This window comes from Acinetobacter wuhouensis, from assembly GCF_001696605.3.
Lineage (GTDB): Bacteria > Pseudomonadota > Gammaproteobacteria > Pseudomonadales > Moraxellaceae > Acinetobacter > Acinetobacter wuhouensis.
The window spans coordinates 980,414-1,095,756 of sequence record NZ_CP031716.1; the positions used below are offsets into that span (position 1 = coordinate 980,414).

92 protein-coding genes, 12 tRNA genes, 1 other RNA gene and 4 pseudogenes (2 of these 109 running past the window's edge) are annotated in these 115,343 nt (G+C 38.8%); 66 read left to right on the forward strand and 43 right to left on the reverse strand.

Going from position 1 to position 115,343, the window contains the following annotated elements; all coding sequences use genetic code 11:
- Positions 1-819: the 3' portion of a 23S rRNA pseudouridine(1911/1915/1917) synthase RluD gene (gene rluD / locus BEN71_RS05310; protein ID WP_068973411.1), read on the forward strand. It extends 234 nt beyond the left edge of the window; only the last 819 of its 1,053 coding nucleotides appear in the window; the start codon falls outside the window, past its left edge; its stop codon occupies positions 817-819.
- 233 nt (positions 820-1,052) lie between these two features.
- Here rluD and BEN71_RS05315 read toward each other — a convergent pair.
- A protein-coding gene (locus BEN71_RS05315; protein WP_223155595.1) for an IS3-like element ISAba14 family transposase occupies positions 1,053-2,185 on the reverse strand; the annotation gives its coding sequence in 2 pieces (ribosomal slippage) (positions 1,053-1,933 and positions 1,933-2,185; 1,134 coding nt in all).
- 263 nt (positions 2,186-2,448) lie between these two features.
- Here BEN71_RS05315 and pgeF point away from each other — a divergent pair.
- The 5 genes from pgeF to BEN71_RS05340 all read left to right on the forward strand — a co-directional run bounded on the left by pgeF (position 2,449) and on the right by BEN71_RS05340 (position 7,249).
- Entirely contained in the window at positions 2,449-3,201 is a 753-nt protein-coding gene (pgeF, locus tag BEN71_RS05320; RefSeq protein WP_068975884.1) for a peptidoglycan editing factor PgeF, read from the forward strand.
- Between the two features lie 117 nt (positions 3,202-3,318).
- Positions 3,319-3,867 carry a flavodoxin family protein gene (locus BEN71_RS05325; protein ID WP_068975883.1) on the forward strand — a complete coding sequence of 183 codons (549 nt, stop codon included), beginning with the start codon at positions 3,319-3,321 and terminating at the stop codon, positions 3,865-3,867.
- 566 nt (positions 3,868-4,433) lie between these two features.
- Complete coding sequence (locus tag BEN71_RS05330; RefSeq protein WP_068975882.1) at positions 4,434-5,618, forward strand: hypothetical protein; 1,185 nt, start codon at positions 4,434-4,436, stop codon at positions 5,616-5,618.
- 70 nt (positions 5,619-5,688) lie between these two features.
- Positions 5,689-6,848 (forward strand): IS3 family transposase gene (locus tag BEN71_RS05335; RefSeq protein ID WP_117276768.1). Its coding sequence is split into 2 segments (ribosomal slippage): positions 5,689-5,923 and positions 5,923-6,848, totalling 1,161 coding nucleotides; the frame shifts between segments, so codons are not numbered across the junction.
- Positions 6,849-6,892: 44 nt separating this feature from the next.
- A complete protein-coding gene (locus BEN71_RS05340) occupies positions 6,893-7,249 on the forward strand; it encodes a hypothetical protein (protein ID WP_068975530.1) in 357 nt (118 codons plus the stop codon).
- 44 nt (positions 7,250-7,293) lie between these two features.
- On the opposite strand, the gene smpB is transcribed toward BEN71_RS05340, so the two are convergent.
- Positions 7,294-7,770: an SsrA-binding protein SmpB gene (gene smpB / locus BEN71_RS05345; RefSeq protein WP_068975529.1), complete on the reverse strand. Its 477-nt coding sequence runs from the start codon at positions 7,768-7,770 to the stop codon at positions 7,294-7,296.
- Between the two features lie 160 nt (positions 7,771-7,930).
- Here smpB and coaD point away from each other — a divergent pair, with 160 nt between their 5' ends.
- The 4 genes from coaD (at position 7,931) to BEN71_RS05365 (ending at position 9,232) form a co-directional block, all read left to right on the forward strand.
- The gene (gene coaD, locus BEN71_RS05350) at positions 7,931-8,422 is read left to right on the forward strand and encodes a pantetheine-phosphate adenylyltransferase (protein ID WP_068975528.1); all 492 of its coding nucleotides are present in this window, start codon (positions 7,931-7,933) and stop codon (positions 8,420-8,422) included.
- Between the two features lies 1 nt (position 8,423).
- Positions 8,424-8,687, forward strand: a complete 264-nt coding sequence (locus BEN71_RS05355; RefSeq protein ID WP_068975527.1) for a YfhL family 4Fe-4S dicluster ferredoxin — start codon at positions 8,424-8,426, stop codon at positions 8,685-8,687.
- 26 nt (positions 8,688-8,713) lie between these two features.
- Positions 8,714-9,091: RNase P RNA component class A (rnpB, locus tag BEN71_RS05360), an RNA gene on the forward strand.
- 64 nt (positions 9,092-9,155) lie between these two features.
- Positions 9,156-9,232 (forward strand) — tRNA-Met (locus tag BEN71_RS05365).
- Positions 9,233-9,310: 78 nt separating this feature from the next.
- On the opposite strand, the gene BEN71_RS05370 is transcribed toward BEN71_RS05365, so the two are convergent.
- Positions 9,311-10,270, reverse strand: coding sequence for an RDD family protein (locus BEN71_RS05370; protein ID WP_068975526.1), 960 nt, complete (start codon positions 10,268-10,270; stop codon positions 9,311-9,313).
- Positions 10,271-10,503: 233 nt separating this feature from the next.
- Positions 10,504-10,589 (reverse strand) — tRNA-Leu (locus tag BEN71_RS05375).
- 214 nt (positions 10,590-10,803) lie between these two features.
- Between BEN71_RS05375 and BEN71_RS05380 the strand changes: the two genes are divergently transcribed.
- Complete coding sequence (locus tag BEN71_RS05380) at positions 10,804-12,567, forward strand: alkaline phosphatase D family protein (RefSeq protein ID WP_068975525.1); 1,764 nt, start codon at positions 10,804-10,806, stop codon at positions 12,565-12,567.
- 122 nt (positions 12,568-12,689) lie between these two features.
- Here the strand turns inward: BEN71_RS05380 and BEN71_RS05385 are convergent, their stop codons facing one another.
- The gene (locus tag BEN71_RS05385) at positions 12,690-13,556 is read right to left on the reverse strand and encodes a metal-dependent hydrolase (RefSeq protein WP_068975524.1); all 867 of its coding nucleotides are present in this window, start codon (positions 13,554-13,556) and stop codon (positions 12,690-12,692) included.
- A gap of 105 nt (positions 13,557-13,661) precedes the next feature.
- Between BEN71_RS05385 and BEN71_RS05390 the strand changes: the two are divergent.
- The 3 genes and pseudogenes from BEN71_RS05390 to BEN71_RS05400 all read left to right on the forward strand — a co-directional run.
- Positions 13,662-14,129, forward strand: a pseudogene (locus tag BEN71_RS05390) (TetR/AcrR family transcriptional regulator); the annotation flags it as partial.
- A gap of 81 nt (positions 14,130-14,210) precedes the next feature.
- A protein-coding gene (locus BEN71_RS05395; protein WP_223155595.1) for an IS3-like element ISAba14 family transposase occupies positions 14,211-15,343 on the forward strand; the annotation gives its coding sequence in 2 pieces (ribosomal slippage) (positions 14,211-14,463 and positions 14,463-15,343; 1,134 coding nt in all).
- A gap of 63 nt (positions 15,344-15,406) precedes the next feature.
- Positions 15,407-15,568: pseudogene (locus BEN71_RS05400) on the forward strand (TetR/AcrR family transcriptional regulator); the annotation flags it as partial.
- Between the two features lie 123 nt (positions 15,569-15,691).
- Here the strand turns inward: BEN71_RS05400 and BEN71_RS05405 are convergent.
- The 3 genes from BEN71_RS05405 to BEN71_RS05415 all read right to left on the reverse strand — a co-directional run bounded on the left by BEN71_RS05405 (position 15,692) and on the right by BEN71_RS05415 (position 16,759).
- The gene (locus tag BEN71_RS05405; protein WP_068975459.1) at positions 15,692-16,423 is read right to left on the reverse strand and encodes a hypothetical protein; all 732 of its coding nucleotides are present in this window, start codon (positions 16,421-16,423) and stop codon (positions 15,692-15,694) included.
- A 164-nt stretch (positions 16,424-16,587) separates the two neighbouring features.
- Positions 16,588-16,673, reverse strand: a tRNA-Leu gene (locus tag BEN71_RS05410).
- A gap of 12 nt (positions 16,674-16,685) precedes the next feature.
- Positions 16,686-16,759: transfer RNA gene (locus tag BEN71_RS05415), tRNA-Cys, on the reverse strand.
- A gap of 152 nt (positions 16,760-16,911) precedes the next feature.
- On the opposite strand from BEN71_RS05415, the gene folD reads away from it, so the two are divergent.
- The gene (gene folD / locus BEN71_RS05420; RefSeq protein WP_068975458.1) at positions 16,912-17,760 is read left to right on the forward strand and encodes a bifunctional methylenetetrahydrofolate dehydrogenase/methenyltetrahydrofolate cyclohydrolase FolD; all 849 of its coding nucleotides are present in this window, start codon (positions 16,912-16,914) and stop codon (positions 17,758-17,760) included.
- Between the two features lie 116 nt (positions 17,761-17,876).
- A complete protein-coding gene (locus tag BEN71_RS05425; RefSeq protein ID WP_068975457.1) occupies positions 17,877-18,545 on the forward strand; it encodes a class I SAM-dependent methyltransferase in 669 nt (222 codons plus the stop codon).
- A 42-nt stretch (positions 18,546-18,587) separates the two neighbouring features.
- Here the strand turns inward: BEN71_RS05425 and BEN71_RS05430 are convergent, their stop codons facing one another.
- Positions 18,588-19,013, reverse strand: a complete 426-nt coding sequence (locus BEN71_RS05430; protein ID WP_068975456.1) for a hypothetical protein — start codon at positions 19,011-19,013, stop codon at positions 18,588-18,590.
- 234 nt (positions 19,014-19,247) lie between these two features.
- A complete protein-coding gene (locus BEN71_RS05435) occupies positions 19,248-20,567 on the reverse strand; it encodes an MFS transporter (protein WP_068975455.1) in 1,320 nt (439 codons plus the stop codon).
- Positions 20,568-21,021: 454 nt separating this feature from the next.
- On the opposite strand from BEN71_RS05435, the gene BEN71_RS05440 reads away from it, so the two are divergent.
- Entirely contained in the window at positions 21,022-21,777 is a 756-nt protein-coding gene (locus BEN71_RS05440; RefSeq protein ID WP_068975454.1) for a DeoR/GlpR family DNA-binding transcription regulator, read from the forward strand.
- 176 nt (positions 21,778-21,953) lie between these two features.
- Positions 21,954-23,483 carry a glycerol-3-phosphate dehydrogenase gene (glpD, locus tag BEN71_RS05445; protein WP_068975453.1) on the forward strand — a complete coding sequence of 510 codons (1,530 nt, stop codon included), beginning with the start codon at positions 21,954-21,956 and terminating at the stop codon, positions 23,481-23,483.
- 57 nt (positions 23,484-23,540) lie between these two features.
- On the opposite strand, the gene BEN71_RS05450 is transcribed toward glpD, so the two are convergent.
- On the reverse strand, positions 23,541-24,275 hold the full coding sequence (locus BEN71_RS05450) for a hypothetical protein (protein ID WP_068975452.1): 735 nt from the start codon (positions 24,273-24,275) through the stop codon (positions 23,541-23,543).
- Positions 24,276-24,361: 86 nt separating this feature from the next.
- Positions 24,362-26,194: a phosphoenolpyruvate carboxykinase (GTP) gene (locus BEN71_RS05455; protein ID WP_068975451.1), complete on the reverse strand. Its 1,833-nt coding sequence runs from the start codon at positions 26,192-26,194 to the stop codon at positions 24,362-24,364.
- Positions 26,195-26,603: 409 nt separating this feature from the next.
- On the opposite strand from BEN71_RS05455, the gene BEN71_RS05460 reads away from it, so the two are divergent.
- The 4 genes from BEN71_RS05460 (at position 26,604) to groL (ending at position 30,771) form a co-directional block, all read left to right on the forward strand.
- On the forward strand, positions 26,604-27,542 hold the full coding sequence (locus tag BEN71_RS05460) for a diacylglycerol/lipid kinase family protein (RefSeq protein WP_068975450.1): 939 nt from the start codon (positions 26,604-26,606) through the stop codon (positions 27,540-27,542).
- Entirely contained in the window at positions 27,523-28,293 is a 771-nt protein-coding gene (locus BEN71_RS05465) for a metallophosphoesterase family protein (protein WP_068975449.1), read from the forward strand. The genes BEN71_RS05460 and BEN71_RS05465 overlap by 20 nt, the downstream gene beginning before the upstream one ends.
- Positions 28,294-28,746: 453 nt before the next feature.
- The gene (locus tag BEN71_RS05470; RefSeq protein ID WP_068975448.1) at positions 28,747-29,037 is read left to right on the forward strand and encodes a co-chaperone GroES; all 291 of its coding nucleotides are present in this window, start codon (positions 28,747-28,749) and stop codon (positions 29,035-29,037) included.
- Positions 29,038-29,136: 99 nt separating this feature from the next.
- Positions 29,137-30,771 carry a chaperonin GroEL gene (gene groL, locus BEN71_RS05475; protein WP_068975447.1) on the forward strand — a complete coding sequence of 545 codons (1,635 nt, stop codon included), beginning with the start codon at positions 29,137-29,139 and terminating at the stop codon, positions 30,769-30,771.
- 99 nt (positions 30,772-30,870) lie between these two features.
- Here groL and BEN71_RS05480 read toward each other — a convergent pair whose 3' ends face one another.
- Positions 30,871-31,641 (reverse strand): AraC family transcriptional regulator, encoded by a 771-nt coding sequence (locus BEN71_RS05480; protein ID WP_068975446.1) that lies wholly within the window; start codon positions 31,639-31,641, stop codon positions 30,871-30,873.
- Between the two features lie 178 nt (positions 31,642-31,819).
- Between BEN71_RS05480 and BEN71_RS05485 the strand changes: the two genes are divergently transcribed.
- The 10 genes from BEN71_RS05485 to BEN71_RS05530 all read left to right on the forward strand — a co-directional run bounded on the left by BEN71_RS05485 (position 31,820) and on the right by BEN71_RS05530 (position 43,651).
- The gene (locus tag BEN71_RS05485) at positions 31,820-32,974 is read left to right on the forward strand and encodes an MFS transporter (RefSeq protein ID WP_406565274.1); all 1,155 of its coding nucleotides are present in this window, start codon (positions 31,820-31,822) and stop codon (positions 32,972-32,974) included.
- A 266-nt stretch (positions 32,975-33,240) separates the two neighbouring features.
- Positions 33,241-34,413 (forward strand): helix-turn-helix transcriptional regulator, encoded by a 1,173-nt coding sequence (locus tag BEN71_RS05490; RefSeq protein WP_068975444.1) that lies wholly within the window; start codon positions 33,241-33,243, stop codon positions 34,411-34,413.
- A 129-nt stretch (positions 34,414-34,542) separates the two neighbouring features.
- The gene (locus tag BEN71_RS05495; RefSeq protein ID WP_068975443.1) at positions 34,543-35,271 is read left to right on the forward strand and encodes a UTRA domain-containing protein; all 729 of its coding nucleotides are present in this window, start codon (positions 34,543-34,545) and stop codon (positions 35,269-35,271) included.
- 497 nt (positions 35,272-35,768) lie between these two features.
- Positions 35,769-36,812, forward strand: a complete 1,044-nt coding sequence (locus BEN71_RS05500) for a putative 2-aminoethylphosphonate ABC transporter substrate-binding protein (protein ID WP_068975442.1) — start codon at positions 35,769-35,771, stop codon at positions 36,810-36,812.
- A gap of 95 nt (positions 36,813-36,907) precedes the next feature.
- The gene (locus BEN71_RS05505; RefSeq protein WP_068975441.1) at positions 36,908-38,131 is read left to right on the forward strand and encodes an ABC transporter ATP-binding protein; all 1,224 of its coding nucleotides are present in this window, start codon (positions 36,908-36,910) and stop codon (positions 38,129-38,131) included.
- Positions 38,125-39,840, forward strand: coding sequence for a putative 2-aminoethylphosphonate ABC transporter permease subunit (locus BEN71_RS05510; RefSeq protein WP_068975440.1), 1,716 nt, complete (start codon positions 38,125-38,127; stop codon positions 39,838-39,840). Before BEN71_RS05505 ends, BEN71_RS05510 begins: the two co-directional genes overlap by 7 nt.
- 125 nt (positions 39,841-39,965) lie before the next feature.
- The gene (locus tag BEN71_RS05515) at positions 39,966-41,120 is read left to right on the forward strand and encodes a TIGR03364 family FAD-dependent oxidoreductase (protein ID WP_068975439.1); all 1,155 of its coding nucleotides are present in this window, start codon (positions 39,966-39,968) and stop codon (positions 41,118-41,120) included.
- 56 nt (positions 41,121-41,176) lie between these two features.
- The gene (gene phnW / locus BEN71_RS05520) at positions 41,177-42,325 is read left to right on the forward strand and encodes a 2-aminoethylphosphonate--pyruvate transaminase (protein WP_068975438.1); all 1,149 of its coding nucleotides are present in this window, start codon (positions 41,177-41,179) and stop codon (positions 42,323-42,325) included.
- A 59-nt stretch (positions 42,326-42,384) separates the two neighbouring features.
- Positions 42,385-43,200 carry a phosphonoacetaldehyde hydrolase gene (phnX, locus tag BEN71_RS05525; protein WP_068975437.1) on the forward strand — a complete coding sequence of 272 codons (816 nt, stop codon included), beginning with the start codon at positions 42,385-42,387 and terminating at the stop codon, positions 43,198-43,200.
- A 247-nt stretch (positions 43,201-43,447) separates the two neighbouring features.
- Positions 43,448-43,651, forward strand: a complete 204-nt coding sequence (locus tag BEN71_RS05530; RefSeq protein WP_068975436.1) for a hypothetical protein — start codon at positions 43,448-43,450, stop codon at positions 43,649-43,651.
- A gap of 100 nt (positions 43,652-43,751) precedes the next feature.
- Here BEN71_RS05530 and BEN71_RS05535 read toward each other — a convergent pair whose 3' ends face one another.
- Positions 43,752-44,126, reverse strand: a complete 375-nt coding sequence (locus BEN71_RS05535; RefSeq protein WP_068975435.1) for a diacylglycerol kinase — start codon at positions 44,124-44,126, stop codon at positions 43,752-43,754.
- Between the two features lie 152 nt (positions 44,127-44,278).
- Positions 44,279-45,430, reverse strand: a complete 1,152-nt coding sequence (locus tag BEN71_RS05540; protein ID WP_068975434.1) for a glycerophosphodiester phosphodiesterase family protein — start codon at positions 45,428-45,430, stop codon at positions 44,279-44,281.
- A gap of 273 nt (positions 45,431-45,703) precedes the next feature.
- On the opposite strand from BEN71_RS05540, the gene BEN71_RS05545 reads away from it, so the two are divergent.
- The gene (locus BEN71_RS05545) at positions 45,704-48,811 is read left to right on the forward strand and encodes a multidrug efflux RND transporter permease subunit (protein ID WP_068975433.1); all 3,108 of its coding nucleotides are present in this window, start codon (positions 45,704-45,706) and stop codon (positions 48,809-48,811) included.
- Positions 48,812-48,970: 159 nt separating this feature from the next.
- The gene (gene mgtE / locus BEN71_RS05550; RefSeq protein ID WP_068975432.1) at positions 48,971-50,305 is read left to right on the forward strand and encodes a magnesium transporter; all 1,335 of its coding nucleotides are present in this window, start codon (positions 48,971-48,973) and stop codon (positions 50,303-50,305) included.
- Between the two features lie 26 nt (positions 50,306-50,331).
- Here the strand turns inward: mgtE and BEN71_RS05555 are convergent, their stop codons facing one another.
- Positions 50,332-50,778 carry a DUF2726 domain-containing protein gene (locus BEN71_RS05555; protein ID WP_068975431.1) on the reverse strand — a complete coding sequence of 149 codons (447 nt, stop codon included), beginning with the start codon at positions 50,776-50,778 and terminating at the stop codon, positions 50,332-50,334.
- A 62-nt stretch (positions 50,779-50,840) separates the two neighbouring features.
- Positions 50,841-50,916, reverse strand: a tRNA-Asn gene (locus BEN71_RS05560).
- A gap of 117 nt (positions 50,917-51,033) precedes the next feature.
- Between BEN71_RS05560 and BEN71_RS05565 the strand changes: the two genes are divergently transcribed.
- Positions 51,034-51,618, forward strand: coding sequence for a hypothetical protein (locus BEN71_RS05565; RefSeq protein ID WP_068975256.1), 585 nt, complete (start codon positions 51,034-51,036; stop codon positions 51,616-51,618).
- 58 nt (positions 51,619-51,676) lie between these two features.
- On the opposite strand, the gene BEN71_RS05570 is transcribed toward BEN71_RS05565, so the two are convergent.
- The 6 genes from BEN71_RS05570 to BEN71_RS05595 form a co-directional block, all read right to left on the reverse strand.
- Positions 51,677-51,752 (reverse strand) — tRNA-Asn (locus tag BEN71_RS05570).
- 5 nt (positions 51,753-51,757) lie between these two features.
- Positions 51,758-51,833: transfer RNA gene (locus tag BEN71_RS05575), tRNA-Asn, on the reverse strand.
- Positions 51,834-51,907: 74 nt separating this feature from the next.
- Complete coding sequence (locus tag BEN71_RS05580) at positions 51,908-52,567, reverse strand: hypothetical protein (RefSeq protein WP_068975255.1); 660 nt, start codon at positions 52,565-52,567, stop codon at positions 51,908-51,910.
- 117 nt (positions 52,568-52,684) lie between these two features.
- Positions 52,685-53,323, reverse strand: coding sequence for a hypothetical protein (locus BEN71_RS05585; RefSeq protein WP_068975254.1), 639 nt, complete (start codon positions 53,321-53,323; stop codon positions 52,685-52,687).
- 123 nt (positions 53,324-53,446) lie between these two features.
- Positions 53,447-54,073 (reverse strand): superoxide dismutase, encoded by a 627-nt coding sequence (locus BEN71_RS05590; RefSeq protein ID WP_068975253.1) that lies wholly within the window; start codon positions 54,071-54,073, stop codon positions 53,447-53,449.
- 229 nt (positions 54,074-54,302) lie between these two features.
- A complete protein-coding gene (locus tag BEN71_RS05595) occupies positions 54,303-55,061 on the reverse strand; it encodes a Nif3-like dinuclear metal center hexameric protein (RefSeq protein ID WP_068975252.1) in 759 nt (252 codons plus the stop codon).
- A 170-nt stretch (positions 55,062-55,231) separates the two neighbouring features.
- On the opposite strand from BEN71_RS05595, the gene BEN71_RS05600 reads away from it, so the two are divergent.
- Positions 55,232-56,407 carry a S1C family serine protease gene (locus BEN71_RS05600; protein ID WP_068975251.1) on the forward strand — a complete coding sequence of 392 codons (1,176 nt, stop codon included), beginning with the start codon at positions 55,232-55,234 and terminating at the stop codon, positions 56,405-56,407.
- 869 nt (positions 56,408-57,276) lie between these two features.
- Here BEN71_RS05600 and BEN71_RS05605 read toward each other — a convergent pair.
- The 3 genes from BEN71_RS05605 to BEN71_RS05615 all read right to left on the reverse strand — a co-directional run bounded on the left by BEN71_RS05605 (position 57,277) and on the right by BEN71_RS05615 (position 61,587).
- Positions 57,277-58,263, reverse strand: coding sequence for a Tim44 domain-containing protein (locus tag BEN71_RS05605; protein ID WP_068975250.1), 987 nt, complete (start codon positions 58,261-58,263; stop codon positions 57,277-57,279).
- 459 nt (positions 58,264-58,722) lie between these two features.
- Positions 58,723-60,111: a DNA repair protein RadA gene (gene radA, locus BEN71_RS05610; protein WP_068975249.1), complete on the reverse strand. Its 1,389-nt coding sequence runs from the start codon at positions 60,109-60,111 to the stop codon at positions 58,723-58,725.
- Positions 60,112-60,231: 120 nt separating this feature from the next.
- On the reverse strand, positions 60,232-61,587 hold the full coding sequence (locus BEN71_RS05615; RefSeq protein WP_068975248.1) for an alanine/glycine:cation symporter family protein: 1,356 nt from the start codon (positions 61,585-61,587) through the stop codon (positions 60,232-60,234).
- A gap of 412 nt (positions 61,588-61,999) precedes the next feature.
- Between BEN71_RS05615 and BEN71_RS05620 the strand changes: the two genes are divergently transcribed.
- The 5 genes from BEN71_RS05620 (at position 62,000) to BEN71_RS05640 (ending at position 66,502) form a co-directional block, all read left to right on the forward strand.
- Complete coding sequence (locus BEN71_RS05620) at positions 62,000-63,403, forward strand: amino acid permease (protein ID WP_068975247.1); 1,404 nt, start codon at positions 62,000-62,002, stop codon at positions 63,401-63,403.
- A gap of 145 nt (positions 63,404-63,548) precedes the next feature.
- On the forward strand, positions 63,549-63,791 hold the full coding sequence (locus tag BEN71_RS05625; RefSeq protein ID WP_068975246.1) for a hypothetical protein: 243 nt from the start codon (positions 63,549-63,551) through the stop codon (positions 63,789-63,791).
- Positions 63,792-63,824: 33 nt separating this feature from the next.
- Positions 63,825-65,069, forward strand: coding sequence for a diaminopimelate decarboxylase (gene lysA / locus BEN71_RS05630; protein WP_068975245.1), 1,245 nt, complete (start codon positions 63,825-63,827; stop codon positions 65,067-65,069).
- A 13-nt stretch (positions 65,070-65,082) separates the two neighbouring features.
- A complete protein-coding gene (gene dapF, locus BEN71_RS05635; protein ID WP_068975244.1) occupies positions 65,083-65,928 on the forward strand; it encodes a diaminopimelate epimerase in 846 nt (281 codons plus the stop codon).
- Between the two features lie 148 nt (positions 65,929-66,076).
- Positions 66,077-66,502, forward strand: coding sequence for a DUF7832 domain-containing protein (locus BEN71_RS05640; protein WP_068975243.1), 426 nt, complete (start codon positions 66,077-66,079; stop codon positions 66,500-66,502).
- A 215-nt stretch (positions 66,503-66,717) separates the two neighbouring features.
- Here the strand turns inward: BEN71_RS05640 and BEN71_RS05645 are convergent, their stop codons facing one another.
- The 3 genes from BEN71_RS05645 to BEN71_RS05655 form a co-directional block, all read right to left on the reverse strand.
- Positions 66,718-67,098 (reverse strand): VOC family protein, encoded by a 381-nt coding sequence (locus BEN71_RS05645; RefSeq protein ID WP_068975242.1) that lies wholly within the window; start codon positions 67,096-67,098, stop codon positions 66,718-66,720.
- A gap of 171 nt (positions 67,099-67,269) precedes the next feature.
- Positions 67,270-69,699, reverse strand: coding sequence for an endopeptidase La (gene lon / locus BEN71_RS05650; protein WP_068975241.1), 2,430 nt, complete (start codon positions 69,697-69,699; stop codon positions 67,270-67,272).
- 135 nt (positions 69,700-69,834) lie between these two features.
- On the reverse strand, positions 69,835-70,431 hold the full coding sequence (locus BEN71_RS05655; RefSeq protein ID WP_068975240.1) for a 5-formyltetrahydrofolate cyclo-ligase: 597 nt from the start codon (positions 70,429-70,431) through the stop codon (positions 69,835-69,837).
- A gap of 297 nt (positions 70,432-70,728) precedes the next feature.
- Between BEN71_RS05655 and BEN71_RS05660 the strand changes: the two genes are divergently transcribed.
- The 4 genes from BEN71_RS05660 (at position 70,729) to BEN71_RS05675 (ending at position 82,174) form a co-directional block, all read left to right on the forward strand.
- A complete protein-coding gene (locus BEN71_RS05660; RefSeq protein WP_039251835.1) occupies positions 70,729-71,661 on the forward strand; it encodes an IS5-like element ISAha3 family transposase in 933 nt (310 codons plus the stop codon).
- The gene (locus BEN71_RS05665; RefSeq protein ID WP_161553507.1) at positions 71,651-79,804 is read left to right on the forward strand and encodes an Ig-like domain-containing protein; all 8,154 of its coding nucleotides are present in this window, start codon (positions 71,651-71,653) and stop codon (positions 79,802-79,804) included. The genes BEN71_RS05660 and BEN71_RS05665 overlap by 11 nt, the downstream gene beginning before the upstream one ends.
- Positions 79,805-80,144: 340 nt before the next feature.
- Positions 80,145-81,434 carry a putative solute-binding protein gene (locus BEN71_RS05670; RefSeq protein WP_406565264.1) on the forward strand — a complete coding sequence of 430 codons (1,290 nt, stop codon included), beginning with the start codon at positions 80,145-80,147 and terminating at the stop codon, positions 81,432-81,434.
- 155 nt (positions 81,435-81,589) lie between these two features.
- Positions 81,590-82,174: a YiiX family permuted papain-like enzyme gene (locus BEN71_RS05675; RefSeq protein WP_068974897.1), complete on the forward strand. Its 585-nt coding sequence runs from the start codon at positions 81,590-81,592 to the stop codon at positions 82,172-82,174.
- Between the two features lie 117 nt (positions 82,175-82,291).
- Here the strand turns inward: BEN71_RS05675 and BEN71_RS05680 are convergent.
- From BEN71_RS05680 to BEN71_RS05695, 4 genes are all read right to left on the reverse strand, one after another.
- A tRNA-Glu gene (locus tag BEN71_RS05680) sits at positions 82,292-82,367 on the reverse strand.
- A 45-nt stretch (positions 82,368-82,412) separates the two neighbouring features.
- Positions 82,413-82,488 (reverse strand) — tRNA-Glu (locus tag BEN71_RS05685).
- Between the two features lie 341 nt (positions 82,489-82,829).
- The gene (locus BEN71_RS05690) at positions 82,830-84,251 is read right to left on the reverse strand and encodes an amino acid permease (RefSeq protein WP_068974896.1); all 1,422 of its coding nucleotides are present in this window, start codon (positions 84,249-84,251) and stop codon (positions 82,830-82,832) included.
- Between the two features lie 263 nt (positions 84,252-84,514).
- Positions 84,515-84,590, reverse strand: a tRNA-Glu gene (locus BEN71_RS05695).
- A gap of 217 nt (positions 84,591-84,807) precedes the next feature.
- Here BEN71_RS05695 and BEN71_RS05700 point away from each other — a divergent pair.
- Positions 84,808-85,539, forward strand: coding sequence for a hypothetical protein (locus tag BEN71_RS05700; RefSeq protein ID WP_068974895.1), 732 nt, complete (start codon positions 84,808-84,810; stop codon positions 85,537-85,539).
- A gap of 22 nt (positions 85,540-85,561) precedes the next feature.
- On the opposite strand, the gene BEN71_RS05705 is transcribed toward BEN71_RS05700, so the two are convergent.
- The 4 genes from BEN71_RS05705 to pyrC all read right to left on the reverse strand — a co-directional run bounded on the left by BEN71_RS05705 (position 85,562) and on the right by pyrC (position 88,927).
- Positions 85,562-87,001 carry an amino acid permease gene (locus BEN71_RS05705; protein WP_068974894.1) on the reverse strand — a complete coding sequence of 480 codons (1,440 nt, stop codon included), beginning with the start codon at positions 86,999-87,001 and terminating at the stop codon, positions 85,562-85,564.
- Positions 87,002-87,152: 151 nt separating this feature from the next.
- Positions 87,153-87,228, reverse strand: a tRNA-Glu gene (locus BEN71_RS05710).
- Between the two features lie 20 nt (positions 87,229-87,248).
- A complete protein-coding gene (gene rnt / locus BEN71_RS05715; protein WP_068974893.1) occupies positions 87,249-87,908 on the reverse strand; it encodes a ribonuclease T in 660 nt (219 codons plus the stop codon).
- Positions 87,893-88,927: a dihydroorotase gene (pyrC, locus tag BEN71_RS05720; RefSeq protein WP_068974900.1), complete on the reverse strand. Its 1,035-nt coding sequence runs from the start codon at positions 88,925-88,927 to the stop codon at positions 87,893-87,895. Before pyrC ends, rnt begins: the two co-directional genes overlap by 16 nt.
- A 471-nt stretch (positions 88,928-89,398) precedes the next feature.
- Here pyrC and BEN71_RS05725 point away from each other — a divergent pair, with 471 nt between their 5' ends.
- Together BEN71_RS05725 and BEN71_RS05730 are read left to right on the forward strand one after the other, a co-directional pair.
- Positions 89,399-90,430 carry a L,D-transpeptidase family protein gene (locus tag BEN71_RS05725; protein WP_068974892.1) on the forward strand — a complete coding sequence of 344 codons (1,032 nt, stop codon included), beginning with the start codon at positions 89,399-89,401 and terminating at the stop codon, positions 90,428-90,430.
- 181 nt (positions 90,431-90,611) lie between these two features.
- On the forward strand, positions 90,612-91,196 hold the full coding sequence (locus BEN71_RS05730) for a DUF4112 domain-containing protein (protein ID WP_068974891.1): 585 nt from the start codon (positions 90,612-90,614) through the stop codon (positions 91,194-91,196).
- A 112-nt stretch (positions 91,197-91,308) separates the two neighbouring features.
- Here BEN71_RS05730 and htpX read toward each other — a convergent pair whose 3' ends face one another.
- Together htpX and BEN71_RS05740 are read right to left on the reverse strand one after the other, a co-directional pair.
- Positions 91,309-92,214, reverse strand: coding sequence for a protease HtpX (htpX, locus tag BEN71_RS05735; protein ID WP_068974890.1), 906 nt, complete (start codon positions 92,212-92,214; stop codon positions 91,309-91,311).
- A 336-nt stretch (positions 92,215-92,550) separates the two neighbouring features.
- Positions 92,551-93,462 (reverse strand): lytic transglycosylase domain-containing protein, encoded by a 912-nt coding sequence (locus BEN71_RS05740; RefSeq protein WP_068974889.1) that lies wholly within the window; start codon positions 93,460-93,462, stop codon positions 92,551-92,553.
- Positions 93,463-93,956: 494 nt separating this feature from the next.
- Between BEN71_RS05740 and ttcA the strand changes: the two genes are divergently transcribed.
- Positions 93,957-94,865, forward strand: a complete 909-nt coding sequence (gene ttcA, locus BEN71_RS05745; RefSeq protein WP_068974888.1) for a tRNA 2-thiocytidine(32) synthetase TtcA — start codon at positions 93,957-93,959, stop codon at positions 94,863-94,865.
- Between the two features lie 224 nt (positions 94,866-95,089).
- Positions 95,090-95,473, forward strand: coding sequence for an SCP2 sterol-binding domain-containing protein (locus tag BEN71_RS05750; protein ID WP_068974887.1), 384 nt, complete (start codon positions 95,090-95,092; stop codon positions 95,471-95,473).
- A 181-nt stretch (positions 95,474-95,654) separates the two neighbouring features.
- Here BEN71_RS05750 and BEN71_RS05755 read toward each other — a convergent pair whose 3' ends face one another.
- Complete coding sequence (locus BEN71_RS05755) at positions 95,655-96,764, reverse strand: MltF family protein (RefSeq protein WP_068974886.1); 1,110 nt, start codon at positions 96,762-96,764, stop codon at positions 95,655-95,657.
- A gap of 539 nt (positions 96,765-97,303) precedes the next feature.
- Here BEN71_RS05755 and greB point away from each other — a divergent pair.
- The 10 genes and pseudogenes from greB to BEN71_RS19520 all read left to right on the forward strand — a co-directional run bounded on the left by greB (position 97,304) and on the right by BEN71_RS19520 (position 103,987).
- On the forward strand, positions 97,304-97,798 hold the full coding sequence (gene greB, locus BEN71_RS05760) for a transcription elongation factor GreB (protein ID WP_068974899.1): 495 nt from the start codon (positions 97,304-97,306) through the stop codon (positions 97,796-97,798).
- 90 nt (positions 97,799-97,888) lie between these two features.
- Positions 97,889-97,978 (forward strand) — tRNA-Ser (locus tag BEN71_RS05765).
- Between the two features lie 798 nt (positions 97,979-98,776).
- Positions 98,777-99,037, forward strand: coding sequence for a hypothetical protein (locus BEN71_RS05775; protein ID WP_068974898.1), 261 nt, complete (start codon positions 98,777-98,779; stop codon positions 99,035-99,037).
- Positions 99,038-99,055: 18 nt separating this feature from the next.
- Positions 99,056-99,637 carry a hypothetical protein gene (locus tag BEN71_RS05780; RefSeq protein ID WP_068974885.1) on the forward strand — a complete coding sequence of 194 codons (582 nt, stop codon included), beginning with the start codon at positions 99,056-99,058 and terminating at the stop codon, positions 99,635-99,637.
- 11 nt (positions 99,638-99,648) lie between these two features.
- Positions 99,649-100,029, forward strand: a complete 381-nt coding sequence (locus BEN71_RS05785; RefSeq protein ID WP_002058070.1) for a hypothetical protein — start codon at positions 99,649-99,651, stop codon at positions 100,027-100,029.
- A gap of 111 nt (positions 100,030-100,140) precedes the next feature.
- Complete coding sequence (locus tag BEN71_RS05790) at positions 100,141-100,440, forward strand: hypothetical protein (protein ID WP_002126054.1); 300 nt, start codon at positions 100,141-100,143, stop codon at positions 100,438-100,440.
- A gap of 111 nt (positions 100,441-100,551) precedes the next feature.
- The gene (locus BEN71_RS05795; protein ID WP_068974884.1) at positions 100,552-101,589 is read left to right on the forward strand and encodes a DUF932 domain-containing protein; all 1,038 of its coding nucleotides are present in this window, start codon (positions 100,552-100,554) and stop codon (positions 101,587-101,589) included.
- An 85-nt stretch (positions 101,590-101,674) separates the two neighbouring features.
- On the forward strand, positions 101,675-102,748 hold the full coding sequence (locus tag BEN71_RS05800) for a YqaJ viral recombinase family nuclease (protein WP_117276772.1): 1,074 nt from the start codon (positions 101,675-101,677) through the stop codon (positions 102,746-102,748).
- A gap of 139 nt (positions 102,749-102,887) precedes the next feature.
- A pseudogene (locus tag BEN71_RS05805) lies at positions 102,888-103,783 on the forward strand (recombination directionality factor).
- A 93-nt stretch (positions 103,784-103,876) separates the two neighbouring features.
- Entirely contained in the window at positions 103,877-103,987 is a 111-nt protein-coding gene (locus BEN71_RS19520; protein WP_406565265.1) for an AlpA family phage regulatory protein, read from the forward strand.
- Between the two features lie 150 nt (positions 103,988-104,137).
- On the opposite strand, the gene BEN71_RS05815 is transcribed toward BEN71_RS19520, so the two are convergent.
- The 3 genes from BEN71_RS05815 to BEN71_RS05825 all read right to left on the reverse strand — a co-directional run bounded on the left by BEN71_RS05815 (position 104,138) and on the right by BEN71_RS05825 (position 106,202).
- Positions 104,138-104,707, reverse strand: coding sequence for a putative adenosine monophosphate-protein transferase Fic (locus tag BEN71_RS05815; protein WP_227542657.1), 570 nt, complete (start codon positions 104,705-104,707; stop codon positions 104,138-104,140).
- A gap of 47 nt (positions 104,708-104,754) precedes the next feature.
- A protein-coding gene (locus tag BEN71_RS05820; protein WP_223155595.1) for an IS3-like element ISAba14 family transposase occupies positions 104,755-105,887 on the reverse strand; the annotation gives its coding sequence in 2 pieces (ribosomal slippage) (positions 104,755-105,635 and positions 105,635-105,887; 1,134 coding nt in all).
- A gap of 144 nt (positions 105,888-106,031) precedes the next feature.
- The gene (locus BEN71_RS05825) at positions 106,032-106,202 is read right to left on the reverse strand and encodes a YhfG family protein (protein ID WP_000935322.1); all 171 of its coding nucleotides are present in this window, start codon (positions 106,200-106,202) and stop codon (positions 106,032-106,034) included.
- A gap of 300 nt (positions 106,203-106,502) precedes the next feature.
- Between BEN71_RS05825 and BEN71_RS05830 the strand changes: the two genes are divergently transcribed.
- The 6 genes and pseudogenes from BEN71_RS05830 to BEN71_RS05855 all read left to right on the forward strand — a co-directional run.
- Complete coding sequence (locus tag BEN71_RS05830; protein ID WP_068975514.1) at positions 106,503-108,788, forward strand: type I restriction-modification system subunit M; 2,286 nt, start codon at positions 106,503-106,505, stop codon at positions 108,786-108,788.
- Positions 108,788-110,143 (forward strand): restriction endonuclease subunit S, encoded by a 1,356-nt coding sequence (locus BEN71_RS05835; RefSeq protein ID WP_068975515.1) that lies wholly within the window; start codon positions 108,788-108,790, stop codon positions 110,141-110,143. Before BEN71_RS05830 ends, BEN71_RS05835 begins: the two co-directional genes overlap by 1 nt.
- A complete protein-coding gene (locus tag BEN71_RS05840; protein ID WP_068975516.1) occupies positions 110,140-113,391 on the forward strand; it encodes a type I restriction endonuclease subunit R in 3,252 nt (1,083 codons plus the stop codon). Before BEN71_RS05835 ends, BEN71_RS05840 begins: the two co-directional genes overlap by 4 nt.
- A 103-nt stretch (positions 113,392-113,494) precedes the next feature.
- Entirely contained in the window at positions 113,495-114,589 is a 1,095-nt protein-coding gene (locus tag BEN71_RS05845; RefSeq protein ID WP_406565266.1) for a YqaJ viral recombinase family nuclease, read from the forward strand.
- A 139-nt stretch (positions 114,590-114,728) separates the two neighbouring features.
- Positions 114,729-114,966: pseudogene (locus tag BEN71_RS05850) on the forward strand (recombination directionality factor); the annotation flags it as partial.
- 189 nt (positions 114,967-115,155) lie between these two features.
- Positions 115,156-115,343, forward strand: the 5' end (the start) of a protein-coding gene (locus tag BEN71_RS05855) for an AAA family ATPase (RefSeq protein WP_068975522.1). It continues 2,098 nt past the right edge of the window; the window shows 188 of its 2,286 coding nt (coding positions 1-188); it begins with the start codon at positions 115,156-115,158; its stop codon lies off the right edge, out of view.

Genomic DNA, 115,343 nt, shown 5'->3' on the forward strand with positions numbered 1-115,343 from the left:
GTAAATGGTAACATTGTTAAACCTAAGTATAAATGCGAAGGAAATGAGCTACTTACTTTAGAAGTTGAGCTAGAAGCGCAAACTTCTGCACAGCCTGAAAATATTCCGTTAAATATTGTTTATGAAGACGATGACATTATCGTGATTAATAAACCTGTTGGAATGGTCGTTCATCCAGGTGCAGGAAATCCAAATGGTACGCTTGTAAATGCATTACTTTACCATTTTCCTAAATCTGCGGAATTAACACGTGCAGGCTTAGTTCATCGTATCGATAAAGATACCAGTGGTCTATTGGTGGTTGCGAAAAATCTTGAAGCACAATTTTCTTTGAGTAAGCAACTTGCCAAAAAATCGGTCTATCGTGTTTATGACTTGATTTGTTATGGCAATATCATTGCAGGCGGAACAATTGATGAACCGATTAAACGCCATCCAGTCGATCGTGTCAAAATGGCAATTCTTCCAGGTGGGCGTGATGCAGTGACGCATTATAATGTGAAAGAACGCTTCCAGCATTTCACTCGTGTTCAAGCTCAACTGGAAACAGGGCGTACGCATCAGATTCGTATCCATTTCACTTATATCGGTTATCCATTGGTGGGTGATCCTGTGTATATGAGTCGTGTTAAAGTTCCTGCAGGTGCATCTGAAAAGTTAACAACAACTTTAAGAGCATTTAAACGTCAGGCTTTACATGCATCTAAACTGGGCTTGATTCATCCTCGTACCAAAGAAGAAATGATGTTTGAAGCACCGTGGGCGGAAGATTTTACTGCATTGGTTGAAGTACTACGTTCTGAAAATAAAGCGTATTAATCTCTGATGTTACGTAGTAATGTCAAATATCAATTGTCCGTTGATATGAAGTGGATACGCGATAACGTCATCCACAGGTGTTTGAGGCAAGACTACTTTTAATTGAAAATGTTTTTGCGACATATTCAATATTTTGACGGTAGCTGACGAGTTTTGTGGATGACAATGGTTTAGAGGTGGTCCCACTTGTTTGAACAACTAAAAGCGTATTTATAAGTGATATTCCGCTCTAGTTAAGCCACCTTGTTTTGTTGGGGTAGCTGATCATAGTAAAACTCATTTGGTGTCATTTTGTCTAGACTCGAATGAGGTCGTTTCAAATTATAAAACTCAAAATATGCACTTAATTGCTTTTTCGCATCTGTGACACTGCTATAAGCTTTGAGATACACCTCTTCATATTTAACGCTCCGCCATAATCGTTCAACCATCACATTATCTACCCATCGACCTTTACCATCCATACTGATTTGAATGCCATTTGATTTCAATACATCAATAAATGCATCACTGGTAAACTGGCTGCCTTGGTCTGTATTAAATATTTCAGGTCGACCATATTTTTCAATCGCTTCATTTAAAGCCGAAATACAAAAATCCACCTCCATACTAATCGATACCCTATGCGCAAGTACCTTGCGGCTATGCCAATCAATCACAGCACATAAATAAACAAAGCCTTTTGCCATAGGGATATACGTTATATCCGTAGACCACACTTGATTACTGCGCTGAATAGCCAACCCTTTGAGCAGATATGGATATTTACGGTGAGCTTGATTAGCCTGGCTTAAATTTGGTTTGCAATATAACGCCTGAATACCCATTTTCTTCATTAAAGTACGTGTATGACGTCGTCCTATATGATGTCCTTGACGATTCAACAAATCACGCATCATACGACTGCCTGCAAAAGGATATTGCATATGTAATTCATCAATACATCGCATCAGCTTCAGATCTGATGCACTCACAGGTTTTGGGCGATAGTAATAACAACCACGGGAGACTTTCAGCAGCTTAGCTTGCTTAGATACTGAAATCTGAAGTGAGTCGTCGATTAACTTTTGTGGTTGAAGCGGCCCAGTTTCTTCAACACACCTTCTAAAAAATCAATTTCTAATGCCTGCTCACCGATTTTTGCATGTAGTTTTTTTAGATCGATGGGTGGTTCTGTTGGAGCTTTTGATTGATCGAAAGCTTGCGAGGAAGCTGAGATCAATTGATTTTTCCAGTCAATAATTTGGTTTTGATGAACATCAAACTCAGCACTCAATTCAGCAAGTGTTTTTTCTGCTTTAATCGCAGCAAGTGCTACCTTAGCTTTAAAATCATTTGAATGATTTCTTCTTGGTCTACGTGCCATAAAATACTCCATATATTGATGTTTATAACATCATTTGAGGAGCAGAATATCACTTATAGGAGTTGTTCAAATTTACGGATCCATCTCTGTTTTGCCTACTTTTCCCGAAAGAAAAGTAGGTCGAGCCGAAGGCAAGTTCCTAAATCAAAACTTCTGATGTAAGACTCCAGCGAATAAGCTTTAAAATAATGCTGTTTTTGAAGTGAGTAACATTAGCTAATTACTTAGATAAGTAAGGTTGGAATAAAAGATTGGAGATTGACATGCAATTTGTTCAAGGATTACCTGATGGTGTGTACGTGGGACAAACCCATATTCAACATGATCAAGCTTTGCCCTCGGTACAGCCTGAACTTGAAGGTTTTAATTTAGCTTTGCATGTCAATGATGATCCGAAACGTGTGCAACAGCATCGTATGATTTTATTGGATGAATTTGCCGAATTTGGTGTTAACAAAATCACATGGATGACGCAAACCCATAGCACCATTTGTCATACCATTAATGATGAAATAACCTTTGAAGCATTAGAAGGTGATGGTTTGGTGACTCAAACTCAAGGTCATGCCTTGATGATGATGACTGCGGATTGTTTGCCAATCGTGCTTGGAAATGCAGATGGTTCTGAAATTGCCAATTTACATGCCGGTTGGCGTGGTCTTGCTGGCGGTATTGTTGAAAATACCATTACAGAAATGAAGAGCGCACCGACTTGGGCATGGTTAGGTGCTGCCATCAGCCAACCATGTTTTGAAATTGGTGCAGAAGTGAAACAAGCTTTTTGTGAAAAATATCCTGAACTTGAAACTGCATTTAAAGCAGGGGAAAAGTCAGGTAAATATTTTGCAGACTTATATGCGATTGCATGTTTTATTCTCAAATTACATGGTGTGGAAAATGTGACGGGTGGTGATCAGTGTTCATATTTACAAGAACAGGATTTTTATTCTTATCGACGTCATGCCAAAACAGGACGTATGGCAACATTTGTATTTATGAAAAATGCAAATGCGTGATTTAAAATGCTTATATTCATTTTAAATCGTCTTGTATCGAATTTTATCAACTTTGCAAGAATTGTTTAAAACTGAATTAATGCTAAACTTGACTAAATCTGTTTGTTTTTAATTGATATGTCTTTGTCCAAATCTATCGCGATTGTTTATCACAGCCCTTATGGGCATACGGCAAAAGTTGCTAACTGTATTGCTCAAGGTGCAATGAAAGTAGGCGCGCACGTATCTGAAATGGATATTGAACATATTGATTGGGATGTTTTAGATAAAGCCGATGCAATTGTTTTTGGCTGTCCAACCTACATGGGCAATTTAACCTCTGGATTGAAATTGTTTATGGAGCAGTCATCGAAGCGTTGGCTGGCGCGAGCATGGCAGGGCAAACTTGCAGCAGGTTTTACCAATGGTGGTGGGTTGAGTGGTGATAAACTGGCTGTTTTACAACAAATCAATTTATTCGCGATGCAACATGGCATGCTTTGGACAGGTTTACCGTTGATGCCGACAGGGCGTAGTACTCATGATTTAAATCGTATGTCGAGCTTTCTTGGTTTAATGACTCAGTCAGATAATGCACCTGTGGAAGTAACACCACCCGCTGGTGATCTTGAAACCGCAGTATGGTTTGGTGAGTACATTGGATTGATGCTGAATCGGATTCTGTGAATTCGACTTTGACTACTTATGTCTAGATTTTTATATTGCCTTTCATCAGATTGGCATTTAATACCAAGAAAACTTAGTGTCTAAATGAGTTGTTGAATGTAAAAATATGTTGGTGTATTTAAAAAATATATAAAAATCAGTTAATTATTTTTAATTCTTTGAATTAAGATGTATCAAATTTAAACTTTTTAGGTACATGAATTTACATTCCAAATGTTTTATAGAAAATAATCTTAGGAATAAAGTTGAAAGTGAATGTTATTTATCTTTTTGTAGTGATAAAAAATTAGAAGAAAAAAATTGACTATTAATATGTGGTATGAATAAGTTTAAAAAAAATAATTAGTTATTTAGCTTTATTAAAAAATAAAAATTCATTTGTTTAATTTGAAAAATATTTTCACATTAATTTTTATGAATTTTATTGACAGAATATTCACTTAATTAATCCAGTATATAAAATTGTGTAGTTTTTAGCCAATGAGATTTAATCTTAATTAAATAATATCTAATAACTTATGTTTCGAGGAAGAAACAAAATAATAAATAAATGAAATGGTGAGGTTATGAATAAGAAAATCTCAATAAAAATTTTGCAAAGTCTATTTTTATTGACAGGTTCAATGGCAATTGCAGAAGCTGAACAGATCAAACTACAGGAAATGACAGATTCTGAGATGTCGAATGTGAATGGACAGGCTTTAATGAGCTTATCTTATATTGCACCAAAGGATACAGCTAATCCAATGAAAAATATCACTGACAATAATGTTGGTTTTTATAAACTGGGTTTAGAGGCTGAATTGGAGTTGAATGCGAACATCAAAAATTTGCAACTCGGTTGTGGTGGCTCAAATGGTGAGGGTGCGTGTGATATTGACATTAAAAATTTAGCATTGAGTGGTTTACCAGATTCTTATGATGCAGATGGAGTACCTGTATATAAAGATGGACGACCTTCTACCAGTGGAAAAATTACGAATCCATTTATGGAATTTGCAATTAGTAACCCAAATTCTGCTTCTACACGTGAAATGAAAGGTATTCGTTTCAGTGCAGAAAAGATTAGTGCATTACTTACAGCTGGTTTACAAAACGATTCGGCCCCATCAACGACAGATGGGATACAGCGTTTAAGTGGATTTATGCAAATAGCAGGAACAACGGGTACAGCTCGTACGAAGGAGACTAAGTTTGGTTTAGTAAGTAATGAGCTTGGCGCTAGTGCTAATGATCAGCAATTGCAAGGTTATGCAGATTTACATGTTTGCGCTATATTTTGTATTATACCTATTGCTGATACCAATATACGATTTGTCAGTCGAACAGGTTCTGACAGTACAGGGATTACTGTACCATCTGTTGCAGCAAATTTTAAGCTTGATCCATTTGTTGTAAATGGTAAAAGAAAAACCCAAGCTGAAATCTATAATATCAAAACAAAATTAGAAACTATTCCGATTGCTGCAAACGGTAGTTCAGAATTTCCATCCTCTATGTTTGCGAAAGATCAGCTAAGAGTTGATTTGTTTTGTGATGCACCAGGAAAGAGTTACGGTTGTGGCCTAGTAACAGCACTAAAACCAAATGCTAAATTTAAAATGGCAGATGGTTCTGCAATCAATAATCTAAATTTGAATATTGATTTTACTCAGTCATTAAGTATGTTTCATAATATTCCCTTAACAGGAACAGGTGGGTATTTATCTTTACAGTCCATTCCACTTCTATGGCCAGGTGCTAAAGTTTGATCCTAGACAAAATAATGGACAGCACGTCCCTCTAAAGATAACGTAACTTTAATCTTTGGAGATTCAAGAAATGGCTAAACGTTTTAGTCCCGAATTTAAACAGCAAGCGATTGATTATGCACTTTCAAACTCACACGAGTCTGTAGCTGCAATCGCCCAGAAATTAGGTGTGGGTTATTCAACATTAGATAAATGGATTCGTGAAACCAATCCGGCAGGTTCAAGCAAACGTCAACTTTCACCAGAACAACAGCGGATCGTGGAATTAGAGAAAGAAGTCAAACAGCTCAAGGAAGCCAATGACATCTTAAAAAAAGCGCATGTGTACTTTCTAACAGATCATGCCAAGAAAAGTACACGGTAATTCAAGATCTAGATATGAATGAAGTCACCGTATCTTCTGCCTGTAAATACCTAGGTGTCAGCACTTCAGGCTATTATGCCTGGCGAAAACGTCAAGCCAATACGGCACAGAAATATAATGACTTAAAAGCCGTATATTGGCAGCATCATGCACGATTGGGTGCACCTTCATTAGTACATGACATGCATGATTTAGGTTACAACATGAGCGAACGTACTATTGGAAGGATGCTAAAAAAGCTTGGTTTACGTAGCAGGATTGCGCGTAAATACAAGCATACGACTGATTCAACCCATCGTTTGCCTACAGCACCCAACTTGTTGGATCGCCAATTTACAGTTACTCAGCCTAATAAAGTCTGGACAACAGACATTACCTATATCCGCACTAAAGAAGGTTGGTTGTATTTATGTGTGATGCTAGATTTATTTAGCCGTCGTATCGTGGGGTGGCAAACCAGCCATCGAATAGACCGCCAGTTGGTGTGTGATACGTTTAACTATGCAATGGCTCGTCAGGGTTATCCAACTGGTGTTATGGTTCATTCGGACCAAGGCTCACAGTACTGTAGTCGTGATTTTAGAGCGCTGTTACTGAAAAATGATTGTACTCAGAGTATGTCTAGACGTGGAAACTGTTGGGATAATGCAGTGACTGAAAGCTTCTTTCATACATTAAAAGGTCATGTGGTACATGGCAGTGTGTTTTCGACTCGAAAAGAGGCGAATGCGGTCTTGTTTGATTATATTGAGATTTATTACAATCGGGTCAGAAGGCATTCTGCAAACGGCTGGTTAAGTCCAGAAGCCTTTGAACAGAAATATTTCAAGAATTTAGAGGGATCGATTGTCCACGATACTGTCTAGGATCAGTTGCCAGTGGTGATGCTAATAAAAATAGTTTAACTGGCATGACAGAGAGTACTGATGTAGCTCAAACAGGCTGGTGGATGTCATTTAATGAACCAGTACAATTGGGTAAATTAAATGTAACTCAACCAATTATTTTAGATAATAATATTCTTAAGCAAGTTGCAGAAAGAGTAACAGAGACTTTATTGGTATTAGGACCTAATACTCCTAAAGCTGAGGCTAATGGTTTAGGTGAGCTTATTAGTTTATTGGCTGATCAACCTTTATCTTCAAAAGTTGTTGCTGACTTAGATTCGGCAACCAAAAATAATCCAGTTTATTTTAAATTACAAAACCAACAATTAGGTAATCAAAACGTAGTTTCAAACTGTTACGGCTCTCTAAAATTCTGCTAGTTGATCTGAAAAAACCTCCAAATTTGGAGGTTTTTTATTGCGGATTACTTATGCATAATTCGTGCTTTATCACGTTGCCAATCACGGTCTTTTTCAGTGGCACGTTTATCATGCAATTGCTTACCTTTTACTAAAGCAATTTCAAGTTTTGCCAAATGACCTTTCCAGTAACACGCAAGTGGTACACAGGTATAACCTTTTTGATTAACTGCGCCCATGAGCTTTTCAAGCTCACGACGTGACAATAACAATTTACGGGTACGAGTTGCTTCAGGCACGACATGTGTAGACGCTGAAAGGAGCGGTTGAATTTGAGCACCAAACAGGAAAGCTTCATTATTCTTAAACGTAATATAGCTTTCAGTAATGGTCATACGTCCAGCACGTAATGACTTTACTTCCCAGCCTTGTAAGGAAAGTCCAGCTTCAAATTTTTCTTCAATAAAATAATCGTGGCGCGCACGTTTATTTTGCGCAATCGTACCACCATTATTTTTTTTAACGACAATCTTATTCGACATAATACAAATATTCCAAGAATAGCCTTATTTTGCCTCAAACTTGGCTTCAGGTGAAGTCATTTCACAATTAAAAGCTGTCTGTAAATTGCTTGAGGTTATTCGCTAATAATTGAGTTTTTGTTAAACTATAGCTCTTCATAACAAACTTGAGTACAAATGGATGTCTAAAACTCGTGTCATTTATCCGGGGACTTTCGATCCAATTACCAATGGGCATGTTGATTTAGTTGCACGCGCTTCACGTATGTTCGATGAAGTTGTGGTTGCAATTGCAATAGGACATCATAAAAACCCAGTATTCAGTTTGGAAGAACGTGTTGAGTTAGCCAAAGAATCACTTAAACATTTACCTAATGTTGAATTCGTTGGTTTTGATGGTTTATTGGTAAATTTCTCTCGTGAGCAGAATGCGACTGCTGTATTGCGTGGTTTACGCGCAGTTTCAGACTTCGAGTATGAGTTTCAGCTTGCCAATATGAACCGTCAGCTTGACCATCATTTCGAAACGGTATTTTTAACGCCGTCAGAACAATTTTCTTTTATTTCTTCGACCATGGTTCGAGAAATTGCACGATTAAAAGGTGATGTGACTAAGTTTGTACCACAATGTGTCGTAGAAGCTTTTAATCGTAAACATCAACAAGGTTGGTAGTGTGTCTTTAATTATCACAGATGAATGCATCAATTGTGATGTGTGTGAACCTGTATGTCCAAATGAAGCAATTTTCATGGGTGAATTGATTTATGAAATCAATCCAAACCTATGTACAGAATGTGTTGGGCATCATGACAAACCGCAGTGTGCTTTGTTCTGTCCAGTCGATTGTATTCCGCTTGATCCAAATCATGTCGAAAGTCAAGATGACTTGATGGAAAAGTATAAAAAACTGATTGCTCAAAAAAGCGCAAGCAATTAAGTCTAAAATTTGTTAGGATACGCCCCGAAGTGAGCCAGACGATCGCTGCTGTGGAGATCTCCGTGATTGAAGCAGGGGAGGAAAGTCCGGGCTTCATAGGGCAAGGTGCCAGGTAACGCCTGGGCGGTGTGAACCGACGGAAAGTGCAGCAGAGAGTAGACCGCCTTCATTATCGTTTCTCTTCGGAGAAATGGAAGGTAAGGGTGAAAGGGTGCGGTAAGAGCGCACCGCATGGCTGGTAACAGTTCATGGCATGGTAAACCCCACCGGAAGCAAGACCAAATAGGGATCCTATAGGCATGGCCCATGCTGGATCCGGGTAGGTCGCTTGAGCGTATGAGTGATTGTGCGCCTAGAGGAATGATCGTTCTCGACAGAACCCGGCTTATCGGCTCACTTCAATGAATTTTATTATAATTAATGCTTGACGTATGCGTGTTTACAGCAGATAATGCGCGCACAGTTTTAGGCTATGTAGCTCAGTTGGTTAGAGCACCGCACTCATAATGCGGGGGTCACAGGTTCAAGTCCCGTCATAGCCACCATTTTTATAGACCATGCTTCCAAAAGCATGGTCTTTTTTTATCTGTAGATTTTGTTTAATGAGTTGGTTGTTGAAAAAATTAGAATCCAAACGAGATTGCAGAATTTTCACCACTAAATTCGAGTCGAGGTTGGTTTTGATTTAAGCTGAAATCATAAGTTTTTGAGCGTGAAATCTTTGTCGCACCAAATTGATAAGCAAAATTTAAATTTACTTTGTTAATTTTATAAGTTGAAAATAAGTCGGGATGCTGTGTATGTAGGTCTTGAATTAATGTTTCAGCGATTTCTTGCTGATTTAAATATTTTGGCGTGGATAGAGTTAAAACAAGAATTTGATTATTTGATATTGCTTGACCGATTGAAGTGCTTTGGTTGACTACTTGAATGTTTGTGATATCACCTGAAAATTGATTTTTTAGGTCATTTGAAAGTGGTGCATTTTGTTGGTAAGTCCATAGGTTGGCAGCAAAGATTATTACAGTCAGTGCACTCATGATGTAATAGTGAACTGACCATACTGCGTGATATGGAATAGTTGATTGTGAGTTTCTTAAGATCTGAGTTTTACTGAATATATCATGTAAGGATTGTTGACTGTTTCTATTGAAAATAGCTAGATAGAAACAGGCGAATACGATACTTTGAAAGAGGGCTACAAGCAGAGTTATACTCAGTTGATTACTCGATTGTTGTTGTAAGTATCCAATAAAGCACAGTGGAATAATCAAAATACTTGAGCGTATAAGGGAGTGGAATGTTGAAATAGAGAAACCCATTAAATTTGTTACTCTGATTTTACAAACCATTTTCCCAATTGTTTTGCCTTGACCAATACTACTATTCAATGCAGCGAAATAAAATAAGCAAATCAATGTGCCGATACATTGAAAAATAAAAGGTGAATTTTCAAGATAAGGGTATAGAGATTTACCAACGACCATGCCCGTCACGCCGAGGACAATACAGTCAATGATAAACGCAAAAATTCGTGGAAATCTTGGAATGCTTACTTTTGAATTGGATATTAAATCAGTCATTGTTGTTCATTCTAATTAAGTTTATGAAAATTTATATAATAATTTAGTTCTTCTATTCTAAATATTTTAATGAGAAATTGCTAGAAAATGAGCTAATTTGAAAGATTGTTCAAAAATGCATATGCTGTGAATCATTGAAAACTTTAATTCTTCTTATTACACATCAGTTCCAGACATAAAAAAACCTGCATATTGCAGGATTCTTTATTGCACCATTTTAAGAAGTATTAAAATGGTGCCCGAGGCCAGACTCGAACTGGCACGCTTTGTGGGCGGGGGATTTTAAATCCCCTGTGTCTACCGATTTCACCACTCGGGCATGTGCGCAATAATATAGGACAGTTTTTTACTTGGCAAGCGTATTTGAAGCGATTTGCTTTCTTTTCAATCAATTCATGTGTTTATGTTTGAAAATAAAACAATTTAAGTAGAACTTATCATGATTTGTCATGTTTTCTTCATGGTTTTGAGATTAAAACGAAATATTCCCCAACTACATTGATTGAGAAAAAACCTTGGGGAAATCTTAGATCATGCCAAATTCAATATCGCGCCGTGAATTAATTCAAAAATCATTAGCCAGTTTCGGTGCTTTATCTTTACCTGTTTCACTCACTGCTTGTGGTAGTGATGACGATTCGACATCTGAAACAAAAGTGGAATTTTTACATGGGGTTGCTAGTGGCGATCCACTCAAAGATCGCGTGATTCTATGGACGCGTGTTACGCCACAAGATACATCATTGCGTTTAGAGGTGGTTTGGGAAATTGCGACTGATGATAAATTTAGCCAAATCATCAATACTGGCAAAGTTCAAACAGCAAAAGCGCAAGATTTTACAATCAAAGTGGATGCCGACAAGCTTAAATCTGGGCAAGCTTATTATTATCGTTTTAAATTCGGTTCAGTGATTTCAACAGTTGGACGGACTAAAACCTTGCCTGAAACGACTAATTCGGTGCAATTTGCGGTATGTTCATGTTCGAATTATCCAGCCGGCTATTTCTATGTTTATAAAGAAATGGCAAAGCAAGAAGTGGATGCCATCATTCATTTGGGTGACTATATTTATGAATATGGCAAAGATGGTTATGCCACAGAAGATGCAGCTAAATTAGGACGTACGTTAGCTGCTGATAATGATAAAGAAATTATTAAATTAGACGATTATCGTAAACGCTATGCTTTATATCATACCGATTTAGATTTACAGGCAGCGCATGCACGTCACCCGTTCATCGTGATTTGGGATGATCATGAGTTGGCAAATGATGCATGGAAAGAAGGTGCTGAAAATCATCAGCCTGCAACCGAAGGAAGTTTCTTAGATCGAAAATTAGCAGCGTTACAGGCTTATTTCGAGTGGATGCCGATTCGTCCAGTTTCAGCCACTGATCACTTGAATATTTATCGTCAATTTGATTATGGCACATTGGTTCAACTCACCATGCTCGATACGCGTATTTTAGCGCGTGATCAACAGTTGGAATACGCCAACTATATGACAGCGACTGGTTTAGATATTGCAAAATTTCAAGCAGATTTGACCAGTACTACTCGTACACTCATGGGGTATACACAACGTGAATGGTTGCAAAAGAAATTAGCGCAATCTACTGCAACTTGGAATGTGTTGGGTCAGCAAGTGTTGATGTCAAAAATGTTGATTCCTGCTGAATTGCTTATGTCTTTAGCTGCAATTACCAGTGGAAATGTCACGACTGAAACATTAACAAAAATGAATCAGCAAATTACTGAATTGGTGACATTAAAAGTGCGGATGCAAAAGGGTGATCCTACTTTAACTGCAACTGAGAAAGCACGTATTACGACGGTAGCACCTTATAATTTAGATGCGTGGGATGGTTATTATGCGGAGCGTGAAATTTTGTATGGCACGCTTAAGACCTTGAACAAAAAAGTGGTCGTTTTAGCAGGGGATACTCATAATGCATGGGCTTCTAATTTGCATACGCAAACAGGGGATTTTGTCGGGGTCGAGTTGGCAACCAGTTCGGTGTCTTCACCTGGGATGGAAAAGTATCTTAATATTCCTTTGGCACAGCTACAGCAGTTTGAGTTTGCATTCACAACTTTGATTGATGAATTAAATTATACCAATTTAAATCAACGCGGTTATTTGAAAGTAGGTTTTACGGCACAACAGGTTCAAGCTGATTGGATTTTTGTGGATAGTATTAAAGAAAAAACCTATACCATCGACGCTAATCGTAAACATCAAGTGATATTGAATAATGCTTTGCAGGATGTAAGTACTGTTCAAAAGAGTGCGTAGTCTTTTTTCTAACACAAGCAATGGCTATATAGCGAAGCCAGCCAAGATTTAATTTAAGTCTTGGCTTTTTCGTTTACGCTATTTTGTTTTTACTATTTGATTTAAATGAATTATTTTAGTGACTAAGTTTTTAAATGCTGTGCTAAAGAGCCATTATCTCCAAATAATTTTTTACGATACTCAGCTTCAAGTTGTTCTGTTTGCATATTACGCGGATTAAAATCGTATTGTGTTACTTCAAACATACCTAAGGCTGCTCGAGTCAAAATTCCTAGTCGATTAACACCACCAAAACCTAGATAAAAACAATCATTTAAATCACGTAAAGAGAACTTAATATCTTTACGTTTTAAAATTTTATACCAGTGTCCAAATAGAACAGGCGTGAGATGCTTCGTAATCCGTAATAGGGCAATACTTCTATTCCGTGGCGTATTACCACCCACTGCGGTTAAAACATCATAAGCCACAGATTTGTGCTCAAGCTCTTCTAGTGCATGCCACTCCCAAAGATCACGCTTTTCTTGCGTGGTTTTTTTCTGAATTAAACCATCTGTCAATAATAATCGTGCAAGGGTTGCAGTAAAGTGCTCCATGACTACTGTCGCAGCCAACTGGTCTATTTTATTTAACTTTCTAAATTGATCGAGGACACGTTTAGTTTGAGCTTCAATCTCTAAAACTTCGGAAAATTGTGAATCTAATAAATGCTTGTTTAAAGACTGATGTTCTCGACTATGAAACGCTTCTTGTGCAATAAATGTTTGAATATCTTTGCATAGTTGCTCATCGGAAATTTGATGACGCACATTACGTATACTTTCGATAAAGAACATTTCACCAGGTGGAAACATTGCAGATAAAATAACGAATAATGAGGAAACAACAGTATTATCTTCATAATAAAAAGAAAACCTTTCTTCTTTTCGATGAGAAAGAATGACATTCCTTCGTACCATTTTCTCTATAGGATTATAAATTGTATTCATTGTTTTGACCTTTATCGGCTATATTTGTAAAGCTGAAAACGATAACTACAATCTATCAATGAATTTAAACGGAAAAAATACGGATTATAAGAGGGAGTTGTGGTAATGGTAACTATAAGAAAACCAAAACAAAATAGATCAAAGAATACCTATAATTCGATCCTTGGTGCAGGATTTATATCGGTAAAAAAATTTGGAATTGATGATGTAAGTGTACTGAAAGTTTGTGAAATTGCAGGAGTGGGTTCTGGTAGTTTTTATGAGTATTTTAAAAACAAAGATGCTCTATTTATTGAAATGCATCAATATTTTATTTCGGAAATGTCTGATTTATTATTCAAAATTGGACCTGAAATATTTAATTTGGACATTCCTGATGCGATCAGAATGATCTTTGTTCGCATAGGTGAGTTTTTAGCACAAAATGAGAATTTATATTTTTATTGGTTGAGTGTATGCGGTAAATACAATACTGAGGAAAGCCAAGTTAAAGCTGTAAAAACGGTGAATATTATGGCAATAGAATATGCAGTAAAACATCCAGAAGTATTACGTATAAAAAATCTAGAGATGGATCCGTAAATTTGAACAACTCCTATAAGTGATATTCTGCTCCTCAAATGATGTTATAAACATCAATATATGGAGTATTTTATGGCACGTAGACCAAGAAGAAATCATTCAAATGATTTTAAAGCTAAGGTAGCACTTGCTGCGATTAAAGCAGAAAAAACACTTGCTGAATTGAGTGCTGAGTTTGATGTTCATCAAAACCAAATTATTGACTGGAAAAATCAATTGATCTCAGCTTCCTCGCAAGCTTTCGATCAATCAAAAGCTCCAACAGAACCACCCATCGATCTAAAAAAACTACATGCAAAAATCGGTGAGCAGGCATTAGAAATTGATTTTTTAGAAGGTGTGTTGAAGAAACTGGGCCGCTTCAACCACAAAAGTTAATCGACGACTCACTTCAGATTTCAGTATCTAAGCAAGCTAAGCTGCTGAAAGTCTCCCGTGGTTGTTATTACTATCGCCCAAAACCTGTGAGTGCATCAGATCTGAAGCTGATGCGATGTATTGATGAATTACATATGCAATATCCTTTTGCAGGCAGTCGTATGATGCGTGATTTGTTGAATCGTCAAGGACATCATATAGGACGACGTCATACACGTACTTTAATGAAGAAAATGGGTATTCAGGCGTTATATTGCAAACCAAATTTAAGCCAGGCTAATCAAGCTCACCGTAAATATCCATATCTGCTCAAAGGGTTGGCTATTCAGCGCAGTAATCAAGTGTGGTCTACGGATATAACGTATATCCCTATGGCAAAAGGCTTTGTTTATTTATGTGCTGTGATTGATTGGCATAGCCGCAAGGTACTTGCGCATAGGGTATCGATTAGTATGGAGGTGGATTTTTGTATTTCGGCTTTAAATGAAGCGATTGAAAAATATGGTCGACCTGAAATATTTAATACAGACCAAGGCAGCCAGTTTACCAGTGATGCATTTATTGATGTATTGAAATCAAATGGCATTCAAATCAGTATGGATGGTAAAGGTCGATGGGTAGATAATGTGATGGTTGAACGATTATGGCGGAGCGTTAAATATGAAGAGGTGTATCTCAAAGCTTATAGCAGTGTCACAGATGCGAAAAAGCAATTAAGTGCATATTTTGAGTTTTATAATTTGAAACGACCTCATTCGAGTCTAGACAAAATGACACCAAATGAGTTTTACTATGATCAGCTACCCCAACAAAACAAGGTGGCTTAACTAGAGCGGAATATCACTTATAAATACGCTTTTAGTTGTTCAAACAAGTGGGACCACCTCTATCTCAAATTGATGGTTTATATTTTGATTACATCGAGTATTGCGTTAACTATGAATTTCTTCTCAAGTAAAAATACAGGTTTTACTTATGAGGAATTAATTGATTGTTTAATTGATATCACGATGTCTTATATAGAAGATGATCGGAATAAGCTTAAGATTTAATGAACTATAATTAAAACTCAATCAATATAAAAGCATCAATGTTAAGAATAATCTCCAATGAAAGTACCTTAGGAAATTAGGTTAAGTTGTTGAAAAGTAATATGATGGTTTTATAGTGGCGCATTATGTAATGCTGTCCATATATTCGTCTAAGTCGATAAATTTATAAGACTTAGACATTTCATTTTCATACTTTAAAAGTTGTAAATGCAGTTCTAAATAAGTCGCCAATTGTTTTTGTAAGACTTGGTATTTATCAGAATCCTTTTTTACCCAGTACATTTTAAATTTTGCTTTCTTGGCTTGTTTATACGCCCAAAAACATGAGCGACGAATCTGTTGTAATTGATAATATTCTGTATCTTTGGTGCTATCCCGAAATAAATTTTCTTTATAAAACTGAACGAAACCAAAGTTCATGGCAAAGAAAAATAAAACACCTTGTAAAAGTATGCTCTCAAAAAAATAAATATTGAGCGCTTGGACAATAATGAGCACAGCGAGTTTGAATGGGGTGTTGTTAAGTTGATGATAAAGATGAGTAGAACTATGTTTTATTTGATTGATAATTAACGGCACAATGATCATAAAAAACAGCATGATGCTTAATGCTGAAATACTATTGGCTTGAAATTCATTAAATTGATGAAAATGACTCGCAATATATTTGCCTAAGCTAAAATAAATACTGCAAAAAATCATGACAGCAAGCACCCAAGGAATAAACTCCTTTGCTTCATCCAAGATGCCTTTGGTTTTAATTTGGCTATAAAATAAAAAGTTACGCTTAAAGGCTTGTGGATATTGTTGTTGAAGTTGATTTAAATAGAGAGAAACTTGCTTGTTTTGAATCATATTGGCTTCGCTTATCTAAATTTTAACTTGAGTTGTCACATCGTTGTAATATTAACATAAAAAACCGATATGGAAGCTCTATAGGCTTAAGCATAAAAGTCTAGGCATAAAAAAACCTGCATTTAGCAGGATTCTTTATTGCACCACTTTAAGAAGTATTAAAATGGTGCCCGAGGCCAGACTCGAACTGGCACGCTTTGTGGGCGGGGGATTTTAAATCCCCTGTGTCTACCGATTTCACCACTCGGGCATTTTAACAAGATGGAGGCGGAGGTCGGAATCGAACCGGCGTCCACGGAGTTGCAGTCCGCTGCATGACCACTCTGCCACCCCGCCACGTCTTGTTGATGCGTATATTAGCAACCTTTGAAAAAAAAACAATACTAGTTTTCATACGGATGCACATAAATTCGGCATACAGAAGAAAATTGTCTAAATAATCATGTATTATTTGCAAAATTGATTCATATCTACTTTGGAGATGTGCCGTGGCATTGGTATTAGATGGTCGCGCATTAGCGAAACAAATTGAAGCAGACTTGTTGACTCGTGTTGAAGCTTTAAAAGCAAAAACAGGTCGTACCCCAATTTTAGCGACTATTTTGGTCGGTGATGATGGTGCATCTGCGACTTATGTACGTATGAAAGGCAATGCTTGCCGTCGTGTTGGGATGGATTCTTTAAAAGTAGAATTGCCAACTGAAACGACAACTGAACAGCTATTGGCTGAAATTGAAAAATTAAATGCTAATCCTGATGTTCACGGTATTCTTTTACAGCATCCAGTTCCTGCGCAAATTGATGAACGTGCTTGTTTTGATGCGATTTCATTGGCTAAAGACGTAGATGGCGTGACTTGTCTTGGTTTTGGTCGTATGGCGATGGGCGAAGCTGCTTATGGTTCAGCAACTCCAGCGGGTATCATGACCATTCTTAAAGAAAACAACATTGAAATTGCAGGCAAACATGCGGTGGTTGTAGGTCGTTCTGCAATTTTAGGTAAACCAATGGCGGCAATGTTGCTTGAAGCGAATGCGACAGTAACGATTTGCCATAGCCGTACTCAAGATTTAGCAAGCTTTGTCAAACAAGCGGACATCATTGTTGGCGCAGTAGGTAAAGCTGAACTCATCCAAAAAGATTGGATTAAACAAGGTGCAGTAGTTGTAGATGCTGGTTTCCATCCTCGTGATGGCGGTGGTGTGGGTGATATTCAATTGGTTGGTATTGAAGAAGTTGCTTCTGCATATACACCTGTTCCGGGTGGTGTAGGTCCAATGACCATTACCACTTTGATTCGTCAGACTGTAGAAGCAGCTGAGAAAGAATTGGGTTAATGCTTTTGCTCCTTCTCCTTTGGGGAGAAGGTTGGGATGAGGGGGTATTAGACCTCTCCCTAACCCTCTCCTGAAAGGAGAGGGGACTCTCAATATTAAAATGAATTAAAAAAAATATGAGCTGTACATTTCAATTGCAAAAAGCCCCGCAACATTTACTCGATGCTTTGCATGATGTTATTCCGCATTGCGAACTGATGGCGCAACAGTTGCCAGAAACGCCTATTTCCTTGTGGTTAATTCCACCAGTATTTCCAACAGATCGTCTAGATGATGAAGTGATTCGTCGTATTTGGAATGATACGCCGTATTGGATATTCTGTTGGGCTTCTGGTTTGGCAATGGCGCAATGGTTGTTGGCTGAACCCCATCATGTAAAAAATAAAGTGGTGTTGGACTTTGGTGCAGGTTCAGGTGTGGTTGCAATTGCCGCGAAAATGGCGGGTGCGAAGCGTGTCATTTGTTGTGATATAGATCAAGTCAGCTTAGATGCATGTCGTGAAAATGCCTTGCTGAATGATATTGAGCTTGAATATCTGGATGATCTGTATAAGGCAGAACAGGTTGATGTCCTGCTTGCTGCCGATGTGCTCTATGATCAATGCAATCGTTTTTTCTTAGATGAATTTTTAAAATTTTCACCCGAAGTGTGGGTAGCAGATAGTCGTGTGAAAAACTTTAGCCATCCACATTATCAAAAATTAGATGAACGCAGTGCAACGACATGGCCAGATTTGGATGAAGCCAAAGAGTTTAGAAATGTGAGTTTTTATAAGACGCTATGATCGCGTCTTATTTATTGGGCTAATCAACGATTTATTCAAAAATTAAGAACAAGTATAACGTACAACATGCAAAGTGCTTGGACGAGTATCTAAAGCTTGACGAGTCGCATAGTTTTCACTGCTATTCGCTGTTTGAGTATTTGAAAGTCCAAATGAAGTACGGCTATGTCCAAGTTGCACACCAGTTTTACTCTCAGCAACCTGAGGGTTAATAATCTCGTTTACACTCAGTACATTAAGTTTATAAGTTTTAGTTTCACCGAGTACTTTTTTACACGTACGCTGTAACTTATTGACATCTAAATCAGAATTGGCGCGACCGGATAAAGTATATGCAAGCGTTGCACTATCGGTTGTTTGATTTTCTATTTGATAACCTGTTACACCGTTATATTGGCGAGGTGTTGTTTGACATGCTGAAAGTGCTAAAACAACTAAACTAAAGCTTGCTAATGTGATCTTTTTCATCTTTTAAAGTCCTCGCTTTTTGAATACTTTTTAGTATGCCACAGCTTTGAGTTTTAAACGATGCTTGAATTGTTCAATAAAAAAGGCTTTTTCTAAACCTGTAGAAAAAGCCTTTTCATGAATGAGACTAGGGTCTGTTGATAATTCGTCTATGTTTGCGACTTTGTGTATTTTTTAGCTGATACTAGGCGTGAAATACGAAACTTAGTCATTCTAAGTGAGTTTTAAACACACTTAATTATCAGTGATTAAACTATGCTTTTTCGTGTCTTTCATAAATACATAAGTAATCAGTGAAAGACCAATCATAAAGGTGATGTAGTAGAAAAAGTAATTTTCATGACCTGCATTTTTAAAGCTTAATGCTACAAGTTCAGCGGTCCCACCAAATAAAGTATTTGCGATTGCATAAGGTAATGCGACACCTAAGGCACGAATATGTGGCGGGAATAATTCAGCTTTTACTACAGCATTAATTGCAGTATAACCAGTCACAATGACCATCCCACTCATACATAACATGAATGCTGTGGTTGGGCTAGTCGTTGAACCAAGTCCATTAAAAATTGGAATGGTGAAAAGAACGCCCAAAATACCAAAGGTAATCATGATTGGTTTACGACCAATTTTATCAGAAAGCGCACCTACAGCAGGTTGCAATAACATGAATACGAAAATTGCAGCAGTTGTAATCTCAGTCGCTGTCGTTTTCTCAAATCCTGAGGTATTCACCAAATATTTTTGTAAATAAGTGGTAAATGTATTGAAGGCTAAAGTACCACCCGCAGTCAGCATGATGACTGTGAAAGCTTGCTTAGGATATTTGGTAAATAAAGCCAAAGCACCTGATTTTTCACCACCATTCTTTACTTGCTCTTGAGCTTGTTTTGAAGACTCAGTTTCAACCAAACCGCGACGAATCCAGAACACGACTACTGCTAATAATGCACCGATGAAGAATGGTACACGCCATCCCCATTCAGAAAGCTGACCTTCGCTTAAAGTACGTTGCAAAATAATCAGTACACACAGTGCAAGTAACTGACCTGAAATCAAGGTCACATATTGGAAGCTAGAGAAGAAACCACGATGGTTTTTACCCGCCATTTCAGTTAGGTAAGTTGCACTTGCGCCATATTCACCACCAACACTTAAACCTTGCAGTAAACGTGCAAATAAAAGCAATGCGGGTGCAAGCATACCAACACTTGCATAAGTTGGCGCACAGGCAATAATGAGCGAACCTGCACACATGAGTGAAACAGAGAGGGTTAAGCCTGATTTACGACCTTTACGGTCTGCGTATATCCCCATGACCCATGCGCCAATCGGGCGCATTAAGAAACCTAAAGCAAACACAGCAGCAGCTTGGAGGAGTTTTACAGTGTCATCACCATCTGGGAAAAATTGTGGTGCAAAATAAAGCGTGAAAGCCGCGTAGACATACCAGTCGTACCATTCGACTAAGTTACCCGCAGAGCCACCAAGGATAGATTTGAAACGAGTTTTTCTATCAAGTTGCGACGGCGCAGCCTGAGGAGATGAATTGGACAAGACAATTCTCCAAAAGAATATGCAAATACGGTCTATTTAATTTTCATTTTTGATGAAAATCTAAGCAGAAAAATCAAACAGAGAGAATTTCAGCAAGTGCTGTGGGGAGATACAAATAATTACGGAGACCGTTATACACTTGTCGAAGTGCTGAACTTATTAGACTTTGGTCGTAATACTAGGTTGTGTGTTTTTCATCACATTAAGCCAAGTTTTATGATAAATATAATAATTTTTTTAAAACAATAGTTTAATTTAAACTTAATGATATTTTCTAATGTGGATATTCAATTTTACGAACGATTGAAAATGTTTGAATGTGTGAAAATTACACAAATTTATTCCTTGGATTGATTGCGTATCACAAATTAATTTTGTTGAATGATCATGAGTCATGATATTAATATTGGACAAATGTTCATTTTCGAAAATAAAACAATAAGGATCAACATTGATGAGTCTAGTGATTCGACAGCAACAAATTCTAGAATTGGTCAAAGAGCGAGGCTATATCAGTATTGATGAAATTGCACAGACCTTTTCTGTCACACCGCAAACAGTTCGCCGTGACATAAACCAATTGGCAGATGCTGGGTTGTTGCGCCGTTATCATGGGGGCGCTGCTGTTGATTCGAGTGTAGCAAATACTGAATATAGTATGCGTGTTAGCCATAATTCTGAAGCAAAACAAAAAATTGCAACAGCTATTGCTCAAGATATTCCAGATCATGCATCTATCTTTATCAATATCGGGACGACCACAGAGGCAATTGCACATGCATTATTGAACCATCATGGTCTAAAGGTGATTACCAACAACTTGAATGTCGCTAAAATTTTGAGTGTTAAAAATGATTTTGAAGTATTGATTGCAAGTGGAAAAGTTCGTCCCGATGGTGGGGTGATAGGGCAAGCGACTTCTGATTTTTTTAAACAGTTTAAGGTCGATTATGCCTTGATTGGGATTAGTGGCATTGATGAAGAAGGCACACTTTTAGATTTTGATTTTCAGGAAGTTGCGGTTTCTCAAGAAATTATGGAAGGTGCAAGACACGTATATTTGGCAGCAGATGCCAGTAAATTTGGTCGTCATGCCATGATGCGTTTAGGTCATTTGAATGAAATACATCGACTTTATACTGATCAAAAGCCAGCTGATCAATATTTAAAGCAAATCCAAGAGTCGGAATTGAAGTTAGTTATTGTTTAAGTTAGAAGGATGACTAAATGCTGATAGGGATGCTTTTCTGAAAATGTAAAATTGATCACTTTTTAATAGACTTTGTCTAAAATACACTCTATTATTTTTCTAAAGTGAAAATAAACGAAAATATATTTTCATATTTTAGATCATTCTCGGCTGAATAATAGAACATGGTGATGTTTATGACACAAAATAATGAACAACAAAATTGTTATGACATTGCTGTAATTGGCGGTGGAATTAATGGTGTAGGCATTGCAAATGATGCAGTGGGACGTGGTTTATCTGTGTTTCTTTGTGAAAAAGATGATTTAGCCAGTCATACATCTTCTGCCAGTAGTAAGTTAATTCATGGTGGTTTACGTTATTTAGAACATAAAGAATTTCGTTTGGTTCGAGAAGCCTTAGCAGAGCGTGAAGTATTATTGTCAAAAGCGCCACATATCATACGCCCAATGCGTTTTATCATGCCACATCAGCCACATTTACGACCTGCATGGCTCATTCGAACAGGTCTGTTCTTTTATGATCATTTAGGAAAACGAGAGAAGCTTGCGGGTTCGAATTTAGTTCAATTTGTACCTGAAACCAGTCCATTAAGAGATGAAATTACCCGTGGTTTTGAATATTCAGACTGTGCTGTGGATGATTCTCGACTGGTTATTCTCAATGCGATGCAAGCACGTGAGCAAGGTGCCCAAATCGTAACGCAAACACGTTGTATTTCTGCACAGCGTGAAAATGGTGTATGGACTGTTCAGCTTGAAAATGAGCATGGTCAATATCAAATTCAAGCCAAGGTTTTAGTGAATGCTGCAGGGCCATGGGTTGCTAAATTTATTAAGCAAGATTTGCAGTTGAAATCACAATATGGCATCCGTTTGATTCAAGGTAGTCATATCATCGTGCCGAGAATTTATGAAGGTGATAAAGCCTTTATTATGCAAAATGATGATCAGCGTATTGTTTTTGCAATTCCTTATCTAAATCAATACACCATGATTGGTACGACAGATCGTGAATACACAGGTGATCCAAATCAAGTTGAAATTAGCCAAGATGAAATTGATTATTTATTGGATGTGTCAAATGATCATTTTAAAGTGCAATTGAAGCAAGAGGATATTATTAGTACTTTTTCAGGTGTACGTCCTTTATGTGATGATGAATCGGATAATCCTGCAGCAATTACCCGTGATTATACTTTGGCACTTTCTCAAGATCATGAAAATGAAGCACCACTGTTGTCAGTTTTCGGTGGAAAATTAACGACCTATCGAAAGTTGGCTGAATCTGCGCTCGATCAGATTAAAAAGTTTTTCCCAGAGCTTGGAAAGTCTTGGACAGAAAAAGCATTATTACCCGGTGCTGAAAATTTAGATTCAGTTGAAAGTCTTATCGTCGAAATTGAGAATAAAATTAAAGGGATTGATGCCGAAACAGCTCAACGCTGGGCGCATGCTTTTGGCACAAGAGTTTGGAAGTTTTTAGGTCATGCAACTTCGATCCATGAATTGGGTCAAGATTTTGGGCATGGTTTGTATGCGCAAGAAGTAGATTACTTAGTCGATCAAGAATGGGTGATGAACAGTCTAGATATTTTAAAACGTCGAACAAAACTTTATTTAAAATTTGATGAAAATGCAGTTCAAGCGTTGGATGAATATTTGGTCAGTTTGCATGAGAGAAGATTACAGAAGGATGTGGCGTAGTTGTTATCACAAGGGAAAAGGTCAGTATTTAAGCTGACCTTTTTTATAATGAACGTATTAAGTCCAATCAAAAGTGAATAAAACTCTTTTGGTTTCAGGTTGGTAATACATCAAAATATCATCTGCACCACTTGTGCAGTATTGCCATCCTGATGCGCAAGCTATGAAATAGTAACGTCTATCTTGTTTATCATAGACATGTACTTCTTCATCATCGGTACGGCGGTTGATAAATTGAAGATTAAAGTACTGATCAAGCGGTGAAATATAATTACTTACGCTAAATTCGCCACCAATCCAATTTAACAGGATATTGGGATGTTGTTTACGAAATTCTAGGTCAAATTTTAAATGTGATGAAGAAATCATTTCACCAGTTTCTTTAAATTGCGCTTTGACTTTCAGATAATCTTTATGCATTGCATCACTATGTGGTTGCATTTGCCCAAAACAAATTTCCTGATGGTTTTCATTTTCTAAAATAAAATATTGACGTTGTCCTAACCATTGATAATGATTATTTTCATCGAGTTGCAAAATAAACCAATTTTGTCCTGCAAATTCATTGTGATATTCAGGAGTGTAGTCGCCTATATACGAATCGGCGGGTTCGACTGGATTTACTAGGTGAATCAACCCTTGCCATTTCGGGTTAATTGCAGAGAGGTCAATTGAGACCAGTGGCAACATATGTTTTGCAAGAAACATATCAGAGCTTGCAAAGACTTCTTCGTTATCAGGCAAAATGGTTAAATAAGGCTGTGCTGTAGTAATGTTTTGAGTTTGTTTCATTTCATTGGCTTTTATTTTTAGTAATAATGATTAAAACATAAAAAAGACCGCTGTTCAGCGGTCTTTTTAAACTTAATTAATTAAAATTAAGCAGATTTTTTAACAGCTTCTAAAAGCTCATCTTGACGAGTTTTAAGCGCTTTAGGTAAACGATCACCTAATTTGTTGAACAATTCAGTATGGCTTTCAAGCTCTTTGATCCACTGATCTTTGTCTTGTGAAGTTACAAGATCAAACTGTTCTTTAGTGAAATCAGAACCAGTCCAGTTCAATTGTTCAAATGTAGGAACACGACCAATTGGCGTATCTACTGCCGTTGCACGACCTTCACAACGGTCAATGATCCACTCAAGAACACGCATGTTTTGACCAAAACCAGGCCATACAAAGTTACCTTCAGCATCACGACGGAACCAGTTCACGTTGTAGATACCAGGAAGTTTGTTACCAGCAGCTTTTGCTTTTTCAGCAACTTCTTCACCTAGCTCTAACCAGTGAGAGAAGTAGTCAGCCATGTTGTAACCAGCAAATGGAAGCATCGCAAATGGATCACGACGAACAACACCTTGTTGACCAACAGCCGCAGCAGTTGTTTCAGAACCCATAGTTGCAGCTTTGTACACGCCATCAACCCAGTCAAATGCTTCTGAGATTAAAGGCACTGTATCTGCACGACGACCACCGAAGATGAACGCAGAAATTGGAACACCTGCTGGATTTTCCCAGTCAGCATCAATAGAAGGGCATTGACCTGCTGAAACTGTGAAGCGCGCATTTGGATGTGCAGCTTTTTCTTCACCAGTGTGTGGTTGACCTTTCCAGTTTGTAAGGTTAGCAGGTACTTCTTTAGAAAGACCTTCCCACCAAACTTCACCGTTGTCAGTTACAGCAACGTTTGTATAGATTACGTCTTTATGAAGTGTCGCCATACAGTTTGGATTTGTTTTAGTATTTGTACCTGGTGCTACACCGAAGAAACCAGCTTCTGGGTTGATTGCATATAAGCGACCATCTTCGCCTGGTTTGATCCAAGCAATATCGTCACCTACAGTTTCGATTTTCCAACCTTCATAACCTGCTGGTGGAATCAACATTGCAAAGTTAGTTTTACCACAAGCAGAAGGGAATGCAGCTGCGATGTAGTGTTTTTCGCCTTGTGGATTAGTCACACCAAGGATAAGCATGTGTTCAGCTAACCAACCTTGTTGACGACCCATAGAAGAAGCAATACGTAATGCTAGGCATTTTTTACCTAACAAAGCGTTACCGCCGTAACCTGAACCATAAGACCAGATTTCACGAGTTTCTGGATAATGAACGATATATTTTTCAGGGTTACACGGCCAAGCAACATCTTTTTGACCAGCTGCAAGTGGAGCGCCTACAGTGTGTACACAAGGGATATAATCGCCATCTGTACCAAGTACGTCATAAACGGCTTTACCCATACGAGCCATTTTACGCATGCTTACAGCAACATACGGAGAATCTGTTAATTCGATACCGATGTGAGCAATATGAGAACCTAAAGGACCCATAGAGAAAGGTACAACATACATTGTACGACCTTCCATAGCGCCATCAAACAAACCGTTAAGGCGAGTACGCATTTCAGCAGGAGCTTCCCAGTTGTTAGTCGCACCAGCATCTTCTTGTTTTTCAGAACAGATGTATGTACGACCTTCAACACGAGCAACGTCAGACGGATCAGAATTCGCTAAATATGAACCAGGGTGTTTTTCTTGGTTCAAAGCTTGCATAGTGCCGTTCGCGATCATCAAGTCGATATAACGTTGATTTTCTTCTTCGCTTCCGTCACACCATTCAATTTTTGCAGGTTTAGTTAATTTAGCAATTTCTTCAACCCATGCAATGAGCTTGGGATGACGAACGAATTCTGGTGCGTTCACTTGGGTCATGGTGAGGCCTATCTTAAAATATGTACTATTTTGTGTACAAATAACAATCTGAATGAAGTGGTACTCCATCCAAATATAAATATGAAAAAAAAGTGGCTGTATTAAACCATATATTCATGGAAAAAATAAGACTAAAGCCGTAAAAGATACCAAACGTAATAAAAAGGATAAGTTATTGTTTTTAAATTATTATATGGATAATTTGTCGAATATTTAGCACTATTCACCACAGTTATGTGTGATATTTTAATTGAGAATAATATTTATTAACAGATATTTATAAATCCATTGAGTGTTTGCTTTATCATTGATTAAATAAATGGTATTAATTCGAATTTTACATAAAGGTGCTTTTATTTGCCTATAAAATCAACGAAATTAGAGTGAATACTTCAAAATAATCAAGATTATGCGCCCAGATCTTAAACCATTATCGATGATTTACAATGAAAAATCAGGGTTTCATGCAAATGAAAAAGACGATATCTATGAAAAATTGATGACAATTTGGACATCATATGGCTTTGAAATACAGGTGTTTGACATTGCATCAGAGCAAAATATTCAAACATTAATGCAGAAAATTTATCAACGTCATGCTGAATATTCACAACAAGGTGTGATTGTTGCAGCAGGTGGTGATGGTACGCTGAATGCTGTTGCTTCTCAAATGTTGAACCAAGCAATTCCAATGGGAATTTTGCCATTAGGCACCTTTAATTATGTGGCACGGGTTTTACATATTCCGCTAGATATTCTCGAAGCAGCAAAAGTCATCGCCACTGGTGAGCCACGAGCTTCACATGTGGCATGTATCAATGATCAAATTTATTTAAATAATGCCAGTCTGGGTTTGTATCCTTTATTTATCAAAAAACGTGAGGAATATAATCGTAAGTTTGGACGCTTTCCTTTAAATGCTTATACCTCCGGTTTAGATGTATTGATCCGAGATCGTAAAGAATTAAAACTAGAGGTTGAAGTTGATGGGCAAAAGTATCCCGTTAAAACACCTTTGATTTTCTTTGGAAATAACCAATTGCAATTGAAAGAGTTGAAATTGAAAATTTCTAAATGTGCTGAAATTGGTGAAATTGCAGGTGTAGTGATTGCCAAAGGGGATAAGCGAACTTTATTTAAAACATTATTTCAAACCATTCGTGGCAAGTTAGAAAATGCATCAGATGTGTATAGTTTTGGTGCGCAAAAAGTCATTGTCTATTCAAAAAAGCCTAAACTGACCGTTGCAGTCGATGGAGAAATAGTTTCAATGACCACACCATTGTCCTTACATGTAGAAAAGAATGCTTTGAAAATCATGGTGCCACATGCTGCTGCATCTGTCTGATTTACACTTTGGCACTGAGCGAATTGAGTGTATTCGTGCAATTGAAAAGTTTTGCACACTACATCAACCAGAAGTTGTTGTGGTGAGTGGTGATTTGACGCAACGTGCTAAATTTAAAGAATTCTTCGCGTGTAAGCAATTTCTTGAATCTTTAAAAATTCCTTATTTTGTCGTTCCGGGGAATCACGATATTCCACTCTATCATTTGTGGAACAGGGCTTTTCGCCCATTTGGCTTGTATCAGCTTTTTTTTGGAAGTTTGGAAAGCACTTTATCTACTGAACATTTTTATTTAATCGGTATTAATAGTATTCGTCGTCGCTATCATACGCGGGGTTCTATTTCAGTTGAACAAATTCAACATGTAAATCAGCAATTAGAAAATGCACCGTTAGATAAGTTTAAAATTATCGTCAGTCATCAGCCTTTTTATACGACCAATGATGATCATCATTTAAAAGATTGTCCTGCTTTGGGACAGTTTGCGATTAAAGAATGGGGGCAACACCAGTTATTTGCTCTCTTGCACGGACATTTACATTTGGTCGCTGTTTATGATTTGAATAAAGAATTTAAATTGAATTTGAATGATCCTGTTTATGAAGTCCATGCGGGTACAGCCATATCGAGCCGCTTGCATAAAAATATGCCGAATAGTTTTAACGTGATCCATCATGATGGCACTTTTCAGCACTATTTTTTTGATGAGCAGTTGCAAGAATTTGTTGCTAGAGAATCTTCTCCGGACTGATTTTGATTTGATTTGATGTAATAGAATAAAAAAAACACAAATTTAATAAAAAAAATTGCTTGTTCCCCTTGAAGCTATTTTTTCCATCCCCACAAATGTGTCATACAAATATTTTGTCGATGACCAAGGGCGTATTGATTATTCGTCTATGTTTGCGACAACGCGTATTTTTGATGATACGAGGCGTGAAATACGAAATTTAGTCATTCTAAATGAGTAGTTTACAACGATGTAGCAGTAAAAATACGCTAGTCCCGTAGGGTTGTGGTTAAAATGATCTCAAACTTCGTTATGAAACTATAAAATGGAACCACCATTCTCTGCGTTTCATGCCTTGTTTGATCTATTTTAACCTACAACGCAAGCCATTTATGAAAGTTCAACACGCCCTAAATAAGAAGTCATCTTCACTCAGTAATCAATGACATTTTGACGATGTCTATGGAGTTTAATATGAGCAACATTCGTCCATTACATGATCGCGTAGTAATTCGTCGTGTTGAAGAAGAAACTAAAACTGCTGGTGGTATTTTACTTCCTGGTTCTGCAGCGGAAAAACCTGCGCAAGGCATCATCATCGCTGTAGGTAATGGTCAAGTGACTGATAATGGCGTACGTGCATTAGATGTAAAAGTTGACGATAAAGTATTGTTCGGTACTTATGCAGGTACAACTGTAAAAGTTAACGGCGAAGAACTTTTAATTATGAAAGAATCTGACATTTTAGCGGTACTAGAAGGTTAATTCAGACCATTTGATGATTCATTTTCAAATATAAAATTGAATAATCATCGTAAATATTGAAATCAGATTGTTAAAAATTAAAGAAAATTGGAGTTTAGCATGTCAGCTAAAGACGTAAAATTCGGTGATTCAGCGCGTTCAAAAATGATCGCGGGTGTAAACGTACTTGCAGATGCAGTTAAAGTGACTTTAGGCCCTAAAGGTCGTAACGTTGTGATCGACCGTTCTTTCGGTGCGCCACATATCACTAAAGATGGTGTGACTGTTGCAAAAGAAATTTCTCTAAAAGACAAATTCGAAAACATGGGTGCTCAATTGGTTCGTGAAGTTTCTTCAAAAACCAATGACATCGCGGGTGATGGTACAACGACTGCAACTGTACTTGCACAAGCAATCCTGAATGAAGGGATCAAATCTGTAACTGCGGGCATGAACCCAATGGATTTGAAACGTGGTATTGACTTAGCGGTTAAAGCTGTTGTTGAAAACATTAAAGCAACGGCTAAACCTGCTTCTGATACCAAAGCAATTGAACAAGTGGGTTCGATTTCTGCAAACTCTGATGAAACTGTTGGTAAACTTATTGCACAAGCAATGGAGCGCGTGGGCAAAGAAGGCGTGATCACAGTTGAAGAAGGTTCAGGCTTTGAAGATGCGCTTGACGTGGTTGAAGGTATGCAGTTTGACCGTGGTTATATCAGCCCATACTTTGCGAATAAACAAGACACTTTAACAGCAGAACTTGAAAACCCATTCATTCTTCTTGTTGATAAAAAAGTAAGTAATATTCGTGAGTTAATCACTGTTCTTGAAGCTGTTGCAAAAACAGGTAAACCGCTTCTTATCATCGCTGAAGATGTTGAAGGCGAAGCGCTAGCTACTCTTGTCGTGAACAACATGCGCGGTATTATCAAAGTATGTGCGGTTAAAGCGCCTGGCTTTGGTGACCGTCGTAAAGCAATGCTTCAAGATATTGCAATCTTGACTGGTGCAACTGTGATTTCTGAAGAAGTGGGCATGTCACTTGAACAAGCTTCTCTTCAAGATTTAGGTACAGCGCATAAAATCACAGTTTCTAAAGAAAACACTGTGATTGTTGATGGTGCTGGTGATGCAAATCAAATTGCTGAACGTGTAACTCAAATTCGTGCACAAATCGAAGAATCAACTTCTGAATACGATAAAGAAAAACTTCAAGAACGTGTTGCTAAACTAGCAGGCGGTGTTGCAGTGATCAAAATCGGTGCTGCAACAGAAGTTGAAATGAAAGAGAAGAAAGACCGTGTTGACGATGCACTTCATGCAACGCGTGCTGCGGTTGAAGAAGGCGTAGTTGCAGGTGGTGGTGTTGCACTTGTACGTGCTGCGAAAGCACTTGATGGCGTAGTTGGCGCGAATGATGACCAAACTGTTGGTGTCAACATTCTACGTCGTGCGATCGAAGCTCCACTTCGTCAAATCGTATCTAACGCAGGTGACGAGCCTTCAGTTGTAATCAATGCTGTGAAAAATGGCGAAGGTAACTTCGGTTATAACGCGGCTACTTCACAATATGGTGACATGTTGGAAATGGGTATTCTTGACCCAGCGAAAGTAACACGTTCTGCACTTGAGCATGCTGCATCTGTAGCAGGTTTAATGTTAACCACAGAATGTATGATTACTGATATTCCAGAAGACAAACCAGCAATGCCTGATATGGGCGGCATGGGTGGTATGGGCGGAATGATGTAATATCATCTCGATCTCAGATCATAAAAATCCCCGCATCATGCGGGGATTTTTTATGGTGTAAATTATGAGTTAATTTGAAAAACATAATATTGAAATCAATCAATCTTTCCTGAAATGCTGCGGTGATTCACCTAAATACTTCTTAAACATCGCACTAAAAGCACTGGAACTGTTATAACCTAAAGCAGAAGCAATTTTAGCAATAGATTCACCACGAGAGAGTTTCCCTAAAGCTAAGGCGATATGCATTTGCTGAACCCATGCCCGATAGTTTAACCCCGTTTCCTTTTGAAAAAGACGAATCAGAGTACGGCTACTTGTTCCAATATGGTCTGCCCAAAGATTTAAATCTTTAGGATTATCCGGAGTTTCCATAAGGGCTTCACACATCTGAATTAAACGGACATCTTTGGGCCATGGAATCACAATCGGAAAGCTAGAAGCTTGTTTAATTTCATTAAAAATCAATAACTGTAAAGCCTGTTCAATTTCATCAGTTTGTGTGCTTTCATGAATGTGAAAATTATCCAATTGATTAAAGCGCAACACCAATTCACGTAAAAGCTTGCTGATTCTTACAATAAAACATTGCTCGCCCAATGAATCAGCAGCTTTTTTATCAATTAAAACAGTGCTTAATTGTACTTCACTGAGAGATACCACACTGTGCTCAACTTGTGCAGGAATCCATAAAGCACATTGGGGTGGGACGATCCAAACATGATCATGGGTATACACTCGAATCGCGCCCTCAGATGCATATAACAATTGCGCACGGCTATGTGTATGAGGAGGAATAATGCTGCGATAAGCATGTTGAGAGCCAAGCCCAATCATAAGTTTATGAGAATATTCAATGTCTGGAATCATAAAGACCTCAAATCATAAGACCGTATAAGCTGTGTCACTTATTCGATGAATATTGGAACTTGCATGCATAAATGACAAATTAAAATAGCATACTCTTTAAAACTTTAGGGCGAAATTCATGCAAGCCTCTACTCAGTCCTCGATAAATCGCTTAGATGATCAAAATAAAAAGCAGACCATGGTGGTTTCAATTATTTGCGCTGTCGCATTTGCACATCTACTCAATGATTTGATCCAAGCATCTTTACCCGCAATTTACCCATTACTCAAAACAAATTTTTCTTTGAGTTTTACCCAAGTTGGGCTGATTTCATTGGTCTATCAAATTACAGCATCATTGTTACAACCTTGGATTGGCTTATATACAGATAAACATCCGAAACCCTATTTATTACCAATGGGAATGGTTGTGACTTTGTTGGGGATTGGCTTATTGGCAATTGCGCCGACATTTACAGTGGTATTGATTGCATCTGCTTTAATTGGAATCGGGTCTTCAACATTTCATCCTGAAGCATCTCGGGTCGCTAGATTTGCTTCAGGTGGAAAGTTTGGTACAGCTCAATCTATTTTTCAAGTTGGCGGAAATTCAGGTTCGGCAATCGGTCCATTATTGGCAGCCATTATTATTGTGCCATATGGGCAATATGCGATGGCATGGTTTATGATTTTTGCATTTATCGCCATTTGTATTCTATTTAAAGTCAGTCAGTGGTCAGTTCAATATGCTCAAAAAATTGTCAGCAGTGCTGCGTCCACAGCATACAAATTACATGGTAGAACTTTAATCCGTGCTTTGGTAGTAATGTCTGTATTGATTTTGGCGAAGTTTACTTATATTGCAAGCCTAAGTAATTATTATACTTTTTATTTAATTGATAAATTTCATGTTTCATTGCAACACGCACAATTGTATCTTTTTGCATTTTTAGCTGCTGTTGCAGTAGGTACTTTTGCAGGTGGACCGATTGGAGACAAAATTGGACGTAAAGCCGTTATTTGGATTTCATTTTTAGGTATGGTGCCTTTTGCTTTAATGCTTCCGTACGCCAACTTGTTTTGGACGATTGTGTTCGCAATGTTATCAGGATTAATCCTTTCATCTGCTTTTGCTGCCATGGTGGTCTATGCGCAAGAAGCTGTGCCTGGGCGTGTCGGAATGGTTGCGGGGATGATGTTTGGTTTAATGTTTGGAATCAGTGGAATCGCGGCTTCAGCACTGGGTATGCTTGCAGATCAGCATGGTATTCAATGGGTATTTAAATTATGTGCATTTATCCCATTGCTTGGTTTAGCTACAGCTTTACTGCCTAAAACCAATGGAAAAAATTAAATTTTAAAAATACCAGACGGTCATCGTTAAATCTTGATCGTCTTGGTATTATTATTTATTTAAATATTTTTTATTATTTAATTTAAGTGTTTAATATCGAATATGATTTTTTAATTTTTAATGTTAATACTTTTACCAAAAAATAAAATAACTAAATTATATGCTTTTTAATGGTATTTTCTATTTTAAAATGATTATAAATACAGTTGTATTTACATAAAAAATACAATAGATTGTGGCTATTAATACTTTATTATATTAATACAATGAATTTAATAGATATTTACCATAATGAGCTATGTGATTTAATTTGTAGAATATCGATTGATAAAGATGGATGGTTAAATTTTTCTAAACGATTGTTGGAAATTTTAGATGCCTCTTATGTTCATATTCAAGCAATCGATCTTCATTATAATACTGTGTCTTTTAGTAATGGTCATGGAACCTATCCAAAAGAATATTATGCAAGTACTGAATTAGATTATATACGCTACCCAATCGAAGATGATCCGCGTTGGGAAAAATTTTTGGATCCCAATAGAAAGGGTTGGTACCAATGTCATACGCATGTGAGTGAAGATTTTGTTCAAAGCTCAGATTTATATCAAAAAATTTTGCTTCCAGTTGGGCTTAGATATGTTGCAACACATGAACTGATTTGGAATGAAAAATTGTGTGTCTTTTTGAGTATCAGTACAAAGACAGAACGAAAACCACTCAATCAAACTGAACTTGAATTTTTAGATACTTTATTACCGCATTTAAAGCGTGTTGTGATGTCTCAAAAAAACATATATGAGTATTCTCATGATAATATTGTTGGATATAACTTAATAGACCTGCTAAAGCAACCTATCATTTTATTAAATTTGTCAGGACAAGTCGTACATTTAAATCAAAAGGCTAATTTTTTTCTGCAAAATAATAAGAACATAAAAATTGAAAATAATAAGTTGGTTTTGTCAGCATGTAGTCAAAATCAGTTTATAGATTATCTTTACCAAGTTGAAAAGACTTTTCGATATAAACCAGAAGAGCTAGATCAATTTAAAAACTCCGTTTTTTTTACCAAAAATTCAAATATTCAATTCGGAATTAATTTGTTAGTTTCTGAAAAGGAAAAGTCATTTTTTGGGATTCGTCCTCTAATTATGTTGAGCTTTACTGAAAATTTAATTTTAAAAGATGAAAATATTCAGCCTAATAAAATCAAGTATGTTTTAGAGCATGAAACTTTAAAATATAAATATAAGCTTTCTAAAAGAGAGATTGAAGTTTGTGAGTGGTTTGTGAATGGTTTAAAGCTCGAGCAAATTTCAGTACAAATGAATATTACACTCAATTCGGTGCGGACATATTTTAAAAATATTTTCCATAAAATGGAATGTAATTCGCAAGTCGAATTGATGCAATTGTTGATGAATCTAACTACTTAATCATATTGCAGAACAGCAAATAAGAAGAAGATTGAAAAAGACTAACAAAGGAAAATAATAAGTATAAATGTCATCGCATCGACTTAATATTTGGGTATATTAGTAGAAATTTTCACAAAATAAATCAGTATGTCTGTCCAAGAAACATCTTCACGTGTTCCTAAATATATTGCGATTCGTGATGCCATTGCCCATGAGATCGAATCGGGGCAATGGAGTGCCAATACAAAACTTGCTTCAGAACGTGTGTTGATGGAGCAGTTTGCAACCACACGAGTTGCAGTGCGTGAAGCTTTGTTGGCTTTGGAAATGGATGGACTGATTTATCGTTTAGACCGCCGTGGTTGGTTTGTACGTGCACCACGCATTATTTATCGTCCACAATCGACCAAAAGTTTTAACCAATATGTAACGGAACAAGGCGGTGTACCAAGTACCGAATTGATTTCTGCGGAATTGGTACAAGCAACGGCTTGGGATGCAACACATTTAAAAGTGAATGTGGGCGATGACATTTATTCGATGTGGCGACGCCGTAGTATCAATGGTCGCCCTGCGGTGGTTGAACATTTACGGATTAATGCGAGTTTATTTCCTGAATTTTTAGAACAAAATTTAGAAGATTCAATCACGATTCTGATGGCAGAACATTATCAACGTCAATTAACCCGTGCGCATATCAGCCTTTATCCAACTGCTTTGTCGGAGCAACAGGCCAAGGCTTTGCATGTCAATGTCGGCAGTATGGGTTTATATATTTGTCGTACCAATTGTGACCAAAATGGGGTTATAACCGATGTTGACCAAGAATATTGGTTGCATGATGTGCTTGATTTGCATTTTGAAGCGTCAGAATAAAGTAATGTGAGTGTACAAAATTTTTTGTAATTTAATTTGGATAAGATTTAGTTGTGACGGAGTCTTACTTCAAAAGTTTTAATTTCAGGATTAGCCACTGCGTCTTGCAATTCGTTAAAGCAGAGCTTTAACTCGCTCAGGCTCGACCTCCCTTGCGAAATATATTTCTCATTTCGGGAAAATGAGAAGCGAAGCTTCGCAAGAAAGCCATCTTACGGACTCAAAATATATTTTGAGGATCCTCATTCGCAAAACTCGTCAACTACCGAATATTGATTAATTATGTCGTAGAAACATTAACTTATAATTCTTGCGCCATGACTGGCTCATACCTCAAACAGTTGCGAAGGACGTTTCCGCGTATCAAATTTCGAGAGGAATTTAATTAGAAAAACGGATAAAATAATTAATCTGGTTTAAACCAGATTAATTAAACTGTCACAAACTTTTGTTGAAATACAGCTTATCAAGAAGCAGCATTCGTTAGGAATGTCACCATGAGCCCGTATTTAAAACAGCAGCAAAAGAAGCTCCTCGCAATTGGCACAAGTGTTGTATTGGCTTGCGTCAGTGCCGCATGTACCACATCTTCAACTTCAAACGATGTTAAGCAAATCACGGTTTATACCGCCGTTGAAGCTGATCAACTGAAGCGTTATCAATGGGAATTACGCAAAGCGCATCCTGAATTAAAAGTAAAATGGGTGCGTGATTCAACAGGTGTGATCACCGCAAAATTATTAGCAGAACAAAAAAATCCACAAGCCGATGTGGTGATGGGCTTGGCATTGACGAGTTTATTGGTCATGGAAAAAAATGACTTATTACAGCCATATCGTCCAAAAAATGTCGAACAACTGAAAACTGACTTTTATAGCCAAAAAGACATTCCGACATGGACAGGAATGACCGCTTGGGAGTCGGCTGTCTGTGTGAATAAAGTAGAACTTGAAAAGAAAAAATTACCAATCCCGCAAACATGGCAAGACCTGACTAAGCCGATTTACAAAGGTTTAATCGTGATGCCAAATCCTGCATCGAGTGGTACAGGCTATTTGGATGTTACGGCTTGGATGCAGATTTTTGGTGAAAAGCAAGCTTGGCAATATATGCAGGCACTCGATCAAAATATTTCTCAATATGTGCATTCAGGTTCGAAGCCTTGCAAGATGGCAGCGCAAGGTGAAACGGTCATCGGCATTTCATTCGGTTATCCGGGATTTAAACTTAAATCTCGTGGCGCACCTTTAGAAATTGTTTATCCGAAAGAAGGCTTAGGTTGGGAAATGGAAGCCTCGGCAATTGTCAAAGGCACGAAAAAACGCAGTAGCGCAGAAAAGTTTATTGATTGGACAGTCAGCCAAGCAGCCAATGAGGCTTATGCACAAAACTTCTCAATGGTGGCACATCAAAACGTCCAAAGTAAAAATGCAGACTTTCCGAAAAATTTGTCACAGCAGTTGGTGAAAAATGATTTTTATTGGGCAGCCGAGCAGCGTGAATCAATTTTAAAACAATGGTCAGCACTATTTGAAAAGTAATGAATCATTCAGAATCAACGATTTAAAACGATTTATTTAAAACAAATGATTTTCAACAAGATATTCCAAATTAAGCATTAAAAATCAGGTGCAATATGCAAATTCCATCGCATTTACAAAATAGCAGGACAGGGCAAGTCATGCCAAATTCGGCAGGGCATCTGCTCTCAACCTTAAGAACATTTAAAATGGCAGAGTCGAAAACCGTACTTGAAGCGATTGATATTCAAAAATCATTTGGTTCAAGTCGGGTGTTGGAACACATCAATCTTGACCTCAAAGCAGGTGAGTTTGTCAGCTTTTTAGGTCCATCGGGTTGTGGCAAAACCACCTTGCTACGCATCATTGCAGGGCTTGAACAGCCTGATTATGGCAAAGTGATTAAGCAAGAGATTGATATTACTCATTTCAATACAGCAAAACGTAAATGTGGCATCGTATTTCAAAACTATGCGCTATTTCCAAATTTAACTGTTGCAGAAAATATTGCATTTGGCTTGCATAAGAAAGATTGGACTACAGAAGAAATCCAATATCGTGTGGATGAATTATTGCACCTGATTGAATTGCCAAATATTGCAGAAAAATATCCCAATCAATTGTCAGGTGGTCAGCAACAGCGTGTGGCTTTAGCCCGTGCGATTGCGCCAAATCCTGATATTTTACTTTTGGATGAACCATTATCCGCGTTAGATGCGTTGGTGCGTTTAAATCTGCGTCAGAAAATTCGCAATATTCAACGTCAACTCAATCTGCCTGCGATCATGGTCACACATGATCAGGAAGAAGCGTTGAGCATTTCTGATCGTGTTGCGGTGATGAATAAAGGTGTGATTGAGCAACTCGACACGCCACATAATATTTATTACAAACCGCAAACCCGTTTCGTGGCGCAGTTTATTGGTTCGATGAATTTTATGCAGGCGATGGCAGTCGATGTGCATCATTTGAAGATAGATGAGCAATCACAGATTGAATTTCCGCATTTAACATTTGGCAAAGATGAACAATTCGAAATCGCTTTTCGCCCTGAAAATGTCAAACTTGTGAATGAAAATCAACCATCGAATGAATATTTAAATTTAGCCGTTCGTATTGTCAATACTGAGTTTTTGGGTGCAAAACGCCGTTTATTTTGTGTGATTCAAAATCAAAATGCATCAGATGGCAGTGTTTCGGATGGCAATGTTTTAGATGAGCATCTTTTACAAGTCGATGTCGATCATCTACAGATGGCGATTGTACAAGATGACATGGTTTTGCAAGTACCAATTCGTGCTTTGCATGTATTTGATGCACGAGGGCATGCGAGATGTTAAATCAATCTGCTGCCGATGCATTATTAAAAACGCAGACAGCGCATCGCTCTCGTTATTCATTGCGTTCAAGTGCAGTGTTATTTGTTGCAGCGATTCTATTAACTTTGAGTTTAATCGCACCTTTAATGGTGTTGATGCAAAGCGCATTTTTAAATGAACAGCATCAATTTGTCGGTTTTGAAAATTTTGCTGCTTATTTTTCCAATCCCGCTTTGATCTCATCCATTTTCAATTCAATGTGGATTGCGATCACGGCAATGTTGATCACGGTCAGCTTGGCGAGTGTTTATGCATTTGCATTGACCAATTGCAATATTCGAGGCAAAGCTTTCTTTAAAACAGTGGCATTTTTACCGATTCTTGCACCTTCGATATTGCCTTCTTTGGCATTGGTGTATTTGTTCGGTCAGCAAGGCGTGTTCAAGGGCATCATGGGCGAGGTGCAGATTTATGGACCGCTCGGCATTCTGATTAGTTATTGTTTTTGGCTGTTTCCTGGCATGGTGATGTTAATGATGGGTGCATTTCGTCATATAGATCAACGCTTAATAGAGGCTTCTCATGCTTTGGGTAAAAATACTTTAGAAACCCATTGGGCGGTGACTTTTCCTGCGATTCGCTACGGTTTAGTCAGTGCCTGTTTGGTGGCATTTACCTATGTCATTACCGATTTCGGGATTCCCAAAGTGATTGGTGGTTCATTCAATATGATGGCATTAGATGTGTATAAGCAGATTATTGGTCAGCAAAATATGAACATGGGCGCGGTGATTTCGATCTTGTTGCTGTGTCCTGCGGTGTTGGCATTTATCTTTGATCGTTATCAAAGTCGTCGTCAGGAACGCTATCAAAATTTCCAAATTCAGCCTTATCGTCTACGTGCCAATCCTCGTATTGAAAAAGCCTTAACCGTATTTTGTGGGGTGATTTCAGGTGGTATTTTACTGATCATCATCACTGCGATTCTTGCTTCATTCATTCGTTATTGGCCTTATGATTTGTCACTGACGTTCAATCATTATCGCTTTGACTATGTCGATGGTGGCAGTTGGGCAAGCTATTTTAACTCGATCAAATTAGCATTATTCAGCACTGTTTTTGGTACGATTTTAATTTTCATCATTGCCTTATTCAGCGCACGTTTTAAAGCGCATCCTTTGCTGAAAAGTTATGTACAAGTCTTGGTATTATTGCCTTTGGCTGTGCCGGGATTGGTGTTGGGTATTGCCTATATCTTGTTCTTCAATGCACCGCAAAACCCTGTGTCTTTGCTGTATGGGACGATGACGCTGTTGGTGATTTCGACCATTATCCATTATTACACTGTGCCACATATGACGCTGACTCATGCGATCCAACAGATCCCCAATCAACTTGATCATGCAGCGCAAAGTTTGGGGACTTCACATTGGACCATGTTCCGTAAAGTCTATTTGCCTTTAACTTTTCCTGCGCTGTGTGATGTGTCTGTGTATTTATTTGTCAATGCCATGACCACGGTTTCCGCTGCAATTTTCCTTTACTCACCTGATACCAATTTGGCTTCGGTGGCGGTGCTGAATATGGACGATGCGGGCGATACCGTGGCTGCGGTTGCCATGAGTATTTTGATTTTACTGACATCATGTGCCGTCAAGTTGTTGCATTGGTTACTGACTCGAAAAATGATGACATCAAGCCAACGATGGCGTGAGCAGATTCATTCATAAGCCATTGATAACAGATTGATCATTCAATATTAACTTTTAAATTTTTAAACCAAATGAATTAAACGCTTTTTTCAGGCGCTCGGGATTTTGCATCCTGAAAAAAGTAAATAAGGCGGAAAAGTGGCATGAACACAGCACAATTTGACTTAATTATTGTCGGTGCAGGCATTTTAGGATTATCCGCTGCAATCCAAGCAGCAGAGCAAGGACTAAAAGTACACGTCTTTGAAAAAGATGCCCAAGCTATCGGTGCAACACGCCGTAACTTTGGCATGGTTGGAACATCTACACTCAGCCGTCCCGATGCGAAATGGCGTGAATATGCTTTGGCGACCCGTGAATTTTATCAACGAATTCAATCACAAACAGATATTTCATTTCAACAACGCAACGGTTTATATGTGGCAAATACGGAACTTGAATGGCAGGTGTTGAACGAGTTTGCTCAAGCTGCGCCTGATTATCAGATTCCTGTATCTTTATTATCAAAATCACAACTCTTTGATCAATATACGTATTTAAATCCTGAAACAGCACTTCGTGGTGGCATGGTATTTCACGAAGATTATTCAGTTGAGCCACATTTAATCGGTCAGCGTTTATTGCAATATGCTGAAAAAATTGGCGTGGAAATTCAGTGCAATGCATGCGTGGTACAAACACAGTCAAGCCAAGACATGGCACGTATTCACTTAGCAACAGGGCAAATATTCACGGCAAATAAAGTGTTGATTTGTCATGGTGAAGTCACGCAATTGCTCTATCCCGATCTCTTACAACAAAAAGGTTTATTGCGTTGTGCTTTGCAAATGGCACTGACTAAACCACTCAACGTGAATCTCAATGCATCGATTTATTCAGGCTTGTCGATCTCTCGTTATCCCGCTTTTGAAATTTGCCCAAGCCATCAAGACTTACGTGCTGAATCACAAATCGGTTTGGTTGAAAAATACGGCATTCATATTTTGATTAAACAAAATCAATTCGGACAAATTATTTTGGGTGATAGCCATGAATATTATCCAATTGAAGATGTACCACAATTTAATCAACGTGAAGAAATTAACCAATTTATTTTGCAATATTGCAAAGAAAACATCGGCTTGCAACTCCCTGAAATTGAATCTCGTTGGAATGGTTATTACCTCACCCATTCAACTGAGTTGGCATGTGTGACGGAAGCTGAACGTAATATTTTCCTCGTTAGTGCAATTGCTGGAAAGGGCATGACCACGGGCGCAGGATTTATGAAAGAAATGTTAGAAAATTATATTCTGTAATTTGGTTTAAACCAGATTGATTTATACTGTACGAAATTGGATAAAGGTTAGGCGAAATGAACGCAAAAATTGAACTTGAAAATGAAATTGCAAATCAAATGAACAATGAACTTGAAAATAAATACTTATTGCTGACACCGGGACCTTTGTCAACTTCGACAACCGTGCGCAGTGTGATGCAACGTGATTGGTGTACGTGGGACAAAGAATATAACGCTTTGGTTCAGGATATTCGCAGTCGTTTGGTGGCTATGGCGACAGCACAACCTGAGCAATATAGTGCGGTGCTGATGCAGGGCAGTGGCAGTTTTTCTGTTGAATCCGTCTTGGGTTCTGCGATTCCCAAAGATGGCAAAATTTTAATCATCAATAACGGAGCTTATGGCGCACGTATGGTGCAAATGGCACGTTGCCTGAACATTGATGTGGTGGAATTACGCTATCCTGAAATGCAAATTCCTCAACTCGCAGATATTGAAAAAGCGCTTAAAGATGAAAGCATTAGTCATGTGTCGTGTGTGCATTGTGAAACCACCACAGGTTTACTGAATCCAATTCAAGAGATTGGATGCATTGTCAAAGCGAAAAATAAAGTATGGATCGTCGATGCAATGAGTTCTTTTGGTGGTGTACCAATGGACATTGCAGAATTAGACATAGATTTCCTGATTTCAAGTGCTAATAAATGCATTCAAGGGGTACCGGGTTTTGGTTTTATTTTGGCAAAACGAGAACAATTACAGGCTTGTAAAGGCTTGGCACGTTCAGTCAGCTTAGACCTTTATGACCAATGGAACACGATGGAACAGCAGGGTGGTAAATGGCGTTTCACCTCACCAACTCATGTGGTACGTGCATTTTATCAAGCCTTGCTCGAGTTGGAACAAGAGGGCGGTGTCACTGCACGTTATCAGCGTTATTTGAATAATCAGCAACGCCTAGCTGCAGGAATGCAAGTACTTGGTTTTGAAATGGTTCTAGATCAAAACACACCACAATCTCCTATTATCACTACATTCCTTTATCCAAATGAAGCCGATTTTAGCTTCCAAGCCTTGTATGAAAATCTGAAACAAGCAGGTTTCGTGATTTATCCGGGCAAAGTCACTGATTTGAATTGCTTCCGTATTGGCAATATCGGTGAGGTTTACTTGGATGATATTGAACGACTTTTAACAGCGATTGAGCAATATCGTCAGGCTTAATTTTATTTTCACAATTTATTTATATATCAATTTAATACACAAACTTTTAGGACAAACTTATGAACATTTCACATTCAGCATTACAAGCAATTGTTTTCGATTGGGCAGGTACAACAGTTGATTTCGGTTCACGTGCACCAATTTTGGCATTCATGGCGTTATTCGCAGATAACAAAGTTGCAATTTCAATTGAAGAAGCACGTGCGCCAATGGGTTTGGAAAAACGTGACCACATCGCAGCTGTGTTAAAAATGCCCCGTGTTGCAGAGGCATGGAAACAAGCACATGGTGCAGAAGTGACTGTTGCAGACATTGACCGTTTGTATCAAGACTTTATTCCGTATCAATTAAAAACCATTCCAACCTGTTCGAAGTTGATTCCAGGTGCATTAGAGGCATTTGCAGATATTCGTGCACGTGGTGCGAAAATTGGCAGTAATACAGGTTATGCGTCGATGATGATTGGTCAATTGGTACAAGATGCGGCAGATCAAGGTTATGTACCAGATTGTATTATCACTGCTAGTGATGTGAAACATGGTCGCCCATATCCTGAAATGTTGTGGAAAAACTTGATTGAACTAGATGTGTCAGATATTAAAACTGTGGTGAAAGTGGATGACACAGTGGTTGGTATTGAAGAAGGTTTAAATGGTGGTTGTTGGACAGTGGGCTTAGCCGTGAGTGGTAATGAAGTCGGTTTAAGCTTTGAAGAATGGTCTGCACTTTCTGCAACTGAGCAAGCTCGTTTAAAAGAAAAAGCCTATGCAAAAATGAATGCTTCAGGCGCACATTATGTAATTGATAGTATTGCTGATCTGCCTGCAGTTTTGGATGCGATAGAACAGCGTTTGGCGAATGGTGAAAAGCCTTAAAGGTAGAAGTATTGGCTATTAACTCGCATATTTTGTGGTGTAGCTGATATTCAAATTTACAAGCTCCTGATTATCCATGAGTTATCTTATGGATAATTTTTTAATCATTATTATTCCTAAACGCGGATTTAAATTGACCATTTCAATCGGTATTTTTTATATAAATCTTTGAATCATGATGACTTTATAAGCAATCATGAAATTAAGATGTATACTCGATTTATATTAAAAGTATTTGGGGTTGAAAATGTCTTCAAAATTTGTGATTCGTTTTGCCTGCGTTTTATTGGCGATCTTATTGGTTGTCGGTTTGGGGATACATTTCATGGTTGCACCAGAATTGACTACGATGATTTGGATTTTCACAGTACCATTGATTTTGGCTGTGCCAATTTTACTTTCAGTGGTCTTAGCAACGGATGATGAGCTTCAGATTCCTGCACATAAATAATGTGAAGATTTAAAATCAAGAGCCGTCAGATGACGGCTTTTTTGATGATGCATGAAGCATATACTTGATTGAATAGAAATATTGCTTATATAAAATATCTTTATTTAAAAAGAATAATCACCCAAGTAAAGAAAATAATCGCTTGAGCAACAAATTGTGCAGCACTACCCATATCTTTGGCATTTTTAGAAAGGGGATGGCGTTCTAGAGAAACACGATCGACCACTGCTTCAAGTGCAGAATTAAATAATTCAACAATAATTGCCAATAAACAAACACCAATCATCAACGCTTGTTCAACGTTGCTGATCTCTAAGAAAAACGTAATGGGAATTAAAATGACGTTAATTAAAACAATTTGGCGAAAAGCTGCTTCATTTTGAAAAGCAGCTTTAAAACCTGCTAAAGAATATCCCGTCGCATTCAGAATACGTTTAAAACCTGTCGTACCTTTAAAAGGAGAATAGTCACTCATAAAATCAAAGCTTTCAAATTTTTGAACAAGTGTACTATTTTAAGCTTAAAAGGACATTAACTTTTTACTTATAGCGCTTTAGGTATAGAAAAACAAAGCAATGATTAGATTTTATTCTAAAAATTGCTTTGTTTATTGTAATAAGAGATGCTTTATTTTACAGCAGGATTTGCCTTTAAATAAGCATCTAAACTTTTGCGACCAAGTCCCGGATCATCAGTAAACACACCGTCAACGCCTGCTTTAAAGAACATTTCAAACTCTTTGCTTGCACCAGTTTCGCAACGTTTTGAGGCATCTGTTGTTGCAGTGCTACATTTTAAATTATCTGCCAAAAAGTTATTTTCAGGGCGGAAAGTATATGGATGTACTTTCAAATTTACAGCATGAGCATTGCTGACAAATGCGGAAGGAGCAGTATAAGTATCATTAAAAATATAGGGTTTCCAAGGACCTACACCATTGGCATATTGAGCAACATTTTTTAAACCATCAGCGGTAGCCATGTCGCCATAGGTGGTTTTAATACCTTGCGCAACATAATCGGCCGGGCTTAGGTTTTTTTCATCATAAAGTTGAATAATTTTGGCATTTTTCAAAGATTTGTGTAGAGCTAATTGATCTTTAAAATATTTGAGATTGCTCACTTCAAATGACTGTAAATAGATGGGAGCAATATCTCTGGTATATTTATATTTGGCTAAAGTTTTGAGTACGGGATCTTCTAAGCTTAAATTGATTTTCTGGAAATAGGTTGGGTGCTTTGTTTCTATATATAAACCGATCACTTTTCCTGTTTTTTGATAATGCTTATCTGCCAGTTCAATAATTTGTTCTAAAGTCGGAATCGAAAATTTATCATTATACTGTGTATTTTCAGGACGTAATGCAGGAATACGCTCACGGGCTTTGATTTGATTCAGCTCGCTTAAAGTAAAATCTTCGGTAAACCATCCTGTTAACGTTGCACCATCAATGATTTTGGTTTTTTTACGATCTGCAAATTGGCTCAGTGTGCTGACATTGGTGGTACCACTAATTTCATTCTCATGACGTGCAACTAAAAATCCATCTTTGGTCGAAACAAGATCTGGTTCTATGAAGTCTGCGCCGTCGTCTATGGCTTTTTGATAACTTTCTAAAGTATGTTCAGGACGCAATGCGCTTGCACCGCGATGTCCGACAATGATGATTTTAGGTTCTTTGTATTCAGTTTTCGTCGACGTTGAAAAATCATCATTATCATCATTACAAGCGGTGAATAAGGTCGCAAGACTGGTGATGAGCAAGGTTCTTTTTAGCATATTTTTCTCAAATTATTGTGTCGTTATGAAGATCAATATGAATATGAAAGTTGACATTTAGATGACAGCTTGATGAAAAATTAGCAGTGCTTATACGTGTGTAGCGCTTTAAATTTTGAACAAACTTCATAATTTCTTCATAATTAAATGAATAATTCAGTTTTCTGTTATTTTTTCTTGAGTTTTTAGCTTAAGTCACACAAGATCAATATAAAAGGAATGTAATACTTAGTCCGACATTTTCCTCATTTACTTGACACAGAACCTAGTCTGATGCTCTCAAAATTTTTTATTCAACGTCCTATCTTTGCTTGTGTACTTGCTATTATCGTGATGGCATTGGGTATTTTCTCTGTGCTGAATTTACCTGTAGAACGATACCCAGATATTGCACCACCGCGAATTTCTATTTCTACCACCTATTCAGGGGCAGATGCTGAAACGGTAGAGGAGAGTGTAACGCAGGTTTTAGAACAACAAATTAAGGGCTTAGATAATTTATTGTATTTCAGTTCGAGTAGCGATTCTTCAGGTCGTGCTCGAATCAGTGTAAGTTTTGAAAATGGGACAGATCCTGATACAGCACAGGTACAAGTCCAAAATAGTATTAATGGTGTACTTAATCGTTTGCCCGATGATGTGCAACGCCAAGGTGTGACCGTGAGTAAATCATTAGGTGATACCTTTATGGTGGTCGGTCTATATGATGAAACAGGTAAAAGTAACAATATTCAACTGGGTGATTATTTAGCAGATCATATTGAACAAGAATTGTCACGAATCGAGGGGGTGGGTGAAGTTGATGTTTTCGGTTCTCAATATGCAATGCGTATATGGCTAAATCCAAACCTACTTCGACAATATCAATTGATGCCAAGTGATATTCGAGCAGCAATTGAGGCACAAAATACGCAAGTTGCTGCTGGAGGAATTGGGGATTTACCTGTCGCTTCGGATCAGTATTTAAATGCGAAAGTTACCGCAGGTTCTCGCCTTAGAACTGTAGATGAATTTAAAAATATTATTGTCAAATCCAACATTGATGGTAGTTATGTCTACCTCAAAGATGTCGCTCGAATTGAATTGGGCGCAGAAAATTATCAATCATTTAACACCATTAACGGTTATCCATCTTCGGGTATGGGAATTTCGTTGTCTTCAGGGGCAAATGCTTTAGCAACATCAGCATTGATTAAGGCTGAATTGGCAAAGGTTTCTGAAAAATTACCCCAAGGTTATAAGATTGTTTATCCACGGGATAACACGCCATTTGTTCAAGAGTCGATAAAAGAAGTTGTTAAAACCTTATTTGAAGCCATCGCCTTGGTGGTTTTGGTCATGTTCGTGTTTTTACAAAGTTGGCGAGCAACACTGATTCCAACAATCACTGTACCCATCGTGATTCTCGGAACATTCGCCGTATTGTATGTTTTGGGTATGAGTGTGAATACCCTAACGTTATTTGCACTGGTTCTAGCGATTGGTTTATTGGTCGATGATGCGATTGTCGTGGTAGAAAATGTCGAACGATTGATGCATGAACAAGGGTTGACAGCCAAACAAGCTTCTATTGAATCTATGCAAGAAATGACTGGTGCATTGATTGGGATAACCGTGGTATTAACTGCTGTTTTTATTCCGATGGCATTTTTTGGTGGTTCTACAGGCGTGATTTATCGTCAATTTTCTATCACCTTAGTGGCAGCAATGATGCTGTCTTTATTCGTAGCTTTGATTTTAACGCCTGCATTGTGCGCCATTATTTTAAAACCTAATCCTAAACCGATGCGCTGGGCGATTTGGTTTAACAGCAAACTCGACAATTTGAAGCAATCTTATATTGGTTTGATTCAAAAAACTTTAAATTTAAAGTGGGTCATTCTCACTATTTTCATGGGTTTAATTGCAATATTTGCATTGATTTATCGTACATTGCCAACCAGTTTTATTCCGAGTGAAGACCAAGGCATGTTGAGTGTTCAGTTCCGTTTAGCGGATGGAGCACCAATGTCGAGTAGCCAAGTAATTGGTGAAAATATTCGTAAATATTTCTTAGAAAAAGAAAAGCAAAATGTTGATATTGTTTTGATTCGCTATGGTCGAAACTTCTCAGGAACAGGGCAGAATCTTGGAACTGGTTTTGTGGCATTGAAGCATTGGGATGCGCGTGATGATGCTGAAAATTCAGCACAGGCGATTCGTGAACGTGCTATTCAATATTTCAATAAGGAAACCAATGCCAGAATTACCGTAAGTTTACCTTCTTCTGTGAGTGGTCTAGGGGATACCAATAGCTTAGAGTTTTGGTTGCAGGATATAAATGGTCAAGGTCGTAAATATTTGGATCAACAATTTTCTACACTCCAAGAAAGTGCCAAGCAATTTAGTCATTTTGAAAATTTAGATAAAAAATCAAATCCAGATAAGTCGAAGCTGAAAATTCATGTAGATCAAAAGCTTGCTCTAGCAAATGGTTTAACTCAAACTGCGATTAACAATACCCTGTCTACAGCATGGGGGGGAAGTTATGTGAATGACTTTATTGATCGTGGTCGAATTAAACGGGTCATGATGCAAGGTGATGCGGAATTTCGTTCTAAACCTGAAGATTTACAATTTTGGACGGTTCGAAATGCGCAGAATCAGATGATACCTTTCAGTAATTTTGCAACGATCGGATGGGAAGGTGGACCAGATGTTGTTAACCGTTTTCAAGGCTATACGGCTTTGCAAATGCAAGCAGATACAGTGAAGGGCGCGAGTTCTGGCGCAGCGATGAAAGACATTGAAAATATGGTGAACCAACAAGAGGGCTTGGATGTTGCATGGAGTGGTTTGTCATTTGAAGAACAAAAATCCAGTGGTCAGACTTGGTTACTTTATCTCGTATCTATTGGTTTTATATTCTTATGTTTAGCTGCATTATATGAAAGTTGGTCGATTCCAACTGCCGTGATTGCTGCAATTCCTTTAGGTATCGGTGGAAATATTATTTTTAGTAAATTGACAGGTTTTCCGAATGATATTTATTTCCAAATCGCGCTCTTAACCACCATCGGTTTGTCATGTAAAAATGCAATATTAATTGTTGAATTTGCTGCATTGGCACAAGAAAAAGGTATGACGGCGATTCAAGCAGCGATTGATGGTGCAGGGCTACGTTTACGTCCAATTCTAATGACTTCTTTGGCATTTGGTGCGGGTGTGATTCCACTTGTATTCGCATTTGGTGCAGGTGCTGCCAGTCGTCAAGAAATTGGTGTGAGTGTGCTTGGTGGTGTGATCTTTGGTACGGTATTGGTCTTATTATTTATTCCTTTTATGTATGTGCTGATTCGTTCTATTTTTAAATCTAAACAGGCATCCAGTGAAGTTGAATGAAGCACTTTGGAATAATAGGGTTTTAAAATGTCTGTTCGACAGTACAATAGCGGACAGACATTTGAATTGAATCTTTCATGATTCAATCCATAACGAACAAAAATTAAATTTTTGGCTTTTACGTTTTATGTAAATAGCACTTTGATTTTGGATGATTTTATGCAATTTTCTTTGGCATTTATAGCAGAAATAGAAAGCGCTATACAGAACCATCAATTTGAACTTATTCAAAATAAAATCAGTCAAATCAATGATGCTGATATTGCGAAATTATTATCCAATTTATCTCTAAATGAACAATTGACGCTGATTGAGTATCTCCCTAATGCAGCATATATTTTTGAATTTTTATCGATAGAACAACAATTACAAATTGCTGAACATTTAAATACGCCATTGCTGGTAAAAATATTGTCTGAGATGCACTCAGATGATCGTACTGATTTGTTTAAACAATTGAATTACAAGCTACAACAGCAAGTGAGTCAGTATTTAAGCCCAGAAATTCAACAGGATATTTTACAACTCGCCAAGTATCCTGAGGAATCCGCGGGTGCGATCATGAGTTCAGATTATGTGGCTTTGCCACCAAATTTGAACATGGTAGAAGCGATTGAACAGATTAGAACGCAAGCCAAAGATCGTGAAACACTTTATTTGATTTATGTGATTGACCAAGATAAAAAGCTACTCGGTGTAGTTTCATTGCGACAAATCATTCTCGCAGAACCTCAACAGAAAATTGTTGAAATAATGAGTCGTGATTTAATTGTTGGCTACAGTGATGAAGACCAAGAGAGCATTGCTGAAAAGCTCAGTTATTACGATTTTATCGCCTTGCCGATTGTCGATGAAAATAATCAACTATTGGGGATCGTGACTTATGATGATGCAATGGATATTGCTAAAGAAGAAGCCACAGAAGACTTTTTAAAATCAAGTGCAATGTCTTCAGGACATGTCAGTATCAAATCTGCTCCCATTCTATATTTATATCAAAAGCGTGTGTTTTGGTTGGTTATCTTAGTATTTGGTAGCTTGCTCTCAGGTTTTGGAATTGCACATTTTGAAGACATTATTTCTGCCAATATCGTGTTGGTTTTTTTCTTGCCTTTATTGGTTGGCAGTGGCGGAAATGCAGGTTCTCAGTCAGCTACTTTGATGGTACGTGCATTAGCCATCGGAGATGTAGAGCTAAAAGATTGGTTGTATTTGATCGGTCGTGAGAGTTTGGTTGGGCTCTGTTTAGGTGGAACAATGGCGCTTGCAGTTTCAGTGCTTGGCTATTTCCGAGGAGATGCGATGGTTGCTTTAGTCCTTGCAATCAGCATGATGGGCATTGTACTACTGGGCTGTTTGATTGGTATGAGTTTGCCTTTTATTCTCAATCGCTTAAAACTCGATCCTGCAAGTGCTTCAGCACCTTTGGTCACATCAATCTGTGATGCAACAGGGGTGATCGTGTATTTGTGTATTGCTTCGTTGCTTTTATAAATTTACATATTCAAAACTTTAAAATTCTAAAGGATGTCTTTTCTTAAATCTCGACAACTCGGAATTTCTGTATAACGATAGACTTTGTAGCCAGCTTGATTCAACATTGCATCACGTTGAGCATCTTGTTGTTCTTTTCCTAGATGTGTAGGGTCATCTAGCTCAATAATCGCGATCACTTCAAGTTGATGATCTAATAATACAAAATCAGTCACTTTACGATTAAATTTGGATCTGAGTTTGAAGTGTTCTGTATCAATCAATGCGCTAAAAGCAACTTGAGCAAGTACATGATGTTGCGGGAAAGCTTCATTCAAGCGTAAAAACATTTTCTGCTCAAAAGGGGTAATGACGGGTTTTGCAAAATAGTTTTTATTTCTAAATAAATGTTGACCGAAACAGGCAATTAGCAAAGCAAGTGTTGCAATACTACCTATAAAAAGGAATAAAGCCTGATGAGAATCAAAAGACATAAGTAATCAACAAAAGATAGGCAAGAAAAAACCCACTGCGTAATGAGTGGGCTTTTAGAATTTGGCTCTCCAACCTGGGCTCGAACCAGGGACCTGCGGATTAACAGTCCGTCGCTCTACCGACTGAGCTATTGGAGAATCTGGAACGCATTTTAGGGATGAATTGGAAGTGGGTCAAGAAAAAATTGTTAAATTGATCATAAAAACGTATTATTTGCTAAATATTTGATCATTCATAAAAATAAAAGCATGCTTATGAAAATTCTTCTTCTTCCTTTATTTCTTGTTGCATTTATAAATTCATGCCAATGGCGTGCACATCCAGAAGATACTGCATCAAATGATTCTCAAAAAAAGAATCAAACACAGCATGTTGATAAACAGGATATTTGCCGAAAAGTTTTATTTACACAATTGATTGATCAGAAAGAGTGGGCGGAGATTTATAAAGTTTTTCCGACACCCAATCAAAAACCATTAAGTACACAAACGATTATTGAGTATATTCAAGGTGATTTTGAAGTGCATGATTCAATAGGTAAAGGCATTATCGGTGTCCCTTTAGAGGGGAATGCTGTGAATCTCAACTCTCAATATGCGACTGTAACCAAAGCAGGTGGTAATTACTTGATCACGTTAAAAGATGATCATCTTGAATATTTAATTCGGCAAAACTTTGATGAATTTTCAACGCTACAATTTAAAAGTCCCTATGACACACAATTTCAAGATTTATGTGCAGACAGCCATATTCGCTATTTAGATACAATTAAACTCGTGTTTTTTCGGAGTGCAGCCAACATTTATATGTATGACCTAAAAGAAAGAGGCGATTTATAAAGATAAAAATATGCTGATAAAAAAAGCCCACTTCGCAATGAGTGGGCTTTTTAGAATCTGGCTCTTCCACCTGGGCTCGAACCAGGGACCTGCGGATTAACAGTCCGTCGCTCTACCGACTGAGCTATGGAAGAATAGATGGCTCTCCAACCTGGGCTCGAACCAGGGACCTGCGGATTAACAGTCCGTCGCTCTACCGACTGAGCTATTGGAGAATCTGAAACGCATTCTATGGATGAAAGTCAAAGTGGTCAAGTATATTTATAACAAAAAAGCCTTAAATGTTTTTTTATTGTCCAGATTTGAAATATTTGCTTATATATTGATTATTTTTAAAATTTTCCAATTCTTTATTTGAGATAAGATGGTCATAGTGACTACTTCGATCACTGAGTTGTTGAATGGTTTCTATACGCTTTTTAGGTGTCATCCGAGCGATTGCAGTAAAAATTATCGCCATTTCTAAAATTTTTTGATTTCTAAATATGAACTGTGAAGCTATGACTTGGTCTTTAACTTGAAAAGTCTTCCTTCTGAACATGTTTGTTTGTGCAATTTCCTCTTTTAAATAGAGGGTGAGTTGGTAATCATGTCCCCATTTTATGCCACGGTGTTCTTGCTCGACTTTATTAAAATTGATTGAAGAAATTTGTTTGTAGGGAATACTGATATGTACGGTATACATTTGAATTCGGCAATATTCAGGCATGAAGCAGACGCGGGGACGACCATATCTGATAAGTAAGTAAAATAGGTAGAGTCCAAAACAGAAAAAGAAAACTAGTCCTAATACAGCAAAAATAAATCCGAAGGTTATATAGTCCGATGATTCGATAAATTTAAAGCATCCTATTTGGATTGTGATAATTGTAGAAAAGAACAGCAATAGTTTGAATGGATTGGCTTTTATGGTGTAAGTCGGGAATGGTTTTTTATTCGGTATAGTCATGATTTAGTTCAAGTATAAATGCTTCAATAAAATATTTTAGAAGAACATCAATTTTCAATCTGTAAATAGGTGAATATTGATGAGTTGCTGTGTAAATGTAAAGTACATTGAATTGATTTATTTTCGGGCACTAAATTTTTTATTGAGTTTTTGATCGTATGTAAAGTTGGCAATATCTTTCTGATTGAGATAATCGGTGAATTTAAATTGTTTGTTGTTGAGCTTGTGGAAAATAGCTGGTCTACTTTTGGCTTTATTTTGACAAAGAATATAGAGTAACATCGCAGTTTCAAGAATTTGCTCATTGCTGATCAATAATCCTTGTTGAACTTGAAATATCGGCTCAGTTGTTGTCCTAGCAAAAATATCAACGACCTGTATAGGGTGAGCACTGTATAGAAATAATTTCCGTTCACGTTCATAGGCTGTTACTTGATAATGGGTTTCGTGTCTTTCTAAATTGAAACTCGTCATATCAGCATATTTTATTTTGGTTTTACGGCTATATTGGATGACTTCAAAATCTTCTAAATTAAAAATAATGCGCGGTGTTCTGTGTTGAATGATCATCCATAACATGTAGATGCTAAAGGGAAATACGATTAAAAGCACAATCACGACAATTATGAAAAGGGGCGTGATGTAGTCTGAAAATTCTAGAAATTTAAAACAAACAAATTGTAGTGCAATCATGCACATAAAAATAAAAGCGATACGTCCAAAACTGGCTTTAATCACGTAGGGTTGTAAAGTCATTGTTATACGATATTCATTTTTATTGGGAAATATTTTTAATATGCTAATAAAAAATCGCTCTATAAAAGAGCGATTTTTGTAAATAATTCAACTGATATTCAGTTGAGTCTTTTCAGACTGAAATTATTTTTCAACGCCAGCAGCTTGACCAGCATATTTAGCATTTGCATAGTCCCAGTTTACAAGGCTTTCAAGGAAAGTTTTGATGTAAGCTGGACGTGCATTACGGAAGTCGATGTAGTAAGCGTGTTCCCAAACGTCGATTGTTAATACTGCAACTTTACCGTGAGCAAGTGGAGTATCTGCATTTGAAGTTTTAAGGATAGAAAGTTCGCCATTTACTTTGTCAGCAACTAACCAAGCCCAACCTGAACCGAATTGAGTTGTTGCAGCAGCAGCAAATTCTTCAGCAAATTTTTCATAAGAACCGAAAGCTTCGTCGATTTTAGCAGCCAAAGCGCCAGTCGCAGCACCACCACCGTTTTTAGCCAAACAGTTCCAGTAGAATGTGTGGTTCCATACTTGAGCCGCGTTATTGAAAACACCTGCTTTAGAAGCATCGCCAGCAACAGCAACGATGATTTCTTCTAAAGTTTTACCTTCAAGGTCAGTACCTTTGATTAAGTTGTTTAAGTTAACAACATAAGTATTGTGGTGTTTGTCGTGGTGGAATTCTAAAGTTTCTTTGCTGATGTGAGGAGCAAGATCTTCGTAGCCGTATGGTAGCGCAGGTAAAGTAATGGTTGTCATGTTTTAAATTCCTTGCAATTTGCTGGGTTTTAAAATTAAGTGGCTTTATTGTAATGGATTCTATAAACAATTGTGCAGGATGTTAAATAACAATACACAATTTATTTCGATTAATTACGAATAAAGAAATTGTTAAAAATAAAATAACTAATTTCATGACCAATGCTGTTTATTCACATCAACATGTGTACCAAGCATTGGTCATTTAAACTTGATTACTGTAGCCGATTTAAATCGGGTTGTTTAATTCAAAATAACTATATTCTATATCGAATTTTTCGGCGATGGCTTGTCCGAGGCGTTGCACACCATAACGCTCAGTCGCATGATGACCACATGCATAGTAGTGAACATCTAATTCTTTGGCTTCATAAAAAGTACGTTCGCTGACTTCACCTGAAATATAAGCATCACAATTCATTGCCGCAGCTTTGCCAATAAAATCTTGCGCGCCACCCGTACAAAAGCCAACTTTTTGAATTGTTGTTTTTTCGGCAGGTAAATGAATCGCATCAAAATGTAGTTTTTCAGACACAAAATTTTTGAAAGCTTCAGGTGACATGGCATTTTTTAAATAACCAATATTACCAATCGGATTGCGTTCGCTCGGATCAAGCGCTTCAATATTTTCTAATTCTAAGATTCTGGCAATTTCAGCGTTATTACCTAAAGTCGGGTGAGAGTCTAAAGGCAGGTGGTAGCCAACTAGAGAAATATCATTTTGAATTAAAGCCTTAATTCGTTTACCACGCATTCCTGTAATCGGGTAGGGTTCACCTTTCCAAAAATAACCATGATGAACTAAAAGTAAATCTGCCTGTTGGGCAATGGCAGCATCTATCGCATCTTGTGAAGCCGTGACAGCACATAGGATTTTTTTGACTTCAGCTTTACCTTCGATTTGTAAACCATTTGGTGCATAGTCTTTAAATTCGTGTGATTTTAAGGTTTGATCACACCATTGAATAATATCTTTAAGTAAAGCCATGAATAACCTTCATTTAAATAATCTTATTTAAAACATCAAAACATACTTTGAATTGTAACTAAAGCTGAACAAAACTCTTAAGGATTTTTATGTTTCTTTATTGAATTGCTTTACAATATGTAAATTGCTTTTGCATCAACGAATTAAAAAATTCTTAGAGGAATAATAACGTGCGGCGTTCATTTACTTGGCTCCCTTGGATTCTACTGATACTGGTCATCATTTGTTTTGTGGTTTGGCAAAAAATTCAACAACCTAAAGCGCCGATTGCTGCTGATGGTGTGAAAATGCCTGCTGAAAAAGTTGAACCTTTGGTCAATACATCTCGTACAGGCGGAGTAGTTTCCTATAGTGCCGCAGTAAAAGTGGCTGCACCCGCAGTTGTGAATATTTTTACAACGCAAAAAGTGAAACAAAACCATCCTTTACTCAATGATCCAGCGTTCCGTGAGTTTTTTGGCAATCAAATTCCAGAACAGAATAAAGGCTCTAATGAAAATAGCTTGGGTTCAGGTGTGATTGTCCGACCTGATGGTTATATTTTAACGAATAATCATGTGATTGCTCAGGCAGACCAAATTGTTGTTGCCTTACGTGATGGTCGTCGTGCTGAAGCGAAAGTGATAGGTACTGACCCTGATACAGATCTTGCGGTGATTAAAATTGAATTGACCGAATTACCTGTTTTGCCATTTAAGTTAAGTGGAAATGAAGTGGGTGATGTTGTTTTAGCGATTGGTAATCCATTCGGTGTGGGACAAACTGTGACGCAGGGGATTATTTCTGCGACTGGACGTTCTGATTTGGGTATCAATACTTATGAAGATTTTATCCAAACGGATGCAGCAATCAATCCAGGCAACTCAGGCGGTGCTTTAATCGATGTTGCAGGAAATCTGATCGGTGTAAATACTGCAATCTTCTCACAATCAGGTGGTTCTTTGGGGATTGGTTTTGCCATTCCTGCCAAAATTTGCCAGCAAGTTTTAAACTCGATTTTGAAAGATGGTCGAGTGATCCGTGGTTGGATGGGGATTAGCTTAGTTCCTCCAACTCAAGAGGATGTTCTACAGCCTCGTCAAGCGGGTGTAGTCGTTGCTGATGTTTTGAAAAAAGGTCCAGCAGCTGAAGCGGGAATTAAAGTTGGTGATCGCATTGTGAAGGTCAATAATGAAGATATTACATCGACGTCGCATTTGATCAATTATGTTGCATTACAAGCACCAAATTCAACGATCCAAGTTGAAGTGGTTCGTGGTGAGCAAAAGGTCAATGTCGCTGTCAAAGTCGGTGAGCGTAAGGTACAAAGTACGGATTCTCAATACATTCCTTTACCGCAACGCTAAAAAGCGATTTGAAATTTTAAGCCCTGATCATTCAGGGCTTTTTATTGCCATAAAATATTTGTCTTTCCTTATTTAAACCATAAAGCTTAGATCAACTGAGTTGTATCGGTATCGATGAGGTGAATGACTGAGTTTGATGGTAATACCATACGATCAAAGTTAGATCATATAAATGAAAGGTTTGCACAGACTCGACATACATTGAAAAGTTTAAATTGCTTTGTGTATTCGATGCCTCACTTTTGAAGGTTGAGGAATGTATTCCGTAAGGTGACAAAAATCCTTTGTTGGACATGAGAAGCGAGGCTTCGCAAGATCACCTATCTTCGGAGTATACTCCTCATATCCAACGGCGACATCCATGTCGCCTCACGATAGCATCACTACGTTTAAAGTAATTGGTGCAAAAAAGCAAAAGAGGCTAATTTATATAAAGTTAATTTAACGGATTGGTATAATTTTTGATTTTTATTAGGGCGTGTTGACATTTGCTGTATTAATTTTAATCTCAGATAAAAATCATTTTTAATACCAATAGTTTAGGAATGATATTTTTAATAGAGCACTTACAGTAACCTTATGATTTTTTTTATATAAAATTCATGTGGTTACTGTTTTAAATATCAACAAACCCTAGATAAATTAATTCAGCTATTCATTCCATAATAATCAACACAACTATCAAAGGAATATTTAAGGAAAGAACGATCAATGTTCTCATTTTTAAATCTATGCCTTACAACAAATCTGTGTGGGTAATTTTGTTCAATTTGTACTGGCTAAGATATTATGTCGCTTATAAAGATTTTAAGATTGCCATAAAAAAAACCAGTGACGAATCACTGGTTTCTGTTATTTATTGCTAAAAATTAAGCTTGTTGAATACCTGCAACTAACCAATCTTGGCTAGAACCCGCCGGTTTAACAAAGTGCCAAACTTCAGCAAATGGTGTAGGTTGGCTATTCAGATCTTCACTTACAGTACCTGTAAAGCGAACACTTACCACATATTGACCATTTTCAGTTGCGCTATCAGCCACCATTGCATTTAAGTTTGAGAACTCAGCAACGTCTTGATCTTGATTTTCCATGATGTCGTTATACATAGACTGGTAAAGATCAGGGGTTAAGTAGCGTTGAATTTCTGTAATGTTGCTTGCAGAGTTCATTGACTGAATGTGGTTGAAACGTTGACGCGCAATACGTAAGAAAGCAGCAGGTTCAGTTCCATCAGGAAGTTGATTACCACTTTGTGTAGATGCTGCGCCAAACGGTGCTTGTGTCGCTGTACCGCCATTCACTGACTGACCAAAAATATTGGTATTGTCATTTGACGTACGTGCAGTGTTGTTTTGACCAAATGGCGCAGATGTTGGACCTGAACTATTTGGTGCGTAAGGATTATTACCCGCTAATTTTTTTTTAGCACCGAATTTACGGAACAAGAAGAATGCAGCACCTGCGATCAGGATTAACCAAATCCAACTTGGAATGCCACCTTTTTGCTCTTCTTGTTGAGCTGCTTGCTGTTTTGCTAACTCTGCATCATTGGTTTGCGTAGCATTATGATCATCAGCCATAGCATTGGCAGCAATTGCACCAACTGCCGCACCAGCAACACCAGCCGCAACCATTTTACCTACACCCGAACCAGACTTTTGTTGACCCGTTTGAGCAGGCATTGGCTGTTGAGCAGGCGTAGCTTGTCGCGGTTGAGAATAAGACTGACTTGAACTCGAAGAACGGCTCATGCCATGGCTTTTACCGCCACCTGCACGTTTTGCTTCAGCGAGCGGTGCTACAGCTAAAGTTGCCATCAAAATACCGGCGATCAAGCCGCGCTGTCGAACTTCCATTGAAATTACCTATTTTAAAATATGTTTATGAATAGAACAGCATTGTTATGCTATTTCATATCTCTATTTATGCAGTCTTTTACAGAGAATTTCAATGTTTTTGAGATTTATTTGCGCATATATTCACATAAAAATAACGAATATCTTTTTTGAAACAGAAGCCTTAGCAGCTTTGTATTAATTAATTGAAAATCCTGAAAAAGTATAAATTTAGAGTGTATTTATCATATCATTAAATTGATAGCCCTATTTCATGTTTTTGTTTATTAATTCAGCTAAGAATTCTCATGGATTTAATTCGCTTCTAAATGTGTTCTTAATTCAGCGTTCTAAATATTCGAACAAAAAATATTTTTAAAATAGCCTAAGCAACTCAACGTATTGCTGGTACACAATACGTTTTATCGTGAAAGGTAAACGCGATCTAAGATTTGGTGATGTAAAGATAGGTGTTCAACCTTATCCAACTTCATCACTAAGTTGCATTGCTTCAGTCAACGCTTCGTGTAGGCGTGCTACAGAAATGATTTGTACACCTGCGATTGGCTTTTGTGGTGCATTACCACGAGGTACAATGATGTATTTAAATCCATGTTTGATGGCTTCTTTTAAGCGTTCTTGACCATTCGGCACAGGGCGTATCTCACCTGATAATCCAACTTCTCCAAAAACAGCCAGCTGTTGTGGTAAAGCCTTGGAACGCAAACTTGACGCACAAGCGAGCAGGACAGCAAGATCTGAACCTGTCTCAGTAATTTTTAAGCCACCCACGACATTGACATAAACATCTTGTCCAGAAGTTTGTACGCCACCATGACGATGCATTACGGCTAATAACATGTTTAAACGGTTTTGTTCTAAACCAAGTGCAACACGCCGTGGTTGTCCATGCGCATCATCCACGAGGGCTTGAACCTCAACCAAAAGTGGTCGAGTGCCTTCACGGCTGATCATGACAACAGAGCCTGGAATGGCTTCATCATAACGACTGAGGAATATTGCCGAGGGGTTGGCAACTTCTTTTAGCCCTTTGTCGGTCATACCGAAGACACCGAGTTCATTCACTGCACCAAAACGGTTTTTGACTGCACGGATCATACGATAACGTGAATCAGATTGACCTTCAAAATACAGTACACAATCGACCATGTGTTCTAAAACACGTGGACCTGCGAGCGAACCTTCTTTGGTGACATGACCGACAATGAATAAAGCTGTACCACTATTTTTGGCAAATCGTGTGAGTAGAGCAGCAGATTCACGGATTTGAGAAACACCACCTGGCGCAGATTGTAAAGTTTCGGTATATAAAGTTTGAATAGAATCGAGAATTGCAACAGCAGGGCGAAGTTGCGCTAAAGTTTCACAAATACGCTCAACACATGTTTCAGCCATGACTTGTAATTTATCAGTAGGTAAATCTAAACGATTGGCACGTAAAGCGACTTGAGAAAGTGATTCTTCACCCGTGACATAGAGCGCAGAACTATTGGCAGCCGCCATATGGGTTGCTGTTTGTAGCAGAATGGTTGATTTACCAATCCCTGGATCACCACCGATCAGAACCACTGAACCTGTCACTAAACCACCACCGAGGACGCGGTCAAATTCACCAATACCTGTACCAAGTCGTGTTTCATTTGATACTGTGATTTGATTGAGTAGAGTGACATTGGCAGCTTGTCCCGCATAGCCACCACCCATAGGTTTTGCACGGTGGCTGACAACAGGTTCAATTTTAACTTCAGTCAAAGAGTTCCATTCACCACAGTCTGAACATTGACCTGCCCATTTGGAATGGTCTGTACCACATTGTTCACAACGATAAACAGTTTTGACTTTAGCCATATGATTAAAAATTCAAGAGTAAGTGAGTGAAATGACTATACATCAATCTAAATTGTAGATGCCAATAATATAAAAAAGGACGACTAATATTGTCGTCCCATTTAAAGAAGTTGAATAATTTTAGTACAGTTCACCTGATTTACGACGAGCTAGGAAGTCTTTGGTTTCTTTCACAATAACACCAGAAAGCAAGAGTAATGCAATCAAGTTTGGAATTGCCATTAAGCCATTAAAGGTATCGGCAAATAACCAGACTAAATCAAGCGTAGCTACTGTTCCAATAAATACGGTTGCAATATAGATAATGCGGTAGATTAAAACGAATTTTTCGCCCAACAGATACGTCGCACATTTTTCACCATAATAGCACCAACCTAAAATGGTTGAATATGCGAAGAAAATAATACCAAAGGTGACCACCCATCCTCCAACACCGGGTAATAAGCGATCAAAAATATGCGTAGTGAGGACAGCACCTGTTTCAGTACCAAAAGTGTTCCCCGCGACGATGTAGCCCATGACCAAAACAATACCTGTAATTGAACAGACAATGATGGTGTCAATGAATGTCCCTGTCATTGAAACTAAACCTTGACGTACAGGGTGATCGGTTTTTGCCGCTGCTGCTGCAATTGGCGCAGAACCCATACCCGCTTCATTCGAGAATACACCACGCGCAACACCGTAACGAATCACCGCACCGATTGCACCACCAGCAACGGCTTGCCCTGTAAATGCATCGACAAAGATCAATTTAAGTGCAGGCAGTACGAGTTCTAGATTGGTCAAAATAATTGCTAAACCACCTAAAACATAGCCAATCGCCATGATTGGAACGATGAAAGATGATGCTTTAGCAATGGATTTGATTCCCCCAAGAATAACCAAAGCTGAGAACAGTGTGATAATGACACCTGTAATCCACGTTTCAACACCTAAACTATTCTGCACCGCAAGTGCAACGGTGTTGGACTGTACTGAGCTTCCGATTCCGAAAGAAGCAATCGTACCAAACAATGCAAATAGTATCGCGAGCCATTTCCACTTGAGTCCACGTTCAATGTAGTACATTGGACCGCCAGATTTTTGCCCATTTTCATTGGTAACACGGTATTTAACAGCTAAAACACCTTCACCATATTTGGTTGCCATGCCCACTAAGGCGGTCATCCACATCCAAAAAACTGCACCAGGTCCTCCGAGCACACATGCAGTTGCAACACCGGCAATGTTCCCTGTACCAATCGTTGCTGATAATGCGGTCATTAATGCACTGAATTGAGAAATATCTCCATCATTAGATTTAGCTTTATCATGTTTGCCAAACACTTGTTTAAAGGCAAAAGGTAAAAGTCTGAATTGTAAAAACATGAGACGTAGCGTGAGGAACACACCTGTACCAACAAGGAGTACAAGCATATAAGGTCCCCAGACCCAACCACTTAAGGTTTCCATTAACGATTGAATATTTTGCATAGTACCTTCTTTTTATGTTTCCGTTTTGCATACAAGTTGCTGATTAAATAAGCAATTGTTATGCCATCCTTGGGTTTTTGTGATTTTACAAAAATGCCAACTTTAAAAAAAAGCTTGCATAATGTTCAGTTTAAATTTTTAGCGCTATTGTTTTTTTCAATCTGTTTCTTTTTTGACATAGATTTAATTGACTTACAAGTTCTATGTGCAAATTATTAAATTTTTTTTTAATTATTGATTTTTAGTAAAATTAATAAAAACTGACTATTGAACGCCGAAGCTGATGAGAAGTTCAAATACATTAAGCTAGACTTTTGATTTAGATGAATAAACGTACAGTCTGAAAAAAATTTGTATTTTTTGTATAAATTCAGCTAATTTGTGCAGATGAATTGCTTAAGCTGAACTAAAAATGTCAAACGGAAATTACTCATCCTCAAATGAAAGTGGGGAACTCGCACGGAGCTTATCAAATCGCCATCTGCAATTGATTGCGATAGGTGGTGCGATTGGTACAGGATTATTTATGGGTTCAGGCAAGACCATTAGTCTTGCAGGACCATCGATCTTATTTATTTACATGATCATCGGTTTAATGGTGTTCTTCGTGATGCGCGCGCTTGGCGAATTACTACTTTCAAACTTGCAATATAAATCATTCATTGATTTTTCAACTGATTTGATCGGCCCATGGGCGGGCTATTTTGTGGGTTGGACCTATTGGTTGTGTTGGATCACCATTGGTATTGCAGATTTATCCGCGATTATTTATTACTTACAGTTCTTTAATAATGGTGTCGCCTTCACGCCGACTGAAGGGGCAATGATTAGTGTTGCAGCCATTTTCTTTATTATGGGCCTAAACCTTGTAACAGTAAAATTGTTCGGTGAGCTTGAGTTTTGGTTTGCTTTGATCAAAATTATTGCCATTGTTGTATTGATTTTAGTTGGTCTGTGGATGATCTTTACTGGATTTACTTCAGCATCAACCGGTCAGGTGGCTTCATTTACCCATCTTTGGGATCATGGTGGGATGTTCCCGAAAGGATTTGAGGGCTTCTTGGCAGGTTTCCAAATTGCAATTTTCGCCTTTGTTGGTGTTGAATTGGTGGGTACAACGGCTGCTGAAACCAAAGATCCTGAAAAGAATTTACCAAAAGCAGTAAATTCGATTCCAATTCGTATCATTTTCTTCTATGTATTGGCACTTGTAATCGTAATGTCAGTAACACCATGGGATACAATTGATCCGAAAGTCAGCCCATTTGTAAACTTATTCAGTCAAGCGGGTATTGCTGCTGCTGCGATCATCATGAACTTGGTGGTGCTTTCTTCAGTGATGTCTTCGATGAACAGTGGTGTATTCTCTACTAGCCGTATGTTGTTTGGTCTTTCTCGTGAAGAACAAGGTCCAAAAGCTTTTGGTCTTTTGAATAAACGTGCTGTACCTGCAAATGCCTTGTACTTTTCAGGTGTGTGTTTACTCGGTGGTGCTGCATTACAGTACTTTGTACCTGATACGGTAAGAGCATTTACTTTAGCAACGACACTTTCAACGATTCTGTTCATTTTGGTATGGATTATTATTTTATGGAGTTATCTGGTGTATTACAAAACACGTCCAGAGCTTCATGCAAAATCGATCTTTAAATTACCAGGTGGCCCGATTACCTGTTATGTCGTGATTGCATTCTTCATTGGTACCATTGGTATTCTTGCACTTGAGACAGATACGCGTGAATCATTGATGGTTAGCCCGATCTGGTTAATGATCCTTGCAATTGGTTATTTTTGTTTCTATAAGAAAAAACAGTAATTAACCAATTCAGAGATTCTCATAAGAAAACGTCAGTGAATTACTGGCGTTTTTTTTATTCTCATTTTAATCTTTAACCTTTCTGCTTTGGTCTATATTTTAGATTCAAGGTATACTGACGAAAATTTTGGAAATAGGTGAACAAATGCGTTTAGCAATTTGTAGCATCACTTTAGTTTTAGCGAGTACGGGATTGATCGGATGTGGTCAGTCAGGTGAATTGCAGTTAGCCAATAGCCCAGACTATGACAAACGTGCCAAGTATTTGCTCTATTCAAATGAAAGCAAAACTGCGCAATCGGGTGAAAAGCAAGCTGAGAAAAAAATCACAGATCAGCTTACTTCACCAGATCAAACAGGATCAGCTTCACAAGCGAATTCAAACTAAACCTAATTACACTTTCAATGAAAGGATACATTCATGAGTTTTTCCCGCATTAATGGGGTATTGCATGCAGAGCAATGTTCTCTAGATCAACTTGCAACGCAATATGGCACACCACTTTATGTTTATTCAAAAGCAACTTTTGAAAAGCATTATTTAGATATGGATAAGGCTTTTAGCTTTATTGATCATCAAATTTGCTTTGCGGTGAAGTCAAACTCTAACCTTGCGGTATTGAATGTATTGGCAAAATTAGGTTCAGGTTTCGATATCGTAACAGGTGGCGAGCTTGCACGTGTACTTGCTGCAGGTGGTGAGCCATCAAAAATTGTATTTTCTGGCTTGGGTAAACAAGAAGCAGATATTCAAAAAGCTTTAGAAGTTGGGATTGCCTGCTTCAACGTAGAATCTAATGCAGAATTGGATCGCATCCAAAAAGTGGCAGCACAGCTTGGTAAAAAAGCGCCGATTTCTTTGCGTGTAAATCCAGATGTGGATGCTAAAACTCATCCATATATTTCAACAGGCTTGAAAGAAAATAAATTTGGTATTCCATCAGATTCAGTATTTGAAACTTATCAGTATGCTGCTTCTTTACCTAACTTAGATGTGGTGGGAATTGACTGTCACATCGGTTCGCAATTGACTGAAACACAGCCTTTTGTTGATGCACTGGATCGCATCATCGCGATGATTGATAAACTCAAAGAACTCGGTATCAATCTAAAACACATCGACATCGGCGGTGGTTTAGGTGTGACCTATAAAGATGAAGTACCACCAACAGTTGTTGAATACGCTGAATCTATGCGTCCTGCTTTAGAAAAATTAGGCTTGAAAGTTTATATGGAGCCAGGTCGTAGTATTTCTGCCAATGCTGGCGTATTAGTGACTAAAGTTGATTTACTGAAACCAACCAATCATCGTAATTTTGCGATTATTGATGCTGCGATGAATGACATGATTCGCCCATCGTTGTATCAGGCGTGGATGGATATTCAAGAAGTAAATCCACGTACAGATGTTGAAAAACAGACTTGGGACATCGTGGGTGCAATTTGTGAAACGGGTGACTTCCTTGGTAAAGAGCGTGAGCTTGCGATCAAAGAAAATGACAATCTTGCACTATTAGGTGCAGGGGCGTATGGTTTTGTGATGAGCTCAAACTATAACAGCCGTGGTCGTGCTGCTGAAGTGATGGTTGATGGAGCTCAATCTCATTTAATCCGTAAACGTGAAACGATTGAATCACTTTGGGAAAATGAAAGTTTATTGCCTTAAGGAGTCATTTTAGATGTTATTAGAATTCACCAAAATGCATGGTCTAGGCAATGACTTCATGGTGGTTGATCTGATCAGTCAGCGTGCTTTTTTTGATGCAATGACTATTCGACGTTTAGCCGATCGTCATTTTGGTATTGGTTTTGATCAGCTTTTAATTGTTGAACCACCTGATTTTCCAAATGTAGATTTTAAATATCGTATTTTCAATGCAGATGGTTCGGAAGTAGAGCAGTGTGGTAATGGTGTACGTTGCTTTGCTCGCTTTGTTTATGAACGTCAATTGACTAATAAAAAGCGTTTTAAAGTGCAAACTTGTGCAGGGATTGTTGAGCCTGAATTGGGTGAAAATGGTTGGGTTCGTGTCAACATGGGACAACCTAAATTTTTACCGAAAGAGATTCCTTTCATTGCTGAAGAAGCAGATGCCTTGTATGACATTGCGCTCGCCAATGATGAGCAGTTGACCATTGATGTGGTGAATATGGGCAATCCGCATGCTGTGACTGTAGTTCCAGATGTGCTGACTGCTGATGTAGCAAAAATTGGTCCACAAGTTGAATCACACGAGCGTTTTCCACAGCGTGTTAATGCAGGCTTTATGCAGATTATTGATGAAAAGCATGCGCGTTTGCGTGTGTTTGAACGTGGTGTGGGTGAAACGATGGCGTGTGGTACAGGTGCTTGTGCTGCAGCTGTTTCAGGTATGCGCCGTGGTTTACTGGCGAATAATGTTGAGATTGAACTTGCAGGCGGTAAATTGCAAATTGAATGGAAAGAAGGTGATGTGGTGTGGATGACAGGTCCAACGGCAACGGTTTATGAAGGTCGTTTAGATCTACGTTATTTCCAAAGTTGATTGATTCAAAATTTTTAGTAATGTTTTTTTAAGCCCTGAAATTATTTCGGGGCTTTTTAACATAAAATGATTTCATTTTCAGTTCAACTTTGTTCAAGATAAATATCACAACTTTTAAATGATTTATACAAAAAATAGGACCATAAAAATGGCGATAGATCGTATCGATTGGCATGCTGAATCAGCAGAGCAAGCGGGTTTTCCCTATGAAAATGGAGGAACACATATTGGAATTTACCTAGCGTGGATCATCAATAATCATTTGGAAGGCGAGTTTCACCAAGAAGAAAGTGAGGATGAGGTCGCACAAGTTTTTGTACGGAAAATGACAGGGCGTAAATTTTTAATTCAGATGTGTGATGAAAAGTTTTGCGAAGAGGATTTAAATGAAGAAGGTCTTGCTTTTACCCAAGCCTACTATGAAAGCAATGAATATTTCAAAGACTATGATGCGACTCTCGTACATGCTAAAGGTTTAGAAAATACCTATGCTGTAGAGGATACGTGGGAAAATTATGATCTTATGGCACCCATTATTAGCGAAAAATATAAACAATGGCGAGAGAAGCAATAAATTGATTATAGTAAAATTCATGATTTAAGGGGAAGCATAAAAAAACACAGTTCATAATCATTGAACTGTGTTCGAACAATCATCTGTCTGGAGTTCAGATAATTGTTCATTAACTGCAAATTACAGCATTGGTGTTTGTATAATTTATAAATGAGGGTCAATCTTGCACTTTCAAGTGGTCTGTGGGTTAAGCTGCATATTTTGAAAGATTTGGCTTATTTCATTGAGTGAATACCAAACATATTTCCCTCAGTGTCAATTGCTAAAACAATATGTCCATGTTCTCCAATAGACATTTTAGTTCGGTGAATTTTTCCACCAGCGCTTTCTATTCGAACTTGCTCAATTGCGCAATCATCACTGTTAAAATAGACAATTGTGCTGTTACCACCAGCGAGAACGCCTTCCATTTTGACTAGCGCACCAGTTGCTCCATAAAGTTGCATATCAAAAGGAAAATGTTTCATTTGTATGTCTTGAGAAGAATCAGGATTATGAAAATCAGTCAGTTTAATATTCAAAACCGTTTCATAAAATATTCTAGCTCTTTGTAAATCATTGACATAAATCTCAAACCAACAGACTGGATTTATCATTGTGTTGTTCCTCATCTTGATTTTATGATTTGGATAATTTTTAAACTTTATCATGATGAGCTTATGACAAACTTAAGCGACAAAGATAGATATTTTGTAAATGTATTTTTGTTTTGTTCAATTTAAATAAAAAAGAACGCCGAAGCGTTCTCTTTTTTTTAGTGATTTAGATTAATGGCGTGCAGCTTTTTTGCCTTCATCTACTGCTTTTACAATCGGTGCTTTAACCAAAGGTTTAGGTTGTTCGATTAGTGCAAGTGGAAGAATCTCATCGATACTCTTCACTGCTTTAATTTCCAAACCATCTTTGACATTCTGAGGAATTTCAGTCAAGTCACGGACGTTTTCTTGTGGGATAAACACAAGTTTAACACCACCACGATGTGCTGCTAAAAGTTTCTCTTTCAAGCCACCAATACGCATTGCTCGACCACCTAGACTGGTTTCACCTGTCATTGCAATATCAGGACGAATTGCAATTTTAGTGAACGCAGAAACAAGGGCTAAAGTCAGTGCTAAACCAGCCGATGGACCATCTTTTGGAGTTGCACCTTCAGGTAAATGCACATGTACATCAGTTTCTTCAAAACGTGATGCTTCGATCCCCAACTCATCTGCACGGGTACGAACAACCGTCATTGCAGCAGTAATTGACTCTTTCATCACGTCACCAAGTGAACCTGTGGTAATGAATTTACCTTTACCAGGAACAGCAGCAACTTCAATCGTCAATAACTCGCCACCAACAGATGTCCAAGCCAGGCCATTAACACGACCCACTTGCGCTTCTTCTTCTGCCATACCGTAGTCAAACTTATGAACACCTAAATAATCTGGCAAGTTCTCAGCAGTCACATCAATATGTAAGTTTTTGGCTTTCTTACTAACAGACTCTTTCACCACTTTACGTGCAATTTTAGACACTTCACGTTCAAGACTACGTACGCCTGCTTCACGCGTATAACGACGCACGATGTCACGAATTGCTTCTTCATGCACAGTCAGTTCTTTAGCACGTAAACCATTGTTCTTGATTGCTTTCGGAACAAGGTAACGGTCTGCAATATTGACTTTTTCGTCTTCGGTATAACCAGGCAGACGAATCACTTCCATACGATCAAGCAATGCTTCAGGAATATTCATGCTGTTTGCAGTACAGATGAACATCACTTCAGACAAGTCAAGATCAAGATCTAAATAATGATCATTGAACTTATTGTTCTGTGATGGATCAAGTACTTCAAGCAGAGCAGAAGCTGGATCACCACGGTAGTCCTGTGCCATTTTGTCAATTTCATCGAGTAAGAACAGTGGGTTCTTCACACCGACTTTTGTCAAAGATTGCACGATCTTACCTGGCATCGCACCGATATAGGTACGACGATGACCACGAATTTCCGCTTCATCACGTACACCACCGAGTGCCATACGAACGAATTCACGACCTGTTGCTTTGGCAATGGATTCACCGAGTGAAGTTTTACCTACACCTGGAGGACCAACTAGACACAAGATTGGACCACGAAGTTTTTTCACGCGTGATTGAACTGCTAAATATTCAACAATACGCTCTTTTACTTCGTCCAAACCATAATGGTCTGCATCTAAAATTTCTTGTGCTTTTGCCAAGTTAATGCTGACTTTGCTCGCTTTATTCCAAGGTGTATCTAAAATCACCTCGATATAGTTACGAACTACAGCCGCTTCACTTGAAGCAGGTTGCATTGCTTTGAGTTTACGGAATTCAGCTTCTGCTTTTTTACGCACGTGTTCAGGTAAATCAGCTTCTGCTAAACGCTTTTCAATTTCAGCAACATCATCTTCCGCACCGCCATTCATGTCGGAAAGTTCACGCTGAATCACTTTCATCTTTTCATTGAGGAAGTATTCGCGTTGATTCTTTTCCATTTGGCGTTTTACAGAATCATGCAAAGTTTGCTCAATCTGTTGTTCTTCAGACTGTTGTAGCAAATAAGTCATGAGTTCTTGTAAATGTGCTTCAAACTCATCGTGTTCTAAGAATTTTTGTTTTACATCTATATTCAAAGGTACACGCGTTGCAACGAAGAACAATAATTGCAATAAATCATCAATTTTATTGGCAGCAGCAATCAATTCACGTGCATTACGTAATTTTGCTTCTGCGTATTGTGAAAATAAGGCACGCAATTCTTCAACACGTGTTGCTTGCGTATCTTGATCTACAGATACGGTCATCGGGCTCAATGCGTGTTCAGCAGACAGGTATTCATCATTGTCAATGATTTCAACCAGCTTAGAACGATGTAAGCCTTCAATTAATACTTTTATGCAGTTTTCATCATTCTCATGATTCACAACTTGTACAATCTTAGCGACAGTACCATATTGATATAAATTGTCGTGATCAATTTCTTCTGTAAGCGAATCTTTTTGCGCAACTACAAATACTAAATTGTCACTGTTACGAGCCACATCAACTGCATTAATCGATTTTTCACGACCCACAAATAACGCAATTTGCATGTGCGGATAAACCACCACATCACGTAGCGCTAAAAGCGGTAATACACTTGGAACCTGTGGCTCTAAGTTTTCTTGATTCATAATAATCTCAGACATGGGCACTCCTAATGAGTGACAACGGTGTTGCCATGTTTTTTATAGTGATGTGTATTTATAAAATTACAAGGGCTTTGCTTAATAAAAAAAATAAAAAAACGCAAATGTATGATTAATAAATGAAGCTAGCGGCACTTATTGACTGAAATGACGCTTAAAATGATAAGTTTTAGACGGTGTGATCAATCCATCTAAAGCTTGATCCCAAGGGTTGCGCTTTAATTCAATGTCTAATTTTTGAAAATCATGTGCTAAACCGAGCCGATATGGACGATGCAAAGCAGAGGCGAGTGTACGATCATAAAAACCACCGCCCATGCCCATCCGTGCACCTTTATCATCACAGGCAAGTAAAGGCATAACAACAAGATCTAAAATAGAAATATGTAATCCTCTACTTGCGATTGGTTCAAGCATGCCTAGTGGATGGCGAGAGAACAAGTGATTATGAAATTGATGTTTTGAAACTCTGACCCACCGCAAGGTTTTATTCATATTACAAATCAAGGGTAAATAAACTTGTTTACCATGTTGAAAACAAAATTCAATGAGAAGTCGTGTTCTGACTTCACCAAAAGCATCTAGATAAACCCCCACTTTTTTTGCGTACTGTAACTGTGGATGCTTTAAAAACTGTTTAAAGCATTGCTGCTCAATGTTTCTGTGTTGAAGTGGTGTTAATGATCGTCTTTGCTTTCTGATCATTTTGCGTAATTCAGTGTTTTGATTCATAAGGTTTGAAGAAAAATAAAACCATATACAGTATACAGGTGAATAATTCTTTTTCATGGAAATAAGAAATCAGCTCCCTTTTTTAGCCACTTTTATTGAAAGCTGATGACTACATAACCATTCGATTCTATAGATGTGGTTTAAAATCAACTGGATAAAATGTTAACTGTATCGCTATCTTGTTTAAATAATGCCTAAAAATAACTTTGTTTGAATTTAAGATAATACTTTTTAAATTAAATAGGCTTTGTTGCACAAAGCTATTCTTGAGGGCTTCTTTAGCAATATAATTTCCAGATGAAGAAGCCTGCACCTAAAACTTACCGTACAACCAATTGGTCCTCGTATAACCAAGCTTTAATCAAGCGAGGAAATATTTCAATCTGGTTTGATCCTAAGACGCAATGGTATGCACAACCACAAGGCAAGCAAGGACGAAATCAAACTTATTCCGATACAGCGATTCAATGCTGTTTAATGATCAAATCTCTATTCCGTCTTTCTTTACGTATGGTTACTGGCTTTGTTCAAAGCCTGATTAAACTCTGTGGCTTGAATTGGACAGCACCAGATTACTCCACCCTTTGTAGACGACAAAAGCATATTGATATTGCGATAAGCTATCAGAAAAGTCATGATGGGTTACACCTACTTGTCGACTCTACGGGTTTAAAGTTTTTAGGTGAAGGCGAATGGAAGCGTAAAAAACATCAGCCTGAATACCGTCGGCAATGGCGTAAACTGCATATTGGTATAGATGCTGAAACACTGCAAATACGTGCCGTTCAGCTTACTACAAATAATGTCAGTGATTCACAAGTACTAGGTGATTTACTGGATCAAATTCCACTAGATGAGCGAATAGATTCTGTCTATACCGATGGCGCGTACGACACGAAGTGCTGCAGAAAAGTGATTTCAGATCGTCAAGCACATGCAGTAATTCCACCCAGAAAGAATGCCAAGCCCTGGAAAGATTCTAAAATAAGTTCAATAGAACGAAATGAGTTACTTCAAACGGTTAAACATTTAGGCAGAACCCTATGGAAAAAATGGTCGGGTTATCACCGTCGTAGTTTGGTGGAAACCAAGATGCATTGCATCAAATTATTAGGAGATAAGCTGACGGCAAGACATTTTCAAAGTCAGGTCAATGAAATTCATGCGCGTGTGGCAGTTCTGAATAGATTTACGGAATTAGGTAGACCTCACACCCAAGTTGTCACTTAAATTTGAATGGATTGGGGAAAACTCAGCTTTTGAATGTTTATGCAACAAAGCCCCTCCAGGTGTAAAAATTGAAATTACTACAGACGGTGATATCAAGGTTACATTTGATCCAGATGTAGATCCAAGCACGATTGATCCAAATACAGACTTTGTGATCACGGGTGAAGATGGCTTACCATTAAAAGATATAGATGGTAATCTAGTGCCTGCTCCATCATGGACTACACCAGATGGTGGTATTACGTGGACAGGTAAAGTACCGCCAAATGTCGATGGTGAAGTCACAGTAAAAGTCCCTGCGAAAGACGCTAATGATAATCCAACTTACACTGACAAAACAGGCAATCCAGGTACAGGTAATGATGCTACAGTAGCTGTAGATACAACACCTCCAGGTGTAAAAGTAGAAATCACGCCAAACGGTGATATCAAGGTTACATTTGATCCAGATGTAGATCCAAGCACGATTGATCCAAATACAGACTTTGTGATCACGGGCGAAGATGGCTTACCATTAAAAGATATAGATGGTAATCCAGTGGATGCCCCACAATTTGAAACCACAGATGGTGGTATTACGTGGACAGGTAAAGTACCGCCAAATGTCGAAAGTGAAATTAAGGTAGAAGTACCAGCAGGCACTTACACAGATAAAGTAGGTAACCCTGGTAAGCTTGGTAACTCAAATATTGGTTCTGATGGTCAGCCAGATCCTGAAGGTGAACCTGTTTTTGTTGATACAGCTCCTCCAGGTGTAAAAGTAGAAATCACGCCAGATGGTAAGATCACAGTAACTTTTGATCCAGATGTAGATACAAATACAATTAGTTTGGATGATATTCAGGTCACTTTAACTGATGAAAAAGGTGAGCCAATTCTGGATGATGATGGTCGCCCAGTCACTATTCCATTAATAAGTACAGATGGTGGCATTATTTGGACAGGCGAAGTACCGCCAAATCTCGATGGTATCGTGAAGGTTGAAGTCCCTGAGAATAGCTACAAAGATAAAACAGGCAACCTTGGTACAGGTGATGACGCTACAGTAGCTGTGGATACAACACCTCCAGGTGTAAAAATTGAAATTACTACAGACGGTGATATCAAGGTTACATTTGATCCAGATGTAGATCCAAGCACGATTGATCCAAATACAGACTTTGTGATCACGGGTGAAGATGGCTTACCATTAAAAGATATAGATGGTAATCTAGTGCCTGCTCCATCATGGACTACACCAGATGGTGGTATTACGTGGACAGGTAAAGTACCGCCAAATGTCGATGGTGAAGTCACAGTAAAAGTCCCTGCGAAAGACGCTAATGATAATCCAATTTACACTGACAAAACAGGCAATCCAGGTACAGGTAATGATGCTACAGTAGCTGTAGATACAACACCTCCAGGTGTAAAAGTAGAAATCACGCCAGATGGTAAGATCACAGTCACATTTGATCCAGATGTAGATCCAAGCACGATTGATCCAAATACAGACTTTGTGATCACAGATGGAAATGCTGAACCGTTAAAAGACAAAAATGGCGATCTAGTGCCTGCTCTATCATGGACTACACCAGATGGTGGTATTACGTGGACAGGTAAGATACCGCCAAATGTTGAAAGTGAAGTTAAGGTTGAAGTACCAGCAGACAGTTACACAGATAAAGTAGGTAACCCTGGTAAGCTTGGTAATTCAAATATTGATTCTGAAGGTCAGCCAGATCCTGAAGGTGAACCTGTTTTTGTTGACACAGCTCCTCCGAGTGTGAAGGTTGAAATTGGCACAGACGGTAAGATCACTGTAACTTTTGATCCAGATGTTGATCCAAGCACGATTGACCCGAATACAGACTTTGTGATCACGGGCGAAGATGGCTTACCATTAAAAGATAAAAATGGTAATCCATTTACTTTAGAAAAAACTGATGATCCACTGATTTGGACAGGTAAAGTGCCGCCAAATGTCGATGGTGAAGTCACAGTAAAAGTCCCCGAGAATAGCTACAAAGACAAAACAGGCAACTTGGGTACAGGTGATGACGCTACAGTACCTGTAGATACAACACCTCCAGGTGTAAAAGTAGAAATCACGCCAGATGGTAAGATCACTGTTACATTTGATCCAGATGTGGATACAGATACAATTAGCTTAGATGATATTCAGGTCACTTTAACAGATAAAGAAGGCAAGCCAATTCTTGATAAAGAAGGCAAGCCAGTGACTGTTCCACCACTGACATCAGCAGATGGTGGTATCACTTGGACAGGTAAAGTACCGCCAAATATTGACGGAAAAGTAAACGTAGAGGTGCCTGCGAAAGATGCAGATGGAAACCCAACCTACACTGACAAAACAGGCAATCCTGGTACAGGTAATGACGCTACAGTAGCTGTAGATACAACTCCACCGACAGTGACAGTAGAAATCGAACCTGAAACGATTAAAACCGTCATTATTTCAGGTGTCACTTCACTTGAACTTGGTGATATTGTGACAAATGGTCAGATTGTTGAAGATAGTCTAATAGACAATGGTGATGGTACTTGGACTGTAAAAGTTAAAGTCAATGGTGATCTAGAGATCAAGGAGATTATAGGTCAGCCAGAGGCGACGACAGAGATTAAAGACAGCGTTATTGTTTCAAATAATAATGGTACAAATAACTCTACAGTGACATTTAAATTCTCAGAAACACTTAAGGATGGCAGTTTTACAGAGGCAGATATTAAAGTCACTGGTGGAACTTTAGTTCCAAATAGCCTGAATTATGATCCAGTTACTGATACTTGGACAGCTGAAATCAAGGTAACACTTGGTCAAGAAGTTACTGTTGAAGTGAGAGATCAGAGCTATGAAGACCTTGCAGGAAATAAAGGATCAGATGGTCATGATGTCTTAGAAACGATCAAAATCACTAGTGTTAAACCGACTGAAGATGGTCAAAGCACAGAAATCACTGTGAAAAGCTCTCAGAAACCAGAAGATATTATTTTAATAGTAGATGGTAAGCCTATCAGTATTGTTGAATGGATAGACAATGGGGATGGTACATATACCTTTAGAACAGAGGGCGATGTTAAGGGGGATAAAATCACAGCGACTACGACTACAACACCAACTGATGATCATCCTGATGGTGAGCAGATCTCAGATACAGTGAGCTTACCATTTGTGAGTATTGACACCATTGCATTTGATGATGTGATCAATAAAGCTGAATGGGAAGATTTAACCCAAGGTGGTGATACGATTACGATCACAGGGAAGATCAGTAACTCTGATCCAGATACACTGACAGTAACTGTGAATGGGGAGACGTATACCTATGATAAAAATCTTACTAATAATACAGTCGCAATCAATGGCGATGGTACATGGTCAATTCAAGTGCCTAAAGATTCAATTAAAGACACCAATCATATTACAGCAGTAGCAACAGCTGAAGGTGGTAGATCTATATCGAATACAGCTGAAAGTGATCCAATCCGAGATATTAAGCCACCAACAGTGAAAGTTGTAGTAGATGAAGACGGTAACATCACTGTTACATTTGACTCAGATGTAGACCGTGATTCGATTAAACCAGAAACTGACATCGTGATCACGGACAAAAACAGTAATCCACTCAAAGATAAAGATGGCAAACTAGTTACGATCAAGCTTGAAGCTTCGGAAGATGGTTTGACTTGGACAGGTAAAGTGCCATCAAATGTTGAAGGTGGTGTAAAAGTTGAGGTTCCTGCACTAGGTGAGGATGGTAAGCCAACGTATACCGACAAAGCAGGTAACCCAGGTGAACCAAATCGTGGTGAGAATGACATCAATATGGTTCCACCGACAGTGACAGTTATTGTAGATAAAGACGGTAACATCACAGTCACCTTTGATCCGGATGTGGATCCAAGTACGATTGATCCAGAAACTGACATTGTGATCACGGATAAAGAAGGCAATCCACTCAAAGACCAAGATGGTAAACCAGTTGAGATCACCTTAACACCAAGTGAAGATCATTTAACGTGGACAGGCAAAGTGCCATCAAATGTTGAAGGTGGTGTGAAAGTTGAGGTTCCTGCAACAGATGCTGAGGGTAACCCAACTTATACCGACAAAGCGGGTAACCCAGGTGAACCAAATAGTGGTGGCAATGACATCAATATGGTTCCACCAGGTGTGACTGTTGTTGTTGATAAAAACGGTAACATCACAGTCACCTTTGACCCTGATGTGGATCCAGATACGATTGATCCAGACACAGGCTTTGTGATCACGGATAGAGATGGTAATCCGATTGAAATCACACTTAAGCCTTCAGAAGATGGTTTAACGTGGACAGGTAAAGTACCAGAAGACGTTGAAGGTAAAGTGACTGTAGAAGTTCCTGAGGGTAGCTATACCGACAAAGCGGGTAACCCTGGTGAACCAAATAGTGGTGGCAATGACATCAATATGGTTCCACCAACAGTGACGGTTATTGTAGATAAAGAAGGTAATATCACAGTCACCTTTGACCCTGATGTAGATCCAGACACGATTGATCCAGAAACAGACTTTGTGATCACGGATAGAGATGGTAATCCGATTGAAATCACACTTAAACCTTCAGAAGATGGTTTAACGTGGACAGGTAAAGTACCAGAAGACGTTGAAGGTAAAGTGACTGTGGAAGTTCCTGAGGGCAGTTATACCGACAAAGCGGGTAACCCAGGCGAATCAAATAGTGATGAGAATGACATCAATATGGTTCCACCAACAGTAATAATCACACTTGAAGAAAGTAATTTAGCTGACCCACATATCATCATTGAGTTCAGTGAAGTTCCTTGTGGTGCCAATGGTGTTCCTTTAACAGCTGAACAAGTGAAAGATTTACTTACAACTCAAGGATTTAACTTTGACAGTGGTTTGGTAAGTAAGGATGGTGGTTTGACTTGGGCTGCGCCTATTACCTATACATCTGGCGATGCAAAAGCTGATATAGCGAATGATACTTATTTTGACGCAGCAAAAAATGCTGGTTCAGGAAATGGTGATATATTAAAAGCGCCAGAAGTTATTTCTAAAGAACCAACACAGACTGTGAAAGTTACTGGTGGTGATGACGGTAATGGTTCGTTTAGTAGTTCTAATTCTGATAAGAGTTCAAGCTCACCTAGTGATTCAAAAGCTAAGAAACATAATACATATGTTGAATTAAGCGCTGATGATCTTGACACAGCACGGATTATTATTAACTTGACATTGGTTGATAACTCATTTGCATTATTGGTAAATGGTCAATCAATCATTGATAAAGGAACTAATACCAATACACCAGTATTCCAGTTGCAAGCTGGTGATAAGGTACATGGGACAAATCAGATCATATTGCAAACGGCTGATGGAAAACCATTTGGTGATTCTAATGGGACTACACCATGGAATGAAAATGCCAATGGGTTACCTCGTATCCAAGTTGTGATAGATAAAGATGGTATTCGTTTCTTTGCTAGTTCATCCACTTCATCATCTGAGTTAATTGAGTTATTTATTTCTGATGCAGATAAAAGTCGAATTAATTTACCAGAATTAATTGCTGGGAAGAATGAGATTTCTGTCTGGAATCATGATGGTACAGGTGTAGATGCGATTGCTGGGAATGTAAAAGTTCTGACAGGTGAGGGTTTTGTAATATCTGACGAAGATGGTGCTGAGGTATCAAAAGCTGTTATCAAAGTATCTGGCGAGTTGCAAGGTGCACTTATCATACCAGTCTTGCCAAAAGGGATTAAAGCTTCATGGAGTAAGGATGGTAGTGAATTAACCCTCACTGCGACAAATGGTGCATTGTCACATAAAGATTTCTCTGATGCGATCAACTTGCTCATGTTTGGTGTGAAAAAAGATCAAACTGTTACAGATGGTGAGCGTACGATTGAAGTTACGATTTATGATGAAGATGGTTTAAAATCTAGTACAGCGACTGGTACTTTTGATTATAAAGCAGGCTTAGGTAATATTTATGTTAACCAGTTTGATTTCACTGATCCAACTGTTACAACAGTTTCTCCAGCTCAAGCAGATGAGGGTGAGGATTTAGTTCATACCATCACATTGAGTAAAGCCACTACGCACGATACTGAATTTAGCTTTAAATTGGGTGGTGGGATTAATGATAGTGCGACCGCTGATGATTATGGAACACCACGCTTTAGCAATGGTGTTACTTATGATGCAACTACAGGAAAAATTACTGTACCTAAGGGCGTAGATAGTTTCACTGTGACCTATACAGCGACAACAGATAATGAAGTTGAAGGTACTGAAACTGTGACACTTGAAGTTGGGGGTGTGACAGGACAAGGTGAAATTACGGATGCACTAATAGTTCCAGAAAACGGTGTAACAGCAACTTTAGTTGACTTAATTGAATTGTCTGGTGTCTATGATGACTCATTACCAGGTTTGTCAGAGGTATATAAAGATCAAAACGGTAATTATGACGTTTACGATACTTTCTCTGTCAATCTTGGATTATCACCTGAGCAAAAAGAACAGTTGGCAGCTGGAAATATTAAGGTGACCGTAACTGGCCCGAATGGTGAGCAAATTCAGGTTACCGTGGATAAAGATGGTGTAATTACTGGGAAAATTTCAGATATTGGTAATTTATCTGGTGATGATCTTAAAGTTTCAGTCAGTGTTGAAACCGTAGGTTCTTCAACGCCAGTTGTAACAGAGCATCCAATTACTGTAACACCTGTCGAAAATATTAAAGTTATTGATTATGCTCAGAATATTCAGACCCAAATTGATGATATTTTAGCGAAAATTAAAGTGGATTATATTGCAAACGGTAATCCACAACCAACTTACGATGGTGTGTTTCACAAGCTATATAAAGCTGAAGTTGATAAATATTTGAAAGAACACGGTTTGAATAGCGAATGGGACATTACTGATCCAAGTGTTAAACAATCAATTCGTGAACAAGTATGGAATGATAATCCAGATTTATTATTTACAGCGTTTCAAAGCGAGATTGAAAATAAAGTTCAGGGTGATATGAATGGACACAGCTCGAAAGACGATAAGATATCAGATATTCATGTTATCGATATTGATGCATATCTAGCACTTAAAGCACTAGCTCCGGGTTTCAGTAATAAGCTAACATTGAATATCGATGGTCCACGTGATCAAGCCAGCGATTGGATTATTTTTGATAAACCATTTGATAGTTCAATGTTTATTATTGAAAGTAAAATGACCAATAATGGTAAAACCAACTTCTTTGATAATTATGGTGTTATTTATAAAAATCCGATTACTGGTGAGCCTTTGAGCTTTATGTTTAATAACATACAAGGTGTTGCGTTTGGTGATGGTACTGTTATTACAGCAAATGCTGATGGAGTTATTACATCATTTAAAAACTTCTCAATGACACTTTCATCAGCGATGGTTGGTGATGATGTCGATGGTAAATTATTGGGTGGTCTTAAATTTAGTTCTAGCTTCATTGATAGTGCGACCGAAACCATTTTAGTGAGTGATCAGGAAAAAACTATTAAGCCAGAAATTTACTTAAATGGTAAGCTTTTGGTAGCGGAAAAAGGATGGTATGTCCTTACTGATTCACAAGCTGCGGCATTTAAAACAGCTAATTTTGAGTTAACCATAAAAGTTCCAACTCAATTGTATGATGATGAAAATGATCCATTTGGTAGTGCGGAAGATTTTAAAGCTCAATTTGAAGCGTTCTTAAATAAAGAAGCTAATCTAGAAGCGTTATTGGTTGAACCAACAGCACAAGCTTCTATGATGCGTATGTCAATGGATTATGAAGACACGAGTGACATCATCTTCGATCTACTCAACGATGACAACACTGGTGGCAATACATTAACAACAGTGGAGCACTTCACATCTACAGATCATATCAATGTTTCAGACTTGCTTGACACCAATGCAAGCCTTGAAAACATCAATGAATACCTCACAGTAAGTTATGATGCCGATGCAGACCAAGCAGTGATTTCGATCGACCGTGACGGTACAGCAGGCAGCTATCAAAGTACTGAATTGTTAGTGTTGAATAATCAAACAACTGATGTAACGTTGAAAGAATTATTGGAAAACAATCAAATCATCATTTTCTGATGATTTGATTACAGATAATTTGTTCTAAATAAAAAAGCTCCTTCGGGGGCTTTTTTATTGACTAAGAAACAATATTTTAAGGCATTTATATGCAACAGTTGATTTAGCATAACTGCTTTAATTTTTCTTGTATCGAGTTAAACCGACCAAAGGAAGAAGAGACTTTACTATGTCTATGTACAATATATGATTGAAATATAGACTTAAAAAGTGAATTTTTATTTTGATAAAGGTGCTCTATCTTTTCTGACAAATGTTGGATTTATTTAAGTCAATTTAAATATACGTCATAAAGATTAAGCTAAAAGAATCGGAAAATAACATCATTATGGACAATGTCATGCGTATGCAAAATGATCATAGATCAGAAAATCAAAAAGCATTTGGAAGTAAAAAAGTATTTCAACCTAAGTTACTGTTGGGTTTTAAGATTATTTCAATTTCATTGTGTACAGCATTGTTTGTTCCACAGCAGATACTAGCAGCGCCTGCATCAAAATTGGATTTAACCTTATCAGAGCATTCTAAAAATAAAATTAAAGTGCTGATGAATGACCCTAAGGTCTGGAAACAAATTCCTAAAACAGTCACTTTATGTGTTTATTCACCTGATGGGGCAAACAGCGAAGCTTTTGAGCAAGCCACCAGTTATATCAGTGAAATGCCTCGTATCACGCAGATTGCCAAAGAGTTTGGGGTGAATATGAAAATGACACGTCCAACAAAGTTGTCCATGCAAATTGATTTAGATTATCCAAAATTAAAACAAAAGGCTTCCACGGATATTCAACTAAAAGTGTATACCGATGAGCGTGTACTCACAGAAGATTTTCGAAGTAAGCGTTGTGATGGTGCAGGAATTAGTAATATCCGTGCACGACAATTTAATCCCTTTGTCGGTAGTATTGACGCAATTGGTGCAGTGCAAAATTATAAGCAACTCACGTCAGTGATTCAGTTATTGGCACGCCCAGAATACGATGCCAAAATGGTCAATAAAGATTATGAAATTGTTGGTATCGTGCCATTGGGTGCTGCTTATATCATGGTCAATGACCGTAAAATTGATACCTTAGCCAAAGCCGCAGGTAAAAAAGTTGCTGTGATGAATTTTGATGCGACTCAAAAGAAACTGGTTCAAAATGTTGGAGCACAACCTGTTTCTGTCGATTTACTCACAGTAGGCGGTAAGTTTAATAACAAAGAAGTCGATATTATGGCGGGGCCTGCTTTGTTATTTAAACCTCTAGAACTCAGAAAGGGTATGACGGATAAAAATGGCAATGTGGTCGGTGGAATTATCAAATTCCCACTGATTCAGGTCACAGGGACGTTGATTATGCATCGCAATAAATTCCCTGCGGGCTTGGGACCTATTGCACGTGAAATGATTTCAAAACAACTTTCTCCTGCGTTCCAATTTGTTGATAAACTGGAAAAAGATGTGCCTGAAAAGTATTGGTTTGATATTCGTGAAGCAGATAAACCAGGCTATATTAAAATCATGCGTGAAGCACGAATTGCAATGACCAAAGAGGGCTATTATGACCCTGCAATGATGAAGATCTTAAAGAAAGTACGTTGTGGTCAGAATCCTAGTAGCTTTGAATGTGCTTTAAATGATGAATAAAATCGTGCCTTAATTAGGACTTAGGACTTAGGACTTAGGACTAAGGAGTAGAGTGATGTTTGGCTGTACTCCTTTTTTATGTGTGATTGATTTATAACTTGCTTAGATGGATTAACTTACATACATTACGGGAATCAATAATAAAGTTTGCTGTGATGAATAGATATTTAGTATTGGGTCTTAGTTTCATTTCTGCATTTGCTTATTCAGCGCCCTATAAGACAGGCGATATTGTTTTTCATACCTCCAAATCTGCACAAAGCCAAGTGATTCAAAAGGCAACGCATTCACCCTATAGCCATATGGGGCTGATTGTAAATAAGCAAGGGCAGACTTGGGTATTGGAAGCTATACAGCCTGTGAAATATACACCATTAAAACAATGGGTTGATCGTGGGATAAATAAAAGCTATGTGGTAAAGCGTTTTAAATCGGGTTTGACGCTAAGTCAGCAAAATAAATTAGTTAAAGATGCAGAGGCATATTTAAATAAACCGTATGACATCTATTTTGAATGGAATGATGATGCGATTTACTGTTCTGAAATTGTGTGGAAAGCCTATAAAGGTGCGTTGGGAATAGAATTAGCCTCCTTAGCGCAATTAAAAAGTTTTGATCTTACTGATCCAAGTGTGAAAGCATTGATGAAACAGCGTTATGGGCAAAAAATTCCTTTAGATGAAAAGGTGATTGCACCAAGTGCTATTTTTAATTCTAAGCAATTAATTACGGTTCAATGATGTTTAAGAAAATTGATTTGAGTGTTATTTAAAATAATAGATGTAGACGTAAAAAAGCCTGAGTCGTATTGCTCAGGCTTTTTTATGAGAAGTTTCATCGTAAAACAATCTCGAATATGGCGTCCCTACGGGGATTCGAACCCCGGTTACCGCCGTGAAAGGGCGATGTCCTAGGCCTCTAGACGATAGGGACAAATGAGGCAAACCTTTGAATTTAGAAACTAAACCATTAATTTAATGGCGACCCTACGGGGATTCGAACCCCGGTTACCGCCGTGAAAGGGCGATGTCCTAGGCCTCTAGACGATAGGGTCGTTTCAGAGGTGGGCGTATATTAGGGTGAATATGGAAAAGTGTCAAACCTTTTTCTGCAATAAAAACTGAAATAATGTTTAGATGTTTAAAAACACAGCAATATTGGAAAATTGCTTAAATTATGAAGAATTTTCCACCATTTTTTTAGCCATATAAATTGAAAGTACGTTCACAGTTCCAACTTTCAGCTATATCCTGAAATGAAGTTATTTTAATAGCATCCAAAGGCTTGGATTGATGTTGATATGTTCATTGATGTACTTTTCCTTGAGATTCAAGGGTGGAAATAAAAAAGTGCAGTCGATTGCTGCACTTTTTTGCTATTGCTCAGAATGAAACCTTATGAGATTTCATTCTTATTTTTATAGAGTAAGGCATAGCTAATATAACAAGCGATGATAAAGATCATACAGCAAATAAAACCAACAACCATTTCTGGGTCAAATACCATGCTGATACAGGTAATTAAACAGAAGATAAAGCCAAGAATCGGTACGATGGGGAATAATGGTGCAGCAAAGCCAAGTTCAGCTTTAGTATGACCTTGTTTGTACCATTCGCGTCTAAAGTTAAATTGGCTAAGACAAATACTCATCCAGACAACGACCATGGTAAATGCAGCGACACCGAGTAAGTTCTTAAAAATTGTTTCAGGTGCAAATTGCTCTGAAAGCAAGCCAGGTAAAGCACCAAACATTGTCACAATGACTGCGATGTAGGGGATACCACGTGCATTGACTCTAGAGAATATGCTTGGAAGCTGCTTCTTGGCTGAAAGTGACCACATCATGCGTGAGGCAGCAAATAAGCCTGAATTGGCAGCAGAGAGTAAAGCAGTAATGATCACAAAGCGAATAATATCTTCTGCGTATGGAATCCCAATATGATTAAACACGGTAACGAATGGACTACTACTGACGCCATGCGCGTCTAAACCTGCCATCTCATGTGGAAGTAATGCACTGATGACAATAATTGTACCGACAAAGAAAATCAGTAGACGCCAAATTGCAGTATTGATTGCTTTGGGTACATTTTTAGCAGGGTCTTCAGTTTCACCAGCTGCAACACCGATTAGCTCTGTACCAGAGAAGGCAAAGTTCACAATGAGCATGGTGGTGAATATTGGGAATAAGCCTTGAGGGAACCAACCCGCAGCAGTGAGGTTGCTAAATAATGGGGCTGTTTCTTGACCTTGATAATTCACAATACCAAAAATCGCCAATAAACCAATCAAAATAAAAGCAACGACAGTGATCACTTTCACTAGGGAGAGCCAAAATTCAGACTCAGCAAACCATTTGGTAGAACTCATATTTAAGCCAAAAACGATTGCGGCAAAAATAATGGTCCAGAGCCACATCGAAATATGTGGAAACCATTCCTGCATCAGCAAGGCAGCAGCAGTGAATTCTGTACCTAAAGTGGCAGACCAAGTTAACCAATATAGCCAAGTGACGGTATAACCTGTACCTGGACCGATATATCTGGAAGCATAGGTGCCAAATGAGCCAGATTCAGGCATATGTACAGCTAACTCACCCAAGCACAGCATCACCATATAGGCAATAATCCCACCAAGGATATAGGAGATAATTGCACCAATTGCGCCAGTTTGGGCAATCACTTCACCAGAACCTAAAAAAAGTCCTGTGCCAATCGCACCACCAAGCGAGATCATCACCAAATGGCGTGTCGTCATTGCACGTTTTAGTGGCGATGATGTAGGGGAGGCATCATGTGGATGAGGTGATGGCTGCATAAGTTTCGAAGTTAAATAAAACGAGAAGCGCGATATTTTAGTCCAATTGATAAATAGTGCAATGACTGCGTGGTTTTTATGCTAAATAATCATCACTATAAATGTATGCTATATAATTTTATTTTTAAAAATAAAGAAAAAACATATAGATAGTTTTTGAGTTTGTTGTAAATGCTTTGGAGAAATCACTAGATATAAAAAAGCCTAAGTCGTATTGCTCAGGCTTTTTGATGAGATGTTTCATCGCGAAACAATCTCGAATATGGCGTCCCTACGGGGATTCGAACCCCGGTTACCGCCGTGAAAGGGCGATGTCCTAGGCCTCTAGACGATAGGGACGTTATGAGGTGATGCGTATATTAATGATAAATATCTTTATTGTCAAAATAGATTTATCAATAAATGTGTTATTTGTTTAATAATCAATCGAATAAGTGTGTTGTTCATTTTTTTATAGGCTTTAAGCAGATGTAATTGAATGAGGGGATAGCAAATAAATCAAAAAATAAAGTTGGATAATTTAAATTTTCTGATTAAAATTTGGTGCATTAAAAAAATGAACGCAGAAAAAATAGAAATGAATGCATTTGATCAATATATTCAAAAGCTTGAATATTACCCAAGTCAGTTAGATATTGATGAAAATATTTTTAGATACTTTATGCAACTTGAACGTGCGCCACAATTTTTTTCTATATATGACAAGGTATATGTAGTACCTGCACTTTTTACCCATTCCGATTTGATTCAGATGCTACAGGCAGAACCGTTTAAACGTCGTAAAATACCTGAATATATTTTAGAGTCACCTGAAAATTATAAGTTGAATATTTTGAGTGTGTTTAAAGTTTATACAATACTTCAAGGGTTTATTAATAAAAAAGTTGAACTGAGTCAGCAAGTATTAGTAGCTTATTCAGGTTTGGAATCTTATTTTAAAGACTTGTTAAAGGCACCTGAAAAGCAAGATTTAAGAGCGAATAAAAGAAAACCAAGCGATCAGGAGGGTGTTGAGCCTGTCATTCGGACCAAAAGTAATTCTGGTTTGCTTATTTTCTTATGGATCATTTTTGCAGTTTCAGCACTTTTAATGATTTTTGTTTCAGGTATTTTACGATTGATTTTTCAAGGTATTGTTTTTATCTTGGCGATTATTCTGTCTAAGACGATGCTCACTGGTTCAGCGGAACCTGATTTTGAAGATTCACAAGTCATTCAAGATGTATATTTGCAAAATTTAGATTATTTTTTTGAAAATGCAATGTTGAAACAAAAGAACTCACCATAGGGCGAGTTCTTTATGCTTATATTTAATTTTTTTGATGATACAACCAATAGTAAGTTGCATAACAGGCTGCCATAAATAACAAGCAACCAATAAACCCAGACAACATTTCAGGATCTGCTGCCATACTGAGTCCTGTTGCGGTACAGGTAATAAAACCAAGAATAGGAACCAATGGATACCAAGGCGTTTTAAATTTTAAATCGGCTAAAGTTTTGCCACCGGCGAGCCATTTGCGACGGAAATTAAATTGGCTCCAACAGATACTCATCCATACAATCACCATGGTAAAAGCAGCAACCCCTAGTAGATTTTTAAAGATGACATCTGCACCAAACTGTTCAGACAATAATCCAGGTAAACCGCCAATCATGGTCACAAGAATCGCAATGACAGGTGTGCCAGATTTGGTTAATTTTGAAAAGATTTTCGGTAATTGTTTCTGAACAGAGAGCGCCCACATCATACGAGAAGCCGCATATAAACCAGAGTTTGCTGTAGAAAGTAGGGCGGTGATAATCACAAAACGCATAATATCTTCAGCGTATGGAATCCCAATCAAGTTAAACACAGAAACGAAAGGGCTATTACTAATGCCTTCGCCATGTGCTGCTAAACCTGCATCTTGGTATGGAAGCAGTGAACTGATCACAATGATCGTTCCTACAAAGAAGATCATCAGACGCCAAACAGCAGCATGAATCGCTTTGGGGACATTTTTTTCAGGATTTTCTGTTTCACCTGCCGCAATCCCGATCATTTCTGTACCGTTAAACGCAAAATTCACAATCAACATGGTGGCAAAAATCGGGAATAACCCATTGGGTAACCAACCATGTGAGGTTAAATTGCTAAATAAAGGTGCAGATTCATAACCATGAAAAGGAATCAAACCAAAGATCGCTGCAAGCCCCAGTAGGATAAAGACCAGCACGGTCGCCACTTTGACAAATGAAAGCCAAAACTCAGACTCAGCAAAGAAGCGGGTTGAAGTCAGATTAGAAATGAGTACGGCAACAATAAAGACCAGCGTCCATAACCAAATAGATGTGGTGGGAAACCATTCCTGCATCAGCATCGCAGCAGCAGTGAATTCTGTACCTAATGTTGCTGACCAACCCAGCCAGTACATCCAAGACACCATATAGCCTGTGCCTGGACCAATATTCCGAGAAGCAAATGCACCAAATGAACCTGTCACAGGTTGGTTAACAGCAAGTTCACCAAGACACAGCATGACCATATAGGCGATTAAGCCGCCGATGATATAAGAAATGACTGCACCGATAGGCCCTGCTTGTGCAATCACTTCACCAGAACTTAAAAATAAACCAGTACCAATGGCACCACCTAAAGACAGCATAATCAGATGACGTCTGGTCATGGATCTTTTTAAGACAATAGACTGTCCATCAGCATGATTGTCGAAATTTGACTGCTGATTTGATTGATCGGGAGATTGCATAGAGATGGAGAAACAGTTTTAAAGCATTATTTTAAAGGAAAACGTGAAAATTCACAAAATAAAATATAGAAACAGAGATGAAAGTCTAAGAAAACTAAATATTTATAAGGTAGTGATAGGGAGTGAGGAATTTGAGTAATTATAAAATAGATGGCGTCCCTACGGGGATTCGAACCCCGGTTACCGCCGTGAAAGGGCGATGTCCTAGGCCTCTAGACGATAGGGACGTTTAGAAGATGGCGCTATCTTATTGATCCGCCATCAAAGTGTCAAGTAAGTGTGGAGCGAGTTTGTTCAAAATATAGCAAAACAGTTCAGCCGTTTTTTGTGTGTCATATAAAGCAGAGTGTGCTTCATGACCATCAAACTCAATTCCTGCTTGAATACATGATTTTGCTAATACAGTTTGACCAAACATTACCGCACTCAAAGTCACTGTATCAAATACAGAAAAACTGTGAAAAGGGTTTTGATTTTTAGTACCAGTACGTGCGATGGCAGCTTTTAAAAAGCCTAAATCGAAGTGTGCATTGTGCCCAACCAAGACTGCATGGGTGCAGTGCTGCGCACGACGCACTTCATTCACAGCTTTAAACATGCGCTTCAGCGCAGATTTTTCATCTTCTGCCATCGCAACACGCATTGGGTTAAATGGATCTACACCGATAAAATCCAATGAACGACGATCTAAATTCGCACCTTCAAATGGGTTGATATGCGCATGATGCGCTTCACCTGGTACAAATTTTCCATCAGCATCATAGACAATGGGGATGCATGCTATTTCTAGCAATGCATCAGTATCCGCATTAAAACCTGCTGTTTCTACATCAACAACGACGGGTAAAAAACCACGAAAACGTTGTCCAATCACAGGTAATGTTTCAGTTGTCACACCTTTCTCCATTGAATGGTTTTTCCAGCATAGAGCGGGATAATTTGTTCACCATTCAAATAATCTAAACTTTCAGGAATAACCTGATCTTCTTTGACAAGAGTAATCTTATTTGTGTTGCGAGGCAAACCATAGAAGTCTGCACCGAACATACTTGCAAAGCCTTCTAGGCGTTCGATCTTACCCACTTGGTCAAATGCTTGCGCATAAAGCTCAATCGCTGTTGGTGCGCTATAACAACCTGCACAACCACATGCATTTTCTTTGGCATTTTTAGAATGTGGCGCACTATCCGTTCCAAGGAAAAACTTAGGATTTCCACTGGTTGCAACTTCAAGTAAAGTTTGCTGATGAGTTTGACGTTTTAAAATAGGTAAACAATAAAAGTGCGGTTTTACACCACCCACCAGCATATCATTACGATTAAATAATAAATGTTGCGGAGTAATCGTTGCAGCAACATTACGATCTTGTTCAAGAACAAAATGTGCTGCTTCACTGGTGGTAATGTGTTCTAAAACTAATTTTAATTTTGGAAATTGACGTAATAAAGGTGCAAGCACTTCATCTAAAAAGCGTTTTTCACGATCAAAAATATCGACATGATTGTGAGTGACTTCGCCATGCAACAATAACGGAACTTGATGTTCTTCAAGTTGTTCAATTACAGCATAGACTTTACGAATATCGCTTACACCGTTGTCAGAGTTGGTGGTTGCACCAGCAGGGTAGAGCTTAATCGCGTTTACATGTTCAGATTCTTTAATTTTACGCACTTCAGTCGGTGAAGTTTGATCGGTAAAATAAAGCACCATACGCGGGTCAAACTGAATACCTTCAGGAACATGCGCCATGATACGTTCACGATAGGCATTTGCCTCTTCAACCGTTTTAACAGGTGGAACCAAGTTCGGCATACAAATTGCGCGAGCAAATTGTTTGGCTAAATCAGGAACTGTACGTTGTAAAGCAAGACCATCACGGAGGTGAGCATGCCAGTCATCTGGCTGAAGCAAAGAGATCGTATTCAAGGCAATTCTTACTGACAAATAAAAGAGATAATAATCCATTACACCTTAAAATGATAACAGCAATTTCTAATCAATAAGCAGAATTAAATGATTAAAAACAGCCCTAAAGCCTATAATTTATGCAATCTGGTTATGTTACTGTCATATTAAAGTGTTAATGATTACATTTATAAAATCATCTGTAGAGTCAATAATAGAATGAAATATACAGTTGAGTATAAAAAACATAAATTTAATTGCGTAATAATAATTTGTGCTATTGCATATTTTTGTTAAAAAATGATAATAGCATCATGTAAAGGTTCTATTTACGTACTGTTTTGGTGATTAAATTATTCAGTTATGAGGTAGAATGTTATTGATTTTAATTTATTTAAAAACAGTAATTTAAACATGCTTTAGCGTGTTGTAAATAAGTTTAATTAATAAATATTAAATCAATTATAATATTTAGTCATAAGCGAGTTTAATATGGGCAAGTTTCTGCCGAACTTTATTTGTATCATCTGCCTTGTTGGGTTAAATATTCAAGTCCAAGCATTTGCGAAACAAAATAAGAAAACTGAAAATAATCAAGAATCTATTTCTGTAAATTCAAAGCAAGATTGGTCTTTGAATGGTATAAATACAGCAAATTGGTCTGCTCATTTAGGGCGCGGACAATTTCCTGTTTATGCACGTGCACAAGTCATGTTGAATAATCTGCATGCCTCACCTGGCGCAATTGATGGAAAAAGCGGGAAAAACTTTTTAAAAGCACTTGCAGCATATCAGCAGATCCAAGGGTTGCCGATTAGTGGTGAATTAGATAAACAGACATGGGATAGTTTACTTAAAAATCAAAAATCTGCTGCGTTTGCTGCTTATCAGATTAGCGCAGAGGATATTAAAGGCCCTTATGCAAAAGCAATTCCGCGAAATTATGCTCAACAAGCAAAAATGAGAGGGCTTTACTATACGCGGGTCACTGAAATGCTCGGTGAGAAGTTTCATATTGATGAAGACTTTTTAAGGCAGATCAATCCTAAAGCGAATTTTAGAAAAGTCGGTGAGACGATTAATGTACCTATCGTTCGCAATGATCTTCCTCAAGATATTTCTTTAATTATTGCGCATAAGCCAGCTCGACAATTATATTTATATAATCATTTAAATCAAATGATTGCTTCATTCCCTGCAACTATTGGCGCATCGGGTACACCATCGCCCAAGGGGACACATAAAGTGATTAAAGTTGCACCTAATCCAGTATATATGTATAACCCGAAAAACTTTGTACAAGCGGGGAATAAGAAGAAGTTATCGTTGCCACCTGGACCTAATGGACCTGTGGGGAATATGTGGATTGCATTAAGTAAACCGACATTTGGTATTCATGGAACACCAAATCCATCGTCAATTTCAAAAACAGCCTCTCATGGTTGTATTCGTTTGACCAATTGGGATGCCAATGATTTGGGGCGTAAAGTGCAAGAGGGCGCTGTCGTCAGATTTTTAGATTAATTGGATTCACCTGAGTAGCAGCATACTTAAAAGGCTATCCATGTAAATGTTTAGCCTTTTATTTGTTTAGAACGTTCTCCTTAGCATGTAAAAGGTGAGTCAAATATCAAATTTATACACAAGATACTGAATTTATTCGTTATGATTAATTTTATATTTACACTTAAAAGATGATTATTGCATGAGCACAGAAAAAAAATTATCGACTCAAGAAGTGATAAGACTCGAACGTGATTTGGCTAAATTTGCCAATATGATGGATTCAGTGGTTCGGATTCCATTTACCAAGCAAGGGGTCGGTGCAGATGCCGCACTCAGTACGATTCCTGTTGCTGGAGATATTGCTGGTTTTGCTATGACTTGTTATGCCGTATATAAAGCCAAGCAAATTGGGGTACCCCAAGAAAAATTGAATGGCGTACTAAAATTAGCGGTGATGGATGGCATCGTAGGGTGTATTCCAATTGCTGGAACTTTGTTTGATATTTTTATTCGCCCTAGTCGTAAAGCTTTGGACGTCGTACATGAACATATTCGGAATGAATATCAAATTCGGAGTGATGATCATGTGGTACATCCATTTCTGCATGAAAAATTAGAACAAAAACAACAAACTTCGGCTTTCTGGAGAAATCCAGTAGTGGCGTGGTTATGGATTCATATTCCAGATATTTTTGGACTGATTGTTCTGGTCTTGATTGGGATTGCTATGTGGTTTGGTGTACAAATGTTGTGGGATTGGTATCAAAGCTTCCAGACAAAGTAGACGGTGATGAGTGGTTTTTATCGAAAATGGCGGATTTTAATTTTTGATTGACCTTGTAAATAACAAAGCCTCCATCTAGGAGGCTTTGTTGATTAAACTCTAAATATTTTACTTAAGGCAAATTCAATTGGCGTAAAGCTGCAACACGTTGTTCAATGCTTGGGTGAGTTTGGAATAAAGCAGCTAGGCTAAATCCTTGTTCTTTACCTTCAGCGATTGCGAAAGCTTTCATTTCTTTTGGCATTTGATCAGGCATTTCTGATTCAGCTTGTAAGCGTAACAATGCCGAAATCATCGCTTCTTTACCTGCCAATTGTGCGCCCGCTTCATCGGCACGGTATTCACGGTGACGAGAGAACCACATCACGATTGCAGAGGCTAAAATACCAAATACGATATCTAAAACCATAGAAATCACAAAGTATGCAATACCAGGGGCTTCACCTTCTTCACGTCCGAAGACATTGCGGTCGATAAAATCACCTGCAACACGTGCAAAGAACATGACAAAGGCGTTCACTACACCTTGGATCAGTGAGAGTGTCACCATATCGCCATTGGCAACGTGACCAATCTCATGTGCAAGGACTGCACGAAGTTCATCTTTGTTCATACGTTCCAATAAACCTGTTGAAACAGAAACGAGCGCATCGTTCTTATTCCAACCTGTTGCAAAGGCATTGGATTGATATGAAGGGAAGATACCAACATCTGGCATTTGGATACCAGCACGTTGAGAAAGTTGAGCAACCTCTTGTAATAACCAAACTTCAGCTTGGCTACGAGGAGCATTTGGATCAATTAATTCAGTGCCTGTCGTTTTAAGCGCCATCCATTTTGACATAAATAGGGAAATTAAAGACCCTACCATACCAAATACCAAACAGATGACCATCAGGTTGCCTAGTTTAAGACCGCCAGCGCCGTGGTAACTCCCAACACCTAATATAGATAGGATAAGGCCAGCTACAACCAGTACCGCGAGGTTGGTTAGCAAAAACAAACCAATCCGCATCATGGAATAAATCCTCTTTTAAAAATAGATAAGTGACTTATCAAAAATAAATCATGTTTAGGAATATGAGGTTTAGATGATTAAAATTCAAGAATAATTGGAAAAAACTATCCATGGAGTATTTTGAAGAATCAGCTGATTTGAATAGTTAGCCCTAAATATATTATTTATTTCGAATACGATAAAAAACGATTCTCTCATGAAGAGAAAATCGGAGCTTTTAAATGTATTGTTAAAAATTGTGAAAATTATAATTGATAGGTTTGTTTACCGATCATTGATTTAAATTAGATTTAGATAGAGTAAAACAAAACCTAAAGCATACGGATAATTCAAAAATCAGTTACTGATACTAATATTTGCAGATGCGCTCGCATGTGCGGTTGCGTATGAGCCTGCAGGTGCATCAGTATATGTACCATCCGACGAAACAATGATTGGGCGAGGGTTATATTTTACCTGTTGAATGTTTGAAGCATTATTGAGTTGAGGGCTACTTTCATTATTTGAACGAGTGTTTGAGTTACTATTTGGATTTGATTGAGCAATGATTTGCCCAGTAGTCGATGCATTGCTATTACTGGTGTTGCTTGCAGAAAGTCCTAAGCCACCTGAATATAGATTATTTAAACGACTTGTGACACGTCGTACATAGTCTTGAGTTTCACGAAATGGAGGAATACCACCGTATTTATCGACATTGCCTTCACCCGCATTATAAGCGGCTAAAGCCAAATTGGTATTGCCATTAAAACGCTTCATTAACCAACTGAGGTACTTTGCGCCACCGTAAATGTTTTGCTGTGGGTCATAGGAGTTGGACACATTAAAACGTCGTGCGGTTGCAGGCATCAATTGCATTAAACCTTGTGCACCGACAGGAGATTTGGCATTTGAATTAAAGCCAGATTCGGTGTGCATGACGGCTTTGATTAAACCCTCTGAAACACCGTGCGTTTGTGCTGCCTGACGAATAATGCTGTCAAAAGAGTTTTTATTTTTACTATAGCTTGGCAGGACAGAGGATTCTGAATTTCCCCAGTTGCTGTAACTATGAATATTGCTGTCTTTGTAATAAGTCACTTTGACTTTTTGTAACGAACGATCTGAGGTTTTACGGTTGGTGAGTAAAGTTGTGCCATTTTGATCTTTATAAAAATAAATTTGACCAGCAAAAGTTTGTGATGTAAATGAAGCAAAGCTCATACACCCCAAAAAAGACACCAGTGAACCCGTAATCAATTTTTTCATTTTTAGTAATTAAAATATTTCCCCAATTTCCTTTGGGAGTTTATCAAAGATCATCAACAAGAAAAACTATGAATTGAGTTTTAACAATACAAACAGAAAAATGCAAGTCTTAATTGTAGACATATTAATCAAAAAAAATTTTAATTTTTTTTTGAAAACTACCTATTGACTAGTCTAAGTTATTGAAAATTATTAACTAAAAATACTGGTTGAAAAATGATCAATTTAAATAGAAAGCCCATCGTAGCGTGAGAAACGATTGTCAAGCCCTGAACAATCCACAATTTTATCCACAGGTTTTGTGGAAAACTGTGGAAAAGTCCAAAAGATAAGCACCTTGGCTATAATTTGAACTTAGCGGTCTATTTTAGATGTGTGAATAAGACAGGAATATGACCAAATAAAATATAATGCAAAAATAAAAAATCTTTAGATGCGATGAACGAACAAATCGGCTAAAATTACGCAGTCTTTTTTTTTGGTAAAACGCGTCTATGTACTCGCCAGTTGAGTCCGAACAAGGATTTAATTTCAAACCAGAACTTCCAACGAGTTCGGCTTATTATCGTCTTTTGAAAAAACTTCGTCGTCAGGTGGGTCATGCGATTCGTGACTTTAAAATGATTGAGGAAGGTGACAAGGTAATGGTCTGTGTTTCTGGTGGGAAAGACAGTTACACATTGCTTGACATTTTGTTGCAATTTAAACGTATTGCACCGATTAACTTTGATGTGGTTGCAGTCAACCTCGATCAAAAGCAACCCGGTTTCCCTGAAGATGTTTTACCAAGATATATGGAAGAAAATAATATTCCTTATTATATTTTGGAAAAAGACACCTATACCATTACCAAGCGTTTGACACCTGAGGGTAAAACCTATTGTGCAGTGTGCTCTCGTTTACGCCGTGGTTCACTTTATGGTTTTGCTCAAGAGATTGGTGCAACTAAAGTGGCTTTAGGTCACCATCGTGATGATATACTCGCAACATTCTTCTTAAACTTATTTCATGGTGGAAGCTTAAAAGCCATGCCACCGAAATTACTCTCTTCAGATAAAAAGAATATTTTGATTCGTCCTTTGGCGTACGTTGAAGAAAAAGACATTATCAAATATGCGGAAATCCGTAAGTTCCCAATCATTCCATGTAACCTTTGTGGTTCTCAGGAAAATTTACAACGTGCTATTTTAAATGACATGTTACGTGATTGGGATAAGCAGTATCCAAAACGTTTGCATAGTATTTTTGGTGCATTACAAAATGTATCGCCATCTCAACTGGCGGATCGTGACTTATTTGATTTTGAAAAATTGGATGAAGAACGTGAGTTTGATATGAAGTGTGATACGGAAGAGATGAAAAATCGCCTAGATGTGGTCAATCTTAGTTTTGCAGCTGAATGATCATTTATGCCAATTAAATGATCAAATCAGGTACTCATATTGAAATGAGTGCCTGATTTATAAAAATAAAACGATAAAACCAATCAAATATGAACAGTCCGTACAAAAAACTTTAGCCCAAACTGAAATTATCATGCTATAACATTGGGCAAGCAAAATGCTTCACTACGATGTTGTCTGGATAGATGACACAATAAATTGAATAAATAATTTGAGGAATGAACATGCCTGCATTTTTAACTGACGATTGGTTTGCAAATGTTGAAAAATTAACTGCTGAAGCAGGTGATTTAAACTTACCACCAGCACTTTCAGGTTTAGCGATTAATTTGGTTGTAGCAGATACGAATGGCAACACTGAACTTGCTTTAGATGGCGGTAAAATCGTAAAAGGTTCTTCTGCAAATGCTAAAACAACGTTGAATATGGATGCTGAAACACTTCGTAAAGTATTCTTAGAATTTGATATGGCTGCTGCAATGCAAGCATTCATGACAGGTAAAATCAAAGTACAAGGCGATATGTCTCAATTGATGGCTTTACAAACTGCTAAACCTAGCCAAGAACAAAAAGATTTATTCAAGAAAGTATTAGAGCAAACTGCTTAATTATCTTGTATATGGATTTTCTAAAGTCTAATTCGATGTGAATATCATGACGATTTAGAATTAGAGCCAAAAAAAGCTTACATCAATGTAAGCTTTTTTTATTGCCGATTAAAAATCATTTCAAATTTTTAAATGACTAGGCTCCAAAACGCTTTATGCTAAATACCTAAAGTTTGAAAGATTAGATTTCTAAAAGCTTTGGTGTGGTTTTGATATGCTCAAGATAAGCACGAATACGAGTAACGTATTGAACCGCTTGCTTATAACGACCATTACTCGTTTGATGACGAGTTAAGTAGTTATAAAGGTTCATCCAATCATTTGGATCTTTACCTTGTGCTTTAATACGCTTCTGGATGCCTTCAACAGCACCTGGACCCATATTATAAGCAACTAATGCGTACCAATGACGGTCAGGGTTGCGAATGTAAGAATAACGCGTCAACATCATATCGTAATATTTAGCCCCACCTTGAATACTTTGAGCAGGATCATTACGATTATTTACACCCATTTCTTTGGCAGTACTATTGGTCAACATCATCAAGCCTCGGACACCTGTGGGAGAAACAGAGTCGGGTTTTAAATATGATTCTTGATAACCAATCGCAGCCAATAAATGCCAGTCTATACCATATTTCTGTGCAGACTGTTTAAAGCTTGCTTTATAAATCGGTAAACGAGATTTTAGATCACGTTGAATAACATTCCAATCGTCTTGTTTAACGACATTACGATTATAAAATGACGCCAATTGCTGAAGTGAGCCATTTTGCTTACTTTGGCAAATAAAACCACTCGCAGTTGCAGTAAGTGGATCATCAGCTTGTTTAAATACCCAGTTCAGGTCAGTATTTAAACCATTCTTTTTGAGGCTGTTAAAATCACCACAACTTGCAGAGAACGAACTTAAACTTTTCGCTTCAATACTCTGCATACTTGCTGTGGTAATTGCAAAATTGGCTTTGCCTTGTGCAACCATTTTCAATGCAGTTGCATTGTCAGGAACTGTTTTAAACTCAAGTTTTGCGTTTAAACTTTCAGCATAATCATGTGCTAAATCATAGCCGAAGCCATGCTTATATTTTCCATCTTTAAACACGATGCTCGGATTGGAAACAGCCACTACTGTCAATTTACTAGAATTAACAACAGCATTGTATTGATTGGTCTTGCTTGCATTAATACTAAACGGAATTAATGCGGTGGATAAAACTAAGGCTTTGATTGGAAGATTACGAAAAAATGAGTTAAGGCAAAGCCTCGACCCAGAGGTTGAACTACTGTGCATGTTGTCTCCGCTACAAGTAATTTATTGCCCGAAAAAGTTACAAGCACAGCAGTACTTAAACTCTTTAAAGTTGCTAAATTCAATAAGGGTGGGCATTCATGAACGTCATTCAAAAAATGACATGTGGGATTGAAGTATTTTGCAGAAAAACTACAAAAATAAAAAAATAAGCTAATAAAACATGTGCGCATATTATAGGCACTTTTTTTACTTGTCAAATTTTGTATAAAAAACATACAGGTTGAAATCATTAAATATATGAATTTTAATATAATATTTTTTTGTAATTTCAAGCTGAATAGTTAATTTTTTATTTGAAGATGAAGTGTAAGCAAATGTACCAAATATATATGTAGTGTTAATAAACGACTGCAATAATTTAAGTGATATTTAAAAGTCTTAATTTGAATGAGAAAGGCAGGTTCAATTACATTATTTGCCTGTATTGCGCTGACATTGGATGGTTATTCGCAGTACACTGATCAAAGCTTTTTGAAGAAATTTATGCGATTTAAGTATATTGAAAATGGTTCTAAATGATGAAATCAAATTTGATTACCCGTTCAGGGCATGATTTATTGGTTGCGGAGTTGCAACATTTATGGCGTGAAGAACGTCCTGAAATCACCAAGAAAGTAACGTGGGCTGCAAGTTTAGGCGATCGTTCGGAAAATGCTGATTATCAATATAATAAACAAATACTTAGGAAGATTGATCGACGTGTTCGTTATTTAGGTAAACGTTTAGAAGAGTTGAAAATAATTGATTTTGCACCTGAGCAAGAGGGTAAAGTTTATTTTGGCGCGTGGGTCGAAATAGAAAATGATGATGGCGAACAAAAGACTGTGCGTATTGTCGGTGTGGATGAAATTTATGATCACCATCCACAACATATTTCGATTGATTCACCAATGGCACGGGCGTTGTTGTCTAAACAAGTTGATGATGAAGTCGAAGTGATCACGCCATTGGGTAAAAAACAGTGGTATATCAATTCAATTCGCTATGAAAAGCCTGAAAATTCAGCTAATTAAGAATATTTGATTTTATTTTGTACATTTGATTGAGAAAATGCTGAAAAAGATTTGCCAAGTCGCAATTTTATTTATATGATAGCCGCCATTGGAAGCGTGGCAGAGCGGTTTAATGCACCGGTCTTGAAAACCGACGAGGGCGCGAGTCCTCCGTGAGTTCGAATCTCACCGCTTCCGCCAAATATTTAAATAAGCCCTTGTTTTTACAAGGGCTTATTTTTTGTCTTTGATTTTACCCCACAACCTACCCCTCATCAAATTTCGGATTGGATTGGCTTTTTTTAGCTGTATTTAGAAGATTAAGGAATGTAGTTTAAAAAACTGTATTTAAATCTAACTATATTCTTATTCAAACATTTCATAATTCTAAATATTTTCACTATTCATTCACTTAGCTTGCTTGACGCTATATAACGTGCAGATTATCCTTAGCCTGCTGACCTACATCGTCAGCGGGTTTTAGCAGACCCATTAACAAAGACAATATGTGAAATCTCATTTTGCATGTTGTGGACCCGTTCGTCCCCCTTTCTTTGCGGTAGGGCGGAGGGGGGACGCGCTTGCGCGTGCTGGTTTCTTTGTTACCAGTCTGCTAACCCTCCTTCGTTCTGCCACCATCATATTAGCAGTGATTTGGCAGGATTCTTTTAAAACAAAGGAGTACGCCATGCGCTTACATCAATACCGTCTTTTATATTTCTCTTTTTTCATGTTTGTGCCGATTGGCGATTAGACCTGATGCTGTGCAGTCAATGCATAGCTGTGTCGATAACTTTCTAAGAATAAAACTTTTTCAAGTACATATTACCGATATGAAGATGAATCTCTCATGCTGTTTTGAGGGTCATAGATCCGTGTGCTTTATCGTCTATAACACTTCAAAAAAACATAGATATTCAATCCAACATTCATGCATGGGGAGCACTGCGTCTGATTAAGACCAAGACCAGTGATGCCTATAAAAAAGAGAAAATGATGATGTTTAAAACCTTCCTAAAAACGACCCTGATTTCATCACTACTTGCAGGCGCATCATTGGTGCAGGCAGGCTGGTTTGCACAAGCCAGTGAATCTTACCTTGTTCAAGCACGTCATACAGGCGGTGGGGTTTATCATTGTCTTTATAAAACCAATCCTGGCAACCGTGGTTGGCGTAATTTCACGGTGAACTTTCAAGGTGGTTGTCCACGTTTTGTTCACTTTAATGCGCAGAATGGTCAAGTCACTGTGCCCAACTAAATAAGGGGGAACATTCAAATGACCCAAAAAACCATATTGGGCTTGGCGGCAATCTTAGCCCTGACCTTGATCAGCATCGCAGGCTTCTATTTCTTTAGCCCTAAGCACGCAACTGAAAAAACGGTTCCAGCCAACACTTCTGAGGTCAGCTCTGCACAACCTTTAGAATCCGCCAGTTCAGAAGCAGTATCCACTGAGATTGCAGCAGCAGAAGTGGATGGGATCGATGTAAAAGAATTGACCACGGGAAGCAAAAGTCTGAGTTCATCAGATCATGAACCTGAGCTGCTGAGTTTTGAGTTTAATCAAAACCTTAAGGTGGTGGATACCTTACTGTCGATGCTGCCTTATGATGAACTGCCTGAATTTGAGCAGGACAATATAGACAAGTATCAGCGCTATATCTTTGCCAAAGCTGCAAAAGATACAGGTAAATCAGTGCAAGACTTTAGCTTGCAAGAACATGGCGCACTGGAGTCGGAGCAAGCGGGTAATCGCTACTACGTCTATAAATTTGATAACGGCACAGACTGTGAAATCCATCTGGCCAGCATTGACTTAAATACAGGCGATTATGGCGTGAGCTATAACTACTGCTAAGGATGAACTTGATGAAGCAACTTTTAAAACCCTTGCTCTTCGCAGTGACTACAACGACAGGCATCATGTTGAGTGGCTGTAATGCTGGCCTTGATCCAAACACGTTTACGGTCGAACTCGATGTAATTGATACCAGTAACTGGTATGCCCAAAATCAATCCGCTACGGTATTGACCATCCGTTCCAATATTGCAGAGCCTATCGATGTCAGCCATGTTTCTGTCAATCATGGACAATGTCGTTATGAAGGCTATCGTCGATCATTGGAATATCCGCAGCATTTTAAGATGGGGCAACGTTTAAGACTGAAATTAACAGACTGTAGCTACAGTAATGTGGTGCAGGTTGATGTCGAAACAGATAAAGGCACTGCAAGCTATAGCTTTCAATAGCGACTCTCCTCGACAAAGCAAAATTTAAATCAAACCGTGTCCTCAATGGGCACGGTTTTTTTATGTCCTCAATTCGCTCTTCGCACTGAATTCATTTCGCAAGGAATACCCATGTCTTTTATTCGATGTCCCTACTGTCAGTCTACCCAGGTCAGACAAACCGATTCAGGCAATGCGCATGCCAATTATTTTGAGCAACTACAACGTTGTATCTCACCAACACAGATGGCGATGTTTGGCATGCAGGTCGCTCGCAAGTCAGGCTTTTCACCGCTCTTCGGTGCAGCTGTTGGGGTAGTGGTGGGTGGCGTACTGGTGGTGGTGAGTCAGTATGCCTTTGAAAAATACTACAGCAATGCCGAGCAGTATCTCTGTTTGGATTGCCAACAAGCGTTTGCATGGGTGCCGTAATCGCATCTCTGACTTTACACGGTTACATCTTTGAATAGATGGATTGTTTAAACCCTTACAGCACATTTCTGCATCTTTACATCTTTCACTTTTATTTGAGGAATAATCAAAATGGCACATCAACTTGAACAAATGGCGTATGTCGGACAAACCCCATGGCATGGTCTGGGCAATCAACTTAGCCAAAACCAACCGATTGAAGTCTGGGCCAAGCAAGCAGGTATGGACTGGCGCATTGAATCATCCAATGTCAGCTACATGGCTCAAAACTCACGTGGACAAAGCATCATCATGCCGTATGAAGAACAACGGGTACTGTACCGTTCAGATAACCATGCTCCTTTATCGGTGGTGAGTCAGCGTTATCAAGAAGTCCAACCGATGGAGATTCTGGAATTCTACCGTGATCTGACTGAGCAATCAGGCTTTGAACTGGAAACCGCAGGTGTCTTAAAGGGTGGGAAAAAGTTCTGGGCCTTGGCACGTACAGGACAAACTGCAGAATTGAAAGGTGGAGATGTTAGCAATGGCTATATTCTGCTGGCAACCGCATGTGACGGCACGTTGGCGACCACAGCACAATTCACCAATATCCGTGTGGTGTGTAACAACACTTTAGCGATTGCCTTGCGTGGACAGAGTTCTAATGCAGGCGTGGTCAAAGTACCGCACAGTACCAAGTTTGATGCCGACAAAGTCAAAGATCAACTCGGTATTTCAGTGAAAACCTGGTACGACCACATGTATGAAATGAAACAACTCACCCAACGTAAAGTCACCCAGAAAGAAGCAGCAGCTTATTTCGATGCGGTATTTAACAATAATAGCCTAAGTGCGATGGAACAGGAGGATAACATTATTCAGTACTACCGTAATGTCGCGTCTCAAGCCAATCCACAGACCAATAAAACTGAACCGAATGGACGTGCCATGACCAAGGTCATGAATATGTTTAATGGCCAGGGACGTGGGGCAGACTTATCTTCAGCCAAAGACACCGCCTATGGACTACTTTGCGCAATCACAGAATTTGTGGATCATGAACGTCGAGCGATGAGTACCGATCACCGCCTTGATTCTGCATGGTTTGGTGCAGGCGCAGCATTGAAACAACGCGGATTAGAGCAAGCTTTATATCTTGCAGCCTAAATTTTATCTCGTATCCCTCTTTGCCACATCTTCGGATGTGGCTTTTTTTATGCCGTTTTAAAATCAATGATAGAAGGATAAACCCATGAATCAGATTATAAACCCAACAGTAACGTCTCAATCTCAGTATTTACCAACTGTAGCCAATGACAAGCTTAAACAAAGTCAATCAGGTTCAAAACGTAGCTTAAATGCCAAACGTCTGATCAACACCAAACAACTGGACTATCAGGCATGGCTTGAAGTGCGTAAACAGGGAATAGGCAGCAGTGATGCCGCAGCTGCCTGTGGCTTGAATCCCTATATGTCGATGCTGGAACTGTGGCTGATTAAAACAGGACGGGTAAAGCAAAACATTGATGATGAAAGCTCAGGACATGCACCTTTATATTGGGGCAAGCAGTTAGAACCGCTAGTGGCTGAATACTACAGTCTGCATACCAACAGCAAAGTTCGTCGGGTCAATGCGGTGCTGCAGCATCCTGATCCTGACAAAGCCTTTATGTTGGCGAACTTGGATTATGCCGTGGTGGGCAATGAAGACGTGCAAATACTGGAATGCAAAACCGCAGGAGAATATGGCGCTAAACTGTGGCGAGATGGTGTGCCGTTATACGTGTTGTGTCAGGTACAACACCAACTGGCGGTGACAGGCAAGCAAGCGGCACATATTTGTGTGTTGCTGTGTGGGCAGGAAACCAAAATCTACAAAGTCAGTCGTAACGAAGCCCTGATTGAACAGATCATTCAGGCAGAACGATTATTTTGGGAATGTGTTGAAAATGACGTTCCACCAGCAGTGGATGCCAGTGAATCGGCAGCCAAAGCTTTACAGCAGCTCTATCCTGAACATACCCCACTGAGCTGTGTTGATCTAACGGAGGTGAAACTTGCTAATGAACTGTTTGATCAGCTGATAAAGGAAAAACAGCAGATTGGACAACACCAAAGCCAGTTTGATCTACTCAAACACCGAGTTCAGGCACTGATGCAGGAACATGAACGTGCCGTATTTCAGCAAGGTTCAGTGACATGGAAGAAGAGCAAGGACAGTGTCAGCTTAGACATCAAGTCCTTACTTCAGCACCAACCTGAACTCATCCAACAATACCCACTGCAGAAAGCAGGCAGTCGACGTTTTAACATTTATCACGATTAGCTCAAAACTTAGAGTTAATCACTCAGCAAGAAGAAATCTGAAACCCCGTGCAGCCCTGCATGGGATTTTTTTATGCCGATTTTATTTTAAGCAAACAGTGCAACACATCTAAACATCTATACGAGAGAGGAATTTCAACATGATTAAAGGTCTAGCCATTACACCGCCTATTTTAGGGCGAATCAGTATCGGCAAAGTTGTCGAAAAAAATGGCAAGCGTCTGCCAGAGAAAGACGATCAGTTCACCATTACCAGTCAAATACAGGGTAAGGACGGTTGGATTAAACACCCCTTGGATGAGCAATTGCGTAGCCAAGCACCGAATCAAAAACTGCGCAGCATCCCTGTGCGGATGATCTTCAATGATCCTGAATTGAACTTACGTGCTGAGTACACTTGTTTGACCGACAGACAGGTCGCCCGATTTGTGTGGGGAATGGTCAAACCTGCCAACGTATGACATCACAAGGTGTAGAGCAACATCCTTGTCCATCCCCCGACTTATGCCCACTTGGACAAGGCGGACATTGCAAGCCTTATGCACGCCTGCATGTCAATTTAGGTGAAGCCGATGAGTTTGGGACTTTTATTTTCAGAACTACAGGCTTTAACAGCATTCGCACTTTGGCTGCACGTTTGAATTACTACCATGCGGCATCAGGTGGATTGTTGTCGTGTTTACCATTGCAGCTCACGTTACGTGGAAAAAGTACCACCCAAAGCTATCGTCAGCCCGTGTATTACGTAGATTTAACGTTACAGGAAGGAGTGGATTTACAAACCGCGATTCAGACAGCCAAGGAGATTGACCAACAGGGGAAGCAGGCGGGGTTTGATCAGGCGGCATTGGATCAGATTGCGCGGCAGGGTTTTGCCAATGCCAAGTTTGAGGTGCATGCAGAGGAGGGGATGGAATTGCTAGAGGAGTTTTATCCACACAATGATAGTGCTGTAGATACAGAGCATTCAGCGCAATTAGGCTACGTGCAAGAGATTCAGCAAGGTTTAAAGCAGAGTGTGCAAGCAGTGAATTAGATCTGTTTGGACGCCCTCGAATTATTTTTTTCGGAGCGTCCTGATTATTTGAGCGGAAGAAAGCTCGCTTAAATAATTTTAGGAGAACATGTCATGAATGCATTTGTTGGACAAACCTTTCAAATGAATCAAATTATTAACCTTAAAGATGTCATCGAATTTACGAGTATTAGTCGAGCTAAGATCTATGAAATGATCAATTAGAAATAAAAATACTATGATCCTACATTTCCTCGATCTATGCGCTTAAGTGAATCACGTATTGGCTGGTCAGCTTAGGAAATCAATCAGTGGATTGAAGCCAAGTTGGAAAGCCGGTAATGGATGGGAGCTTCGGCTCCCTTAATTTTTTTGTTATTCAGGAGTGATAATGCAGGCTTCAAAAATAGCGATCAGTCCATCTAGCCGGCAGTTGAATCCATCAATATTGGCCTGAATCCAAACTTCTTTATTGTCAATTTTATCCCATTGTACGCCATAGCCGCAGTGGGCGAGTAAATGCTCAAAGAAAATACGCTGGGTGCGTCCATTGCCTTCTCTGAAAGGGTGAATGACATTAAGTTCACAATAAAAATCAGCGATTTTTTGGATAAGTACTGGTTTGGCTAAACCTTGAAAATAGTGCTGCTGCTCAAGTTGCTTGAAGAGCTTATTGGCTTCAATTTCAATACGTGGGAAGGTACAAAAGCGGGTATCGCCTTTGGCAATATCGACTTGTCTTAGTTCACCTGCCCAGGCATACAGGTCTGAAAAGAGCTGAAAGTGAATGGATTGCAGGTATTTGAGATCGTAAGGTGGCTCCGCATACTCAATGCGTGTGCTGGCATACTCAGTCAACTCCAGTTCTGCCTGTTGCAGAATTTCAGCATCCTGAATGTTCAGTTTGTTTTTGAGGACGTCCGAGTCCGGGAGAGGTGGTCCCACTTGTTTGAACAACTAAAAGCGTATTTATAAGTGATATTCCGCTCTAGTTAAGCCACCTTGTTTTGTTGGGGTAGCTGATCATAGTAAAACTCATTTGGTGTCATTTTGTCTAGACTCGAATGAGGTCGTTTCAAATTATAAAACTCAAAATATGCACTTAATTGCTTTTTCGCATCTGTGACACTGCTATAAGCTTTGAGATACACCTCTTCATATTTAACGCTCCGCCATAATCGTTCAACCATCACATTATCTACCCATCGACCTTTACCATCCATACTGATTTGAATGCCATTTGATTTCAATACATCAATAAATGCATCACTGGTAAACTGGCTGCCTTGGTCTGTATTAAATATTTCAGGTCGACCATATTTTTCAATCGCTTCATTTAAAGCCGAAATACAAAAATCCACCTCCATACTAATCGATACCCTATGCGCAAGTACCTTGCGGCTATGCCAATCAATCACAGCACATAAATAAACAAAGCCTTTTGCCATAGGGATATACGTTATATCCGTAGACCACACTTGATTACTGCGCTGAATAGCCAACCCTTTGAGCAGATATGGATATTTACGGTGAGCTTGATTAGCCTGGCTTAAATTTGGTTTGCAATATAACGCCTGAATACCCATTTTCTTCATTAAAGTACGTGTATGACGTCGTCCTATATGATGTCCTTGACGATTCAACAAATCACGCATCATACGACTGCCTGCAAAAGGATATTGCATATGTAATTCATCAATACATCGCATCAGCTTCAGATCTGATGCACTCACAGGTTTTGGGCGATAGTAATAACAACCACGGGAGACTTTCAGCAGCTTAGCTTGCTTAGATACTGAAATCTGAAGTGAGTCGTCGATTAACTTTTGTGGTTGAAGCGGCCCAGTTTCTTCAACACACCTTCTAAAAAATCAATTTCTAATGCCTGCTCACCGATTTTTGCATGTAGTTTTTTTAGATCGATGGGTGGTTCTGTTGGAGCTTTTGATTGATCGAAAGCTTGCGAGGAAGCTGAGATCAATTGATTTTTCCAGTCAATAATTTGGTTTTGATGAACATCAAACTCAGCACTCAATTCAGCAAGTGTTTTTTCTGCTTTAATCGCAGCAAGTGCTACCTTAGCTTTAAAATCATTTGAATGATTTCTTCTTGGTCTACGTGCCATAAAATACTCCATATATTGATGTTTATAACATCATTTGAGGAGCAGAATATCACTTATAGGAGTTGTTCAAATTTACGGATCCATCTCTGGGTAACAGTAAATGCTGTCACCCATTTCACCATATTTATCCATAAGGAAGCCTGATCACGATTCCGAGGTCTGTGAGAATTTCTTATATTTCTGTAGAATCTGAGCTTTACTTAATGCCGGTGCGGTTGAGGACGGGTTAATGCCTTCCAGCTTTAAACTGGCTTGATAATTCTGCAAGCGCGTAGCTTGGATATATTTTTTTTTCTGTTCGAGAGTGTTTAGCATTCTGGAATTTCCTTGAACAAAGGTGATGTAAGCCTAGTTTAGCAGATGGGCTTATAAATAGGCACGGCTTTCAAAAGCAGGGTTGTAGCGTTATGGTGGATGAACCTTCTATGAGAAAAATCTGAAACCAGACGACAAAATTTGTCGCTTAACTCTCACGCAATAAATGAATAATCAACAATCTGCTTTTAAATAATATAATATTATCCAACAGTTAAAAAATTATCAGTATTATCTCTAGCAACCGAAGTGTCGCCAGATACTGATCACTGATAAGAATTCAGGAATTGATTCGCCACTATGACCAACAATAATTTTTCACAAATCGCTTCTTTCATCTGGTCGGTTGCCGACCTACTGCGTGGTGACTTCAAACAATCGCAATATGGTCGCATCATTCTGCCATTTACCTTGTTACGTCGTCTGGAATGTGTACTGGAAGAAAGCAAGGCTGCGGTATTGGCGGAACATGAAAAGGTCTCCAAGCTGAATCTGCCAGAAGAAGCTCAAGAAAAGTTATTGCTGCGTGCCACCAACGGTCTAGCCTTCTTTAACACCTCCCCAATGGATCTCAGCAAAATGGGGCAGAGTGATATCAAGGCCAACTTAAGCACCTATGTGCAAAGTTTCTCTAAAGATGCCCGTGAGATATTTGAATACTTTAACTTCATCGAATTTGTGGGCCTCCTCGATGATGCCAACCTTTTGTATAAAGTCGTGCAAAAGTTTGCCACCACGGATCTGAGTCCAAAGAACGTATCCAACCATGATATGGGCTTGGTGTTTGAAGAACTGATCCGTCGTTTTGCCGAAGGTTCTAATGAAACCGCAGGGGAACACTTTACCCCGCGTGACATCGTGCGTCTGACCACGGCACTGGTGTTTATGGAAGATGATGACGTGCTGACCAAGGACGGCATTATCCGTACCATTTACGACCCGACTGCGGGTACAGGCGGCTTCCTGTCTTCAGGTATGGAATATCTACATGAGCTGAACCCGAATGCGGTGATGCGTGCGTTTGGTCAGGAACTCAATCCGGAATCCTACGCCATCTGTAAAGCCGACATGCTGATCAAAGGCCAAGACGTGAGCCGGATTAAACTCGGCAACACGCTGTCGAATGACCAGCTTGCTGTGGATCAGTTTGACTACATGCTGTCTAACCCACCTTTTGGAGTGGACTGGAAAAAAATCGAACAGGACATCAAGGATGAGCATGAACAAAAAGGCTTTGATGGCCGTTTCGGTGCAGGCTTGCCACGGGTATCGGATGGTTCACTATTATTCCTGATGCACCTGATCAGCAAGATGCGTGATGCCAGCAGTACCGAGAGCGGTAGCCGCATCGGGATTATCCTGAATGGTTCACCATTGTTTACCGGTAGTGCAGGCAGTGGTGAAAGCGAGATCCGTCGCTATATTTTAGAAGCCGATTTGCTGGAAGCCATTATTGCCTTACCGAACGACATGTTCTACAACACCGGGATTGCCACCTATATCTGGGTACTCAGCAATAAAAAAGCCACTGAACGTAAAGGCAAGGTACAGCTGATCAATGCCTCGAACCTCAGTACCAAAATGCGTAAGTCGCTTGGTTCAAAACGTAACTATCTGACTGAAGCTGAAATTGCCACCATCACCCAGAACTATGGTGCATTTGTCGCAGTAGATACTTTGGCAAATGATGGCGAAACCGAACAGCAAAAACCATTTGCCAGCAAGATTTTTGACAGCCATGAATTTGGCTACCGTCGCGTGACCATTGAACGTCCATTACGTTTATCGGCACAGATCACAGATAGCGCGATTGCCGCATTACGTTTTGCGCCAAAACCATTTAATGCCGTGATGCAAAGTATCGATGCGCAATTGGGCACAGCCTTTGGTACAGCGTGGACAGCAGAAACTTATGGTCAGTTGCAGGACGTGGCGCTTGAGGTGCGTGCCCTGATTAAAGCCGAGTTCCCTGAGCTAAAAGAAAAAGACATTAAAGAGGTACTGGACAGCAAAATCTGGTTATTCCAGAAAGCCTTGATGGAAAAAGCCCAAGCCTTACAGGCCGTGATTGGCACTGAGCAGTTTGATGACTTTAACCAGTTTGATGAAGTGCTGAAAAAAGCCCTCAAGCAAACCGACATCAAGCTGGATGCCAAAGAGAAGAAACAACTGTTAGATGCCATTACCTGGAAGAATCCGGAAGCAGAACCAGTGATAAACAAGGTCGTGAAACAGGCGGAAAACCCACTGTATGGCCAGTTCAGCTATCAAGGCAAAGTGGTGGAGTTTGTACAGGATGGAGATTTGCGTGATGCCGAGAATATCGCACTGAATCCAAAGGTCAGTACCACAGAGCTGATTGAAGATTACTTCAAACGTGAAGTACAGCCACACGTGCCGGATGCCTGGATCAATGCCGACAAGCGCGATGAAAAAGATGGCGAGATTGGTATTGTTGGGTATGAAATTCCGTTTAACCGTCATTTCTACGTGTACCAACCACCACGTGATTTAGCTGAGATTGATGCGGATTTGGATGCGGTGAGTGCCGAGATTATGCAGCTGCTTCAAGAGGTGCATTCATAATGGTAAAGTATCAAGCGTATGCGGAATATAAGGATTCAGGTGTGCAATGGATTGGAAATATTCCAAAAGATTGGAAATTTTTAAGAGGAAAATGGAAGTTTAAAAGCTTGAAAGAGGTTAATCGCGATTTACAGTGTATGGATCGATTAGCTTTGACTATGAATGGTGTGATTGAACGTAGCATTGATAGTGATGAGGGATTACAACCTGCTGAATTTTCAGGCTATCAAATTTTTGAAAAGGATGATTTAGTATTTAAATTAATTGACTTAGAGAATTTTAAAACTAGCCGTGTTGGATTGGTATTTAAAAGAGGAATCATGAGTCCTGCATATATACGTTTAAAACCATTCGTAGGTACAGACTCTAAGTTTTTCTATTATTTTTATTTTGACCTTTATTTAAGAGGTGTATACAACCAAATTGGTGGACAAGGGGTGCGTTCTGCTTTGAACGCAACAGACTTACTAGAGATAGAGGTTTGTATTCCATCATTATCAGAACAAAAGTTAATCGCTAATTTCCTCGACCACGAAACCACCAAAATCGACCACCTGATTGAAAAACAACAACAACTGATCGAACTGCTGAAAGAAAAACGTCAGGCAGTAATTAGTCATGCCGTGACCAAAGGACTCGACCCAAATGTCCCGATGAAAGATTCTGGTGTGGAATGGTTAGCGGAAGTGCCGGAGCATTGGGCTATACCTCAGATTGGTTATCATGCCGAAGTTACAAAATTAACAGGCTTTGAATATACAAATCTATGGGTACCAAATGATGATGGAGAAATTATTGCCCTGAGAGGATTTAATATTCAAGAAAGATACTTGGATTTAAATAAAACAGAAAGAATAAGTGAAAAACTTTCTTATAAATTAATTCGGTCAAAACTTTATAAAAATGATTTAGTTTTGCCTTGTACTGGTACTTTAGGCAATGCTGCACTAATCGATAAAGATAATACTTATCACATTAATCAGAATATCGCGAAAGTTACGTATGATAAAAAATTATTTTTTCCTGAATTTTGCTTATATTGGATGACAAGTCTACCATTTAGACAAATGATAGATTTTAATAATACTTCAGGGATGCAACCAGTTTTGCTAATTGGAGATATTCGAAAATTACCAATAGTTTTGCCTCCTTTAAGTGAGCAGGTAGAAGTCGTATCTTATTTGAATATAAAGACTCAAAAATTTGATAGCTTAATCAAAAAAGCAGAATCAGCAATTTCACTTATGCAAGAACGCCGAACAGCTCTCATCTCAGCGGCTGTTACTGGAAAAATTGACGTTCGCAACTGGCAAGCTCCAACGCTTGCAGGTGCACAGACGGAGTTAAGCGCATGAGTCTAGACGCCACCCGTGAAAGCATTTTCCAGAACGACATCATTCAACAGATGCTGGCTCAGGGCTGGCAACTCGGTACGCCACAAGGCTACAACCGTGAAACCGCCTTGTATGAGCAGGACGTACTGGATTTTGTGCAACAAACCCAAGCACAAGACTGGCAGAAGTTTCAGCGCATCTTTCCACAGGATACCGAACGGCATTTTCTAGAAGCCGTGGTTGCCCAGCTGAAGAAAGCCGACATCAATGCCACCGATGAACAGTCGCGTAGCTATGGCACTTTAGGTGTGCTGCGTCATGGCGTGAAAACCCGCAGCGCACGATTTTTCCTCTGTCAGTTTAAACCAGAACATGCGCTGAATCCCGATACCTTAGCCAATTACAAAAAGAACATCTGCCGCATTGTGCCAGAGTTGGTCTATAGCCCGTATGCTACGGCTGCCGAGTTACAGGACATGGGCAAACAGGCCAAGAAATGGCGTATTGACTTGGTATTGTTTATTAACGGCTTTCCTGTTGCTACTCTGGAACTCAAGTCCGAGTTTAAACAGGCGGTGCAGAATGCCATGTTGCAGTACAAACGCACCCGCTTGCCGAAAGATCCAGAAACCAACAAGCCTGAACCCTTGCTGATGTTTAAGCGTGGCGCATTGGTACACTTTGCCGTGAGTCAATACGAAGTCTATATGGCGACCCAATTGGCCGGAGAAGATACCTTCTTCCTGCCATTCAATAAAGGCACGCATGACGGTGGCGCAGGCAATGACGTGCCGGAAGACCAGAATCAGTACGCTACGGCCTATCTGTGGAATGAAGTCCTCACGCCAGACAATTTGCTGAATATCATTGGACGGTTTGTCCATCTGCAAATTGAAGAAAAAGAAGACTGGGAAGGCCGCAAGTACAAAAAAGAACTGCTGATCTTCCCACGTTACCACCAGTGGAATGTGGTCACCAAACTGATCAATGCCGCCTTAGAGGAGGGCACTGGACAGAAATATCTGATTCAGCACAGTGCAGGTTCAGGTAAGTCCAACTCAATTGCCTGGACAGCACATCAGCTGTCGACCCTGTACGATCAACAGAATCAGAAACTGTTTGATTCGGTGATTGTGGTCACTGACCGTACCATTCTGGATGCCCAGCTACAGGACACCATCTACCAGTTTGAACATGCCGATGGCGTGGTCGGACGCATCAACAATAAAGAAGGCGATGGCTCCAAATCGGAAAAACTGGCCAAGGCACTGGAAACCTCACAGCCGATTATCATTGTGACCATCCAGACTTTCCCCTTTGTGTTGCGTGCGATTGAAAACAGTACCAATCTGAAACAGCGACGTTATGCGGTGATTGCCGATGAAGCGCATTCTTCACAAAGCGGCTCTACGGCACGACAACTGAAAGAAGTGTTGATGCTGGAAGAGCGCGAAGAGGATGCTGAACTGTCTTCGGAAGATATTCTGGATGCGGTGGTGGCTGCACGTAAGGGCAGTAATAACCTCAGTTACTATGCCTTTACCGCGACACCGAAAGACAAAACCCTGCAACTGTTTGGCCGTGTACCCAATCCTGAGCTACCGCCATCCAAGCAAAACAAGCCGGAAGCCTTCCATGTTTACTCCATGCGCCAAGCCATTGAAGAGGGCTTTATTCTGGATGTGCTGAAAAACTACACCAACTATAAAGTGGTGTATAAGCTCAAACAGAAAATTGAAGAAGCCGACAAACAGGTCGATGCCAAAAAAGCCAAGATCAGACTGAATCAGTGGGTGCGCCTGCATGACCACAACATTTCTCAGAAAGTGAAAGTCATTGTCGAGCATTTCAAAAATAACGTGATGGGCTTATTGGGTGGGCAGGCTAAAGCCATGGTGGTGACCAGTTCACGTAAAGAAGCGGTGCGTTACAAGCTCGCTTTTGATAAATACGTGGCGGATCAGGGCTATAAGTCCATTCAGGCTATGGTCGCATTCTCGGGTGAGGTTGAGTTTAATGACAAGGATACCGACAGCAGTGGTTTAGTCGGGCAGACCTTTAATGAACGCAACATGAACCCGGGACTGAAAGGGCGGGAAATGCGTAAGGCCTTTGATAGTGATGACTATCAGGTGATGCTGGTGGCCAACAAGTTCCAGACTGGCTTTGACCAACCGAAACTGTGTGCCATGTACGTAGACAAAAAGCTGGGTGGTGTTGAGTGCGTACAAACCTTGTCACGCTTGAACCGTACCTATCCGGGCAAAGCGGAATCTGGCACCTTTGTCTTGGATTTCTTTAACGATCCTGAAGACATTCTTGGGGCCTTCCAGCCTTACTATCAAACCGCAGAACTGGCTGATGTATCGAATCCGGATCAGATCTTTGACTTGTTTGAAAAGCTGAAAGCTACCAAGATTTTTCTGTGGACGGAAGTTGAACAGTTTGTAGAAGCCTTTTTTACCAAGAACAAATCCAATGCTGCGATCAGTAATATCTGCAAACCCGCGGTTGAACGCTGGCAGAAACGTTATAGTCAGGCCATCGAAGCCTATAACACCACCCGTGACATGCTGGAACGCTGCAAGAAAACCAATGATGCAGTGCTGATTGCCAATGCCGACAATGCCTTTAAAGAGGCTAAGCTTGAAAAAGACAAGCTGGAAATCTTTAAAAAAGACTTGGGAAGCTTTACTCGTTTTTACGAGTTTATGTCGCAGATCGTGGACTACGATGACAAAGAACTGGAGAAGCTCAGTCTGTATGCGCGTAACCTGCGTCCATTGCTGCGAGAAACCGCAACGAAAGACGATGAGGTGGATCTAAGTAATGTCAGTATGAGCCATTACCGCTTGTCCAAGATCCGTCAGCAAGACATCAAGCTGAAAGAAGATGCCGAAGACAATCAGCTTGAGCCGGGCAATGACCTCGGTGCAGCCAAGCCACGTGATAAGAAAGAAGAATTCCTGTCACAGATCATTGAGCGTCTGAATGATATCTTTATCACTGATAACCTGACTGATAAAGATATGCTCAACTATGCCTATACGGTACGTGACAAACTGGCTGAGAATGAAATTGTCATGAAGCAGATCGCCAACAATACCCGCGAACAGGCCATGCTGGGTGATTTCCCGAAAGCGATGGATGATGCCATTCTGGGTAGCAGTGCAGCACATCAGGAACAGATGATGCAGTTGCTGTCTGATCCGGCGAAAGCCAGCATATTTGCACGGGTGATCTTTGATATGTTGAGCAGTCCAAGATGACTGCTAAATTAACCAAGGGGGCAGTTTTTAAATGCGGTTAGGGGGCATTTTTACACTGCCGCTAACAACACCCGTTATCCCCAGTTCCATACCACCCTTGCCGATGCCATTGCCTTTACCTACATCACCCGATTCAACATCGGAAACCTCGCAACGGCCAAGCAGAACACGACAACAGCATTATCCTAAAACCCAGCAAGGACAAAGACAAAGCCGAGTCGGAACACTGTGTCCCAAACGTTTGGCAGAAACCAAACATATGAGCCAAGCTGAATGGTTAATCCTCCGACGCCAAGGCTTTGGCAGTAGTGACTGTGCTGCCGCTTGTGGGCTGAATCCCTATATGTCGATGCTGGAACTGTGGCTGATTAAAACAGGACGGGTAAAGCAAAACATTGATGATGAAAGCTCAGGACATGCACCGTTGTACTGGGGCAAACGCCTTGAACCCTTGGTCGCTGAATACTACAGCATGCACACCAATTATAAAGTCCGTAGAGTCAATGCTGTGCTACAACATCCCGAAGCTGATAAACACTTTATGTTAGCCAACTTGGATTATTCGGTAGCAGGTGATGCAGATGTACAAATTATAGAATGCAAAACCGCAGGGGAATATGGCGCCAAATTGTGGCGAGACGGTGTGCCTTTATACGTGCTGTGTCAGGTACAACATCAATTGGCAGTGACAGGCAAGCAAGCGGCACATATTTGTGTGTTGCTGTGTGGGCAGGAAACCAAAATCTACAAAGTCAGTCGTAACGAAGCCCTGATTGAACAGATCATTCAGGCAGAACGATTATTTTGGGAATGTGTTGAAAATGACGTTCCACCAGCAGTGGATGCCAGTGAATCGGCAGCCAAAGCTTTACAGCAGCTCTATCCTGAACATACCCCACTGAGCTGTGTTGATCTAACGGAGGTGAAACTTGCTAATGAACTGTTTGATCAGCTGATAAAGGAAAAACAGCAGATTGGACAACACCAAAGCCAGTTTGATCTACTCAAACACCGAGTTCAGGCACTGATGCAGGAACATGAACGTGCCGTATTTCAGCAAGGTTCAGTGACATGGAAGAAGAGCAAGGACAGTGTCAGCTTAGACATCAAGTCCTTACTTCAGCACCAACCTGAACTCATCCAACAATACCCACTGCAGAAAGCAGGCAGTCGACGTTTTAACATTTATCACGATTAGCTCAAAACTTAGAGTTAATCACTCAGCAAGAAGAAATCTGAAATCCCGTGCAGCCCTGCATGGGATTTTTTTATGCCGATTTTATTTTAAGCAAACAGTGCAACACATCTAAACATCTATACGAGAGAGGAATTTCAACATGATTAAAGGTCTAGCCATTACACCGCCTATTTTAGGGCGAATCAGTATCGGCAAAGTTGTCGAAAAAAATGGCAAGCGTCTGCCAGAGAAAGACGATCAGTTCACCATTACCAGTCAAATTCAAGGTAAAGATGGATGGGTCAAGCACCCTTTAGATGAACAACTTCGTACCAAAGCACCTAATCAAAAACTTAGAACGATTCCTGTGTATGATCTTTAATGATTTTGAACTCAATACAGTTTTAATGGCATTCAAAATGCTTTTCTCCAATTGAATATCGATGTCAAAATTTCACTATTATGAACATAATAGTCTGATTTAATGTTAATTTTATATGGTCAATGCTATAGAAAATATAGAGCAATCGATATACGATACTATAATTCATTATTCGCAAATTAAAATGAAGAAAGGTAAATAATAAATGTTAGAGAGAATACATAAAGTAAAAGGGGTCGGGTTGCTGCATGATGCTGATGGACGCCAACATGCATTTCAAAAGGCAACTTTTATATATGCCGATAATGGAAGGGGTAAATCAACGCTAGCCTCATTGTTTCGCTCATGCAGTACAAATAACCCAGCTTTAGTAATCAACCGTCGTACGATTGA

Bases quoted from the DNA above. Each gene is read 5' to 3' on its own strand.
- pgeF (WP_068975884.1), top strand. From the start codon at position 2,449: ATGCAATTTGTTCAAGGATTACCTGATGGTGTGTACGTGGGACAAACC.
- BEN71_RS05325 (WP_068975883.1), top strand. From the start codon at position 3,319: ATGTCTTTGTCCAAATCTATCGCGATTGTTTATCACAGCCCTTATGGG.
- BEN71_RS05330 (WP_068975882.1), top strand. From the start codon at position 4,434: ATGAATAAGAAAATCTCAATAAAAATTTTGCAAAGTCTATTTTTATTG.
- BEN71_RS05340 (WP_068975530.1), top strand. From the start codon at position 6,893: ATGACAGAGAGTACTGATGTAGCTCAAACAGGCTGGTGGATGTCATTT.
- smpB (WP_068975529.1), bottom strand. From the start codon at position 7,770: ATGTCGAATAAGATTGTCGTTAAAAAAAATAATGGTGGTACGATTGCG.
- coaD (WP_068975528.1), top strand. From the start codon at position 7,931: ATGTCTAAAACTCGTGTCATTTATCCGGGGACTTTCGATCCAATTACC.
- BEN71_RS05370 (WP_068975526.1), bottom strand. From the start codon at position 10,270: ATGACTGATTTAATATCCAATTCAAAAGTAAGCATTCCAAGATTTCCA.
- BEN71_RS05380 (WP_068975525.1), top strand. From the start codon at position 10,804: ATGCCAAATTCAATATCGCGCCGTGAATTAATTCAAAAATCATTAGCC.
- BEN71_RS05385 (WP_068975524.1), bottom strand. From the start codon at position 13,556: ATGAATACAATTTATAATCCTATAGAGAAAATGGTACGAAGGAATGTC.
- BEN71_RS05405 (WP_068975459.1), bottom strand. From the start codon at position 16,423: ATGATTCAAAACAAGCAAGTTTCTCTCTATTTAAATCAACTTCAACAA.
- BEN71_RS05425 (WP_068975457.1), top strand. From the start codon at position 17,877: ATGAGCTGTACATTTCAATTGCAAAAAGCCCCGCAACATTTACTCGAT.
- BEN71_RS05430 (WP_068975456.1), bottom strand. From the start codon at position 19,013: ATGAAAAAGATCACATTAGCAAGCTTTAGTTTAGTTGTTTTAGCACTT.
- BEN71_RS05440 (WP_068975454.1), top strand. From the start codon at position 21,022: ATGAGTCTAGTGATTCGACAGCAACAAATTCTAGAATTGGTCAAAGAG.
- glpD (WP_068975453.1), top strand. From the start codon at position 21,954: ATGACACAAAATAATGAACAACAAAATTGTTATGACATTGCTGTAATT.
- BEN71_RS05450 (WP_068975452.1), bottom strand. From the start codon at position 24,275: ATGAAACAAACTCAAAACATTACTACAGCACAGCCTTATTTAACCATT.
- BEN71_RS05455 (WP_068975451.1), bottom strand. From the start codon at position 26,194: ATGACCCAAGTGAACGCACCAGAATTCGTTCGTCATCCCAAGCTCATT.
- BEN71_RS05460 (WP_068975450.1), top strand. From the start codon at position 26,604: ATGCGCCCAGATCTTAAACCATTATCGATGATTTACAATGAAAAATCA.
- BEN71_RS05465 (WP_068975449.1), top strand. From the start codon at position 27,523: ATGCTGCTGCATCTGTCTGATTTACACTTTGGCACTGAGCGAATTGAG.
- BEN71_RS05470 (WP_068975448.1), top strand. From the start codon at position 28,747: ATGAGCAACATTCGTCCATTACATGATCGCGTAGTAATTCGTCGTGTT.
- groL (WP_068975447.1), top strand. From the start codon at position 29,137: ATGTCAGCTAAAGACGTAAAATTCGGTGATTCAGCGCGTTCAAAAATG.
- BEN71_RS05480 (WP_068975446.1), bottom strand. From the start codon at position 31,641: ATGATTCCAGACATTGAATATTCTCATAAACTTATGATTGGGCTTGGC.
- BEN71_RS05485 (WP_406565274.1), top strand. From the start codon at position 31,820: ATGGTGGTTTCAATTATTTGCGCTGTCGCATTTGCACATCTACTCAAT.
- BEN71_RS05490 (WP_068975444.1), top strand. From the start codon at position 33,241: ATGAATTTAATAGATATTTACCATAATGAGCTATGTGATTTAATTTGT.
- BEN71_RS05495 (WP_068975443.1), top strand. From the start codon at position 34,543: ATGTCTGTCCAAGAAACATCTTCACGTGTTCCTAAATATATTGCGATT.
- BEN71_RS05500 (WP_068975442.1), top strand. From the start codon at position 35,769: ATGAGCCCGTATTTAAAACAGCAGCAAAAGAAGCTCCTCGCAATTGGC.
- BEN71_RS05505 (WP_068975441.1), top strand. From the start codon at position 36,908: ATGCAAATTCCATCGCATTTACAAAATAGCAGGACAGGGCAAGTCATG.
- BEN71_RS05510 (WP_068975440.1), top strand. From the start codon at position 38,125: ATGTTAAATCAATCTGCTGCCGATGCATTATTAAAAACGCAGACAGCG.
- BEN71_RS05515 (WP_068975439.1), top strand. From the start codon at position 39,966: ATGAACACAGCACAATTTGACTTAATTATTGTCGGTGCAGGCATTTTA.
- phnW (WP_068975438.1), top strand. From the start codon at position 41,177: ATGAACGCAAAAATTGAACTTGAAAATGAAATTGCAAATCAAATGAAC.
- phnX (WP_068975437.1), top strand. From the start codon at position 42,385: ATGAACATTTCACATTCAGCATTACAAGCAATTGTTTTCGATTGGGCA.
- BEN71_RS05530 (WP_068975436.1), top strand. From the start codon at position 43,448: ATGTCTTCAAAATTTGTGATTCGTTTTGCCTGCGTTTTATTGGCGATC.
- BEN71_RS05535 (WP_068975435.1), bottom strand. From the start codon at position 44,126: ATGAGTGACTATTCTCCTTTTAAAGGTACGACAGGTTTTAAACGTATT.
- BEN71_RS05540 (WP_068975434.1), bottom strand. From the start codon at position 45,430: ATGCTAAAAAGAACCTTGCTCATCACCAGTCTTGCGACCTTATTCACC.
- BEN71_RS05545 (WP_068975433.1), top strand. From the start codon at position 45,704: ATGCTCTCAAAATTTTTTATTCAACGTCCTATCTTTGCTTGTGTACTT.
- mgtE (WP_068975432.1), top strand. From the start codon at position 48,971: ATGCAATTTTCTTTGGCATTTATAGCAGAAATAGAAAGCGCTATACAG.
- BEN71_RS05555 (WP_068975431.1), bottom strand. From the start codon at position 50,778: ATGTCTTTTGATTCTCATCAGGCTTTATTCCTTTTTATAGGTAGTATT.
- BEN71_RS05565 (WP_068975256.1), top strand. From the start codon at position 51,034: ATGAAAATTCTTCTTCTTCCTTTATTTCTTGTTGCATTTATAAATTCA.
- BEN71_RS05580 (WP_068975255.1), bottom strand. From the start codon at position 52,567: ATGACTATACCGAATAAAAAACCATTCCCGACTTACACCATAAAAGCC.
- BEN71_RS05585 (WP_068975254.1), bottom strand. From the start codon at position 53,323: ATGACTTTACAACCCTACGTGATTAAAGCCAGTTTTGGACGTATCGCT.
- BEN71_RS05590 (WP_068975253.1), bottom strand. From the start codon at position 54,073: ATGACAACCATTACTTTACCTGCGCTACCATACGGCTACGAAGATCTT.
- BEN71_RS05595 (WP_068975252.1), bottom strand. From the start codon at position 55,061: ATGGCTTTACTTAAAGATATTATTCAATGGTGTGATCAAACCTTAAAA.
- BEN71_RS05605 (WP_068975250.1), bottom strand. From the start codon at position 58,263: ATGGAAGTTCGACAGCGCGGCTTGATCGCCGGTATTTTGATGGCAACT.
- radA (WP_068975249.1), bottom strand. From the start codon at position 60,111: ATGGCTAAAGTCAAAACTGTTTATCGTTGTGAACAATGTGGTACAGAC.
- BEN71_RS05615 (WP_068975248.1), bottom strand. From the start codon at position 61,587: ATGCAAAATATTCAATCGTTAATGGAAACCTTAAGTGGTTGGGTCTGG.
- BEN71_RS05620 (WP_068975247.1), top strand. From the start codon at position 62,000: ATGTCAAACGGAAATTACTCATCCTCAAATGAAAGTGGGGAACTCGCA.
- BEN71_RS05625 (WP_068975246.1), top strand. From the start codon at position 63,549: ATGCGTTTAGCAATTTGTAGCATCACTTTAGTTTTAGCGAGTACGGGA.
- lysA (WP_068975245.1), top strand. From the start codon at position 63,825: ATGAGTTTTTCCCGCATTAATGGGGTATTGCATGCAGAGCAATGTTCT.
- dapF (WP_068975244.1), top strand. From the start codon at position 65,083: ATGTTATTAGAATTCACCAAAATGCATGGTCTAGGCAATGACTTCATG.
- BEN71_RS05640 (WP_068975243.1), top strand. From the start codon at position 66,077: ATGGCGATAGATCGTATCGATTGGCATGCTGAATCAGCAGAGCAAGCG.
- BEN71_RS05645 (WP_068975242.1), bottom strand. From the start codon at position 67,098: ATGATAAATCCAGTCTGTTGGTTTGAGATTTATGTCAATGATTTACAA.
- lon (WP_068975241.1), bottom strand. From the start codon at position 69,699: ATGTCTGAGATTATTATGAATCAAGAAAACTTAGAGCCACAGGTTCCA.
- BEN71_RS05655 (WP_068975240.1), bottom strand. From the start codon at position 70,431: ATGAATCAAAACACTGAATTACGCAAAATGATCAGAAAGCAAAGACGA.
- BEN71_RS05660 (WP_039251835.1), top strand. From the start codon at position 70,729: ATGAAGAAGCCTGCACCTAAAACTTACCGTACAACCAATTGGTCCTCG.
- BEN71_RS05670 (WP_406565264.1), top strand. From the start codon at position 80,145: ATGCGTATGCAAAATGATCATAGATCAGAAAATCAAAAAGCATTTGGA.
- BEN71_RS05675 (WP_068974897.1), top strand. From the start codon at position 81,590: ATGAATAGATATTTAGTATTGGGTCTTAGTTTCATTTCTGCATTTGCT.
- BEN71_RS05690 (WP_068974896.1), bottom strand. From the start codon at position 84,251: ATGCAGCCATCACCTCATCCACATGATGCCTCCCCTACATCATCGCCA.
- BEN71_RS05700 (WP_068974895.1), top strand. From the start codon at position 84,808: ATGAACGCAGAAAAAATAGAAATGAATGCATTTGATCAATATATTCAA.
- BEN71_RS05705 (WP_068974894.1), bottom strand. From the start codon at position 87,001: ATGCAATCTCCCGATCAATCAAATCAGCAGTCAAATTTCGACAATCAT.
- rnt (WP_068974893.1), bottom strand. From the start codon at position 87,908: ATGGAGAAAGGTGTGACAACTGAAACATTACCTGTGATTGGACAACGT.
- BEN71_RS05725 (WP_068974892.1), top strand. From the start codon at position 89,399: ATGGGCAAGTTTCTGCCGAACTTTATTTGTATCATCTGCCTTGTTGGG.
- BEN71_RS05730 (WP_068974891.1), top strand. From the start codon at position 90,612: ATGAGCACAGAAAAAAAATTATCGACTCAAGAAGTGATAAGACTCGAA.
- htpX (WP_068974890.1), bottom strand. From the start codon at position 92,214: ATGATGCGGATTGGTTTGTTTTTGCTAACCAACCTCGCGGTACTGGTT.
- BEN71_RS05740 (WP_068974889.1), bottom strand. From the start codon at position 93,462: ATGAAAAAATTGATTACGGGTTCACTGGTGTCTTTTTTGGGGTGTATG.
- ttcA (WP_068974888.1), top strand. From the start codon at position 93,957: ATGTACTCGCCAGTTGAGTCCGAACAAGGATTTAATTTCAAACCAGAA.
- BEN71_RS05750 (WP_068974887.1), top strand. From the start codon at position 95,090: ATGCCTGCATTTTTAACTGACGATTGGTTTGCAAATGTTGAAAAATTA.
- BEN71_RS05755 (WP_068974886.1), bottom strand. From the start codon at position 96,764: ATGCACAGTAGTTCAACCTCTGGGTCGAGGCTTTGCCTTAACTCATTT.
- greB (WP_068974899.1), top strand. From the start codon at position 97,304: ATGAAATCAAATTTGATTACCCGTTCAGGGCATGATTTATTGGTTGCG.
- BEN71_RS05775 (WP_068974898.1), top strand. From the start codon at position 98,777: ATGTTTAAAACCTTCCTAAAAACGACCCTGATTTCATCACTACTTGCA.
- BEN71_RS05780 (WP_068974885.1), top strand. From the start codon at position 99,056: ATGACCCAAAAAACCATATTGGGCTTGGCGGCAATCTTAGCCCTGACC.
- BEN71_RS05785 (WP_002058070.1), top strand. From the start codon at position 99,649: ATGAAGCAACTTTTAAAACCCTTGCTCTTCGCAGTGACTACAACGACA.
- BEN71_RS05790 (WP_002126054.1), top strand. From the start codon at position 100,141: ATGTCTTTTATTCGATGTCCCTACTGTCAGTCTACCCAGGTCAGACAA.
- BEN71_RS05795 (WP_068974884.1), top strand. From the start codon at position 100,552: ATGGCACATCAACTTGAACAAATGGCGTATGTCGGACAAACCCCATGG.
- BEN71_RS05800 (WP_117276772.1), top strand. From the start codon at position 101,675: ATGAATCAGATTATAAACCCAACAGTAACGTCTCAATCTCAGTATTTA.
- BEN71_RS19520 (WP_406565265.1), top strand. From the start codon at position 103,877: ATGAATGCATTTGTTGGACAAACCTTTCAAATGAATCAAATTATTAAC.
- BEN71_RS05825 (WP_000935322.1), bottom strand. From the start codon at position 106,202: ATGCTAAACACTCTCGAACAGAAAAAAAAATATATCCAAGCTACGCGC.
- BEN71_RS05830 (WP_068975514.1), top strand. From the start codon at position 106,503: ATGACCAACAATAATTTTTCACAAATCGCTTCTTTCATCTGGTCGGTT.
- BEN71_RS05835 (WP_068975515.1), top strand. From the start codon at position 108,788: ATGGTAAAGTATCAAGCGTATGCGGAATATAAGGATTCAGGTGTGCAA.
- BEN71_RS05840 (WP_068975516.1), top strand. From the start codon at position 110,140: ATGAGTCTAGACGCCACCCGTGAAAGCATTTTCCAGAACGACATCATT.
- BEN71_RS05845 (WP_406565266.1), top strand. From the start codon at position 113,495: ATGCCATTGCCTTTACCTACATCACCCGATTCAACATCGGAAACCTCG.